Origin of the sequence: Herbidospora mongoliensis (assembly GCF_001570545.1) — a bacterium.
Classification (GTDB): Bacteria; Actinomycetota; Actinomycetes; order Streptosporangiales; family Streptosporangiaceae; genus Herbidospora; species Herbidospora mongoliensis.
In genome coordinates this window covers 810,296-910,721 of record NZ_BBXD01000008.1, presented here as the reverse complement: position 1 = coordinate 910,721, position 100,426 = coordinate 810,296, and the positions used below count along the sequence as shown (strand labels likewise).

Sequence of the window (100,426 nt, the reverse complement as noted above, 5' to 3'; positions counted from 1 at the left end):
GATCTTGGGGATGGCGTGCAGCAGGGGCAGCAACTGGGTGACATCGTTGCGGTTGGCTCCGGTGAGGATCACCGCGAGCGGAATGCCGGTGGCATCGGTAATCAGGTGGTGTTTGCTTCCAGCCCGCCCTCGGTCGACGGGTGACGGGCCGGTCTGCGCCCCCCTTTTAGCGCTCTGATCTGCGAGGAATCGACTGCGGCTCTGGAGAGGTCCAGGGCATCGGCGCCGCGCAGGCGATCCAGCAGCACCTCGTGCAGCCGCTGCCACACCCCGGCCTTGTTCCACTCGGCCAGACGCCGCCAGCAGGTCATGCCCGAGCCGTACCCGAGTTCTTGCGGCAGGTGCTCCCAGGCGATTCCGGTGTGCAGCACGAACAGGATGCCCTGCAACGCCCGTCGGTCGTCCAGCCGCCGACGTCCCGGATGTCGCAACCGCCGCTGATGCTTAGGGAGCAATGGCTCAATGACCTGCCATAACTCGTCGCTGATCTCCCACGGCTTCTGCCGTGCCATGTTTGCCCTCCCGCTGCCGCCTCAGCGAGAGATCAAAACACAACGGAGCTCATTCTGTTAGGAGCTCTTAGCGGGCCCGATCCCACGTAAACGACCTTCACCCCTCGGCGAGGGCCACCCGGGAGCGAAATCGATCGATCCTTTCCGCCTCAACCGGGCGAGCTGGTTGCCTGCGGTCGCGACGTCGCAGTTGAGGGAGTTCCGAACGTCCTCGTTGGTGATCCGCTCGATCTCACCGACCGGCCATTTCGGCGACCCGGAGTCACGACATGTTCTCCGCCGGCAGCATCGGCAGCAGATCGCTGGCGCCGATGATTATCAGCTCGGCCCGGCCCTGGGATGTCGTGGGCTCTCCCCATAGCTACTTATCGTGATCTTACAAATACACGACACGTGGAATGCGGTACCATATTTAGTACCACTCTCATTGGAGGGTTCCATGTCGATTACCGCAAGCGAAGCCCGGCGCCGACTCTTTCCCCTCATCGACGAGGTGAACGAAGACAGCGCGTCCGTGGAGATCGTCTCCAAGCACAACCGCGCTTACCTGGTGCCGGCCGCCGAGTACGAGGCGCTGAAGGAGACGGCATACCTGCTGCGCTCGCCCGCCAACATGCGCAGGCTCATCTCCTCCTACCAGAAGGCGCTGGAAGGCAACCATGAGATCCGCGAGCTGATCGACGCCGACGATCAGGAATGAAGCTCTCCTTCACCCCCGAAGCCTGGGAGGACTACACCTCCTGGCAGTCCAGTGACAGGCAGATCCTCAAACGGATCAACAGGCTCATCGAAGAGACGCTGCGCGACCCGTACACCGGCATCGGCAAGCCCGAACCGCTCAAACACGCTCTTCAAGGAGCCTGGTCCCGAAGGATCACCGACGAACACCGGCTCGTCTACCTCCCGGTCAACGACGAACTGATCATCCTTCAGGCGCGGTATCACTACTGACCATGACGGCGAATACGTACACCGCCTGAAAACCAGCGAGCCGGCCCGCGTGATGCGCGGGCCGGCTCGATGTGACTAGCAGGTCAGACCAGGTCGAAGCGGTCGAGGTTCATGACCTTGACCCAGGCCTTCGCGAAGTCGGCCACGAACTTCTGGGCGGCGTCGTCGCTCGCGTAGACCTCCGCCAGCGCGCGCAGCTCCGAGTTCGAGCCGAACACCAGGTCGGCCCGGCTGCCGGTCCACTTGACCTCGCCGGTCGCGGAGTCGCGGCCCTCGAAGGCCGTCTGGTCCTCCGTCGTCGCCTTCCAGGTCGTCCCCAGGTCGAGCAGGTTGACGAAGAAGTCGTTGGTCAGAGTCCCGGGACGGGTCGTCAGGACACCCTGGGCCGACTGGCCCGTGTTGGCGCCGAGCACCCGCAGGCCGCCTACCAGGACGGTCAGCTCGGGGGCGCTCAGGGTCAGCAGGTTGGCGCGGTCGAGCAGCAGGTATTCGGCCGGGTAGCGGTGGTTGCCCTTGCCGACGTAGTTGCGGAAACCGTCGGCGACCGGCTCCAGCGCCGCGAACGACTCCACGTCGGTCTGCTCCGCCGTGGCGTCGACGCGGCCCGGGGTGAACGGGACCTCGATCTCGTGGCCGCCGTCGCGGGCGGCCTGCTCGACCGCGGCCGTGCCTGCCAGCACGATCAGGTCGGCCAGGGACACCGGCTTGCCGAAGGAGGCCTGGATGCCTTCCAGGGTGGACAGCACGCTGGCGAGCTGGTCGGGGTCGTTGACCTCCCAGCCGATCTGCGGCTGGAGGCGGATGCGGGCGCCGTTGGCGCCGCCGCGCTTGTCGCTGCCGCGGAAGGAGGAGGCCGAGGCCCACGCCGCCGAGACGAGCTGCGGGACCGACAGGCCCGAGTCGAGGATCTGCGCCTTCAGCGCCGTCACGTCGGCGGCGTCGAGGAGCTCACCCGAACGGGCGGGCAGCGGGTCCTGCCAGTCGAGGACCTCGGAGGGGACCTCCGGGCCGAGGTAGCGCACGACCGGGCCCATGTCGCGGTGGGTCAGCTTGAACCACGCGCGGGCGAAGGCGTCGGCGAACTCGGCGGGGTTCGTGAGGAAGCGGCGGGAGATCTGCTCGTAGATCGGGTCGACGCGCAGCGCGAGGTCCGTCGTGAGCATGGTCGGCGCGACCTTCTTGGCCGGGTCGTGGGCGTCGGGGACGGTGCCCGCGCCGGCGCCGTTCTGCGGACGCCACTGGTTGGCGCCCGCGGGGCTCTTGAACAGCTCCCACTCGTAGCCGAAGAGGATCTCGAAGAAGTCGTTGCTCCACTGGGTCGGCTTGGTGGTCCAGATGCCCTCGAGGCCGGAGGTGATCGCGTCGGCGCCCTTGCCGGTGCCGAAGGTGTTGCGCCAGCCGAGGCCCTGCTCCTCGAACGAGGCGGCCTCGGGGTCGGCGCCGACGTGGTCGGCCGGGCCGGCGCCGTGGGTCTTGCCGAAGGTGTGGCCACCGGCGATGAGGGCGACGGTCTCCTCGTCGTTCATCGCCATGCGGCGGAAGGTCTCCCGGATGTCGCGGGCGGAGGCCAGCGGGTCGGGGTTGCCGTTGGGGCCCTCGGGGTTGACGTAGATGAGGCCCATCTGGACGGCGCCGAGCGGGCTCTCCAGGTCACGGTCGCCCGTGTAGCGCTGGTCGTCGAGCCAGACCGACTCGGGGCCCCAGTAGACGTCCTCTTCCGGCTCCCACACATCGGCGCGGCCACCGGCGTAGCCGAAGGTCTGGAAGCCCATCGTCTCAAGCGCCACGTTGCCGGTAAGGATCAAAAGGTCGGCCCACGAGAGCGACTGGCCGTACTTCTTCTTCACCGGCCACAGCAGACGGCGGGCCTTGTCGAGGTTGCCGTTGTCGGGCCAGCTGTTCAGCGGCGCGAAACGCTGCTGACCGGCGCCGGCGCCACCGCGGCCGTCCTGGATGCGGTAGGTCCCCGCGCTGTGCCAAGCCATGCGGATCATGAACGGGCCGTAGTGGCCGAAGTCGGCGGGCCACCAGTCCTGGGACGTCGTCAGCACCTCGGCGATGTCACTCTTGACGGCCGCGAGGTCAAGGCTGTTGAAGGCGGCCGCGTAGTCGAAGTCGTCGCCAAGGGGGTTCGCGACAGCGGGGTTCTTGGCGAGGATCTTCAGGTTGAGCCGGTCAGGCCACCACGTGCGGTTGCCGCCGCCCTGGGTCGGGTGGGCTACGCGAACGTGCGCGACAGGGCAGACGCCCTCTTCTTTCGCGTCGGTGACGATGGCGTCGTGGTTCTCGGACATCGAAATCCTTCCGGACTATGTCAGCTCTGGGTCAGCTCGCAGTGGCGGAACAGCTGGGGCAGCGCCCCCAATAGATGACCTCGGCCTCGTCGATCTGGAAGCCGTGGGCATCGGACGCGGTCAGGCAGGGCACCTCCCCCACGGCGCAGTCGACGTCGGCGACGACGCCGCACGACCGACACACGACGTGATGGTGGTTGTCTCCGACGCGTCCCTCGAACCGGGCGGGACTCCCGGCCGGTTCGATCCGGCGGACGAGCCCCGCGGCGGTCAGCGCGTGCAGGGCCTCGTAAACAGCTTGAAGTGAGACGTGACCGACCCGGTCACGGATGCCCGTGGCGATGTCTTCGACGCCGAGGTGGTTGCCACCCCGCACGGTCTCCAGCAAGGCGACGCGGGCCGCCGTCACCCGCAGTCCCGCCCCGCGCAACTCCTCCGCGATGGTCTGACCAGTGGGTGCCGTCATGAGCCCAACCTACCGCCCTAAACACGAACGATACAAGTTTACGAATGACCCAAGTCTAGGCATCCGTTACGATCCCGGCTCATGTCCCTCCCCGCTCACCGGCATCGAGGGCGGCGTCACCCCGCTGACCGAGAACAGACCGGTTCCCAGCCTGTGGACGGTCGCCGAGACCGACTTCGGCGCCAACGCCACGGCCCTCTTCGAGAAGATCCCCCAGACCACGAAGGGGCGGCTCAAAATCCTCCCGGTCGGCGACCACAGCCTTGGCCTGCTCCGCCGGCACCCCGAGGCGATGACCTTCGTCGAGGACGCCCTGCGCACCTGCTGAGAACCGGTTGGGCAGGGGGCTACTCATGTGGAACGTGCCAAACCCCCCGAGTCTGGTCTCACCCCAGCCCCTGAGAATCGGGAGAGATCAATGTTCCGCACCATCAAGCGCACCGGAATCGCACTCGCGGCCGTGGCCGCAATCGCGCTCGCGGCCGTCCCCGCGCAGGCGTCGGTGAACTACTACGTGCAGAATCAGCAGACGGGCCTGTGCGCGACCATCTCCGGCGGCGTCTCCACGGCCAACAACGTCCCGGCCGTCCAGTACTACTGCGACAGCCACGGTTCGCGGCGGTGGACCCTCGCGCCCGGCGTCGGCGGCGGTGTCAAGATCCAGAACGTCTACACCGGCAAGTGCCTCACCCCGGCCGGGGGCGTCTCGACCGACAACAACCTGCCGGTCGTGCAGTTCGACTGCGACAACCACAACTCGCGGTCCTGGCTGCTGAACTACACCGGTACGCCGGGCCTCTACAAGCTCCAGAACGTGCAGACGGGCAAGTGCCTGACCGTGTCGGGCGGCGTCTCCACCGCCCCGAACGTGCCGCTCGTGCAGTTCACCTGCGACTCCCACCCGTCGCGCGCCTGGTACATCTACTGATCCGGCCACTGATCAGACGGGACCGGGTGGGACGCGGGACGTCCCACCCGGTTTCCGCGTGTCACCGGCCCACGGCGATCGAACTTCTGGAACGTCAAGCCACCCGGGCCCGCCCGGCACTCCAGGTGTTGCACGACCCCGGGCTCGCCGTCTTCCAGCCCCGGTTCAGCCAGTAGGAGTTGTTCGGCCCGCTCCCGTGGTCGGCCGGCGCACCCGCCTGGTCTCCGCCGTTCTTCTTGTACCAGTCGATCTCGTAGGCCCAGTTCTCGGCGATGCCCGGAATCGAGCCGCTGACACTGCGCAGGAACGCCCCGGAGAAGCACTGCGCCTGGAGTTCGAGGCGGCGGGAGCTCTCGTTCCCCGGCACCTGCAGCGAGTACGCGCGAATCCCGGCCAGCCCCTGGATGTGGTGGCCGTATTCGTGCGCCAGCAACTCGGCGCCCCACAGCCCGTAGCCGTTCTTGATCGGCGTGCTCCACATGTAGATGTAGAGCGTCTCGGTGTTGTAGCAGTAGTAGCCCACGAACCGGGACGGGAACTTTCCGCAGGACGTGTTGCCCCGCTTGTTGACCAGCACCATTTTCGGCGCCCGGAACTTCTTGCCCGCCTGGGCGAACGACTTCCGCCAGGCGGTGGCAAGGCAGGTGTTCACCTTGATGAGGAAGGTCCGGTAGGAGGCCCGGCTGCCGGCCCGCGGCGTGCCGGCCCCGCAGTTGACCGAACCGAACCTCGTCTTGTACAGCGGATTCGCCGTCGCCACGGACTTGGGCACCTTGGCGGAGGCCTGAGCGGGCGGTGTCGCCAGCAGGGTCCCCGCCGCGATCAGCGTGGCTATAGCGAAATAGCGAGTAATTCTCGTCACGAGTCCGAAATGGTAGGGCTTACAACATTGATCACAACCCGAAACGGCTCAACCTGACACATCCAGGACAGCCCCGACGATGGCATCGGCGTCGATGCCGTGGTAGCGGTAGACCGATTCGAGGTCGCCCGACTGGCCGAACCTGGTGACCCCGAGGTGCAGCGCCTTCACGTTGTTGATCCCGGCCAGGAACGCCAGCGTGTGCGGATGCCCGTCGAGCACCGTGACCATCGGCGCGGCCCGGTGGGCGGGGAAGGCGACGTCCAGCACCCAGGTCGCGCCGTCCTGCCGGCCGGCCTTGGCCTGCGTGGCGGTGAACAGCAGCCCGGGGCTGGTGACGCAGACGACGTCGGCGCGGATCCCGAGCCGCTGCAGCCGTTCGATCGCGGAGAGCGCTTCCGGGACGGTCGCGCCCATCGCGACGATCGTCACCGCGGGGTCTCCGGGGGCCTTCCTGAGCAGGTACGCCCCCGCGACCGCCTGCCGCCGCCTCCGCTCCCTGGCCGCCGGGTCGGCGGGCACCTCGGCGAGCGACTGGTCGACCGGCCGGGTCGACAGCCGCAGGTAGGCGGAGCCGCCGTCGGGACGGCCGAGCCGGGCGAGGGAGGCGAGCAGGGTCCACTCGACGTCGAGGGCGAACGCGGGCTCGTACGTCACGCATCCCGGCTGTTCCAGCCCCAGCGACGGCGTGGTGATCGACTGGTGCGCGCCGCCCTCCGGGGCCAGCGTGACCCCCGACGGGGTGCCGACCAGGATCGACTGACCACCGGCGTAGATGCCGAACGACCACGGCTCGTGGGCCCGCTGGACGAACGGGTCGTACAGGACGCCGATCGGCAGCAGCGGCTGCCCCCAGCGCGACCACGTGGCGCCGAGCTCGCCGAGCAGCCCGACGAGGTTGGTCTCGGCGATGCCGAGCTCCATGTGCTGGCCGGTGGGCCGCTCACGCCAGTGCAGGATCGTCTCGGGGTCGTCGGCGAACCAGTCGACCTGTTCGGTCGCCGACCAGACGCCGACCTTGTTGACCCAGCCGCCGAGGTTCGTCGACGAGCTGACGTCGGGGCTGAGCGTGACGACCCGGCGCGCCGCGTCGGGGGCCGAGCGGGTCAGGTCGAGGAGGGTCCGGCCCAGCGCCGCCTGCGTGGTCGCGGTGCCCGCGGGGGTGCGGCCGAAGTCGGTCGGGACCTGGGGCGGGAACATCGTGGCGACCGGCGGCCGCGCGAGGCCTGCGCTGACGTCGGCGCAGAACCTGGCCTCGGGTGAATCCTCGGGGAAGACCGCCCAGGGGTCGCCGGCGTCGGCGCCGACCTGTCCGGCCAGTTCGCCGAGCTGTTCCACGGTGAGCAGGGAGCTGTGGTTCTGCGGGTGGCCCTCGACGGCCAGGCCGTGGCCCTTGACGGTGTAGGCGAAGATGACCGTCGGGCGGGTGTCGTCGATCTCGGCGAAGGCCTGGTTGAGTGCGGTGAAGTCGTGGCCGCCGAGGTTCCTGACCGCGCGGGTGAGTGTGGCGTCGTCCAAGCCCGCGAGGAGCTCGGCGATCTCCGGGTCACCGGCCGGAAAGCGCTCGCGGAGCTGCTCGGGCGAGCAGCGGAGCAGCCGCTGGTATTCGGGGTTGGGCATGGCGTCGATGCGCTTGCGCAGCGCCTCTCCGCCCGGCTCGTGGAAGAGGGACTCCAGCAGGTCGCCGTACTTGACGGTGATCACCTGCCAGCCCGCCGCGGCGAACATGCCCTGGAGGCGCGGGGTTCCCAGCGCCGGAACCACCCGGTCGAGCGACTGACGGTTGAGGTCGACGATCCAGACGATCTCCCCCAGGCCCGAGACCATGGGGTCGCCGATCGCCTCCCAGACCGCGCCCTCGTCGAGTTCCGCGTCGCCGACGAGCGAATACTGCCGGCCCTGCGTCGCGCCGCCGGTCATCGAGTCGACGTAGCGGCGGGCCAGGGCGCCCCAGATCGGGGCGGTGGCGCCGATGCCGACCGAGCCGGTCGAGTAGTCGACCTGGTCGGGGTCCTTGGCGCGGCTGGGATAGGACTGGAGGCCGCCGAACTCGCGAAGGGTCGTGAGGTAGCGCTTGTCCAGGTCGCCCAGCAGGTAGTTGATGGCGTGCAGGACCGGCGAGGCGTGGGGTTTGACCGACACCCGGTCTTCCGGTCGCAGATGCCGGAACCAGAGCTCGGTCATGATCGAGACCATGGAGGCGGAAGACGCCTGATGGCCGCCCACCTTGAGGCCCGATGGGTTGGGACGGACCCGGTTGGCATGGTGGACGATCGCCATGGAGAGCCAGAGAACCCGGCGTTCAACGGCTTTCAGGACATCAATGTCGTTTGGCCCCAGTTCTCGTTCCACGGGCGAAACTATGGCATCAACCTGCGTCAACGTCTAACGCGGCCGGCCGGAACCCGCTCCAGCGCCTCGCGTGACTCCTTCAGCGTGATGGCGCTCTCCACGAGCGAGATCGTCGAGGAGACCATCACCTCGAACAGCTCGCCGGGCGACACTCCCCGAGCGCCCCGGGCCGCCGCCAGGCCGGACTTCGTGGCGTCGGGGGCGACCATCGCCTTCGCCCCCACCTCCTGGAGGGCGCTCGTCACCGCGAGCAGTTCAAGGCTTTCGATCAGTGGTGCGATCACTCCGGGCGAGACGCCCTCCCGCTGTAAGCGGGCCACACACTGTTCGGCCTCCGGAGTTCCGATGCCCATGGAGGCCCGGCGCAACATCACCGGGATCAACCCCGGATGGGCCACGAGGGCGGCCCGCGTCCGATAAGCGGTCAACGGCAGCCACACGCGCCAGTTCGACTCGTCGGGCAGCGGGAAGTCGACACTCTCCAGCGCCAGTTGGGTGACCCCGTCGAGGATCTCGTCCTTGTTCCGGAAATGGTGGTAGAGGGATGCCCCGTTGACGTTCAGGGCCTCGCCCAACCGGCGGATGCTGAGCGCGTCGAGCCCCTCGTCGTCGACGATCGCCAGCGCCGTTTCCAGGACCTTTCTCCGGGAGATCAGCGGGACCTTGGGCCGGGCCATGGCACCTCTTCTGCTCTGTGTACTTAATTGTCTATGAGGGTAACGCCCAACGCCGTTTGACAATGGCCCATCCCTTTGGCCGGATCAAACAGCGCTGTTTTCGGTGAGCCCATTTGCAGAACAGCCGAGAAAACGCATTCTCATGGCCCGCCACCTGCGGATTCGAGGTCGATCGCCACACTCGGTAAGCAGCAGGGTTGGATTTAACGATATCCATAACACCCCCGGCCAACCGACCCATCGCATCGGGGTTAGGCAGCTGTTGATCACGGTACGTCACCAGGTAACGCCGTTCACCCCGGCGCGAACACACGAAAGAGGCGACATGAAACCCTACGGCGTTTGGGCAAGGGAGTTCCGGACCGACAACCCGGACGAGGTCGGCCACGCCGCGGCCGAGCTGGAGAAACTCGGCTACGGCGCCCTCTGGGTCCCGGGCGGGACCGACAGCGGTCTCGACACCGCCGAGAAGATCCTGTCCGCCACGACCGACGTCACCGTCGCCACCGGCATCACCAACATCTGGTCCACCCCGGCCCGCGAGGCCGCCGAACGCACCCGCGCCCTGTCCGCCGCCCACACCGGCCGCTTCCTGCTCGGCCTCGGGGTCAGCCACGAGTCGATGGTCGACCGGTTCCGTCCGGGCGCCTACCAGAAGCCACTCACCGCCATGTCGACCTACCTGGACGAACTGGACAAGGAAGGCGTCACCCCCGACCGCCGGGTGCTGGCCGCCCTCGGTCCCAAAATGGTGGAAGTGGCAAAGAACCGGGCGGCGGGCGCTCACCCGTACCTGGTGACCCCCGAACAGACCGCCGCGATCCGCTCGGCGATCGGCCCCGGACGGCTGGTCGCGTGCGAGCAGGGCGTCGTCCTGGAGACCGACCCGGCCCGCGCGCGGCAGCTCGCCCGTGAGGCGCTGCACCCCTACCTGGCCATGCCGAACTACGTGAACAACTGGCTGCGCGGCGGCTTCACCGACGACGACGTGACCGGCCGCGGCAGCGACCGCCTGATCGACGCGCTGTTCGTGTGGGGCACGCCCGAGCAGTGCGCCGTGCGACTCAACCAGCACCGCGACGCGGGCGCCGACCACGTGTGCCTCCAGGTGCTCGGCACTCCGGCGGGCGAACTGCCGCTGACCCAGTGGCGGGAACTGGCGACGGTCCTCTTTTAACCCAACAGCGACTGGATGGCGGCGCCTGGTCAGGCAGGCTCCGCCTTCGACAGCAGGCGCACATACAGGACCGCGACCTGTGGATCGCGGATCTGCGCCAGCTCCCCGGCCGTCAGCCACCGCGTGGTCGCCCGGCTCTCGTGGGGACTGCCGTCCCCCAGCGCCTCCCCCGGCACCCGTCCCGTCACGTCGACCGCGTAGAGCGTGTAGACGGTGTCGGCCGACTTGGACGCGTACGACTCCCCCAGCGCGATCAGCTCCGCCCGCGTGACCGCGTATCCGGTCTCCTCTTCGAGCTCCCTGACCGCGTCGTCGGCGATCTCGCCGCCCTCATATCCGCCGGTCACCGCCGACAGGATGGGCTCGGCTCCCCAGCAGGGCGTGATCTCCGACCGGACCAGGAACTCCCGCCCGCCGGGCGCCTCGCGATAGGGCAGCACCGCCACGATCCGCCCCTGGCAGCGGGTCTCGTGCGAATAGACGTATCCGTCCGATTCCATCAGCGACAGCCAGGGATTCTCATAAAGGATCATGGTCACCAACATATCCGGCACCCTGGATGACTGGGATCCCACCTTACTGGTCAGAGAGCCGCGCAAAGGTGACTATGGGCTGAGACGGTGACTACCGAGCGAAAGGGAACGTGCATGCACCTGGCGGTCGACATCACCGACATCGGTCCAGAAACTGTGATCATGACTCTGGTGGGTGAACTCGACATGTTCACCCAGCCGGTCGTCGAGGCCACCCTGATCGGCCTGCAGGCCCGCGGCGTGACCCGTGTCGTCGTCGCCGCGGCCGGCCTGGCCTTCAGCGACCTCAGCGGCATGCTGACCCTCTGCCGGGCCGACGAGGAACTCCGCCTTCGCGGCGGCGGCCTCACCCTGGCCGCGCCCGCGCGCCAGGTCCTCCGCGTCAACGGCCTGCTCGCCGCCGAGGGGCTGCCGGTCTGCCGCTCGGTCACCGAAGCCCTGGGCGTACGTCTGGCGCGCCGCCCCCACCGCACCCACGCCGGGCCTAAGAGACTTCCACGACCACGTTCGTCGATTTGATCACGGCCACCGCGACCGCCCCGGGCTCCAGCCCGAGCTCGTCGGCGGCCTGACGGCTCATCAGCGACACCACCCGGAACGGCCCGGCGGCGATCTCCACCCGGGCCATCACGGTGTCGCGCACGACCTCGGTGACGATCCCCCGGAACCGGTTGCGGGCCGACGAGGTGGCCCCACCGGTCTCCCCGGCGATCTGGGTGCGGGCGAAGGCGGCCAGGTCGGGGCCCTCGATCTGCCGCCGCCCGTGCTCGTCACGACTGGCGGCGAGCCGCCCGGAGTCGACCCAGCGGCGCACGGTGTCGGCGCTCACGCCGAGGATCGCCGCGGCCTCACTGATCCTGAACGTGGCCACGCGCGACAGCCTATTCGGGGTGGGCGTGCAGTCGTCGCAGCGCGAACGCCAGCTGGAGCCGGAAGCGGCCACCGGGATCGCGGACATCCCAGCCCAGCAGCTGTTCGGCCCGGCCCAGCCGGTCGACCAGCGTCGAATGGTGCAGGTTCATCTGGGTCGCGGCGGTCCGCAGGCTCGTGGACGCGCCGAGTTCGACCAGCGCGGGATCGGGCGCCCGGCCCCGGGTCCGGTCGAGGACGTCCCGGGCCAGCGCCACCCCGCGTTCCAGCACCATCAGATCGACCGGCGAGGGCGAACCCGCCTTCTCCAGCACCAGCTCGACGTCACCGGCCCTTCGGCGCGGCCACTCGTCGGAGGGCGGGTCGGCGTGGTCGTCGCGATGCCCGTCGGCCAGCACCCGCAGGAAGACGCCGCGCTCCTCGTCGACCAGCCGCGCCGCGCACCCGGCCAGCACCGCCACCCCGCGCACGGTCGCCTCGACCCCGGCCCGCCCTTCGGCGAGCCGATCGAAGTAGGCGATGACCTGCACGGCGGCACTGGCATCCGGATCAAGCGCGGCCAACCGCCCGACGAGCTCCCGCATCTCCCCAGTCTCCCCCAGCCGACCCGTGACCGAGCCCTGGTCAGCGGCCGAGCAGCCGGCGCAGCCAGTCGAGGCGGGCCTGCTTGGCGCGCTGGGACAGCGCAGCCTGGGGGACCATCATGTCGAAGCCGTGGAAACCGCCCGGCCACACGTGGAGTTCGGCCTGGCCGCCCGACTGCCAGATCGCCGTGGCGTAGGCGACGTCCTCGTCCCGGAACGTCTCGGCCGAGCCGACGTCGATGAAGGCCGGCGGCAGGCCGGACAGGTCGGTGGCCCGCGACGGGGAGGCGTAGATCGACACGTCCGGCCCACCCCGGCGGTCGCCGAGAAGGGCGGTCCAGCCGGTCTCGTTGGAGGTCCGATCCCATATGCCGCGTCCGGACATCTGGTGACTGGAGACGGTCTGGTTGCGGTCGTCCAGCATCGGGCAGAGCAGCACCTGGCCGATCACCTCGGGCCCGCCCCGGTCCCGGGCCAGCAGCACGGTCCCCGCCGCCAGGCCGCCCCCGGCGCTGCCACCCGCCACGACGATCCTGGCGGGGTCGATCCCCAGCTCGGCGGCGTTCTTGGCGACATACGTCAGACCCCGGTAACAGTCCTCGACGGGCGTCGGGTCGGGGTGTTCGGGCGCCAGCCGGTAGTCGACCGACACGACGACCAGGCCGAGCTCCACCGCCCACGCCAGCGGGTCGGCCAGGCCGACGCGATGGTCGCCCAGGATCATGCCGCCGCCGTGGATCCAGTAGACGACGGGCGCGGGCGTCGGCGCCGCGACCGGACGGCACACGAGCAGCGACACCCCGTCGCCGAGATCGACGTCGGCGAGGGTCACGATGCCACCGAGAGTGAGGTCCTCGGCGGGGGCGACCCCCTGACGCATCAGCGGGATCATTTCGGCTGTCAGCGACGGCGGAAGGTTCTCCGAGATCACTGTGAGTGCGGCGGCGAGTTCAGGATCGAACGGTACGGCATTCATGCTTCACATCCTGATTACGTGTCCCGTGAGCCCCAAGCGCCAAGCGGTGGGCGATTCCCGACGAGTGGCGGTATGTACGCCGATTTAGGCGTGGAACGTGCCCCTATTGAGTAGACGTACTCAATCACCCGAAGGCAGTCACCGCGACATTGGTGACATGAGCACTGATTTGCTGAAATTAACCCGCAATCGCCCTGAACTGACAAAGACCGCAGCCGCCGGCCTGATCGGCGCGACCCTTCCGCTGGTGACCTTCGGCGCCGCGCGTCTTCTCGCGGAGACCCCGGTGAGCGGGATCATCTGCTCCTCGGGCGGCCTGGAGTGCTTCGTCCCGATCACCCTTTACGCCATCGCCGCCACGATGGTGGTCGCCTGGGTCGCCCTGGCCCTGATCAGGGTCCGGCCCGCGTGGCTCGTCGTCCTCGTCGGGGCGGTCCTGTCGCTCGTGGTCGGCCGGCTGACCACACAACTCGTCCAGGAGACGTACGACTGGTTCCTGTTCCCGCTCACCGCCACCTGTTTCGCCGTCGGGGCCATGGCCGCGCTGCGCCTGATCGGCTCGGCGAAATGGGCCCTCGCCGCCGTGCTGCTGCTGGCCGCCAACCCGCTGGCCGCCCTGCTCATCCCCTCATAGGACCGACCCGCCGATTGAGTAGACGTACTCATTCCGCCCACACCCCGAAATGTGAATATTGGCGACATGGGCGCAGATTTGCGGAAATCCACGAGTCCCAGCTTCAAGATCATCGCCGCTGCCGTCATCGGCGCGACCGTCCCTGTACTCGTCCTCGTCGCCGCGCGCCTGATCTACCTCTCCACCGAACTCACCCGGCTCATCTGCACCGGCGGCCTGGAGTGCATCGTCCCGCACCTCCTCGCCGCCTACGCCGTCGCGACCGTGGTGGCCTGGGCCGCCCTGGCCGTCCTTCGCGTCCGGCGGCACTGGCTGGTGGCCGTCGTCGGGTCGGTGCTGACCGTCGTCACCACCACGGCGCTCCTCCTGCTCGGCCCCACGGACAGCGGCGTGTTCATCCTGCTCCCGTTCGGCGCCGCCAGTTTCGCCTTCGCGGCGTGGCTCACGACGCGGGGTCAGCGCCAGGAGTAACGCAGGATCTGCCCGATGTTCCGGAACCCCGGCAGGTGCGCCATGATCCACATCGCCACCCGGCCTGACCGCGGATAGTCCTCGATGCCCGGCATGTCGACCACGCTCTGCGCCTCCTGAAGCGTCAGCCCCGGATGCCACGACTCCAGCGAACGTGGGTCGTCGATGGCCCAGTGAAGGGTCGCACCGGTCTGCCGGACGGGCCGGTTGAGCTTCTGCAGCCGGATCCCGGTCGAGTTCTGGCAGTCGAAGATGAGCGCCCCGCTCGGGAACCGGCCGGTCAGCCGCTCGATCAGGCGACGACCGTCGTCTTCGCGCAGATACATCGACAGCCCCTCGAACACCACCGCCGTCGGCCGGTCGTCGGGCACCGAGGCCAGCCACCGCTCACTCGTGACCGAGGACGCGATGGAGTGATAGTCGCCGTCGGGCCGGTCGATCACCCGATCGCGCAGCTCCAGCACCTCCGGATAGTCGAGGTCGATCCAGCGCACCAGCGGCCCCGGATCGAGCCGCTGCACCCGGGTGTCGAGCCCGCAGGCCAGATGAAGCACCGTCGCGGAAGGGTGCTGCTCCAGGAAATCGCGGGTCCATTCGTCGATCCGCAGCCCCCGCAGAGCCACCCCCGCAGCCATCACGGGCGTGATCCCGGTCTTGGCGAAGTCGTAGTCGATCCGCTCCACAGCCAGCCGCGCGGCCGCGTCCTTCAGAATCGAGCGGTCGGAGCGGCTGTCGAGAGCTCGGCTCCACAGGGTGGCGAGCATCGTCTCCTGGGCGCCGGCGAGTGTGATCTTCTCGCGGTCCATCACTCTATTGAACACGGGGGGACGACCCCCCGAGCCCCCGATGCGAAGGGGCTTTCGCCCCCTCGCGCTCCCCTTGGTCGCTTCGCACCCCGACGTCGCTTTCGCTCCGGGGTCGCCGCGCTCCCTTGCGAAGGCGCGCGGAGGGTCACGTCAGCACTCTCGGTGATCTTCCAAATACGCTCAGTCCCATGCGCTTGACGACACTCGCGGCCGTGGCCGCGCTGCCCTTCTTCGTTCTGACCACCACTGCGCCGGCCGCCGCCGATCCCGCACCGCCCCCGGCCAGTCCCGGCTTTCTGCCCGGACTGAGCGGCGGCGGAATGGCGATGCCGATGTCGGGCATGCCGGGCGATCCGCTGATCGCCATCTCCGGCTTCGAGGACAAACTGCTGGGCAACAAGCCTCACTAGACCCGGCTGCGCACCGAGAAGGGCCCGAACCCCGAGCCACGGGTCGGGCCCTCATCCCGGCGGCGGCGAAGTGCGATCTTCTCGCGGTCCATTACTCCGTTGTGTACCTTCGCAAAGGTGGCAGATCGTCTGGATGTATGGACATATGAACTCGATGGCGAATTAGAGACCAATTACCACTTCGACGTCACCGACGAGGAACGCGCCGCCGCCGGCCGTGAGACCGTCGTCCAGCACCAGCGGGCCCTCATCCCCGCCAACAAGGCCAGAGCCGCTGAGAACTGGGCCGGAAAGCTGCCGCCCGAGGCCGAGATCAGACGGGTCTGGACTCCACGCGACCCCGCTGAGCTGCGGGCCCGGCTCGGCGACGACGAGCTGATCGCTTGGGATGAGGACGACGTCCTGCACGTCGTCTGGCGTGGCGTCGGCGACCAGCCGCGCCTCGGCAGCGGCATGCAGTTCGCGCTGTGGCCGGTGGAGGGCGCCGACGACCTCTGGGAGGCGTCGGTCCGCATCCGGCGGCTCGACGAGGCCGTGATCACGGTGAGCGTCGGCACCCTGGAGTCGTTCGTCGAGAGGGAGTGGCGCGGGCCCAAAGCGCCTCCCGCCCTGGACGAGGCCACCGTCCTGGAAGGCGTCGTCGAGCAGCACGAGCTGCCCTTTCTCGGCGAGAGCCGGCAGATCTTCCTCTACCTGCCGCCCAAGATCGAAGGGCTCATTCCCGCCGTCTGCCTGGCCGACGGCCAGATGCTTCCCTCGTTCGCCCGCACCGTCGACGCGGCCATCATGGCCGGGACCTGCCCGCCGGTGGCGATCGTCGGCGTGGCCAGCCCCCCTCACGCATCGGACGACCCGAGATCGCGCGATTACCTGCCGTCCCAGGACCCCGGCCGGTACGCCGCCCACCTCGCCTTCATCACCGACGAGGTGCTCCCGTGGGCCGACGAACGCTTCCCCGCCTCCGACACCTGGCTGACCGCCGGGGTGTCGAGCGGCGCGGTCTGGGCGCTCAACGCGGCCCAGCGACGGCCCGACGTCTTCTCCGGCGTGATCGGTCTCAGCCCCGGCATTCACCCGGAGACCGAACTGCACGCTCTGACCAGGGCCTATCTCGGCGCGGGCACTCTCGAATCGGGTTTCCGGTGGGCGACCGGCGAGTGGGCCACGAAGCTGACCGCCGCGGGCGCCGAGGTCCGCCACGTCGACTGGGTCGGCGGACACGACGTCTACTGGTGGGCGCGACACTTCCCCCTGGCTCTAACCTGGCTGACCGTACGCCCAGAGTGAAGTTCGCCAATCGCGTATTTGGTATCCATCACTCGGAATTGCGCGTTCTATGGAGTAACAGGGCCCCCCGGACTCCATGGAGCGGCGAGAGATGTTCGAAAGGTTCACCGACCGAGCGCGGCGGGTGGTCGTCCTGGCCCAAGAAGAGGCCCGGATGCTCAACCACAACTACATCGGCACCGAGCACATCCTGCTTGGCCTCATCCACGAAGGCGAAGGCGTCGCCGCCAAGGCCCTCGAAAGCCTGGGCATCAGCCTCGAAGGCGTCCGGCAGCAGGTCGAGGAGATCATCGGCCAGGGCCAGTCGGCGCCCTCCGGCCACATCCCCTTCACCCCGCGGGCCAAGAAGGTCCTTGAGCTGTCCCTGCGCGAGGCGCTGCAGCTCGGCCACAACTACATCGGCACCGAGCACATCCTGCTCGGCCTGATCCGTGAGGGTGAGGGCGTCGCCGCCCAGGTCCTCGTCAAGCTGGGCGCCGACCTCAACCGGGTCCGCCAGCAGGTCATCCAGCTGCTGCACGGCTACCAGGGCGGCAAAGAGGCCACAGCGGCCGGCGGCCCCCAGGAGACCGCTCCTTCGACATCGCTCGTCCTCGACCAGTTCGGCCGCAACCTCACGCAGGCCGCTCGCGAGGGCAAGCTCGACCCGGTGATCGGGCGCGAGAAGGAGATCGAGCGGGTCATGCAGGTGCTGTCCCGCCGCACCAAGAACAACCCCGTGCTCGTCGGCGAGCCCGGCGTCGGCAAGACGGCCGTGGTCGAGGGCCTGTCCCAGAAGATCGTCAAGGGCGAGGTGCCCGAGACCCTGAAGGACAAGCACCTCTACACGCTCGACCTGGGCGCGCTGGTCGCGGGTTCGCGTTACCGCGGTGACTTCGAGGAGCGCCTCAAGAAGGTCCTCAAGGAGATCCGCACCCGCGGCGACATCATCCTGTTCATCGACGAGCTCCACACTCTCGTGGGTGCGGGCGCGGCCGAGGGCGCCATCGACGCGGCGTCGATCCTCAAGCCCATGCTGGCCCGAGGCGAGCTGCAGACCATCGGCGCGACCACTCTCGACGAATACCGCAAGCACCTGGAGAAGGACGCCGCTCTGGAGCGTCGTTTCCAGCCGATCCAGGTCGCCGAGCCGTCGCTCAGCCACACGATCGAGATCCTCAAGGGTCTGCGCGACCGCTACGAGGCCCACCACCGCGTCTCCATCACCGACGGCGCCCTGGTGGCCGCCGCGACGCTGGCCGACCGCTACATCTCCGACCGCTTCCTGCCCGACAAGGCGATCGACCTGATCGACGAAGCGGGCTCGCGGATGCGCATCCGCCGCATGACCGCCCCGCCGGACCTGCGCGAATTCGACGAGAAGATCGCTCTCGTGCGCCGGGACAAAGAGTCGGCCATAGACGCGCAGGACTTCGAGAAGGCCGCCGCCCTCCGCGACAACGAGAAGCAGCTGTCCCTGAAGCGGGAACGCCGCGAGCGCGAGTGGAAGGCCGGCGACATGGACGTCGTCGCCGAGGTCACCGAGGAACTGATCGCCGAGGTCCTGGCCACTGCGACCGGCATCCCCGTCTTCAAGCTCACCGAAGAGGAGTCCCAGCGGCTCCTGCGGATGGAAGACGAGCTGCACAAGCGGATCATCGGTCAGGACGACGCCATCAAGGGCCTGTCCCGGGCGATCCGGCGTACTCGCGCCGGTCTGAAGGACCCGCGTCGTCCCGGTGGTTCGTTCATCTTCGCCGGCCCCTCGGGTGTCGGTAAGACCGAGCTTTCGAAGGCGCTGGCGGAGTTCCTGTTCGGCGACGAAGACGCGCTGATCATGCTGGACATGTCGGAGTTCATGGAGAAGCACACCGTCTCCCGGCTCTTCGGCTCGCCTCCCGGCTACGTCGGCTACGAAGAGGGCGGCCAGCTGACCGAGAAGGTGCGCCGCAAGCCGTTCTCGGTGGTGCTGTTCGACGAGATCGAGAAGGCCCACCCCGACATCTTCAACAGCCTCCTGCAGATCCTGGAGGACGGCCGGCTGACCGACGCCCAGGGCCGGGTGGTCGACTTCAAGAACACGGTCATCATCATGACCACCAACCTCGGCACCCGGGACATCAGCAAGGGCATCGGGATGGGGTTCGCGAAGAACAACGACGTCGAGGGCAACTACGACCGGATGAAGTCCAAGGTCCAGGAGGAGCTCAAGCAGCACTTCCGGCCCGAGTTCCTCAACCGTGTCGACGACACCGTCGTCTTCCACCAGCTGACGATGAACGAGATCATCCACATCGTCGACCTCATGCTGGCCCAGGTCGACGCCCGCCTCAAGGACCGGGACATGGCTCTCGACCTCACCCCGGCCGCCAAGCAGGTCCTCGCCGACAGGGGCTACGACCCCGTGATGGGCGCGCGTCCGCTGCGCCGGACGATCCAGCGTGAGCTGGAAGACTCGCTGTCGGAGAAGATCCTCTACGGCGAACTGCGCCCCGGCCAGGTCGTCAAGATCGACGTGGAAGGCGTCGGCGAGGCCGCCAAGTTCACCTTCGTGGGCGAGGCCAAGCCGGAGACCGAGATGTTCGTCCCCACGACGTTCACCGCGAAGCAGTAACTCTTCGTCACGACCGAAGGGCCGGGTGATCCACCCGGCCCTTCGGCGTTTCAGCAGACGCGCCGGTAGGGCTGACCGGGCACGTGGGTGCGCCACTCCTCGGGGGTGAGGGCGCGGCCGGCCTGGTCGCAGACGAGGTCGTGGGCGTCGGCGCCGTACAGGGTGGAGTCCCAGATCTCCAGGGCCGGTTGGCCCGGTGCGGTGAACCGGCCACCGCCCACCAGGGTGCCGCCGTCGGGGCTGAACGCCAGGGCGCTCGCCGCGAACGCCGGGGCTCCGCCGGCGGGGGCCCGGCCGTGGTAGGTGCCCAGGTGACGACCGGTCGCGGTGTCCCAGAACCGGATCACGCCGCTCGCGTCGCCGCTGGCCAGCACGCTCCCGTCGGGGCTGAACGCGACCGACAGCACGTCACCGGTGTGCCCGAGCAGGGCGGGCCCTGCGGGGACGGCCCTGCTCGGGTCCCACAGCCGGATCACCCGGTCGGCGCCCCCGGTGGCCAGCAACCTCCCGTCGGGGCTGAACGCCACCGCCCGCACGTCGCCGTCATGGCCGCCGAGCCGGCCGGTGCGCCGCCGGGTCTGGTTGTCCCACAGTTCCACCACGGAGCCGTAGGCCAGCGCGAGCGTCCGCCCGTCGGGGCCGAGGACGCCGTGGCCGGTGGCCTCCTGGGGCGGGTTGGCCCACAGGGTCTGGCTGGTGCGGCTGTCGACGTCGAGCAGGCTGATCACGTTGTCGCTGCTCAGCACGACCAGTCCGCCGGTCTGGGGGTCGAACACCATCGAGTGCACCCCGGAGTCCCGGGTCTCGATCGGCACCCCGAGCGGGCTCCGGGAGGCGGTCCGCCAGAGGCGCACACTGCCGTCCGCGTCGCCGGTGGCGAAGATCGTGCCGTCCTGGTTGAAGGTGATCGCGTTGACCGTGGCGAACCGGCCGCTGCCGGGGTCGGCGACCCGGGTGGTCAGGTCGAGGACGGAGTCGTAGGCGTCCAGGTTCCAGATCCGCACGGTCCGGTCGGTGGCGGCGGTGAGCAGGGTGTGGCCGCCCGGTGTGTAGGCGACGTCGACGACGGTCCCGGTGTGGCCGGTGATCGTGGCGCCGATGCGGCGCTGCCCGATGGTCTCCCAGATCCGCACCGCCTCGTCGCCGCCGCCGGTGGTGAACGTGGTGCCGTCGGGGCTGAACGCGATGGCCTCGACCGCGCGGTCGTGCGCGGCGAAATCGGCCCGTTTGACGAACTCGCGCTCGCCCACGCCCCAGATCTCGACGCCGCCGTCGGCCCGGCCGACGGCGAGGGTGCGCGTGTTCGGGTTGAGCGCCGCCGTGGTGACCTCCTCGGAGGGCAGCACCCGCAGCCGTTTCTCCGACGGCAGGTCGAAGACCTCCAAACCGTCGGCGGTGAGCGTGTAGAAGGTGGCGGCGTCGTTGCCGTACAGCACCAGCGGGCGGTTGCCCGCCGTCGCCGGGACCTCCAGCACCTGCTGGGCGGTGGTGGTGTTCCAGATCGTGACGGGCCGGCCTGCCGCCGCGACGGCGATGGTCCGCGCGTCGGCGCTGAAGGCGAGGCCCTTGCGCCCGAGCCCGCCGTCGGCGATCACGGCCAGTCGCTCTCGGGTGGCGGTGTTCCAGATCCGTACAGAACCGTCTGAGGCGGCGGTGGCGAACCGGCGGCCGTCGCGGGTGAAGGCGAGCGCGCTGATCGGGGCGTCGTGGGCGGGCACGACGGCGGTCTTCTTGTCCTCCAGCCACAGCGTGACCTCGCCGCCGGAGACGGTGGCCAGCAGCCCGGCGGCGCTGACGACCATGGTCTCGACGCCCGGCGGGTGCAGCACGTCGAGCGCGGGATGCACCGCCGAGGCGCGCAGCCCGGCCGCCGCCTCGGGCAGCGCGGGCGCGATCACGGCCCCCGCCAGCCGGAGCAGCCGGGCGAGAACCGGCTGGTCGGCGGCGAGCGCGTCGCCCTGGGCGAGCAGATGGCGGGCCACCGCCGTGGTGCTCCGGTCGACCGCCGCGTCCCGGTCGCGGGTGGCCCCGTCGAACAGCAGCGCCAGCGCGCCGGTCGTCCCGAAACTCACGACGAGCAGCGCGACCACCGCGATGGAGAGCAGACCCCGCAGGAATGTACGTTTCTCCGCGGCCCGCCGCCCCGCCATCGCCTGGGCCGCGCTCGCGTCGAGGAACGCCACCTCGGCCGGGGACAGATCGTGCCGGGCCCGCTTCACCGCCGCGCGGGCCGCCGCCAGCCGGGCGTCCTGGTAGAGGTGGGCCGCGTCGAACCCGCTCAGCACCCACCGGTTGGCGTCGACGGCGAACTCCCGCCGCACCTGACCGGCCGCCCGATCGGCCTCCGTCCACGCGGTGAACCGGGGCCAGGCCCGGACCACCGCCTCGTGCGCCAGCTCGGCCGTCTCCCCGTCCGACCGCACGAGTCCGGCCGCCACGAACGGGGCCAGCTCCGGCGACATCGGGCCCGTTCGCAGCGTGCCGAGCGGCCCGGTCAGCGCCGACAGCGCCGCCCTGGCGTCGTTGCGGACCAGGGCGCGCTCGGCGCTGCGGGGGATCGCCCCGGTCACCCGGCCGGTGGCCCGATAAGCCTCGAATGTCAGTACGTCGCCCGCCCCCCGATCCCACATCACCCGCAGCGTGTGGGCCAGCAGGGGCAGGTCACCGTTCTGGTCGGCGAGGATCTCCTCGACCAGGCCGTCTTCGAAGGTCACCCCGAGAGCGAGGGCGGGCTGCTCGATGGCGGTGCGAAGGTCGTCCAGAGACAGGGGCGAGACGATCAGCGGCCGGGAAAGGGCCGCGACCAGCTCGGGGAACGCGGCCGCGTCACCGGTGAAATCGGCCCGCAGCACCAGCACGACATGGGCCCGCGTGGCGGCCAGAGCGCCGATGAAGGTCTGCCGGGCGGTGAGATCGCGGCAGGCCGCGAAGACCTCCTCGAACCGGTCGACCACGATCAGCCCAGGATCGCCCAGCTCGTCGAGGTGATGCGGCGCGGCGGCCAGCCGGTCGTGGTCCATCGTGGCCCCGAACGCGGCCAGCAACGCGCCGACCGGATCGTCTCCGGGCCGTAACCGCAGCCCGCCCGCGAGGCCGACGTCGACGAGCGAGGTCTTCCCCGCCCCGGACGCGCCCGTGACGACGACCAGCTTCTCGCTCCCGGTACGCCGTCGCAGGTCGGAAAGGAGATCGTCACGGCCGAAGAACACGGCGGCGTCCAGTGCCCCGAACGCCGCCAACCCCGGATAGGGAGGCCTGCTGCTCACCTGACCAGCATGGCCGGAAATCAGAAAAAAGTAACCGGTGGCTGTCGAAACTCCGTCCGGCCGTTCGTAGAGGGGTCGTAGGTTCACACGAGAACGAATGGAGAACACCCATGCGCTACCTGATCACGCTGACCCGCACCGCCCAGCCCGAGACCCCGCCGCCCGCCGAACTCATGTCGGCGATCATGCAGCTCGGCCGGGAGGCCACCGAGTCGGGCGCCCTCGTCGACCAGAGCGGCCTGCTGGCCAAGACCGCCGAGGTCGAGGTCGTCGGCGGCAAACTGACGGTGACCGACGGCCCGTTCGCCGAGGCCAAGGAACTGATCAGCTACGCGATCTACGAGGTCCGCGACGAGGCCGAGGCGATCGAGTGGGCCAACCGCTTCATGAGACTGCACCGCGACATGTGGCCCGGCTGGGAGGGGGTCTCCCAGGTGCACCCCCTGATGACCTTCTGACCTCTGATTGGATCGGGAGGCATGGGGCTTCCCGATCCGATCCGCACCATCGAGGCCGTCTGGCGCATCGAGTCGGCCAAGGTCATCGCGACCGTGGCCAGGATGACCGGCGACATCGGCCTGGCCGAGGAGTCGGCCCAAGACGCGTTCCTGCTCGCCGTGGAGACCTGGCCACATGAGGGTGTGCCGGAGAACCCGGGCGGCTGGCTGACCACGACCGCCAAGCGCAAGGCGATCGACCAACTGCGGCGGCAGGGCGTCTACGAGGAGAAACTCCGCGAACTCGCCCAGCAGCCCCCGGCCCGGCCGGAACCCGAGCTGCTCACCCTGATCTTCACGGCCTGCCACCCTGACGTGGCCGTCGAGGGGCGGCTGGCGCTGACGCTGCGGCTGCTGGGCGGGCTGACGACGGCGGAGATCGCGCGGGCGTTCCTGGTCCCGGAACCGACGGTCGGCCAGCGGATCTACCGGGCCAAGGCCGCCCTGCGGAAGGTCCCGATCGAGCTGCCGCCCGCGGAGGAGCTGCCCGCGCGGCTGGCCTCGGTCCTTGAGGTCATCTATCTGATCTTCAACGAGGGCTACTCGGCGACGTCGGGCGACTCCTGGACCCGTAACGACCTGTGCTTCGAGGCGCTGCGCCTGTCCCGCGTGCTGGCCGCGCTGATGCCGACGTCATCCGAGGCGTCGGGCCTGCAGGCGCTGCTGGAGATCCAGTCGTCCCGCCTGAACGCCCGCATCGGCCCCGGCGGGGAGCCGGTCCTGCTCGCCGACCAGGACCGGACACGATGGGACCGCCTCCTCATCCGGCGAGGTCTGGAAGCGCTGACCCGCGCCGAGTCGACGGGGGTCCTGGGCCCGTACGGCCTCCAGGCCGCCATCGCGGCCGTCCACGCCAGGGCCGGGGTTTTCGCCGACACCGACTGGGCCCGGATGGCCGCCCTCTACCAACTGTTAGCCCACGTGGCCCCGTCGCCGATCGTCGAACTCAACCGCGCCGTGGCGGTCGGCATGGCCGAAGGGCCGGAGGCCGGGCTGAAGATCGTCGACGGACTGCCGCTCGAAGGCAACCCCCACCTGTCCGCGGTGAGAGGCGATCTCCTCGAACGCAGTGGACGAGTCGAGGAAGCCAGAGCGGCCTTTCTGAAGGCGGCCGAACTCACCAGGAACGTCCAGGAAAAGGCCCTTTATGAGCAGCGGGCCCGCGCCTGATCAGCGCAGCCCGGCGAACAGGTCGTCTTCGTGGTCGGGCGCCGTGACCTTGGTGGACACCCGGATGAAGTGTTCGGTCGACATGGCCATGCGCTGCATCTCGGGCGGCATCGACAACAGGGCGATGCTGTCGCCCTGGCTGGCGTGCGCCCGCAGCGCCGCGATCTTCGCGTCGGCCTGCTCGTGGGTGTCGACCACGCTGGTGATCAGCTCGTCGGGGGTGCCGAAGTCCTCCGGCAGCTCCCAGCCCGGGTCCTTGCCCTGTTCCTTCATCGCCGCGTACGACGCCTGGATGATCCGCCGGGGGATCGCCGTGTAGTAGAACTTCACCGGGATCCCGGTCGCCTCGGCCGCCGCCACCGCGACCCGGTGGGCCTGGATGTGGTCGGGATGACCGTAGTTGCCGTTCTCGTCGTAGGTCACGACGACCTGCGGCCGGTATTCCTCCATCAACGCCGCCACCTTCGCCACGGCCTTGTCGAAGTCGGCGTTGGTGAACGCGTCAGGGCTGGCGTTCCCGGCCCAGCCGACCATCCCCGAATCGTGGTATCCGAGCAGCTCGAGGTGCCCGATCTTCAGGTGCCCCACCGACTCGGCCAGCTCGGCGAGCCGCTGGTTGGCCACGTCGGCCTCGGAGTGCCCAGGATCCCCCGGCTTCACTCCGCCGGCCCCGTCGCCCTGCTCCCCGTTGGTGCAGGTCACCAGGACCGTACGCACCCCTTCGGCGGCGTATTTCGCGAAGACGCCCCCCGTTCCCATGACCTCGTCGTCAGGGTGGGCGTGCACCGCCATCAGCGTCAGCATTCCTCGACCCTATGGCAGGGCCGGTTCCCTCAGGGAAGCACAGTCGCACCTTCCCGTGACATCTCAGACCGGGTATTGGCGCGTCTTCTTCACGCAGTCATCGAGGAGGACGCATGAACGGTTCGGGGAACGTCACCACACTCGACTCCATCGACACGACTATCACCACTGACCTCAGAGCTGCCCGGGTCGCCAGACTCGCCGGGGGCCGCGACCAAATAGTTCTGGCCCGCCGCATGGTCTCGGCGACGATCGGCAGAGACCACCCGCTGCACGACGACTGCGTTCTGCTGACGAGCGAGATCGCCACGAACGCGGTCATCCACTCCAGATCGGGCGACGGCGGCGTGTTCACCGTGACGGTCTGGTTCTCCTCGGAGGAGGTCCGCGTCTGCGTCCAGGACGACGGCTCCACCGAACCCCCCTGTGCCGGCCACTCGACGGCGACCGCCACCAACGGCCGCGGCCTGCCCTTGCTCGACGCCTTAGCCGACCGATGGGGCATCGTCCGCGAGGGCGGCCGCAACAAGGTCTGGTTCGAGATGTCCCTCACCACCGCGCCCCCATCGGCCCTGGCCCTCTTCCTGCCCCGCTCGGCCTAAAGACCGCCCAGCTCCCGGGCCAGGAACGCCAGCATGTCGGCGGCCAGCCCGGCCGCCCGGTCGGCTGATCGGCCCGCGTGGCCGACGCCGGCTTCGTGGCGGAACAGGATCGGCCGGACGCCCGACGTCGCCCCCTGCAGGGCGGCGCACATCTTGCGGGCGTGGAGCGGGTCGACCCGGCTGTCGCCGTCGAAGACGGTGAACAGGGTCGCCGGATAGTCGACCCCCTCTTTGACCTGGTGGTAGGGCGAGTAGGCCAGCAGCCAGGAGAACTGCTCGGGGTCGTCGGCGGAGCCGTATTCCGGCACCCAGGAACTCCCGAGCCCCGACTTCTCGAACCTGATCATGTCGAGGACCGGCGCCGAGCACACGGCGGCGGCGACCAGTTCCGGACGCTGGGTGACCAGCGCCCCGACGAGCAGCCCACCCCCGGACTCACCGGTGACCCCCAGCAGGTCGGGCCTGGTCCAGCCCGAGGCGATCAGGGTCTCCGCGGCGGCGGCGAAATCGTCGAACGAGTTCTGCTTCCGCCCCCGCATCCCGGCCCGATGCCACCCCTCCCCTTCTTCGCCACCACCCCTGACCTGGGCGAACGCGAAAACGCCACCAGCCTCCAGCCACGGCAACACATAGGACGAGTAGGAGGGCGTGAGCGGCACCCCGAACCCGCCGTAGCCGTAGAGGATGCACGGGCTCGGCCCCGGCAGCCCCCGGCCGAGCACGACCATCCGGACCGGCGTGCCGTCGGCCGACTGGTAGACGACCTGGTGCGACTCGATCTCGGGCAGCTCGGCCCGGCCCGGGGCCGCCTCCCACAGGGTGGTCTCGCCGGTGCGGGCGTCATAGCGGTAGACGCTCTCGGGGGTGACGTAGTCGGAGTAGGTGAACCACACCTCGTGCCCCCGGGCGGACATCCGCCCGATGGAGCCGAGACCGGGGAGCGGGACCGCTCCTTGACGCTCCCCGGTCTCGGGATCATGGACGGAGATCTCCCCGATGGCGTGGCGCACCCACGCCACCAGGAGAACCCCGTCGAGCAGAACGAAATCGGCGATCACGGCCTCGGCGTCTTCCGGGACCAGGTCACGGAACTCATGCGGCACCGCCGGATCGGCCACGCGGAGGCGTCCACGGGGGGCGTCGAGGGTCGTCACCATGTACGCCCGCCCGTCACGCCCCACCGCCACCGCCGACCTGGCCGCCACGTCCTGCTGGACGGTCCACCGGGCCGGGCTGACCAGGTCACAGAGCCATACATCGTTGCCCGGCCCCCGGTTGACCGAGAGGGTGAGCCAGCGGCCGTCGGCGCTGAGGGCGATGCCGTCGGCGTCGGCCACGTCGAGGTCGTCGCCGCCGAGATGGTGGACGCGGGCCCGGCGGTCGCGGACGTAGTAGAAACCGTCGCTGTCCGGTAGCCAGGCCACCGGAGAGTAGCGGAGCCCGCCCACCGGGCCGTCGACGAGTGCGCCGGTGCGGGCGCTGATGACGTACAGCTCGGAACGTTCGTCGCCGCCCCGGGAGAGCTGGCAGGCGACGAGTTCGCCGTCGGGCGAGGGGTGCCAGGCGTCGAGCAGGGTGGTCGCGCCGGGGTCGATCGCCTCGGGGTCGAGGATCGGCCGGTCGTCGGCGTAGAGGACCGGCAGGCGGCGGCCCGGGTCGCGGCGGACGCGGAAGGCGGTGCCCGCCCGCCAGACGGGGGCGCCCACGACGCCGGTGTCGCTCAGCTCCTCGATCCTGGCCAGGAACCCGTCCCGGCCGGGGAGGAGCTGGCTCTGCCAGACGACCTCCTGCTGGGCCTGCCAGGCTCGCGTCTCGTCGGACGCGGGATCTTCCAGCCAGCGGTACGGGTCGGAGACGACGTGCCCGTGAATGATCTCGATCATGACACCTGCCTGAGTCGGGGGTCCCAATGCCCGGCCAGATCCGCGTACAGGGGCGAGGCGGCCAGAAGTTCCTGATGGGTGCCGGTGACGATCCGGGTGCCGTCCATGACCAGCACCCGCCGGGCCCGCAGGGCCGAGCTGATCCGGTGCGCGATGACGATCAGAGTGCACCCCGTCTCCGCGAAGGCCCGCTCGACCTGGGCCTCGGCCGCCGGATCGAGGCAGGAGGTGGCCTCGTCGAGGATGACCAGCGGCGCGTCGGCGAGAAATGCCCTGGCCAGGGCGACGAGCTGCCGGTCGGCCGGCCCGAGCTCGGTGACCTGGAGCCTGATGTGCCCGGCGCCGATGGCGTCGAGGGCCTGCCGCATCCTCGCCGGTTGGTGATCGCCCAGGTTCTCCGCGACGGTCCCCCGGAAGATGTACGCCTCCTGCGGGATCAGCACCCGCTGCCCCTTGTGGAGCCGGACGGCCGGCACTCCGCCGACGGTCACCCGCCCCTGACCGGGGACGACGAGTCCGGCGATGAGGGCGGCGAGGGTCGATTTCCCGATCCCGCTCGGCCCGACGACGGCCAGGTGCTCCCCTTCGGGGACGACCAGATCGAGGCGGTCGACGACCGGCAGGGCCTGCGGCCCATAGGCGAACGTGACCCCCTTCAGCTCGGTGTGCACCCCCTCGGACCGGTGGGTCTCCTGCGGTGGCGGCGGAAGCGCGGCCCGCAGCCGGGTCAGCGTGACCCAGAGCCGCACCCCGCTCTCCCCCAGCCCGCTCGCCAGGTTGAACAGCGCGGGCGTGAGCGACTGCATCACATAGGCGAGCGTCCCGAGCACGACCCCCGGGCTCGCGCCCAGCCGGGGCGCGTAGACGAGCACGAGCAGGATCGGCGCCCAGGCCCCCGTTCCCAGCACGACGGTACGGAGCGTCGTGACCCCCGCCAGCTTCCCGGCCGCCCGCCGCTGATCGTCGAAACGCGAACCGGCGTATCGGGCGGCGTGCTCCTCGTCGCCGGACGCGGCGACGTCGCCGAGCGCGGCGGTGACCCTGACCAGGCTCTCGGCCGTGGCCTCGTCGGCGAGCAGATAGGCGTGCTGCCGCTTCGCCAGTTCCGGCAGCGAGAAGAGGAACGCCCCCAGCGCGAGCAGCAACGGAGGCAGCACCAGCAGGAGCAGTTCCGGCATCAGCGCCATGACCCCGGCGACGACCCCGAGAAAGGCGAACACGAACGCCTTCACCGACCCGATGACCCCGGTGAAGGCGTCACGCGCCACCTCGACCTGGAGATTGGCCCTGGTGACGGCGGCGGCGTCGTTTCTCCCGGCCTCCAGTGCCCCGCGAACGGTCGCGGTCAGCAACTCCTCCCGCACGGGCTCCACGATGCCGGCCAAAGTGACGACCACCTGCCGCGCCCCGACGGCGGCGAAGATCCAGGAGATGCCGAGCAGGAACGTCCAGGAGAGCCCGGCGACGGCCTGATGCGCGGTGAACGCGTCGACCGCCCGGGCGATGGCCAGCCCGATGACGAACGCGGGCGCGGCCTCGACCAGCGACCACAGCACGAACCGCCACGCCTGCCCCGGCTGAGCGTTGAACGATCGCCAGAGAAACGAGCCGACCCGGGTCCGATGACCGAATGAGATCACGCGGCCACCTCGTTCCGACCGGCCACGCCTGACCCACGGGAGTTCACTGCGCCTCCCCGCCCTGGAAAACGGCTCGGTAATCCGGGTCGCGCCATAAGGCGAGGTGCCGGTCGAAGCCTCGTACCCGACCCTGATCGAGCCAGATCACCCGGTCGGCCCGCGCCGCGACGGCGGCCCGGTGGGTCACCATGACCTGGGTGCGGGTGTCGGCGGCCAGCGCGGTGCCGACCCGGCGTTCGGTGATGGTGTCGAGGCTGGAGGTGGCGTCGTCGAGCACCAGCAGGCGGTTTCCCTTCGCGAAAGCCCTGGTCAGGCCCAGTCGCTGGCGTTCGCCGCCGGACATGGGCGCCTCGGCCGGCGGGGTGCGGTAGCCGTGCGGCAACCGGCGGATGAAGTCGTCGGCCCCGGCGGCCACGGCCGCCTCGCGGGAGTCGCCGGTCGCCTCGGCGACGGTGTCTCCGATGAGGTGGGGCTTGGCGACGGCGTACCCGATGGCGCTTCTGAGCGACCGCCGGGTGAGTGACCGCAGCGGGACACCGTCGAGGAGGACGTCGCCGACGGCCGGGTCGTCGAGGCGGGCCGCGAGGCGGGCGAAACGGGACGCCCCCGAGCCGACCACGGCCACCGAGGTGCCGCCCTGGATCTCCAGGTCATCTGGCCAGATATCGCGAAAAGTGAGGGTCCCCGGGCCGGGAGGCAGCTCGCGAACCCCGTGCGCCACCGGGCATTCGTCCAAGATCTCGGCCAGCCGGGCGCCGGCCGCACGGGCGCGGGCCAGCCGGCCCAGCGACCCGATCGCGGGCCCCAGACCAGCGCCGATGACCACATATCGAGCGGCGGCGTAGAGCTCGCCGACGGTGAGCTCCCCTGCCGACAGCCGCCAGCCGCCCACGGCCAGCACCAGCACCTCGAGGAGCGGCACCACGATCGCGGCCCGCACCCCCGCGTCGGCGTTGGCCCGCCACAGCGCCATCGCATGGCCCCGGACCACCGGAAGCGCGGTCAGCACCCGCCGGGTCTCCCGCTCGGCGGTCCCGGCGGCGGCGATCGTGCGGGCGCCCGCGACCGCCTCGACCAGGCGCGCGGCGATGTCGGCCTGCGCCTCCTGGTATCTACCGGCGATCGTCGTGGACGTCTTCAAGAACCGTGTCAGTACGAAAACGATCACAACCAGCCCGCCCGCCAGGGTCAGGGCCAGCCACGGATCGATCAGCACCAGCAGCACCAGCGCCCCGGCCGACGGCACCACGAGCGCCACCGACGCGACCACCGCGTCTCCGGCCCGCCCCGCCTCCTCGGCGTTGACGCCGAGCCGGGTCACCAGATCGCCCGCGGGAATGCGTCGGGTCACCCCGGGACCCACGCCGAGCAGATGCGAGAGCGCCCGGTGGCGCAGCCAGGCCGCCGCCCGCGCGCCACCGGTTCCGCTCGCGTAGACGCCGAGACCGTCGCAGACGACGAGGAGCACCACGACGGCCCCGGCGGATATCACCCACGTCAGGGAGAAGGTGTCGACGGCGCGGCCGAGCACGAACGGCAGTGCCAGCTCAAGGCCGGCGCCGACCAGGGAGACAGCGACGAGCACGCCCGCCGCGGGCCCGCTACGCCTGATCGCCTCGGTTGTCAGCCGGTCGGCCGTCCGCAACGCCGAGTCCCTCTCTTCACGTGGGTGGAGTGTGTTCTGCGAAGGGAGGGCCCCGGGCTCCCGCGAGCCCAGGGCCCCGATCGGGTGCCTAGTGGCAGAGCAGCAGGCTCAGGTTGCTGGGCGTCTGGGACGCGCAGCCGAGCAGCGTCAGCGTGCTGCCGCCACCGCCGCCACCGCCGCCGCCGTGACCGCCGCCGCCGCCGGGAAGCTCCATCGCCTGAAGGTCGAGAAGAACCATGGTGATACTCCTTTGTGAAATTTCTCTATCGGGAGGACTTCGAGATCTTTTAAAAAGGTGGAGCTAGCTGTTCCGGGCCCCGATCACCTCCTTGGTCGACAGCTGAAGGGGGGCGCCACCCGGCATGGCGTAGGGCTCCGCGCCGAGTGGATGCATGAAGGGCAACGGGGTGCCGCTGAGGGCGAACAGGACCCCGGCGGTGCCGGTGGCGAAGTCCATCGACAGCCGGAGCAACTGGTCGCCGGGGAAGGCGATCCCGTCACGGTAGGGAAGAACGTGCCAGTCGAGGCCGGGGACGAGCGTCCGGTCGGCCAGGATCATGCCGGCCCGCCCGGCGAACAGGCCCGGCTGCACGAAGAACCGGCAGCGGCCCACTTTCAGCAGGTCGGGCAGCGCGGCGGCCAGCGAGGAGCCGGGCCGCCGTCGGAGCAGGTCGCCCAGCACGATCGCGATGCCGGCCGAGCCCTCGTCGAGGTAGGGCAGCGTCCGCCACCCCTGGTCGACCTGCAACGACCCGTCGGCGGTGACGACGCACCGCTTCAGGTCGAGGCGCAGCGCCCGTTCGGCCAGATCGAGCAGTGCCGGGTCTCTGGTGTGGTCGTAGGCGCGCAGGAAGAGGAGCGCGGGGCCGCTCAGGCCGTACAGGAGACCTGCCCTGGGGTGCGAACCGCCAGATATCTCCGGTACGTCGTCAGGAAGCCTCTCGGCGCAGAGCTCGACCAGCGGGCGGGCGTCGAGCCCCAGGTGGAGCAGGTTGAGCCCGATGCCGGCCAGCCCCGAGTAGAGGCTGAGATCGAGCTCCCGCCAGGGCCCCGACATGGCCCGATCGACGAGATCGAGCGCCTGGTCGACATGGCCGAACCGATCGAGCACATAGGCGACGCCGTGGAGCCCGTCGTAGAAGCCAGGCGGACACTCCAGGTTCTGGCGGTCCTGGGCCTGGAGGTCCTGGGTTCGGCTGTCCTGGGTTCGGCGGAGGAGCCACTCCTCGTAGTCGGGGAACCGGCCGGCTCCCGCCGCGTCGAGGGCGAGCAGGACCCCCGCCGCGCCGTGGGCCAGGTTGATCCCGCCGCCGGGATGGAACTGGGCGACGTCACCGGGAAAGAGCCGGTCGGAGCGCCGGGGCGTGGCGCTGGCGAGGATCCCCCGCGCCATCGCCGCCATCGGATCGCCGCTGGTCACACTCGCCGTGGGCCCGCCCCCGATGGGCCCGGTGATCGTGTGGACGGCGCGCTTGATCAGCTCCGGCGGCACCGGGAAGGTGTCGACGATCATGTGCCCGAGCTGTGTCGCCTTGGCCCGCGCCAGCGGCACGGTGATCGTGAGCTGCGGCGCGAACAGGCCCAGCGTGAGACACGCCAGGGCGTAGAGGTCGACGTCGGCGCCCCGCCGGTCGGCCGGCGCCTGGAAGGCCGGATGGGCCAGCACCGACCGGCCGCGGTCTTCGATGAACGTCGCGACCTCGAAGTCGATGAGGACGAGCCGCCCGTCGGGCGTGATCAGGATGTTGTTCGGATGAAGGTCGCAGAAGACGACCCCCCGCTCGTGCAGCGCCTCGACGGCGGCCCGCACCTTGGGCAGCGTGTCGAGCGCCCAGACGGTGTATTCGGCGATCGACTCGGCCGTCGCGTCGGCCTTGGACAGCGGAAACGTGCGGACCAGCGTGCGCTGAAGCGGCGTCGCGTCGACGAACTCCATCACCAGGAAGTGGTGGTCACCGAGCACGAAGTAGTCGCGATAACCGGGCGCGCAGTCGAGCCCGTCGAGCCGTCGCAGCACGTCACGCTCATGCTGCAGCCGCGCCACCGCGTCACGCTCGGCCGCGTCGAGCCCCGCCATCGGCCGGGCCTCCTTGAGCACGACCCGCTCGTCGGTCCGCCGGTCGGTGGCGAGATAGACCCCGCCCCCGTTGGAGAAGTGCATGACCGAGTCGACCGAATAGGGCAGCTCGCCGGTCGTGACCGCGTTCCTGGCCTCCAGATGGGCTCTGAGGAAGTCGGGCAGAGTCACCCATTCGGGGGTCGTGAACGAGGCTCCCCGCACGTCGGGCACCAGCTCGCCCCGGTCGTTCTCCATCGCCGGCACGAGCTCCCCGTTGGGGGCGGCACAGCGCCGGGCCACGAATCCGCCGTAGCGCACGAAAAGGGGCCCGTCGCCGTAACGGAGATCACTCAGGATGTACGGCCCCCGCACCCCCGTCAGCAGCCCGTCGAGCTCCTTGAGCGTAAGCTCAAGACAATCTTGCCGAGGGTAGATGGTGACCAGTTTGCCGCTCGAACCCCGCGAAGCCCCTTTTGAGTTGAGCATCGTGACAACAGACCGGCTGCGCAGGAATTTGAAGGGGATATCACGTTCGACGCAATAATCCCAGACGATTTCCAGCACCCGCGCCGCATCGGCCAGCCCGGCCGACACATGGATCTTCCAGCCCTGCGGCGGAACATCATGGCCGGTCGGGGCATAGTGGAACCAGGTGTCGGACGGCTGGTGGGACCAGCCACGCGGAACGTCACGCCCGGCCACCGCGAAATCCGGAATATCGGTTCCGCGCCGGTCGGGGGCGTCATAAAAAAGCCGGTCCGCGAGGCAATAAAGCTCATACTGGTCATTCACTGCCATCTCCCTGCTTTCTGCTAACAGGAAGAATTCCGGATAACCCCAGGAGCTTCTAGTTACAAGTTCAACCAATCCTCTGTGGGCAAATGTCATGGGTGCCGTCATGAAAACGGCCCTGACCTGTGCCGGAAGAGACCCGGCGACCAGGTTGTTGCACCAAGACATGGGAGATCGTTTCGCCGACCTGACGGCCATCCGACGCCTGCTGAACGACACGACGACATGGGCCTTCGTCGGCCTGTCCGGCGATCCAGGCAGGACCGTCTACAACCAGGCCAAACTCATGAAAAACCGGGGCAAACGCATCATTCCCGTACACCCGGACGGCCGCCCCGTCCTGGGCGAGACGACCTACCGCACCCTCGCCGACGTCCCGGTGCCCATCGACGTGGTGGCGATCTACCGCCGCACAGTCTTCGCCGGCGACGTGATCGACGAAGCCGTCAAGGTGGGAGCGGGCGCGGTATGGCTACCCCTGGACGTGTACGACGAGGCGGCGGGCGACAGGGCCCTGGCCGCCGGACTCGACGTGATCATGAACCGCTGCCCGGCGGTGGAGTGGGCCCTGCGCCGCTGAACCGACGAGCTACATCGTTCAGCCCGATTCGCGGACCATCAGTTCCGTCGGCAGTATCACCGGATCGATGTCGCCGTCCTCGAACAGCCCCAGCAGCAGGCTGACCACCGCCAAGGCCTGGTCGGCCATCGGGCTGCGTACCGTGGTCAATGGCGGGTCGGTGTAGAGAGCGGCCTCTATGTCGTCGAACCCGACCACGGACACGTCCTCCGGCACCCGTCTCCCGGCTCGCCGAAGCGCGTGAAGTGCCCCTATGGCCATTAAATCGTTGGCCGCGAAGACCGCGTCCAGCCCCGGATCGTCCTCCAGGAGCTGGCACATCGCCTGGTCCCCGGACACCCTCGTGAAGTCGCCGACCGCGATGATCGACCGTCGGCCGGTGTCCCGCAGCGTCTCCCGATACCCCGTCAGACGATCCTGGGACGCGATCATGTCCAGCGGCCCCGAGATGGTCGCGATCCGCCGTCGCCCCCGGGACAGCAGGTGCTCGACCGCCTGTCGCGCTCCCCCCAGGTTGTCGTTGTCGACATAGGGGACGGACGGCGCAGAGACGGGCTTGCCGAAGGACGCCATCGGCAGGCCCATCCGCATCAGCGCCGCGGGCAGCGGATCGGCCCCGTAGAAGGACACGAGCATCACGCCGTCCACGTGACCGGCGGCGATGTACTCCTGAACGCGCACCCGGCTCTCGTCCGACCCCGCCAGCATCAGGACGACCTGCTTGGACGCCGCCTCAAGAGCCCGCGACGCGGATCGCACCACCGTCGAGAACATCGGGTCGTCCGAGAACAGCCCGGCTGGGGGGTCGGACACGATCAGGGCGATCGAGTTGGTCCGCTGGGTGACCAGGCTGCGGGCGACCGAATTGGGGACGTACCCGAGTTCGTTCACCGCCCGCAGCACCAGTTCGCGGAAGTTCGGCGTCACGGTCGTGTCGCCGTTGACCACCCTTGAGACGGTCGACTTGGACACGCCGGCGCGGGCGGCGACCGCCTCCAAGGTTGGACGTTTCACTCGATGCCGTTCCGCTGGATGACGTCGCGATACCACAGGGCGCTGTCCTTGGGCAGGCGGCGCTGTGTGGCGTAATCGATCCGAACGATACCGAACCGCTGGTGATACCCCTCCGCCCACTCGAAATTGTCGAAAAGGGACCACACCAGGTAGCCCCGGAGGTCGGCGCCCTCCGCGATGGCCTGGTGGCAGGCGCGGAGGTGTCCGTCCAGGTAGGCGACCCGGTCGGAGTCGGGCACCCGGTCGCCGACGACCTTGTCGTGGAAGGCGGCGCCGTTCTCGGTGATGATCAGGCCGACGTCCGGATAGTCGTGCGACAACCGCACCAGCAGGCGGGACAGGCCCGACGGGATGACGGGCCAGCCCATCGCGGTCTGCGGGCCCTCGATGGTGACGAACTCGATGCCGTCGGTTCCCGGCCAGGCCGGGGGGGCCACCGCGCCCGCGGCGGCCTGGATCACGCACGGGTTGTAATAGTTGATCCCGAGCAGGTCGATCGGCTGCCGGATGATCTCCAGGTCGCCGTCGCGGATGTGGTCGAGGCCGCCGTGCTCGGCCGCGATGTCCAGGACCTCGGCCGGGTAGGTCCCCTTCAGCGCCGGGTCGAGGAACTGCCGGTTCAGCAGGGCGTCGACCCGCCTGATCGCCTCGGCGTCGTCGTCGGTGAGCACGTGGGCGACGTCCACGATCTGCGCCGGGGTGACCACGGGCGCCATGTTCAGCGTCAGGGTCAGGGTGCCGGTGAGGTTCTGGGCGGCCAGGCCGTGGCCGAGCAGCTGGTGGTGGGCCGCCTTGAAGGCCGAGGCGGCGTCGGTCACGCCGGGGGCGTGCACACCGCTGCCGTAGCCGAGGAAGGCGCAGACCCAGGGCTCGTTCAGGGTGGTCCAGTTCGAGACCCGGTCGGAGAGCCGGGCGTGAACGGCGGCCGCGTAGTCGGCGAAGTAGTACGCGGTGTCGCGCGAGGTCCAGCCGCCCCGGTCCTCCAGGTTCTGCGGGAGGTCCCAGTGGTAGAGAGTGACGTACGGCGTGATGCCCGCGTCCAGCAGCGAGTCGACCAGGCGGTCGTAGAAGTCGAGGCCGCGCGGGTTCGCCGGGCCGGAGCCGTCGGGGACGACCCGGGGCCAGGCGGTGGAGAACCGGTAGACCGACAGGCCCAGGTCGGCCATGAGGCGCACGTCGTCCGGATAGCGGTGGTAGTGGTCGCAGGCCACGTCTCCGGTGTGGCCGTCGGCGACCTTGCCGGGGGTGCGCGCGAAGGTGTCCCAGATGGACACGCCGCGCCCGTCTTCCCGAGCGGCCCCCTCCACCTGGTACGACGCCGTCGCGGCACCCCAGATGAACCCCTCGGGAAACTCGATGTCCGGCGTCATCCCTTGACCGCCCCCTGCATGATTCCTCCGATGATGTGCTTGCCGAGAAAGGCGAACACGATGACCAGCGGCAGTGTGCCGAGGGCGGTCCCCGCGAGGCCCATCACGTAGTCGTTGACGTAACCGGCGGCCAGGGTCGACAGCGCCACCTGGACCGTCGGGTTCTCCGGGGTGAGCACCATGAGCGGCCACAGGTAGTCGTTCCAGGCCGTCATGAAGGTCAGCATGCCGAGGACGGCCGCCGCCGGCCGGGCCGCCGGGAAGACGACGTGCCACACCAGGCCCCAGGTCGTGCAGCCGTCGACGCGGCCGGCCTCAAGGAGTTCGGTGGGCAGCGCCCGGGACAGATACTGCGTCATGAAGAACACGCCGAACGCGTTGACCAGCGCGGGCACGATGACGGCGTACAGAGAACCGACCCACTCCAGTTTCACCATGAGGATGTAGAGCGGGATGATGCCGGCCAGGGTCGGGACCATCATCGTGCCGACGGTCATCAGCAGCAGGATGTTGCGGCCGCGGAACGGCAGCTTGGCGAAGGCGAACCCGGCCAGGGTCGAGAAGAACATGACCGAGATCGAGATCAGGCCGGCCACGAAGACCGAGTTGAGCATCGCCAGGCCGAACGGCACGGTGTCGAAGACCCGGGAGACGTTCTCGAAGAAGTTTCCGCCCGGGAACAGCGGCGGCGGGACCGAGGCGAGCGAGGCGTTGTCGCGGGAGGCCACCACGATCGAGTAGTACAGCGGGATCGTGAAGAAGAAGGCGACCGCGGTGAGCGTGAGGTAGGTCAGCCGGTTGCCGACCCGACGGCCGTTCATCGGACGCTTCCCTTCATCCGGTTCGTGAGCAGGAAGTTGATACCGGCGATGATCAGGATGAAGATGAAGATCATCCAGGAGATGGCCGACGAGAAGCCGAAGTCGAGGCGCATGTAGTTCTCGTAGAAGAACAGCGAAAGCGTCTGGTACTGCCGGTCCTGGCCACCGGTGAGGGTGTAGGCGCCGAACAGCAGCGGCTCGGCGAAGATCTGCATCGACCCGATGGTCGAGGTGATCACCACGAAGGCGATCGTGGGGCGGATCATCGGGACGGTGATCTTGCGGAGCTGGGTGGAACTCGACGCGCCGTCGATGGTGGCGGCCTCGTACAGCTCTCTCGGTACGGCCTGCATCGCCGCCAGCAGGATGAGCGCGTTGTAGCCCGTCCACCGCCACATGATCATCGTCGAGATGGCCAGGTGGGAGCTCAGGGTGCCGTCGCGCCAGGCGACGCCCTCGAAGCCGAAGCTCGTGATGACCCAGTTGATCAGGCCGAAGTCACGGCCGAAGATCTGCGAGAAGATCACCACGACCGCCACCACGCTGGTGACGTTGGGCAGCAGCAGCGTGATCCGGAAGAAGTTCTGCGCCCGCAGCGGCCGGTTGAGCAGGTGGGCGAGCCACAGGGCCAGCAGCAACTGCGGCACCATCGACAGAACACCGATGGACAACGTGTTGTACGTGGCGTTCCAGAAGTAGGAGTCGGTCAGCAGGACCCTGAAGTTCTCCAGGCCGACGAAGGTGTGCTCGTCCTTCAGCAGCGTCCACTCGTGCAGGCTCACCCAGAGCGTGTAGCCGATGGGGAACAACCCGAAGGCGCAGAAGAGCAGGAAGAACGGCGCGACGTACGCGTACGGCGAGGCCTTGACGTCGACCGCGTGCCGCCAGTGGCGGGCATTCAGCCGGCGCTTGCCTCCCGGTCGCCGTGGCGGCGCTGCGCGTTCCGGGGCACGCGTGGCCATGGCGCTCCTTTCGAGGGAAGGCGGGGTGGCCGGTCCGGCCACCCCGCGGCGTACGGCTACTTGATCTTTTCGGAGTCCGAAACGGCCTGCTTCCAGGACTCTTCGGGGTCCTGGCCCTGGAGCTCGATGCGGCCGAGGCCGTTGCCCATGGCGACGTTCACGTCACCCGACTTCGGGCCGGTGTACTGCGGCTTCAGCGCCTTGGCGGCGTCGGTGAAGATCTTGCCGATGGGGGCGTCGCCGAAGTAGGGGTTCACGAAGTCGGCGACGGCCGGGTCGGTGTACAGGCCGGGCAGCGACGGCAGGGCCGAGGCGTCCTTCCAGAGGGTGAGCTGGCTCTCCTTGCTGGTCAGGAAGTTGATCAGCTCGGCGGCCTCCTTGGGGTGCTTGCCCTGCTTGGGGGCGAGCAGGTGGGTGCCGCCCTGGTTGCCGCCGCCGCCGGGCACGGCCGCGATGTCCCAGGTGCCCTCGCCGGGCTTCTGGTCCTTGATCACGCCGGTCTTCCATGCGGGGCAGACCATCGTGGCGAAGGTGCCCTTGGCGATGCCGGTCGTCCACTCGGGGGTGAACGCGACGAGCTTGCCGGACAGCTTGTTCTGGATCATGGAGACCGAGACGTCCCAGGCCTTGCGCACGTCGGGGTTGGAGCCGACCACGACCTTGTCGCTGGTGTCGTAGAAGCCGACGGGGGCCTGCTCGACCATGGCGCGGAAGTGCTCACCGGGGCCGTCGGTGAAGGCGGCCTTGCCGCCCGCGGCGACGAACTTCTTGCCGGTCTCGACGTACTGCTCCCAGGTCGGCCACAGGGCGCCGACCTCGTCGCGGTTGCTGGGCAGGCCGGCCGCCTTGAACAGGTCGGGCCGGTAGCACATGGCCAGGCCGCCGACGTCGGTGCCGAGGCCGATGAGCTGGGAACCGTCCTTCGACAGGCCTAACTGCCACTTCCAGTCGAGGTACTCGGCCTGGCGCGACTGGAGGCCGAAGTCGTTGAGGTTGTGGAACTTGTCGGCGACCTCGCGGAAGGTGGCGATGAAGCCGCCCTCGACGGCGACGATGTCGGCGGCGCCCGCGCCGGTGGCGACCTGGGTGACCAGGTTGTTGTGGTGGTCGTTGAACTGCGCCCGGCGCTCGGTGATCTCGACGTTCGGGTGGGTCTTCTTGAACTCCTCGTACAGCGGCCCGTAGTGGAAGTCGCTGAAGAGGGCGACCGTCAGCTTGACCGGTTCGGCGGCGGCGGGAGCGGGGGCGGAGCCGGTCGCGCCGGGAGCCGGCGTGTTCTCCCCACCACCACAGGCGGCCAGGAGGGAAGCGGCGATCAGGGGCACCAGCAGCCGCGCGGCACGGCGGCGAGGGGGGTGAGACATGCCGATGGAACCTTCCTATTTTTGATCATGAAGAGAACGTTCCCTGGAGTGAGGGTCGAGCGGAGCCCAGGGGGTTGTCAATGGGCTGCGAGATAACGATCGTCGTGACCTCCAGGGAACGTTCCCTGGTGTTTTCTCGTGTTTCAGCAGCTCACAGACGTGCTTCAAGGATCGCCTGAATCACATAGAGCGCTTTCTCGATTGTCACCGGATTTCCCGGAAGTTAATCCTAGTCTTGACAAAAGTCCAGAATCGGCAGGACGATCCTGGCGCGAGAGCGCTTTCTGTTCTCTCAGGTACGGCTCAGCGCCGTCTTCCGCCGAGGAGGTTCCATGCGGGGATCAGCCCAGGTGGGCACGCGCGCGCAGGGTCGGCAGGTTTCGTGGCAGGAAGGTTCGGGGCTTCGGCGCCGGAAGGGTCGCGCCGGACCCGACCGGCGCCGAAGATTGTCAGCCCTGGTTCTTCAGGGTCTCGCGCCGACCTTCCAGCTCCTCCGCGAGGGTGTCGAGCTGGTCGGCGCCGGCGATGAGGGAGGACAGTTCGGCCGAGTCGGCCGGACCTTCACCCGCCCGGTCACCGATCTGCTCCCGCAGGGAACGGGCCTCGGCGCGGATGCGGGCGATCTCCTCTTCAACCTGCTGCAGCTCACTCATAAAACGCCCATACCCGAGCAAACGCGGATCATGGACGACAGCATGTAAAACCCCGGCGGGCATGAACGGTTGTTTTACGGGCAGACGGGGGGTCACGCCACATCTGCCTTCGAGGTGAGAACACATGGTTCTATTGGGCCTTCTCCTGATCGTGCTCGCGGGTGCGGTCTTGATCGAGATCTCCGTCCAGGAGACCACGGCGACGGCGACCACTCCGATCTCCGTGCTCGACTGGAACTTCACGCTGACGTCCTTCGAGATGTTCCTGCTCGGCGTGGGAACCGCGGCGGGCGTTCTGATCGGCCTGGCGATGGTCAGCGGCGGCATGCGCCGCGGCGTCGCCCGGCGTCGCCGACTGCGCGAGGAGCGACTGGCCGAGCGTGACCGCGTCTCCCGGCTGGAGAGCGAGAAGCGGAACCTGGAGCAAAAGCTCGTCGACCAGAACCACAACGGGGTCGACGACCGCGACGAGACCCGGCCGGTCGAGCACGCCGAAGACGGCGACCAGCTCGTGGCGGGCGGACGGCACTCCCGCCGAGACGACGCCTTCTGACCGCTGACCCAGAACATCGGCCCTCGCCTCGTCCCATAGGCGGGGGCCGAGACCATTCCCCGGATTGGACCGTTCTGTCATGCTTTTCCCCGATCAGTACGCGCGGAGAAGAGTGCAATGACCGACCTGTTCACGCTCGGCGAGGTGCTGGGCGTCGTGACCGCCGACCGCATCCGTCACGACATGTCCGCCCGGCTCGACCTGGAGGGCCCGGAACTGACCGTGGCGGTCGGCCTTGCCCGGCTCGGGCACTCGGTGGCCTACGTCGGCCGGGTCAGCGACGACGAGGTCGGGATCCGCACCTCCACGGTCCTACGCGGCGAGGGTGTGGACGTCTCCCACGTGAAGGTCGACGAGACCGCCGCCAGCGGCCTGGCGCTGCGCCAGCGCCGGATCGGCCGGGTCGCGCACGCCGTCTTCTACCGCGAGGGCTCGGCCGGGTCCCGGCTGTCGACCGGGGACGTGCCGACGGCGGTCCAGGACGCCCGCATCCTCCACGTCACCGGGATCACCCCAGCGCTGAGCGGCTACGCGTGGAGCGCGGTGCACCACGCGGTCAAGCTGGCCAAGGACGCCGGGGTGCTCGTCTCCGTCGACGTGAACCACCGCGCGACGCTGTGGGACAGCGTGAACGAGGCCCGTCAGGGCCTGCGCGAACTCGCCGGGTCGGCCGACATCCTGTTCGCGAACCAAGACGAACTCGACCTGGTCGAGCCCGCGCTCGCCCAGGTGCCCGAACTCGTGGTGACGCGCGGGTCCAAGGGCGCGAGCGCGACGGTCGAGGGTTTCCGGTACGACACCCAGGCCGCCCCCGTGACGGTCGTGGACGCGACCGAGGTCGGCGGCGCGTTCGTGGCCGGATATCTGAGCGCGGTGCTCGACGGGGTGCACCCGTCCGACCGGCTCAAGCGGGGCATCGCGGTGGCGGCGTTCGCGGTGGCCAGCCACTCGACCTGGCAGGGCCTGCCCAACCGGTCAGAGCTGCCCCCGTGATCCGGCGTCGGCACGGCGGGCACCAGCTCAAAGTCCCGCTGATCTGACCCTGAGGTTCGCCGGATCGTAGACCGGGCCGGTGATCACGTCGGCCCCCACCCAGCCGCCGTTGACGCCGACCTCGACCCTGGTCACGCCCTTGGGCAGGTAGGCGTAGGCGATCGACCTGTCGACACGGTGGCCGTAACCGCCCGAGGTGACCCGCGAGGCCGGCACCCCGTCGACCCGCACCGGTTCTCCGCCCAGGCAGACCTCGGCGGGGTCGTCGACGAGGAGACAGGCGAGTTCCACGGCGGATTCCGTGCGTGGAACTTCCCGGCGGACCGCGAAGCCCAGACCGGCCTCGAACGGAGTCGTCTCGGGCGTGATGTCGGAGCCCCAGACCCGGTAGCCCTTCTCCAGACGCATCGACTCGATCGCCTTGTAACCGCCGGGCCGCAGCCCGAACGACGCCCCGGCCTCCATCAGCGTGTCCCACAGGGTCAGCCCGAACTCGACCGGCGTGTAGAGCTCCCAGCCGTATTCACCGACGAAGGTCACCCGCTGGGCCTGGACCGGCACGTAACCCACGCTGATCGGGCGCGACTGCATGTAGCCGAAGCTCAGGTCGTCACCGGTCAGCCCGCTCAGGATGTCGTGGGAGGCAGGGCCCCACAGGCAGTAGCAGGCGTAGGCCGAGGTGACGTCGGTGACCTCGACCCCGTTCCTCCGGAGCAGCGCCGCGTCGTGGCCGCCGAAGGCGGTGCCCGTCACGAGCCGGAACCGGTCGTCGCCGAGGCGGGTGATGGTGACGTCGGCGTCGATGCCGCCGCGCTTGTTGAGAAGCTGGGTGTAGACGACCGTACCGACGGGACGATCGAGGTTGTTCCCGGCCAGCGCCTGCAGTCGCTCGAACCCGCGCAGGTCGAACTTGGAGAACGAGGTCTGGTCGAACAGCCCGGCCGCGTCCCGGGTGGCCAGGCATTCTTCGCGGACGGCGGGTGACCAGATCCGCCCGGCCCACCCGTTCGGGCGCGGCGAGCCCCATCTACGGGCGGCGTACCAGTTGACCCGCTCCCAGCCGGCCTTCTCGCCGAACTCGGCGCCCAGCTCGGCGTGCCGGGCGTAGGCCGGGGAACGCCGCAGCGGGCGGGCCGCCTGGCGCTCCTGGCCCGGATAGACGATGTCGTAATAGACGCTGTACGAATCCAGCACCTTCGTCCGCGCCCACGCCTGAGACCGGGCGTGCGGCCCGAAGCGTGAGACGTCCATGGCGAACATGTCGTATTCGGGGGCGCCGTCGACGATCCACTCAGCCGTCACCTTGCCCACGCCCCCGGCGGCGGCCAGGCCGTGCACGCAGAAACCGGCGGCGACCCAGAGGCCGCGTACCGAGGTCTCCCCCAGCAGGAACTCCCCGTCGGGCGTGAACGCCTCGGGCCCGTGGACGACCTTGACGATCTCCCCGCGTTCCCGCAGATGCGGAAGGCGTTTCACGGCGGAGGCCCACGACTCCTCGAACTTCGGCATGTCCGGTTCGAACAGGAAACGGGACTCCCGAAGCGGGTCGGGCTCGTCCCAGACCTGCGGCGTGCGGACGTAGCCGCCGACCAGGATGCCGCCGCCCTCCTCGCGGAAGTAGACGATGTTGTCGGGATCTCGCACGGTCGGCATGTCGTCCGAAACACCGGTCGATTCGGTCACGACGTATTGATGCTTGATCGGCACGATCGGAAGATCGACCCCGGCCATCCGCCCGATCACCCCGGACGCCGCCCCGGCCGCGTTGACGACCGTCCCGGTGGAGATGACGTGATCGCCGAGGCGTACCCCGGTGATCTCCCCGTTCACGGTGTCCAGCCCGGTGACGGTCACCCCGGTGAAGATCTTCACACCGAGTTTCCGCGCGCCCTCCGCCAGCGCCTTCGCCAGCCGCGCCGGGTCGAGCCAGCCGTCGCCGGGCAGCCAGAGGGCCGAGACGACGTCATCGGTCTCCAGCAGCGGCAGGCGTTCTTTGGCCTGCGCACCGGTCAGAAGTTCCAGGTCAAGCCCATACGTCTCGGCCGCACCCGCCTGCCGGACCAGTTCCTCGTGCCGTTCCGGCGTGGTCGCGAGCCGCAGCCCGCCCACGCCGTGCCAGCCCGGGTCGAGGCCGGTGAGATCGCGGAGTTCGGGGTACAACCCAGCCGAATACATGATCATGCGGGTCTGGGTGACCGTCGAGCGCAGCTGCCCGACGAAGCCCGCCGAGTGCCAGGTCGTGCCTTCGGTCAGGTCGTGCCGTTCGACGAGGACGACGTCCTGCCAGCCGAGCCGGGCCAGGTGGTAGGCGACCGAACATCCGGCCACCCCGCCCCCGATGACGACCGCTCGGGCGTCTGCGGGAAGTTGCACCATCGGTACCGTCCTGTAACAACTGACGCCCAAAATGCGATCAATGGTCTAAACGTAGACCAAAAGGAGTCAGGCATGCCAGATCCTGTCGCGGCCGCGCTGGGTCTGGTCGCGTCCTGGGCCGGGCGTCCGGTCACGCACACGAGGATCAAGGGCGGGCTGAGCCACTACATCGCCCGCGTGGAGACCGAAGACGGCGACCGCTGGCTGCTGCGCGTGCTCGATCCGAAGATCGCCGCGACCGGGCTGGGCCTCCCCCTCGACCAGGAGATCGCCAACACCGTGGTCGCCGCCGGGACCGGCGTGGGCGCCCGGGTGCTGCACGAACTCCCCGGTGCGCTGATCCTCGAATACATCGACGGCGTCACGCTCGACGCGCCGGCCGTCCGGGCCCGGATCTCGAAGATCGCGAAGGCCTGCAAGACACTGCACGCGGGCCCGCGCTTCGCCAACGACTTCTCGATCTTCCGCAAGTACGACGGCTTCGTCGCCCTCTGCCGCGAGCACGACCTGCCGATCCCCGATGGCTTCTCCGAGTTGTCCGGCACAGTCCGCGCGATTGAGGAAACTCTGGCGAAACGTCACATAACGGACGTACCCTGCCACAACGACCTGCTCCCCGAGAACTTCATCGAAGCTCAGGGCCAGGTCAGAATCGTCGACTACCAGCTCTCCGGCAACAACGACCCCTGCTTCGAACTGGGCGACATCGCCGCCGAGGCCTCCCTCGACCCCGACGACGTCGAACGGCTCACCCGAGCCTATTTCGGCACCCACGACGAGGCGTTGATCGCCCGCGTACGACTGAACGTGATCATGTCCAATCTGACCTGGACGCTCTGGTTCGTCGTACACCACGGCCTTGTGGCGCAGCAGCGCGACTTCGACTACAACGCCGAAGCCGCGACCAAGTTCGCCAAGGCGACGGGCGATCTCACGGACCCCGGCTTCGGTTCCCTCATGGAGGCCGCCGGCCGGTAACCCCCCAAGGCAAGGCATGAGGAGGCCTCGATGGCTCAATCCCTCGACGACGAGAAGCGGCTCGCGGAACTCGGCTACAAACAGGAGCTGTCGCGAACGTGGAGCGGCTTCTCCAACTTCGCGATCTCCTTCTCCATCATCTCGATCCTGGCCGGCTGTTTCACGACGTTCGGCCAGGCGTGGAACAACGGCGGCCCCATCGCCATCTCCTGGGGCTGGCCGATCATCTCGGTCTTCATTCTGATCATCGGCCTGTGCATGTCGGAGCTGGTGTCGGCCTATCCGACGGCGGGCGGCATCTACTGGTGGGCCGCCAAGATGGGCAAGCCGATCCACGGCTGGTTCACCGGGTGGTTCAACCTCATCGGCCTGGTGGCGGTGACCGCGTCGGTCGACTACGGCTGCGCGACCTTCATGAACATCACCCTCGACCGGTTCTTCGGCTTCGAGGTCTCACTGGGCAACACGTTCATCCTGTTCGCGGTCATCCTGGCGCTGCACGCGCTGATCAACATCTTCAGCCACCGGCTGATCTCGGTCCTGCAGAACGTGTCGGTGTGGTGGCATGTGTTCGGCGCGGCGGTGGTCGTGCTGATCCTGATCTTCGGTCCGGACTCGCACCAGTCGATGTCGTTCGTGTTCACCGAGACGATCAACAACTCGGGCTTCAGCGACAGCAGCTTCTGGATCTTCGTGCTGCCGCTGGGCTTCCTGCTCACCCAGTACACGATCACCGGTTTCGACGCGTGCGCCCACGTGTCGGAGGAGACCCAGGGCGCCTCGATGTCGGCGGCGCGCGGTCTGTGGCAGTCGATCTTCTACTCGGCGATCGGCGGCTGGGTGCTGCTGCTGGCGTTCCTGTTCGCCGCGACCAACGTCGATGAGATCAACAACCAGTTCGGCTTCGTCGGGGCCATCTTCGACACGGCCGTGCCGGGGAACCTGGCCAACGCGATCTTCGCGATCTCCACGATCGGCCAGTTCTTCTGCGGCATGAGCTGTGTGACCTCGATGTCGCGGATGACCTACGCGTTCTCCCGGGACGGGGCCGTCCCCGGGTGGCGGCTCTGGTCCAGGGTGGACAAGAACCGGACACCGGTGAACGCGATCATCCTGGGCTGCGCCGCCGCTCTGGTCCTGACCCTGCCGGCCCTCTACAAGGCTCCCACCGGAACTCCGCTCGCGTTCTACGCGGTCGTCTCGGTGGCGGTCATCGGCCTCTACATCGCCTTCGCCATCCCGATCTACCTGCGGCTGCGCATGGGCGACCGGTTCCAGCCGGGGCCGTGGACGCTGGGCTCGAAGTACAAGGTGATGGGCTGGATCGCGATCATCGAGATCGTGATCGTGTCGATCTACTTCATCCTGCCGCTGGCGCCGGCCGGAGTGCCGTTCTCCGACGGGTTCACCTGGACGGCCGTCAACTACGCGCCGATCGTGGTGGGCGTGATGGTGCTCGGCGTCGGCCTCTGGTGGCGGTTGTCGGCCCGCCACTGGTTCACCGGCCCGCGCCGGACCGTCGACGAACTCGGCGAGCCCTCGATCAAGCCTTAGCGTCGAAGGCCGCCGCCACGGCGGCGGCCACCGAGGCCATGTCACCGGTGTGGGTCTCGCGGGAGACCGAGGTCATGTCGACGTCGGGCATCCCGCAGGGCACCGCCAGGTCCCACGGAGTGAGGTCGCCGTCGACGTTGATGGCGAAGCCGTGGCTGGTCACGCCCTTGGAGGCGCGCATGCCGATGGAGACGATCTTCCGGCCGGTGGCGCGGGTCCAGACCCCGGTGAGCAGTTCGGAGCCGGGCGGCGTGTCGCGCCGCTCGGCGTCGACGCCGACCCGGGCGAGGGCGTCGACCAGCCGGAGTTCGACCTCGCGGATGTAGTCGACGACCCCTTCGCCGGTGCGCAGCTTGACGATCAGATAGCCGACGAGCTGCCCGGGGCCGTGGTAGGTGAGCTGCCCGCCCCGGGTGGTCGTCACCACGGGGATGCCGTGGGCGGGGTCGGGCAGGTGTTCCGTCAGCGTCCGCCGGCCGACCGTGAACACCTTCGGGTGGCTGAGCAGCCACAGGGTGTCGGGTCGGCGATCCTCCTGCCGGTCGACGATGAGTTCGTCCATGGTGTCCATGGCCTTCTCGTAGTCGACCAGCTCATCGTGGATCAAGGTCAGCGGCCGTGCGTCCATGAAAACAGAGGATAGGTCAGCGGCCCGCGTACTTCTGCGCGGGTGCCTTGGGAAAGACCACCCACATGATCAGGTAGGCGACGACCTGCGGACCGGGGAGGATGCAGGAGAGGACGAACAGCAGCCGGACGAGCGTCGGCGGCATGTTGAAGCGCTCGGCGAGACCGCCGCAGACCCCGGCGATCATCTTGTGGTGACGGGATCGGTGCATCAGAGGTTTCCTCCATCGTGTGGGTCAGTTACCGGTTCAACGAACCGTCAAAGAACCCCGTTCCACCACGAACCCTGAGAAAACCCCTAAGGGGCAACGTGTCGATCTGACGGCGGATAGGCGTACGGGCTCAGCGCGGCTCCGAACTTGACGAGCACCCCGATGGTCGACCGCCGGATCGAGTCGTGCAGGAGAACCCACGCGATCCACCCGATGACGAGATTCATCCAGTACGACACCAGCCGGTAGAGCAGCACGACCGCCGCCGCCTGCCCGCCCGACATCCCGGCCGCGATGTAGGTGGCCGCCATCCCGACCTCGGCCACCCCCAGCCCGCCCGGCACCACGGCGAACGCGGCGGCCGTCTTGGCCGCGACGAACCCCAGCAGCACGGTGTGGGGATTGGCGGTCGCCTCGATGGCGACGCAGACCGCGCCCAGGCTGATGACGTCGAGCACCCAGTTCAGCAGCGCCAGGTGGGCCAGCCGCAGATGGTCGCGCCGGGTGCCGCCGACCGTGGCGAAGGTGGCCCGCACCTGCTTGGCGACCTTGGGCATCCGGTCGAGCAGATGCCCGGCCTTGAAGGCCAGCACGCCCAGCACGATCACCGCGCCGAGCGCGATCAGCGTGACCATCCGGGTCTCCGGCGAGAAGACCAGCGCCACCAGCGCCAGCACCCCGAACGTGCCCCCGGAGTAGGCCGCCGCCAGCACCAGCACCGCCGCGATCAGCCGCTTACCGGCCCCCAGCTTGGCGAACACCTGGGTCGTGTACGCCACCGACACCACCGGCCCGGCCGGCAGCGACCCCGACACGGCGTTCCGGGCGAAGGTCACCGCCAGGATCCGGGGCCGCGAGACCTTGACCCCGCCGAGAGCCAGCAGTCGCCGGAAGAACCGGGCGAACACCGCCATGGCCAGCAACTGGAACCCCGCCGCGACCAGCAGCCAGTTGGCGTCGGCCGCGGTGATCACATTCCACACTTCGGACGGTGATGGCAGGGCGTCCCGCAGCGTGAGGTAGGCCAGTACGGCAAGCCCCGCCAAGGCCGGCCATTTCAGCCAGCGAATCATCCTCACCCCAAGAATGATGCACGTTTGACCTGAGACATCGCTGAGAGGGTCAGGGTCAAGCCAACCGCGGCCCACCCCGCCAGCACCAGCAGCGGCACCCCAAGGGCTGCCCCGTCGAAGAAGACGACGTTCCTGATGGCGGCCGATCCCTGCCCGACCGGTAGAACGTTCCCGATCGCCGCGTACCACTCGGGGATGAACCGCGCCCCGAGCGGCCCGCCACTGGCCGGCACCCCGATCAACACGAAGAGCAGCGCGGCCAGCCCGGCGCCGGCCGGACCGATGATCCGCACCAGCCCCGAGACGACCAGCCCCAGCGTGATCACGAGCGCCGCGGAGATCCCCGCGAGCCCGAGGAACGCGCCCGGCAGCGCCCCGAACACGACGTCCCCGAGCCACGCGTTGGCCAGCCCGACGGTGACGCCGGCCAGCACGACGGCCCCGATGCCCGCCGGCGCCTTCTCCCTCCCGGCCGCCACGCCGATGGCGATACCGGGGATGACCAGCCCGATCACGAAGAACATCCCGGCGATCCCGCCCTGGTCACCGGGCGGCAGCGGATGCACGTCCTCCACGGCCAGCGGCCCGGTGGCGGCGAAGGCGGCGGTGAACACCGCGGTGACGACCGTGGCCGCCGACCGGCTCGCGGCACTGGCGACCAGCAACTTCTGCTGCTGCGGCAGCACGACCGCGTCGACCTCCCGATCGGCGAGCGCGCCCCGCGCGGCGGCCTCGTCGGCGTAGCTCGTGATCTCGAACTTGCCGTCGAGCTTCTGCGCCATCTGCGCGGCGGCCTGGGGCGGCCCGACGACGCCGACCGGCACGTCATGGGGCTCGGGCGAGTGCAGCGCACCCACGAACGAGCCGACGAAGAACATCCCGATGAGCGTGGCCAGCACCACGGCCGGGATCAGCCTCTTCATGATTTCTCCTACTGATGACTTCAACGCTGTTGAGTTCAACATAGATGAATTCAACGTGGTTGAATAGCCCTCATGGAGAACAGCAAGACCGGCCGCCGAACCGGCACACCCCCGACGAGAGAAGCGATCCTGGAGGCCGCCATCGCGTCCTTCACCGAGTCCGGCTACGCCGCCACCACCATCCGCGCCGTCGCCCGCGCCGCCGACGTCGACCCGGCCCTGGTCATGCACTTCTTCGGCTCCAAAGACGGCCTCTTCGACGCCGCCCTGCGCGGCGCCATGCCGGTCCGGCAGCTCGCGAGCACCCTGACGGGCGATCCCTCGGATCTGGGTGTACGCCTGACGCGCCGCTACCTGGAGCTCTGGGAGAGCCCGGAAACCGGCCCGAGGATCCGCGCCATCGTCAGCTCCATAGCCACGACGCCGGCGGCGGCCCAGATCATGCGCGACTTCATGACCGGCGAACTGGCCGGACCCATCGCGAAGAACCTCCCCGGCGACCACCCCGACCGCCGCGCGATCCTCGCCGCGGCCCAGCTGATGGGTCTGGCCTTCGCCCGCTACGTCCTGGCGCTGGAGCCGTTGACGACCATGAGCGTCGACGAACTGGTGATCTCCGTAGGCCCTTCCGTTCAGCGCTATCTGACAGGGGATCTTGGGTAATAGGGTGGGAAAGGCCCTGAAAACGGAGGTTCTTGTGGACGCGACGGTCCTCCAAACCCACTCGAAGCTGATCCTTCGCCAGAAGATCACCCCGATGGTCAACCGCTATGTGGTGAGCACGGAGCAGCCCGACGGCTCCGAGGGCCCGGTGGTCGCGTTCGCCGAACAGAAACGCCTGACTCTGAAAGAGCAGGTGACCTTCTACACCGACGAATCCCGCGCGGAGGCCCTGGCCTCCTTCAAGGCGCGCAAGGTCATCGACCTGGCGAGCGGCTACGACGTGGTCGACGCCTCCGGCACCTCGATCGGAATGTTCCGCAAGGACTTCGGGAAGTCGTTACTCCGCTCGACCTGGCACGTGCAGCAGCCCGGACTGCCGACGTACACGGGAACCGAGCGCCGCCTGTCGGTGGCGTTGTTACGGCGCTTCGCCGACTCGCTGGAGTGGCTGCCCTACCACTTCGACTTCAGCGTGGGCGCGTCGATCGCGTTCTCGGTGGACCGCAAGTGGGGCCTGCGAGACAGATACGCGATCGAGATCAACGACCCGAGGTTGGACCGGCGCCTGGTCATCGCGATGGCGGTGGCGCTGGACGCGCTGCAATCGCGGTAGGCGCTTTCGGGCAAGAAAAAACCCGGCCCACAAGGGAACCGGGTGGTCTATGTCTCCAGTGTAGCTGATCGTTTGCGTTCCGTAACGGTTTCGCCGGCACCCGGGGATCCCGCCAGGGTCGAGCACACAGAGGCCGACCCAACAGACCGAGCGGCATAACACGCAAACCGCCCCGCTCATTACTTTGGGCATTACATTCGTCACCATTTGTTGAATCACCCCCACCTTTCCCGAACACATGTCCATAGCATCAACGCTATGACTTGGGGTAACGTCAAGCTGGAACTGGAAGTTTCCAATTGGTTGGAAGGGCTGACTACAGCGGGGTTCACCCGTGCGGAGTTCTACATCAAACTGCTGGAGGACCAAGGGCCGCTCCTCAGCGAGCCCTACACACGGCAGCTCGATGGCAAGCTACGTGAGCTGCGCTTCTATCTACACAATGACCAGATGCGCATCACTTACTGGATAGCGCCTGGGCGGCAGATCGTGCTCCTCACGGTGTTCCGCAAGACGCGGATGCGTGAGGCTCGGCAGGTCGAGCGTGCTCGCCGAGCGCTGAGGCTGTATATCGAGGCAGCTCAGGACCGCGACGATGAGGAGATCTGATGAGCGAGCGGATTGACTGGAAGGAGCTCCGGAATCGCCGGATGGCGGAGCCTGGCGCGGCGGAAGCTCACGAGGCGACACGAATCGCCTACGAGCTGGGTAAGACCGTCCGAACAATGCGAGAAGAACGAGGCTGGAGCCAGAGTGACCTCGCTTCCAGGGCCGCGATGACGCAGTCGGCGGTGGCCCGTTTCGAGGCTGGCGGCACGGTCCCGACGATTCCTGTCCTTGAGCGTCTGGCCCGGGCTCTCGACGCCGACGTGGAAGTCCGGCTGACACCACGCGCCCCGGCCGCCTGAAGATGGCCGGGCGAGTTCGGGCGGTCCTCTTCACCCCGAGTGGGCACCTGCTGACGATCAAGCGGGTGCGGCCGGGGCTCGCGCCCTACTGGGTCTTTCCCGGTGGAGGCATCGAACCTGACGACGCCGGCCTTGAGGACGCGCTGCTGCGGGAGGTCCGCGAGGAGCTCGGGGGGACCGCCGTCATCGACTCGATCTTTCACGTCGATCCCGAGGGCGCGTACTTCTTCCTCGCCCGGATCGACACGTGGGATCCGGCCCTCAGGACAGGTCCGGAGTTCGCCGATCCGGCGCGCGGCGAGTACATCATCGAAGAGATCCCGATCGACCGGCTGGCCGAGATCGATCTGCGGCCGGAAGACGTGAAGCTGCTGGTCAGTCGGCTGGATCCACGCGGAAGGGCCGACTGAGCACGTCGGCGGAGGTTCGCCGGTCCGCGGTGTCGATCCGGTGGCGCCGCGACGTCCCGCCAAAAGTCGGGGGAACACCGGCGGGCCTCGCCGTGTTACGGTGACATCGGGATTGCGTGTTTCTGGCCGCTGAGCGGCACACGTTCCCGAACCTCACTTCATGATTCGCCGAAGGCGTCCCACAGGGCCTTCGTGGCCTGCCTTCCCGTGCTCCCAAGGAGCTCTCCATGGCAACCCCCCTTCTTCGCCGTACCCACAATGTGGGCGGCATCCTCGATGGCCGTCACCTGCGGGTCGACGGCTACCTCCGATCTTCAAACGACGTCGTCGTCCCGCCTGAGCTGCTCAAAGGGCTCCGGCAGGGTGACGTCGTCCACGGCACCGCCCAGGGCGGCAGGCTCGTCTCCATCGACGCCGGGCCGCCCGACGAGCGGCCGCACTTCGCGGAGCTCACCCCCGTCCACCCGGAAGAACGGCTCCGGCTGGAGACGAACAAGACCGTTCTCTCCACCCGGGTCATCGACCTGCTGACCCCTATCGGCAAGGGGCAGCGGGGGCTCATCGTGGCCCCGCCCAAAGCCGGCAAGACGCTGATTCTCAAGGCCATCGCCAATGCGATCAGCGCGAACCATCCCGATGTGCATCTCATGGTCGTCCTGATCGACGAGAGGCCGGAAGAGGTCACGGACATGCGGGAGTCGGTGCGGGGAGAGGTCATCGCCTCGACCTTCGACCGGCCGCCGACCGATCACATCACCGTCATCGAGCTCGCCGTCGAGCGGGCCAAGAGGCTCGTCGAGCAGAAACACGACGTCGTGCTGCTCATCGACTCGATCACCCGGGTCGGGAGGGCGTACAACATGACTCTGCCCGGCGGCGGGAAGACGCTCAGCGGCGGGATCGACGTGCGGGCCATCCACCCGCCGAAGCGGGTGCTGGGCGCGGCGCGGAAGCTGCGCGAAGGCGGTTCGCTCACGATCATCGCGACGGCCCTGGTCGAGACCGGGTCGAAGATGGACGACAACCTCTTCGAAGAGTTCAAGAGCACCGGCAACATGGAGCTGCGGCTCAGCCGCGCCCTGTCCGAGAAGCGGGTCTTCCCCGCCGTCGACGTCACCGGATCGGGCACCCGCCGGGAGGAGCTCCTCTTCGACGCCGCCGAGCTGCCGCTGGTCTGGCGGCTCCGCAAGGCGCTGCACACGCACGAGAGCTACGAGCCCTTCCTGTCCAAGCTGAAGGACACCGGCTCCAACGCCGAGCTTCTCCTCGGTCTCGCCCGAGCGGCCTAAGCTGACGGGCGTGCTCCCGGTCACCGACGCCCTGCCGCGACTGCTGGCCGCCCTCGACGACGCCGGCGCGGCCGTGCTGACCTCGCCTCCGGGCAGCGGCAAGACCACGCTCGTCCCGCTCGCGCTGGCCCCACGCAAGGTCGTGGTGGCCGAGCCCCGGCGGATCGCCGTCCGGGCCGCCGCGCGGCGGATGGCCTGGTCCCTTGGCGAGAAGGTCGGCGAAACGGTCGGCTACACCATCCGCGGCGAACGCCAGGTATCCGCGAAGACCCGCATCGAGGTCGTGACGACCGGCGTCCTGCTCCAGCGGCTCCAGCGTGACCCCGAACTCGAAGGGGTCGATGCGGTCATCGTCGACGAGTGCCACGAACGCCATCTCGACGCCGACACGACCCTGGCCTTTCTTCTGGACGTACGCGCCGCGCTCCGCCCCGACCTGCGCATTCTGGCCATGTCGGCGACCGCTGACGCCCCCCGGTGGGCTTCGCTGATCGACGGGCCCGTGGTGGAGGCACTCGGGGCGGTGCATCCCCTCGACGTCGTGTGGGCGCCGCCGCCCAAACCCGCGGTGATCTGGCCCCGGGTGGACGGGGCCTTCCTCTCTCATGTCGCCGCGACGGTCCGGCGGGCCTTCGACGAGCGTGACGGCGACGTGCTCTGTTTCCTGCCCGGCGTGGGCGAACTCGGCGCGGTGGGGCGCCAGCTCGGCGATCTCAACGTCCTTCAGGTGCACGGCGGATCGTCGTCCCAGGTCCAGGACGCCGTGCTCTCTCCCAGCGCGGAACGCCGCGTCATCCTGGCCACGTCCGTCGCCGAGTCGAGCCTGACCGTCCCTGGCGTGCGAATCGTGGTCGACTCCGGGCTGGCCCGCGAACCCCGCATGGATCATGCCCGGGGGCTGGGGTCCCTGGTGACCGTCCCGGCGTCGAAGGCGGCGGCCACCCAGCGGGCGGGGCGGGCCGGCCGCGAAGGCCCGGGGGTCGTCTACAGGTGCTGGCAGGAGGCCGAGCGGCGGGCCGACCATCCGCAGCCGGAGATCGCGCTGGCCGACCTGACCTCGTTCGCCCTCCAGGCGGCGTGCTGGGGCGCAGGCCGGCTCTCCCTGCTCGACCAGCCTCCGGCCGGGGCTCTCAAGGTGGCGCGGGAGACCCTCACGCTGCTCGGTGCGCTCGACGGCGAGAAGGTGACACCGCAGGGGCGGCGGATCGCCGGGATCGGCGTCCATCCTCGCCTCGCCCGCGCGCTCCTGGACGGCGCGCCGGTGACCGGCGCCCGCAGGGCCGCCGAGATCGTTGCTCTCCTGTCCGGCCAGCTCCCCCGGGACGCCTCCGACGACCTCGTCACCGTCTGGCGAGCCACCCGGACACCGGAGATCCGGCGCGAGACCGACCGGCTGATGCGTGACGCGACCGCGGCCCTTCCGCCGGAAGCGCCCCGAGGGCAGGCGGATCGCGCCGGAAGCCCGAGCCGGGGAAGCTCCAGCGCACGAGGTCCCAGTTCGGGAAGCCCCACGCAGGCGCACACCGACGACCAGGCCGCTGGGATCGTGGTCGCCCTCGCCTACCCGGAACGGGTCGCGCGGCGGCGGCCCGGTTCCGGGTTCGTCATGGCTTCCGGGACGGGGGCCGAGGTCTCGCAGGGGTCCAGGCTCGCCGAGGCCGAGTGGCTGGCGGTCGCGGTCGCCGATCGGGCCACCGGGCGGGCGGCCGCGCGCATCCGGCAGGCCGCGGTCATCGATGAGGGCATCGCGCTGATGTCGGGGCCGATCACCGAGGAAGACGAGATCGTCTGGCGCGACGGCGATGTGGTGGCCCGGCGCACGCGCAGGCTGGGGGCGATCGAGTTGTCGTCCAAGGCCCTGAAGAACGTCGACGTCTCGGCGGCGGTCAAAGAAGGGCTGCGGCAGGAGGGTCTGGGGCTGCTGAACTGGACTCCGGCCGCCCGGGCGCTGCGGGAGCGGATGGAGTTCGCCCACAAGGCTCTCGGCGATCCGTGGCCTGATGTCGGGAAGGCGCTGGTCGAGGCGCTCAACCTGACCAAGGTCCGCCGCCGCGCCGACCTGGCCGCCGTCGATGTCGCCACCACTCTCCGAGGGCTCATTCCTTGGTCGGTACGTATCGACCAGGTCGTCCCGGAACGACTGGAGATCCCCAGCGGTTCGCAGGTCCGCCTCGACTACAGCGGTGACCGGCCGGTGCTGGCGGCCAGGGTGCAGGAGCTCTTCGGGTGGACGGGGACCCCGGCCGTGGCAGGCGTCCCGGTGACCATCCACCTGCTCTCACCCGCGGGAAGACCCGTCGCCGTCACGGGGGATCTGGCGTCGTTCTGGCGGGAAGGCTATCGGCAGGTCCGGGCCGAGCTGCGGGGGCGTTATCCGAAGCATCCCTGGCCGGAGGATCCGCTGTCCGCACCGCCGACGTCCCGGACCAATCCCCGTCGTCGCTAGACGATCAGTCAAGATCCGGCACTCATCGGTCAAGCGATCATCCGCGTTATTCCCCTAAAGGACATTCCACTACTTTTCACCCCATTTGTGCACTTACGGTGCTGGGGACAGCACAAATCGCATACCAGGGGGACACATGCGACACGCTCGTCTTCGGCTCGCCGCTCTCGGCACGGCCTCGGCAGTGGTCTCGGCCGCTGCCTGGGTCGGGACGACGGCGGCATGGGCAACACCAGTGCCGGACGTCCCCTCATCCGCACCCGCGGTGAGTCCCGAGCCGACTGAGAGCCCTTCGGGCTCGGAAAACCCCTCTGCCAGCCCCACGACGACCGCCGAAGCGTCGGCGGCCCTTAAGGACGCCCTGACCAAGAGCGCCGAGGCCAACACCGCGTCGGGCACGATGCACCTCAGCGCCAACGGCAAAATCGACGCGCGCGGCACGTGGGCCCGCCAGAACAAGCCCAATGTACTGACCGCCAAGGTCAGCACCCTCACACTCAACGGCAAGCCCAACTCCGCGCAGCCCCAGGTCATCGTCAGCGGTGACACCGCCTACGTGAACGGCGACGGCCTGATCCCGAACCAGGGCAACACGTGGTGGCAGGTTCCGCTGAACAACCTGCCCGGCGAGCGCGGCAAGATGATCTCCGATCTGGTCACCAGTGGCCGCCTCCAGGACCCGGCGACGATCAAGCAGATTTCGAGCGCGTACAAGGACATCGAGAACGAGGGGCAGGAGCAGGTCGGCGGCCAGACCGTCACCCACTACAGCTCCACCCTCGACACGCAGGAGGCTGCGCAGGCCGCCGGTCTGCCCATCCCGTCGCCGTCGCCCGCCAACATGCCCAAGACGCTCCGGGTGGACACCTGGGTCGACTCCACGGGCATGGTCAAGCGGCAGCAGTTCCGCAACGCGGAAGGCGGCCAGCCGTTCAACCTGAACCTGACGGTCAAGGACTACAACAAGCCGGTCACCGTGCAGACGCCGCCGGCCGGCCAGGTCAAGGAGGTCGACCCGCAGACCCTGAAGAACCTTCTGGGCGAGTAGCCCGGTAGCCAACTAGACGCGCCCTCCCCTCAGGGAGGGCGCGTTTTGGCATGATCGCGAGCTATGAGCCAGTGGAGAGTCCTCATCGAGGAGAACGTCGGCGGCCCCCGCAACAAGGAGTGGCGCATCTCCGACATCTACCAGGTCAAGGGTGAGCGACCGGAGGCCAGATCGATCGCGTACGAGCTCGCGGTGCGGCACGTCCCGCATCACCCGATGAACCTGGGAAGCCGCAGCGTCTACCGCATCAGCGACGACGAGTACCTGACCACGATCAAAGGGGCGACCGAGAAATACCACTACAGAGTGGTCGTGGCCGAACTCTTGACCCTGGACGATACTGATGAGCTATCTTAGTGATATCACTTCGATAGTCAGGAGAAAGCGCATGGAACGAGAGGCCTTCAGGATGAACGGGTTCGTCATCCTGCTCGCGCTGATCGTCGTCACGGCGGCGCTGGTGCTGTTCGGCCTGACCCGGGACGAGGCGTTCTTCATCGTGAGCCTGGTCGTGGCGGTGGTGATCGTGGGCCTGGCGGCGTCCGGCTTCGCGATCGTGAACCCCAACGAGGCCAAAGTCGTGCAGTTCTTCGGCCGCTACATCGGCACCGTCAAGGCCGCCGGCTTCACCTGGACGGTCCCGTTCACCGACAAGAACCGCATCAGCCTCCGGGTTCGGAACTTCGAGACCGCCAAGCTCAAGGTCAACGACGCCGACGGCAACCCCGTCGAGATCGGCGCCGTCGTCGTCTACCGGGTCGTCGACACCGCCAAGGCGTCGTTCTCGGTGGACGACTACGAGAACTTCGTCGCCATCCAGTCGGAGGCCGCCGTGCGGCACCTGGCGACGACGCATCCCTACGACTCCCACGTCGAGGAGCGCACCAGCCTCCGTGACGGCGCGACGGTCGCCGAGGAGCTCACCACCGAACTCCGCGAGCGCACCGAACTGGCCGGCATCGAGCTGCTGGAGGCCCGCATCACCCACCTGGCCTACGCCCCCGAGATCGCCCAGGCCATGCTGGTCCGCCAGCAGGCCGCCCAGGTCGTCGCCGCGAGGCGGCAGATCGTCGAAGGCGCGGTCGGCATGGTCCAGCTCGCCCTCGACCGTCTCAGCGAGGAGAACGTCGTCGAACTCGACGAGGAACGCCGCGCCGCGATGGTCTCCAACCTCCTGGTCGTGCTGTGCGGCGATCGGGCGGTCCAGCCGGTGGTCAACGCCGGCAGCCTGTATGCCTGACGAACGTCCCGCCAAAAAGGAGCCCAAGAAGCTCCTGCTGCGGCTCGATCCGGCCGTCCACGAAGCTCTGGCCAAGTGGGCGGCCGACGACCTCCGCAGCGTCAACGCGCAGATCGAATTCGCGCTGAGAATGGCGCTGGCTCAGGCGGGACGGGCGCCGAAAAGGTCCGACTAGGCATCGTCTTGGTTACGAGCCTTCAAATGGCAGGTGTGTCCGGTCCAGACTCTGGACATGTCGTGGGCCGGACGTACCGCCGTGGAGATAGCCGACGCCGTGCGCGCCGGCGAGGCGACAGCGGAGCAGGTCGTGGCCGACCACCTGGAAGCCGTCGCCGCACGTGACGGGGCCATCGGAGCCTTCAGGACGGTCCTGGCCGACTCGGCGATGGCCGAGGCGAAGGCATTGGGACACCGCCCCGACCTGCCGCTGGCGGGAGTGCCCGTGGCGATCAAGGACAACGTGGCCGTGGCAGGACATACCGCCACCAACGGCTCCCTGGCTTCTCCGGCTTCCGCCGCCCTGACGGACCACCCCGTGGTCGCCCGGCTCCGCGCGGCGGGCGCGATCGTGATCGGCCTGACGAAGGTCCCCGAACTCTGTCTGTACGCCTTCTCCGAGACCCGCAACCCCTGGAACCCCGACCGGACGGCAGGCGGATCCTCGGGCGGCAGCGCGGCAGCGGTGGCCTCCGGAATGGTCCCCCTGGCGTTGGGGAACGACGGGCTCGGGTCGTTACGGATCCCGGCGGCGTGCTGCGGCGTGGTCGCCCTCAAACCCGGCCACGGCATGCTGGAGCCCCCGCCGCACGACTGGTTCGCGATGGCCGAGAACGGCCCCCTGTCCACCAGCGTCAACGACACGATCCTGGCCCTGACCGTGATGACGGGAACGCCGATCCTCCCCGAGGCCGAAGACCTCCGCATCGCCGTCGCCCCCAACCCGCTCCCGCCAGGCTTCTCGGTGGACGCGGAGTTCCAGGAGGCCGTCCGAGCGGCCGGCGCGACGCTGCGCGAAGCGGGCCACACGGTCGTCGACCACGGCCGCAGGTTCCCGATGTCGCTCGGCTGGTCGACCATCGCCGCCTGGTACTCCTGCGCCGCCGCCGACGCAGGCGACCTCGACCAGCGCAGACTCGAAGGACGAACCCGCTCGATGGCCCGCACCGGACGGCTGCTCCAGAAGATCCGGCGAGACGGTACCCGGGGCCGCGACGACTGGCGGGCCAACGGCGCCGACCTCTGGTTCGGCGACGCCGACGTGCTCATCACCCCGACCATCGCCCACCTGCCGCCCTCCCCGGACGGCTGGGCGTCGAAGGGCATGGCCCGCAACGCCTACACCAACATCACCTACGCGCCGCTGACGGGGGCGTGGAACATGGCGGGCTGGCCCGCGATGACCCTGCCGTTCGGCCGCCACAGCTCAGGCCTGCCGATCGGCATCCAGTTGATCGCCCCACCGGATGGCGAAGGCATGCTGCTCAGCCTGGCGGGCTACCTGGAGCGCGCCCGGCCATGGGCTCGACACGCGTCGCTCATTTGACAGCGGTCAAAGCGTTGAACGATTGACGGCTACTCGTTTGACACAGCAGGTAGCCGCTATGCAGAACGCGTGCGATTATCGCACCATGAAAGACCCGGAGCAGTGGGCGGACGTCGGCGAACGTGTGCGCGAATGTCGTGTCGCCGCCGGCCTCTCACAGGAAGATCTGGCACGGGCCCTCAGTCTCGACCGGACGATGATCGCCAAGATCGAAATAGGCGTTCGGCGCGTCGACGCACTGGAGCTGTTGCGACTGTCTGACGTTCTGGACATTCCGCTGGATTTCCTTGTTAGCACCCCGCCAGCGGTCATATCTCGCCGAGTCCAGTTGACCGAGGACACAGCGACCGACGCGGGCAGGAACGCCTTCAGACTGCAGGTGGCACTCACCGCCTGGGCGGCGGACATCCGGCAACTCATCGATCTGGGAGTGCTGTCACCTCCGCCGGTTGTCGATTATTCGAGTCCCATCCAAAGAACTTCAGACGCCCGCGAAGCGGCGAGGTGGGTCAGGCAGCGGCTTGGACTCAATGCGCGCCCTATCGAGTCCCTCATCGCCGTATGCGAGGAAATGGGGCAACTCATCGCAGTTGTTGATCTTCCAGGTGACGGCGCGTCGATGATCGAAGGCGACGTTGCCGCCGCGGTGGTCAGCCGGCAGGGCGACCCTGGCCGCCGACGTGCCACCGCCGCACACGAGTTGGGCCATCTGATCATCGGCGATGAGTACTCCTCCGACATCGGTATCAGCGCGTCCCGCAGCGACCGGGAAACAGTCATCGACGCCTTCGCCGCAGAGCTTCTGGTGCCGATCGCGGCGTATGAGGGTATGAGCCGAGATTCGATCCGCGAAGGACTGATGAAGGTCGCAGCCCACTATCGAGCCTCATGGTCGCTTGTCATTCGCCAGGCGACGGAGGCGGGTTTCCTCGACAGAGAGCAAGTGACGAATCTCCGGAGGCGCACCCCCACGCGTGCTGAACTTCTTGAGGCCGTCGGCTGGGCTCCACAGCCGGACCTGGAGTCGATCCGGGTTTCACCTCGTTACGCCCATGCCGTGCTGGAGGCATATCGGCGACAACTGGTTACGGCATCACGTGCCGTAGAGATGATGCGGGGACATCTGACAGAAGAAGATCTGCCTCTCAGAGACGACGGAGATTCCGTTCTGTGAGCGGTCGCCCCCTGGTCTTCGACACCATGTGCCTCACTCACTTCTGTCTGGCCGAACGATTCGATGTGCTGAGCGATCTGCTCGCCGGAGAAACGTGTCTGACGACCCACATCGTGCGCGACGAAATCCGAAAGGCACTGCCCACGAATCCGGAAGTACAGCACGCGCTTGACGCCGAATGGCTCGGCGTATCGGATCTGTCATCCATGCGGGAGATTCTCGGGCTCGCCACCTGGATGCGGAGAATCGGCTCCGCACGACGAGACCGCGGGGAAGCCAGTGTGTTCACCGCAGCAGAACTCGAAGCCGGAATCGCCATCACCGACGACCGGGAGGCGAGAACCGTGGCCGGCGCGTATGGCCTTGAGGTTCACGGAACCCTCTGGCTGCTCGGTCGGGCGTGCCGCCAAGGCAAACTGACCGAAGTCTCGGCCGACAACATCCTCGACGCGTTGATCGCCACAGGAATGCGCCAGCCGTGTTCGGGCTCGGCCTTCGGAGTGTTCGCCAGGCGGCACGGCCTCTTCTAGCCGTTCAGATCCCGATCGGGTGCCAGACCGTCTTGGTCTCCAGGAACGCCGTCATCCGCCCCGTTCCCGGGTTCGCCGCCCAATCCGTCTTCCCATTAGGCCGCAGCACCCGCTTCAGGTTCTCCGCCGCCAGCTCCTCGCACTTCTGCGCCAGCTCCGCGTCCGCCCCGGTGAGATCGAGCCCGTTGACGTCCATGTGCCCCGCCATCCAGGGCGCCATCTCGGCGGCGGACCCCGTCAGGATGTTCACCACCCCACCCGGCAGGTCGGAGGTGGCCAGCACCTCGGCCAGCGTGATCGACGGCAGCGGCGCCCGCTCGGAGGCGATCACCACGCAGGTGTTCCCCGTCACGATCACCGGTGCGATCACCGAGACGAGCCCGAACAGCGGACCCATCGGCGGAGCCACGATCCCGACCACCCCGGTCGGCTCAGGCGTCGACAGGTTGAAATAGGGCCCGGAGACAGGATTCGACGACCCCCGCAGCGACGTGATCTTGTCGGACCACCCGGCGTACCAGACCAGCCGGTCGACGGCCGCGTCGACGAGCTCGCCGGCCTTCTTCCCGGACACCCCGTCGGCCTCGGCGACCTCGGACACGAACTGCGCCCGCCGCCCCTCCAGCATCTCGGCGATCCGGTAGAGGATCTGCCCCCGGTTGTAGGCGGTGGCCGAAGACCACCCCGGGAAGGCCTTCCGAGCGGCGACGACGGCCTCCCGGAGGTCCTTGCGGGACGCCTTGGACGCGTTGGCCAGGAACTCGCCCTTGGCACCGGTCACGGCGTAGGACCTCCCGCTCTCCGACCGAGGGAACGCACCGCCGATGTACAGCTTGTACGTCTTCCGCACCGACAGCCGCTCGCTCACGAGATCTCCTTCAGGTACGCCTCGAGCCCGTGGCGACCGCCCTCACGCCCGTACCCGGACTCCTTGAACCCACCGAACGGCGAGGTGGGATCGAACTTGTTGAACGTGTTGGACCAGACGACCCCGGCCCGCAGCTTGGACGCCATCCACAGCATCCGGGAGGCCTTCTCCGTCCAGACACCGGCCGACAGCCCGTAGGGCGTGTTGTTGGCCTTCTCGACGGCCTCGGCCGGAGTGCGGAAGGTGAGGACCGACAGGACCGGGCCGAAGATCTCCTCGCGCGCGATCCGGTGTGACTGGGACACCCCGGTGAACACGGTCGGCGGGAACCAGAAACCCTTGTCGGGCAGCGCGCAGGCGGGCGACCAGCGCTCGGCCCCCTCGCTCTCCCCAGCCGAGGACAGCTCGCGGATCTTGGCCAGCTGGGCGGCCGAGTTGATCGCGCCGATGTCGGTGTTCTTGTCGAGCGGGTCGCCGAGCCGCAGCGTGGACAGCCGCCGCTTCAGAGACGACATCAGCTCCTCGGCGATCGATTCCTGGACCAGCAGCCGGGACCCGGCACAGCAGACGTGCCCCTGGTTGAAGAAGATGCCGGTCACGATGCCCTCGACGGCCTGGTCGAGGGCCGCGTCGTCGAAGACGATGTTGGCGGCCTTGCCGCCGAGTTCGAGGGTCACCTTCTTGTTCGTGCCGGCGACCGACTTCGCGATCAGCCGTCCGACCTCGGTCGACCCGGTGAAGGCGACCTTGTCGACCTCGGGGTGGCCGACGACGGCCGCGCCGGTCTCGCCCGCACCTGTCACGATGTTGACCACGCCCGGCGGCAGGTCGGCCTGCTGGCAGATCTCGGCGAACAGCAGCGCGGTCAGCGGGGTGGTCTCGGCGGGCTTCAGCACGACGGTGTTGCCGCAGGCCAGCGCGGGCGCGATCTTCCAGGCCAGCATCAGCAGCGGGAAGTTCCACGGGATGACCTGCCCGGCCACCCCGAGCGGGGTGGTGCCGTAACCGGCGTATTCGAGCTTGTCGGCCCATCCGGCGTAGTAGAAGAAGTGGGCGGCGACCAGGGGCAGGTCGACGTCGCGCGACTCGCGGATCGGCTTGCCGTTGTCGATCGACTCGAGCACGGCCAGTTCGCGGGCCCGCTCCTGGATGATGCGGGCGATCCGGAACAGATACTTGGCCCGCTCGGAGCCGGGCAGCGACGACCAGACGCCGAAGGCCTTCCGGGCGGCCTGCACGGCCCGGTCGACGTCGGCCTCGGTCGCGGTCGCGATCTCGGCCAGCGTCTCCTCGGAGGCGGGGTTGATGGTCTTGAAGGGGGTCCCCGACCCGTCCACGAACTCGCCATTGATGAACAGCCCGTACGACGGTTTGATGTCGACGACATCGCGCGACTCGGGCGCCGGTGCGTACTCGAAGATCATCTCAGTCCAGGGTGAAGTAGTCGGGGCCGGCGTAACGGCCGGTGGTGAGCTTCTGGCGCTGCATCAGCAGGTCGTTGAGTACCGACGACGCGCCGAGCCGGAACCAGTCGGGGTCGAGCCAGTCGGGCCCCGCGGTCTCGTTGACCAGCACGAGCATCTTGATCGCGTCTTTGGTCGTCTTGATCCCGCCGGCCGGCTTCACGCCCACCTTGCGCCCTTCGAGGGCCAGGAAGTCGCGCACCGCCTCGAGCATGACCAGCGTCACCGGCAGCGTGGCGGCGGGCTGGATCTTGCCGGTGGACGTCTTGATGAAGTCTCCCCCGGCCAGCATGGCCAGCCACGAGGCGCGGCGCACGTTGTCGTAGGTGGCCAGCTCGCCGGTCTCCAGGATGACCTTGAGATGGGCTTCGCCGCAGGCCGCCTTGATGGCCTGGATCTCCTCGAAGACCTTCAGGTAGTCACCGGACAGGAACGCGCCCCGGTCGATGACCATGTCGATCTCGTCGGCCCCGGCCGCGACGGCGAACGCCGTGTCGGAGACCTTCACCTCGAGCGTCGAGCGCCCGCTGGGGAACGCGGTGGCGACGGAGGCCACCTTCACCCCCGATGAACCGACGACGTCACGCGCCTCGGCCACCAGATCGGGATAGACACACACGGCCGCGACCGAGGGGACCGTGGCGTCGGTCGGGTCGGGGTGGACGGCCTTCGCGCACATCGCCCGGACCTTGCCCCGGGTGTCGGCGCCTTCCAGGGTCGTGAGGTCGACCATGGAGATGGCCATGTCGATGGCCTGGCGTTTGGCGGACGTCTTGATCGATCGGGTGCCCAGCATCGCGGCCCTGGCATCGGCTCCGACCCGGTCGACACCGGGCAGACCGTGCAGGAAGGCCCGCAGCGAGGCATTCGTCGAGGCAGTCACAGTTGACACCTCCCCAGCATCGCCGACCTTGGGGAATACCGCCAAACCGGGTGCTCACGACACTGCGCCTTCGTTTTTGGCACATCTCACAACTGGCCTAAGCAGGGTCTTAGGTACGAATACGCACACAACCCCTACGAGATAGGGCATCCGCCCGATGCCCCGGGGGGTGTCTTAGACCGAACCTAGAGACAGCAAGGAAGACGTACACGAAACAAGGAGACGGTCAGATGACCCCCGAACTGCACTACCAGATCATCCTCAACCGGGTAGCCGAGCTGCACGACGAGGCGACCAGCTACCGCCGCGTCAGGGAAGCGGAGAAGGCGCGCGAGCGGGGCGGGCATCACCGCCTCCGTGCCAGCCTCGGCAAGTTCCGGGCCCTGTGAAGCGCGTCCAGATGCCGGGCCGGAACCTCCCTCCCGGCCCGGCATCTCAACCCCCATAAATAGACGCGAATCTCATCGAGTAGGCGTGACATGCTGGACGACATGATGGGTCGGGCCGTTAGCCCCGTCTTCGTCGGACGGGAGACCGAGCTGGGGCTGCTCGGCGAGATTTTCGACCAGGCCCGTAAACAGGCCGCCGCCGCCGTCCTCGTGGGCGGCGAGGCGGGGGTCGGTAAGACCCGGCTGGTCACCCGGTTCGCCGAACAGGCCGCCGCCGACGGAGCGCAGGTCTTCGCCGGGGGCTGTGTCGAGCTGTCCACCGAAGGTCTGGCCTACGCGCCGTTCACGGCGGTCCTGCGCCAGCTCGTCCGCGACATGGGGGCTGCGGACGTCGCCGCGCTGCTGCCTGAAGGCGCCGCCCGCGACCTGGCCCGGCTGCTGCCGGAGTTCGGCGAGCCGAGCGGCGACGTCGAGACCGACACGGCCAGGGCCCGCCTGTTCGAACAGATACTGACGCTGCTGGAACGGCTGGCCGAACGCCGCCCGATGGTCCTGATCATCGAGGACGTCCACTGGGCCGACCGGTCGAGTCGTGACCTCATTGCCTTCCTGAGCCGGAACGTGTCGGCGATTCCGATGCTCATGGTGCTGACGTACCGGTCGGACGAGTTGCACCGCACCCACCCGCTCCGGCCGGTGCTCGCCGAGCTGAACCGGGTCGACGGGATCACCAAGGTCGAGGTGCCGCGGTTCACCGAAGACGAGGTGGCCCGGCAGATGACCGGGATCCTGGGCGCCATCCCCGCCTACGGCCGGGTGTCGACCATCTTCGACCGCAGCGCCGGCATTCCGCTGTTCGTGGAGGCGCTGCTCGACTGCGGCCACGACGGGACCCTGCCCGAATCACTCCACGACCTGATCATCGGCCAGGTCGAGCGCCTGCCCGACGAGACCCAGCGGCTGCTGCGCATCGCGGCGGCCGGCGGCAACCGGGTCGGCCATCCCCTGCTCTGCGCCGTCAGCGGGCTGTCGGAGTCCGACCTCGAAGACGCGATCAGGCCCGCCGTGGCGCGCAACGTGCTCCAGGTCGCCGACGGGGGCTACATCTTCCGGCACGCGCTGATCCGCGAGGCCGTCCACGACGAACTGCTGCCCGGTGAGCACGCCCGGCTGCACGCCCGGTTCGCGCAGGAGATCGACCGCGACCGCGCCCTGGTGCCGCCGGGCCGGGCCGCCATCGAGATCGCCCACCACTGGCATTCGGCCAGAGACGATCTGTGGGCGCTCATCTCGGCCTGGGAGGCCTCGGAGAAGGCGACCAAGGCGTTCGCGTACACCGAGAAAGTCCAGTTGCTGGAACGGGTGCTCACCCTCTGGGACAAGGTCCCGGACGCCGCGGAGCGCATCGGCGCCGACCACACCACCGTGCTCGAACGCGCCTCCGAGGGCGCCTACGCGGCCGGCGACGTCGACCGGGCGCTCAAATACGTGAAGGCCGCACTGGCCGAACTCGACGACGAAACCGCCCCCGAGCGGGTCGCCGAACTGCTGGTCCGGATGGCGAGCTGCAAGAAGGAACGTGGCCGCCCCGGCCCCATCGAGCACCTCAGAAGGGCCGAACGGCTGGTGCCGCTGCCCAGCGAGACCCGGACCCTCGTGCTGACCCGTCTCGGCACCCTGCTGATCATGGCCGACGAGATCGTCGAGGGCACCGCGCTCACCACCGAGGCGCTGCGCATCGCCCGCGAGATGGGCGACGAGTGCCGGGAGGCCGACCTCCTGATGAACCTGTCGCTCGGCCACTCGATCAACGACGACCTGGAGGCCGCGCTGGCCGTCAACGCCCGCGCCCAGGCGATCGGCACCCGTCTGAAAACCGGCCGGGTGGTGCTGCGGGCGCTGGCCAACAACGTCGACGCGCTGGAGAACCTGGGCCGCTCCGAGGAGGCCGTCGACCTGGCCGTCGAGGCCGAGAAACTCGCCCGCGAGTACGGCCGCTACCGGAACCAGGGCGTCTTCATCGCCAACAACCGGGCCGAGGCGCTCGAGTCGCTGGGCCGCTGGGACGAGGCGATCGACCTGATCAACAGGTCGCTGATGCTCGACCCGTCCCCGCTCAACCGGTGGCACCTGCTCAGAGTACGCATCCAGATCGGCATGGCCCGGGGCGAGCGGGAGCAGGCCCTCGCCGACCTGACCGAGGTGGGCGCCCTGTCCGGCCGCACCGAGGAGTACACCCAGGAACGCATCCTCAACACCCGCGCGGCCCTTCAGTGGCACCTGCTCACGGGCGACCCGGAGGCCGCGCTGACGAAGGCAGAGAAGGCGCTCAACAGCTGGCCGCTGTCCCGCAAGCCGATGCTCGGCTGGCGCCTGCTCGCGACGACCTACCGGGTGAGCGACGCCGCCCTGCCGATCAGCCCGAACCGGGCCACCGCCCTGCGGGCCAGGGCCGACGACTTCCGCGCCACGATGCACGCGAAGGGCCCGGTCGGCGAGGCCTACGAACGGGAGTGTCACGGCGAGTTCGAGGCGGCCGCGGCCTGCTGGGCGGTGCTGAAGCGCCCCTACCAGCGGGCCCGTAATCTGATCATGGCCGCCGACGGCCTCCACCGCGAGGGCGTCGCGATCAGGCTCCGCACGGCCCACGCCATCGCGGCCGACCTGCGCGCCGTCCCCCTGATGGAACAGATCGAGGCGCAGGCCCGCCGCGCGGGCATCGCCCTGACCGACGTCCCGGCCGAGACGACGGCGCTGCTGACGCCCCGTGAGGTCGAGGTGCTGCGCCTGCTGACCGAGGGCCGGTCGAACCGGGACATCGCCCAGACGCTGACGATCTCCGCGAAGACCGCCAGCGTCCACGTCTCGAACATCCTGGCCAAACTGAGCGTCTCGACCAGGGGCGAGGCCGCCGCGGCGGCCCACCGGCTGTCGCTGTTCACCTAAGCGATCAGCGGCTCCAGCAGCAGGAGCACGCCGAAGACGGCGAACGCGGCGGCGGCGCCGTATTTGATCCACTTCTCCGGCAGGTGCTTGCCCAGCAGGCCGCCGATCACGATGGCCAGCGCGTCCGCGGCCACCATGCCGACCGTCGAGCCGATCCAGGTCCCGACCCAGCCGTACTGGGTGGCCAGGGTGATCGTGGCCAGCATGGTCTTGTCGCCGAGCTCGCTCAGGAAGAACGCGACCGTCACCGCCAGCAGCACCGATTTGGTGGCCCGCTTGGCCTTCGCGGCCTCCTCGTCGGTCAGGGAGTCGCCGCGCAGCGTCCACAGGGCGAAGCCCAGGAACGCGATGCCGGCCACGATGGAGATCGCAGTAGTGGGCAGGTGGTCGCCGAGAAGTCCGCCGAGGGCGACGGAGAAAAGGTGGACGACGGCCGTCGCGATCGTGATGCCGGCCAGGACCGGAAGGGGCCGGAACCTGGTGGCGAAGGTCATGGCCATCAGCTGGCTCTTGTCACCCAGCTCCGCCACGAAGATCACGGCGAGGGAGATCCAGAACGCATCCACTCGGGGTCGCCTTTCGCATCAGCGCGACCGGGCCGAGTTCTGCCGGGGAGCATCACTTCGGCCCGGCAGCGATAAAACACTGTCGGGCCGAAGGTCTCGTCCGCCACATGGGCCCCCGCGGCCGGACGCTCAACGCGTCAGCATGTCGACCAGCGGTGTTGTGGACTACTCCCCTTCGGGCTGTCTCAAAGACTAACGCCTACCATCACGGGTTCATTCACCAGGGTCACCCCGAACTTCGCTTTGACCCCATCCCGCACTTCCCGGGCAAGCTCGATGAGGTCGTCCGCCGAGGCCCGGCCGGTGGGGTTGGTGAGCGCGAGGGTGTGTTTGGTGGACAGCCGGACCGGGCCCTTCGCGTGGCCCTTGCGGAACCCGGCGTGCTCGATCAGCCAGGCGGCCGGGACCTTCACGGCGCCGTCTTCAGCCGGCCAGCGCGGGTAACCCGGGGCCAGTTCCTCGAGCGCGTCGGCCTGCGCCTTGCCCAGTATCGGGTTGGTGAAGAACGATCCGGCGCTGATGGTGTCGGGGTCTGAAGGGTCGAGCACCATGCCCTTGCCTCTGCGCAGTTCGAGCACCTTCGCCCGCGCCTGCGCAAGCGGCACCCGCTCGCCGGGCACGACGCCGAGGCTCTTCGCCAGTTCCGCGTACGCCAATGGCCGCGAAAGACCATCGGTCTTGAGCCGGTAGGTCACCGACAGCACCACGAACCGGTCGAGGGCGCCTTTGAAGGCGCTGTCGCGGTAGGCGAACCCGCAATCGGCTGCTTCGAGGTCGAGGGTCTCCCGCGCGTGGCGGTCGAACACCCGTACGGCGACGACCGTCTGGGAGACGTCCTGGCCATAGGCGCCCACGTTCTGGATCGGGGTCGACCCGACCAGCCCGGGAATCCCCGACAGACACTCGATGCCGGACAGCCCTTCGGCCACGCACCGTTCGACGAGGGGATCCCAGTCCTCCCCCGCCGCCGCCGTCACCAGGCCGCCGTCGATCACCACTCCACGCGTGCCGACCCTGATCACGAGGCCGTCGAACCCGGCGTCGGAGATCAGCAGATTGCTCCCGCCGCCCAGGATCAGCACGGGCTCCCCGCGCCGGTCAGCGCCCGCGACCAGGTCGACCAGCCGCTCATCGGTCTCGGCGGTCACGAAGGCCCGCGCGTTCCCGCCCACCCGCAACGTCGTGTACGGCGCGAGCCGCACCCCCTCTTCCATGCCCGCCAGCCTAACGGCGGAGCAGGTCGAGAACTCTGTCGTAGGTCCGCGTCGACTCCTGCTCGCGATAGTCGGCCTCGGTGTCGAAGTAGCCCCGGTGACGGGCCTGACGCACCGGCAGGTCCTTCTCCGGGACGATCAGACGCCCCGGCAGCATCAGCGAGAACTCCAGATCGGCGTTGCGGTAGAAGCGCGCCTTCTCCGGGAACCCGCCGACCCCCAGCGCCTTGGCCCGGTTGACCGCGAAGAGATAGCCCAGCAGCGCCGGGACCTCCCCGGCCCCCGCGTCGCGCCACTCGGTGCCGCCCGATTCGGGTTCGACGCCCTTCCACCCGGCGCCGACCACATCGGGCACCTCCAGCGCCCGCAGCAGCGGCCGGATCGCGTCGCCCTCGAGGATCGTCGAGGTATCCATGATCACGTGAGCGTCGGCCGTGTCGAGCTGGAGCAGCTTGGTCCGCGCCGGACCCCACTCGGCGGTTCCGCCGTCCCAGTGGGGCTTCTCGGCGACGTGCCAGGCTCTGACCCGGTCGGGGTTGGCCTCGGCCAGTTCGTGCAGGACGTCTCCGGCGCCGTCGACGTTGCCCAGGTCGAGCGCGATGATCCCGGCGTCGCTGTGCGCGAGCAGCGCCGCGACGCAGGCCCGCAGGTCGTCGGGCCACCCGTCGACCAGCAGCGCCACCGAGGCGGTCAGCTTCGGGATGTCGATCTGCCGGTCGACGCGCGAGGTGGCGATCGCGCCGTCCCACAGGGCCTGCGAGGCGGCCATCGACGGGGTGCCCGCGTCGTTGAGCGCCGTCTCGGTGATCGACCCCGGATAGGGCACGGTCGACTTCGGGTCGGGATCGCCGGGCGGGCGGCCCTCGACGATCGACGACACCGGGATCGACCGGACCGACGGCCACACCTCGTAGTGGGGACGTTCGGTCAGCTCGAAGCCGCCGCCGGGCGTGTCGTAGACGTCGTAGCCCGCGCGGACGAGCTCCTCGCGCAGCCGCTCGGCGGCCTCGAAGTCCTTGTCGGCACGGGCCGCGGCGCGGCGTTCGGCGATCTCGACGACGTTTCGCGGTGGTTGGCTCACCTAGGGAGCGCTACCCCCGCATTTTGGGCTTAAGCGAGCTGAACAACCGCCCTGGCCTTGGACAGCACCCGCGCGTCGCCCGACTTGGCGGTCAGCACGACGATCACCCGCTTGTCGGGGAGCTTCTCCTCGATGAGGCCGGAGACGGTGATCGTGGCGCCCGTGTCGTCGTCGGGCACGACCACCATCGACGAGAACCGCACGCCGTAGTCGACGACGGCGCCCGGGTCGCCGGCCCAGTCGGTGACGTAACGGCCGCCCTGGGCCATCGTGTACATCCCGTGGGCGATCACGTCGGGCAGGCCGACGGACGTGGCGAACCGCTCGTTCCAGTGGATGGGGTTGAAGTCACCGGACGCCCCGGCGTACATCACCAGGTTGACGCGCTGGACGCGATATTCGGCCGGGGGCAGCTCCTGGCCCTGCTCGACCTCGTCGTACTTGATCGTGGCGCCCATGGCTACTTCGCCCCTCCCCGCTCGACGATCACGTTGAAACTGGTGCAGACGGGCTCGCCGTCGAGGGTGGTGACGTCGCCGCGGACGGTCACGAACTCGTTGCGGCCCACCGAGCGGATCTCGGAGATCGTCGAGGTGCACAGCAACTGGTCGCCTGCGTAGATGGGCCGGTCATAGGTGAACCGCTGCTCGCCGTGGACGACCATCGCCCAGTCGAGCCCGAATTCGGGGTCGTTGAGCCCCTCACCGGCGCCCGTCAGGGCGAACACGATGGGGAAGGTCGGCGGGGCGACCACGTCGGGGTGCCCGGCGGCCTGAGCGGCCTCGGCGTCGCGGTAGATCGGGTTCGCGTCACCGATGGCGGCGGCGAACTCCTTGATCTTCAGGCGGCTGACCTCGTAGGGCGTCGGCGACGAGTACGCCCGCCCGATGAAGTCGCGGTTCAACGCCATCGGGCGCTCCTCGCGGTTGATCAGTGTTGTGAACGACCAGTTCTACCGTACGGCCGAACAGCGCGATAACCGAGGAGGAAGCACCAATGGAAACGCGAACAACCGGCGGCCCTGAAAGTGGCGTCGCCGGTTTCGCGTGAGAACGAGCACCGCACCCACGGCTGGGGGGCCGCCGGGTGTTCGCTGAACTGACTACAGGTTTAGCGGGTCTCTCGGTGAGCCTGGTGCGTCTTGCAGTTGGGGCAGTACTTCTTCAGCTCAAGCCGATCCGGGTCGTTGCGCCGGTTCTTCCGCGTGATGTAGTTGCGGTGCTTGCACTCCTGGCAGGCCAGCGTGATCTTCGGCCTAACGTCGGTGGCAGCCACGTGGGAGTGCCTTTCTACGTCTGGGACTACTGGACAACCCACACCGGCCCTGTGAAGGGAACCCGGAAGGGTAGTAGCGGAGGCCGGACTTGAACCGGCGACACAACGATTATGAGCCGTTTGCTCTGCCTGACTGAGCTACTCCGCCTGGAGGCCGACGAAAACTGACCGGCCACGCAAGGATACCCGACCCGTGCGACTGCCACACACGTGGTATTCCACTGGGAACGGGCTTCGGGGATTACGAGTAATCCCCAAATCAATTTCGCGGGGCATGATTTCCACCCGCCAAGCCAAAAGCCCCACCCGAATTTATCGGACAGGACCTGATGGCTTTAGAGCCCCCAAACGGAATCGAACCGTTGACCTTCTCCTTACCATGGAGACGCTCTGCCGACTGAGCTATAGGGGCGGATCCTGCGTTCGCTCTCGCGTTCGCGGATGGGTAAACCATACACGTCCCGCGCAGTGGATGCGAAATCCAATCGGCTAGGGAGTCTGGAGGGTCCCGATCAGGTCGGCGCCCTGCTCCTGGGCCGACTGGAGGTCGCCGGGTTCGATCGTGTAGCTGGTGAAGAAAGTGCGGCCCTGCCTGCTGGTCGGCGTGGCGAGGGTCACCTTGGCCTCATAGGGCTTCTCCAGGCAGTCGGGCAGGCACCAGCTGCCGGTCAGCATGCCGTGGCCCACGGCGTTGTCGGGCCCCCACTTGTCCCACCTGAGCTTGTTCATCGTGGAGAACTCGGAGATCACCAGGTCGGCCGGCTTCTGGGCGGGCGAGCCCTGCTCGTCGCCGAAGAAGTTGAGCACGTACACATCCTGGGCCGACGGTGTGGACGCGGCAGGCGGCGTCGGGCTGGGGATCCCGTCAGGTGGCGTCGCGGAGCCGCAGGCGACGAGCGCGACGCAGAAGGCGAGGACAGTGACCAGGCGCATGTCTCGACCGTAAACGGCCGGGTCGGGAAATCCCTGTTACCTGAGGGTGTTGTTATGGCCTGAGCGGCACGACTTCACAGAGGTCGGCCAGGTCGACGAACCGGGCGACCTCGTCGACCGAGAAGCAGTCGGCGAGGTGGCGGCCATGCCGTTCCACGCGAAGCACTTGACGCTCGCCGAACAGTCCGGGCACGATCGCGTAGCCGTCAGGCCCCACCCATCGACTCCTCATAGCTCGACAAACTAGCGTCCCCCACCGTCAATTTCGCCTCATAGGCCACACCAAGTCGACCCCAGGTCTCCGCTAAGTACGGCAACGCATCGTCTGAGGCATGACGACCCCTGACCTGACCGGCATCCGGATCATCCACCGCGCCATGCGCGGCGACCTGCACCGCCTCGTGGCCCTCACCGAGCACCTGACCGCCACCACGCCCACGAGGGCGCGGGCGATCGCCCGCTTCGTGGGCCGGATCACCCACACCATCCACCAGCACCACACGCGTGAGGACGAGATCGTGTGGCCGCTGATCGAGCGTTCGGCGGGCGCCGCCGCCCGGCGGCCACCAGCGTCCGCGAGTAGATCTCGTGGACGGTCTCCAGGTCCTTCCAGACGGCCTCGTAGTCGTCCATGAGCGGGCCGATGTCGCCCCGGGTGATCCCGATGGACAGCCGGGCCAGCAGTCCGAAGGTCAGCGCGTTGCCGTCGCCGATGGCGGCGAGTCGCTCGGCCAGCGCGGCGGCGGCCCGCTCGGCCTCGTCGAAGCGGCCCTCGATGTAGAGGTCGATGGAGTCGAGCAGGGCGAAGACGCCGAGCAGATGGGCGAACTGACCGCTGGTGGAGCTGCTGGTGGCCAGGGTGGCGTAGTGGCGGGCCTGGGCGCGGTCGCCCCGGGGCCAAGGCGACCATGATCTTCATGTAGCGGCCCAGCGTGAGGTATCCCGGCAGCCCGTTGGCCTCCGCCACCGCTATCACGTCGCCGGACAGCCGGTCGAGCCGCTCGCTCCGCCCGGCGTGCACGCAGACCCAGTAACGGGCGTTGTACGCCATGCAGAGCAGCACCGGATCGTTGAGCCCCTTGGCGATCTCGATCGCCTCCGCGCTGTCACGTTCGATCTGCTCGCCGCCGAAGGGCTCGGTCTCGTTGCACAGGGCCACGAGCAGGCGGCACCGCATCGCCCCCTCGCTGTCCGGCAGGACCTCCTGGATGGCCTCGATCATGTCGAGGTCGAGGACGTGCTCGGTGACGATGCTCCAGATCAGCGGCACGTCCATCGACGTGATCACGCGGGCCGTGGCGGCCAGGTCGCCGAGGCGGCGGGCCAGCGCGAGGGCCTCGCTCCTGACCTTCTTGGCGGCGTTGACGTCGCCGGCGTGCCCGAGGGCGGACACCAGGCGGCACTGCAGGTCGAGCCGCCGTTCGTCGTCCGGGGCGATCTCCACGGCGCCGGTGAGGAGGGTGACGGCCTCGCGGTGGACGTACAGAGAAGAGGCCTTTTCTGCGGCCTTGGCCGCGGAGGAGACAGCGCGTGCGGCGGTCGCGGCGGTGGCGGCGGCCAGCGCGTGGTGGGCCAGCGCGCCGACGGCCTTCGGCGGAGGTTGCTCCCGTCAGAGATCCTCGATGAACCGGTCGGCCGACACGATGTGCCCACTGCCTGCGACGAGGCGGGCGATGACCGCCCGCTGGAGGAACGTTCCCAGCTCAACCGGGGCATCTCCGACGGATGACGCGAGCTGTCCTAATACCCGCAATCGCACCATGATGCCGTCATTGTCGCGGGATCCACCGGACAGAGACAGCCCCGTCTCGACCCGCTTTGGCGAAGATCTCCTCGACCTGATGACCTTGAGCCCAGCGCCGCGCGTAGGGCGCCGCCTCGACGACCACTCCGTCACGAACGATCAGACCGAACGTCGCCTTCTCCGTCGACCACCAGATGACCCCGTCACGCATGCCTGGATCGTAGGGACGGGCACTGACAGAACCCCGAGGCAGGGTGCACCGAGACGCGTGGATTACGGGAGGCTGGAACCCACGCCGTCGCTGGCTCTCGAGCCCAGTTTCAGCCGCTGAAGACCCGTGTAAGAGCCTTTCGGGAGTACGTGGATCTCGCCTATCCCATAAACGCCGGGCATTCCCGCGATGAAATCGACTTTCGCGTCGCCTGCCACGTTCGCCATCCACATCGCGCGGCCGAAGAGGGTCTCGTAGTTCTCCCGGTCGTATTTCCTGGAGGCCTTCTTGGTCACCCCCGTCGCGGTGCCCGAATAGAGCTCGGCCCAGTCGTGGTTGTCGGCTGAGACGTGCACGACCAGGTCGGCGCGGCCGTCGCCGGTCACGTCGCCCGCCGCGAGGTTGGCGGGGTAGTAGTCGAAGGCGAGGGTCTGGGGCGTACCGAAACCGGACCCCGAACTCTTCTGGACGAGCACTCCGCCCTCACCCGTCGCCAGGGCCAGATCGGCCTTCCCGTCGCCGGTCAGGTCACCCGCGACGACGTCGACGATGTCCCGGCGGGCCGGTTCGAACGACCACGCCCGCGCCATGGCCAGACCCTTCGCGTTCCCCGGAATGACGGTGACGCGCTGCGGGCCGGTGGGTTCCGGATAGGCGGGACGGAAGTTCGTCGCCACGAGATCGGGCCGTCTGTCGCCCGTGACGTCGCCGACGGCCAGCACGGCGCCGAATTTCGCCGCGCCGTTCTTCAACGTGGCCGACTTGGTCAGTCCCTTGTTACCGCCCTTGAAGACGACGATCTCTTTGTTGCCCTGGACGACCGCGTCGCCATAGCCGTCGCCGTTGAAGTCGGCGGCCTGCATGGGGGCGTTCGTGACCGGCCAGGCGAACGATTTACTGAATCGGAGACCCGTGGCCGAGCCACGGAAGACGACGATTCTCTTGCGAGCCGAGGCGAGCACGTCGGCATGACCGTCACGGTCGAAATCAGCGGTCGCGACAACCTGGCCGAGATTCTCCTTGGCGACCGGCTTGGACGAGATGGCGATCCTGGCCTTGGCCGAGACCTTGGTCCCACCGAACCAGACGACGACGGCACCGGCGTCAGTCTTGCCGCCGGCCTTGAGCAGGGGCGCGCCCGCGATGACGTCGGCCCGGCCGTCGCCGTTGACGTCACCGGGCAGCGCGGGGCGCTTCTTGGGGGCGGCGCCGGCGGGGGAACCCACTAACGCGATCCCGGCCGCGACGGCGACACCGACGACCAAGCCTTTTCTCCACAGTGCCATATAGGAAAGGACGCCCGATTAGACACAATGGTTGGCACGGCAGGCTTTCTCTCCTGGTCGAGTATTCCGCCAAGTAAGCACACTTGGCGGAATACTCGAATCAACCGAAATGCAAAGCGCTGCGTGGAAAACAATCGGCGAAACTTCCGGCCGGCGGCCGCCCAGGCCCCGACCTCGGGCCGAGAGCGCGGGCGGTTCTACGCTCCTACGTATGCCGCCAGATGCTCCCCCGTCAGCGTCGACCGCTTGGCCACCAGGTCGGCCGGGGTGCCCTCAAAGACGATGCGGCCGCCGTCGTGCCCGGCCCCAGGCCCCAGGTCGATGATCCAGTCGGCGTGAGCCATGACGGCCTGGTGGTGTTCGACCACGATGACCGACTTGCCGGAGTCGACCAGCCGGTCGAGGAGGCCCAGCAACTGCTCCACGTCGGCCAGGTGAAGACCGGCCGTGGGCTCGTCGAGGACGTAGGTGCCGCCCTTTTCCGCCATGTGGGTCGCCAGCTTGAGGCGCTGGCGCTCGCCGCCGGACAGCGTGGTCAGCGGCTGGCCGATGGCCAGGTAGCCGAGCCCCACGTCGACCAGCCGGCGCAGGATCGCGTGGGCGGCCGGGATCTTGGACTCGCCCTCGCGGAAGAATTCTTCGGCCTCGGCGACCGACATCGCGAGGACCTCGCTGATGTCCTTGCCGCCGAACTTGTATTCGAGCACCGACCCGTCGAACCGCCTGCCCTCGCACTCGTCACAGGTCGTCGCGACCCCGGCCATCATCCCCAGGTCGGTGTAGATGACCCCGGCGCCGTTGCACGCGGGGCAGGCGCCCTCGGAGTTGGCCGAGAACAGGGCGGGCTTGACCCCGTTGGCCTTGGCGAAGACCTTGCGGATGGGTTCGAGCAGGCCCGTGTAGGTCGCCGGGTTGCTCCGGCGCGACCCCTTGATCGCCCCCTGGTCGATGGACACCACGCCCGCGCCACGGGGGATCGACCCGTGCACGAGCGAACTCTTGCCCGAACCGGCCACCCCGGTCACCACGGTGAGCACGCCGAGCGGGATGTCCACGTCGACGTCGCGCAGGTTGTGGGAACTGGCTCCGCGGATCTCCAGCCTGCCGGTGGGTTCGCGTACCGAATCCTTGAGGGAGGCTCGGTCGTCGAAGTGGCGGCCGGTGATCGTGCCGCTGGACCGCAGGCCCTCGACGGTGCCCTCGAAGCAGACCGTGCCGCCGGCGGAACCGGCGCCCGGGCCCAGGTCGACGACGTGGTCGGCGATGACGATCGTCTCCGGCTTGTGCTCGACGACCAGGACGGTGTTGCCCTTGTCGCGCAGGCGGAGCAGCAGGTCGTTCATGCGCTGGATGTCGTGGGGGTGCAGGCCGGTGGTCGGCTCGTCGAAGACATAGGTGGTGTCGGTGAGCGCAGAACCGAGATGGCGGACCATCTTGACGCGCTGCGCCTCGCCGCCCGACAGGGTGCCCGAGGGGCGGTCGAGCGACAGGTAGCCGAGGCCGATCTCGGTGAACGAGTCGAGCGTGTGGGACAGCTTCTCGAGCAGCGGCGCGACCGACGGCTCGTCGAGGCCCCTCACCCAGGTGACCAGGTCGCGGATCTCCATCGCGCACGCGTCGGCGATGTTGATCCCGGCGATCTTCGACGACCGGGCCTGCTCGGCGAGCCGGGTGCCGCCGCAGTCGGGACAGGAGGTGAAGGTCACCGCACGCTCCACGAAGGCGCGGATGTGCGGCTGCATCGCCTCCTTGTCCTTCGAGAGCATCGACTTCTGGATCTTGGGGATCAGCCCTTCGTAGGTGAGGTTGATCCCCTCGACCTTGACCTTGGTCGGCTCCTTGTAGAGGAAGTCGTGCAGTTCCTTCTTGGTGAACTTGTTGATCGGCTTGTCGGCGTCGAGGAAGCCCGACTCGCTGAAGATCTTGACCGTCCAGATGTTGTCGACCTTGTAGCCCGGCACGGTGATCGCGCCCTCGGAAATCGACTTGGTCTCGTCGAAGATCTCCTTGAGGTCGATGTCGGAGACCGACCCGCGCCCCTCGCAGCGCGGGCACATGCCGCCCAGCATGTTGAACGTGCGCTTCTCGGTCTTCCCGGTGCCGCGCGCGACCGTGATCGACCCGGCCGATGTGACCGAGGGGACGTTGAAGGAGAACGCGTTGGGCGACCCGACGTAGGGCCGCCCGAGGCGGCTGAACAGGATGCGCAGCATCGCGTTGGCGTCGGTGGCCGTGCCCACGGTCGAGCGGGGGTCGGCGCCCATGCGCTGCTGGTCGACGATGATCGCCGTGGTCAGCCCTTCGAGGACGTCGACCTCCGGCCGCGCCTGCGAGGGCATGAACCCCTGGACGAAGGCGCTGTAGGTCTCGTTGATCAGCCGCTGGGACTCGGCGGCGACCGTACCGAAGACAAGAGAGCTCTTGCCCGAGCCGGAGACGCCGGTGAACACCGTGAGCCGGCGCTTCGGCAACTCGACGCTGACGTCTTTGAGGTTGTTCACCCGCGCGCCGTGAACCCTGATCAGGTCGTGGCTGTCAGCGGCGTGTGGCTGGCTCATCGTGTCTCCCTGGCTGTCGACCGCTTCGAGGGTACGTGCCGCGACCGACGTTTTCAGCGGTCCTGGATCAGGCCGAGCACGTTGCCGTCGGGGTCGACGACCGTGGCGACGAGCCGCCCGCCGCCGACGTCCTTGGGGCCGGACTTGAGGGTGGCCCCGGCGGCGGTGACGTCGGCGATCTTGGCCTCGATGTCCGCGACGTGCCAATGGGCGAGCGGGGAGGTCATGTCGCTGTTGGGGACCAGGCCGATCTGCTGACCGTCGGCTTCGTAACCGACGTAGTAGGGCGAGTCGGCCGTCGGCTCCATGCCGAGCAGGGCGGTGTAGACGGCCTTGGCGGCGTCGAGGTCGGTGACGGGGTGGAGAACAGTCTTGATGGCCATGTCAGATCCTTTGTCGCGGTGAACGTTTACGCAGCTCACGCTATCCGGGGCCGCGATGATCCCGCTTCTCCGTTCCTGACCGATGGGACTCCCCGAGGTCAGCAGGGCGTTGACCCCAGAAAGGGGGATGACCATGACTGTCCTGGACGAACACGTGGCCGACGTCGCCTATGAGGCGCATCGGCTGACCGTCGACACCGGCATGGCGTTCGACGAGTTCCGGCGGCGCTACGAGGACGCCGTCCCGGTCTTCGACCAAGCGGGCTTCCAGCGGCTCATCAAGGAGGGGGCCGACTGGTCGACCGTGCTGGGGTTCACCGAACGCAACGCCCCGCACCACTTCATCATCTACTGGTCGCTGGACAACTCCGAGATCCTGCGCCTTTCCGGCGACCGGTGGCGGAGCGTCCAATATCTGATGGGGAACCACACCATCGCGCAGCGCATGTTCCACCACGATCCGGCTGTGATGGAATACGCGCCGCTCCGTACGACCATCTACCAGCACTCGGATGGCTACGCCCGGTTCGCCATCGACCAGCCCAGCCGTCAGTTCGCCGGTTTCGGCAACCCCGCCATCGCCGCCGTCGGGGTCGAACTCGACCGCGAGGTGGCGACGCTACTGGAGTTCCTCGAGGTCCCGGTGCCGAGCCAGCTGATCACCAGTCCTTCCCGGTGATCCTCTCGTAGGCCTCGATGTAACGCGCCCGGGTGACGTCGACGACCTCCTGCGGGACCTCGGGCGCGGGACCCTTCTTGTCCCAGCCGGTGCCGGCGGCCCAGTCGCGGACGAACTGCTTGTCGAAAGCGAACTGCGGGCGGCCCGGCTCCCATTCGTCGAGAGGCCAGAAACGGGAGGAGTCGGAGGTCAGGACTTCGTCGCCGAGGGTGAGCACGCCCTCGGCGTCCCAGCCGAATTCGAGTTTCGTGTCGGCGATGACCACGCCACGTTCCCGCGCGATCTCCGCGCCTTTTCGGTAGACGTCCAAAGTGATCTGGCGGAGGTTGTCGGCGACGTCTTCGCCTTCCTGGGCCACGACGTCGGCGAAGGTGATGAACTCGTCGTGCGCGCCGAGTTCGGCCTTGGTCGTGGGCGTGAAGATCGGCTCCGGGAGCCGGGAGCCTTCGAGCAGCCCCGCCGGGAGCGGGATGCCGGAGACGGCCTGGTCGCGCTCGTACTCCTTGAGACCCAGACCGGCCAGGTAACCTCGGGCGATGCACTCGACCTGCACCATTTTGAGCGCCCGGCAGCGGACCGCCCGGCCCTCGAATTCGGCCGGGACGTCGGTCGCGGAGATGATGTGGTTCGGGACGATGTCCTTCAGCTGCTCGAACCACCACAATGACAACTGCGTCAGAACCTTGCCCTTGTCCGGGATCGGCGTCGGCAGAATGGCGTCATAGACGGAAACCCGGTCGGACGCGACGAGAACGATGTCGCCGCGGTCTTCGTAGACGTCCCGGACTTTTCCTGAGTGGATAAGCTTCACGTGGTTCCTTGCCCTTCGAGCCCATACTCATAAGTGGACCAGCGACCCGCCACGGTCACATATTCGCCGTATTCCAGCACGGCGCCTTCTTGGTCATAGACCCAGTTCCGGCCGCGCAGCACCGTCGTACCCTCGGCGATGTTCAGGTCTTCCGCGTCCTGCTCGTTCGCCGTGCCGGCGCACTGCTGATCGCGTCCCGACGTCGCGGTACGCCCGGTCTGGCGTTCGAGGTAGACCGGGGTGCCCGCGACGATCCTCTCGGCGACCAGCAGTTCCGGCGCCGTCTCGGCCAGCGCCCCGTCGAACCACGACGTGGACGCGGACACCGGCGTGCCCGTGTTCATCGTGACGCGGTGCCGCCTGATGGCATTCGCGCCTTGGGCCAGCCCCAGCGCGTCGGCCACCTGTTCGGGGGCCGCCACCAGTTCCGCCGCCTTGATCCGCACCGCCTCGTTCGGCGAGTACATGCGACCGATCCGGCGGACCAGCTGGAACCGATCGCGAGGCGAACTGTGCCGCCGCTTCGAGACGGTGGTCCCCCTGCCGGGAACGGCGTCGACCAGCCCTTCAGACCGCAGCGAGGCCAGGACCTTGGTCGCGGTGGCCAGCGCGATGCTCCAGTCTTTGGCGATCTGCCTGGCCGAGGGGACGGTTTCGCCCTCTTTCAGGGTGCCGGCCTGGATCTGGCCCCGGATGTGGTTGACGACCTGCACGTAGGGCGGATCAGAACGTTCGACGCTCGGGGACACCTGACCTACCTCCTGGTGTACTAGTACACCACGTCGATGACCACCTTTCCCCAGCGGGGAGACCGCGCGGCGAGCGCGTGGGCCGCCGCCGCGTTCCGAGGCGGGAAGACCTCGCGTACCGGAACTCGGAAAAGCCCCTGCTCGGCGAGCGCCGCAGCGACGGCGAGACCGTGGCGGCCGTCCGGTTGGCCGGCCAGCCGTCCCATGGACAAACGCACTCCTTTGGACGGACCCTCGAAGTCCGCCAAGGTGACGACATTGTCCGGGCTGCCGGTGATCTTGATGAGGTCGTCCAGAGAACCGGCTCCCGCGACGTCGAGGGCCCTGTCCACGGGTTCGTCCACCTGGCCGAGGATCACTGGCCGGATGCCGAGGGACTCCAGGAACGGGTGGCTCTCCGCACGCGCCGCGCCCAGCACCCGAGCGCCCCGGGCGGCGGCCAGCTGGACGACGATGCTGCCGACCCCGCCCGCGGCCCCGTGGACCAGGACGGTCATGCCTTCGCCTAGTTCGAGCAGGTCCAGCGCCCGGGTCGCGGTTTCCACCCCGGTGCCCGCGCCGCCCGCTTCGGTCCAGGGCAGCCGGCCGGGCTTGCGGGTCCAGAAGTCGAGGATGGCGAATTCCGCGGTGGCCCCGCCGAGCCCGGCCAGGGGCACGACGCCGAAGACCTCGTCGCCTTCATGAGCGGCGGCATCCGGGCCGACCTCGTCCACCACACCGGCGGCGTCGACGCCCGGGATGTGCGGCAGCGCGAGATTCCTGCCCGCCGGGGACGCCCCCGCACGCAGCGCCAGGTCGACCGGCGAGACCCCGGCGGCCTTGACCCTGATGCGTATCTGCCCGGGGCCGGGGTGGGGTTCCGGCGTGACGCCGATGTCCAGGACGTCCGGAGGACCGAAACGGTCGAATCGCACTGCCAGCATGGCTACCTCTCGTTCTTGTCCGACGCTGAGGTAAACAGGTTTCCGAAGCACCTGTTCCGGAACAGGACGAAGTGAGAGGGAGGCCCGGCGGAGTGTCTCGGAAAGCCAGAGTCGACGCCCTGTCGAACCGGCAGGCCATCGTCGCCGTCGCCCGGGACGCCTTCGCACGCGACGGTCTGGACGTGCCGACCCGCGAGATCGCCCGCCTCACGGGGCTGGGAGTCGCGACGATCTACCGGCACTTCCCCACACGAACCGACCTGGTCAGCGCCGCACTCGCCGAGCACGTGACCGCCTGCCGGGCCGACATGCGCGCCGCCCAGGCGGAAGCCGATCCGTGGACGGCGCTCAGCACGGTGATCCGTCGTTTCGCGGCACACCAGGCCCGGTCGGTGGGGTTGGTGCAGGCGCTGTTCGGGACGCCCGCCGCCGGAGACCCGTTCGGGGACGACCGGCGAGCGCAGGCGTCGGCCCTGGAGCGCCTGGTCGAGCGGGCCAGATCGGCGCAGGCGCTACGGGCGGGCGTTTCCTTGCAGGATGTACGGGTGGCGCTGATGGCCATCGCGTCGGTCCGGGCTTCCCGTGAGGTCAGCCGGGAGGCGGCGATCGAGAAGTTGCTGGAGACGCTGCTCGCCGGCCTCAAGGCGGGTGGATCAGGTGAGTAGCGTGCGGATGCGGTCGGCGCCGAGCGCCAGGAGCAGCGTCGGCAGCCGGGGCCCCGCGTCGCGGCCGACCAGCAGCGTGTAGACGAGGACGAAGAACTGGCGCTGCGCGACCTTCACTTCCGGGGTCGGCTTCGCGTCGGGCTCCAGCCCCGCCAGTACCTTCGGCACGCTGTACACCAGCGTGGTCAGCCTTTCCAGCGACCAACTGGAGTCCAGCCCCTGGAGCAGCAGTCGCAGGGATTCGCGCTGCGACTCGTCCAGGGACTCGAGAAGTTTGGTGTCCGGCTCGTCGCGGACCTGGGTGCGCTGGTCGGTCGGCACCTGGGTCGCGGTCCAGTGGGCGGCCCGATCGAGCCGAGGGCGCACCTCGTCGAGGGACGTCACCGGATTGTCCGGATCGAGGTCGGTCAGGATGCGCAGCATCTGCTCGTCGTCGCCGGTCGTGATGTCGGCGACCGAGGCGAGCATCCGATAGGGAAGCGCCCGCTCGGTGGTCGGCAGCGGTCCGGAAGAGGTGCGGACCGCCCGATCGCTGGCGATCGCCTCCAGCGGTTCCGCGGTCCCGGCGGCGACCTTGCGCTGGAGGGAGTCCCACTCGTCGTACAGGCGGAGGATCTCCTGGTCGAAGGCGATCTTGAAAGACTGGTTCGGCCTGCGCCGGGCGTAGAGCCACCGCAGCAGCGGCGCTTCCATGATCTCCAGCGCGTCCGACGGGGTCGGAACGCTGCCCTTCGAACTGCTCATCTTTGCCATGCCGCTGATCCCGACGAACGCGTACATCGGGCCGATGGGCTGGGTTCCCCCGAAGACCTCACGCACGATCTGCCCGCCGACGACGAACGACGAGCCGGGCGAGCTGTGGTCGACCCCGGAGGGCTCGAAGATCACGCCCTCGTACGCCCAGCGCATCGGCCAGTCGACCTTCCACACCAGCTTGCCGAAGTCGTACTCCGACAGGCGGACCGTCTCGCCGTGACCGCAGGCGCAGGTATAGGTGAGCGTCGTGCTGTCGTCGTCGTACGCGGTGACCGTCGTGGTGTCACGCTCACAGACCGAGCAGTACGGCTTGTAGGGGTAGTAGCCGGACTCGCCCAGACCGTCGTCTTCGCCCTCGTCGGACGTGGCGTCCTTGGTTCGGTACTGACCCAGGATGCCGTCGATCCGCGTGCGCTCGCGCATCGCCAGCAGCACCCGCTCGCGGTAGACGCCCGAGGTGTACATCTCGGTCTGGCTGATGAGGCGCACCTCGACGCCGAGATCCTGGAGTGCGGCCAGCAGGGGAGCCTTGAAGTGCTCGGCCCAGTTGGGATGCGGGCTGCCAGGCGGAGCCGGCACCGAGGTCAGCGGCTTGCCGATGTGCTCGCTCCACGAGGGATCGACCCCAGCCGGGACCTTGCGGAACCGGTCGAAGTCATCAACCGAGAGGATGTGCACGCAGTCGTGGCCACGTCGCCGGATCTCGTCGGCCACCAGGTGGGGAGTGAGCACCTCACGCAGGTTGCCCAGGTGAATCGGCCCGGACGGGCTCAGGCCCGAGGCGCAGACGATCGTCTTGCCCGGGGCGCGCCGCTCGGCTGCCTCGATGACCTCGTCGGCGAACCGGGAGACCCAATCGACCTCGGTCATCTCACTTCTTTCTCGTGCATCCCCGGAAATGCAAAGAGGCCCCCGAGAGGGCCTCTGAGCTGGTGAAGCTTGTGTGGCAGATCCAGGGTTCGAACCTGGGTAGGCTTAGCCGACGGATTTACAGTCCGCTCCCTTTGGCCACTCGGGCAATCTGCCTCGTCATCCCCCTCGCGGCGGCGACAGGTAAGAGAATAGCGGACTCGGACCGCACACGTGACATCGGTTTGTCCCAGACGTCCGTGTCATTGCCATCAGCCAGGATGAACTTTGTGATCAGGCATCCCGACCCCGCCGAACTAGCGGAACTCGCCGACCTCGAGCGCAGCGCCGACGCCAAGTTCGTCCCTCTGGGCATCGTCTTCCCCTCGGGCACCACCATGATCGAAGAAGCTCAGGACCCAAGCAGGGTGTACGTCGCCGGCCGCCCCCCGATCGGCTTCGCGCTGGTCAGCACAGTCGACGGCGGCGTGCATCTCGACCAGTTGGCCGTGCATCCCGTACACGAGGGAAAAGGCACGGGGACGGCACTCCTGGAAGCGGTCTGCGCCCTGGGCGACGTCACGCTGACCACGTTCAGAGACGTCCCATGGAACGCCCCCTGGTACGCCAGGCGCGGCTTCGACATCCTCGACCCTTCAGAGTGGGGACCCGAACTCACAGCCCTCGTAGCACATGAGCGGGACCTCGGTATCGAGGTGGCGCCGCGAGTGGTCATGAGGCGGCTAAGGTCGGTAGGAACGTAGAGAGGACACGGACACCGATGGCCGATAGCAGTTTCGACGTTGTCTCTGAGATCGACCGGCAGGAGGTCGACAACGCGCTGAACCAGACGGTCAAAGAGGTCGGGCACCGCTTCGACTTCAAGGGCACGGGCGCGGCGATCGCCTGGTCGGGGACCAAGGACATCGAGATCAAGGCGAACAGCGAGGAGCGGGCCAACGCGGTCCTCGACGTGTTCCGCGAGAAGATGGTCAAGCGCGGGCTGTCCCTGAAGGTCCTCGACGCGGGCGAACCGAAGCTTTCCGGTAAGGAATATCGGCTGGTGATCACCCTCAAGGAGGGGATCGACCAGGAGAACGCGAAGAAGATCTCCAAGATGATCCGCGACGAAGGGCCCAAGGGCGTCAAGGCTCTGATCCAGGGCGAGGAGCTGCGGGTGAGCTCCAAGAAGAAGGACGACCTGCAGGATGTCATCAACTTGCTCAAGGGCAAGGACCTGGACATCGCGCTGCAGTTCAAGAACTACCGCTGATATCGCTGTTCTTCAGCCTGCTGACCTGCATCTTTGCGGCTGGGCGAAGATCAGAGGGCACATTCAGGGCACACGGTCGCCGATCTTGAAGCGACTATGTGCCCTGAGTCCTTTCTGAGGTCATGCGAGGCGCGAGTGTGTCCGAGTGACTCGTCGACCAAGCGGCGTGTCTTCTCTCCCGCTTCGGGCCGCTCCCCCACGTAGGTGTTGAGGGTGACCAGCGGGGTTGAGTGACCAAGGGCGAGCTGTACGGCCTTGACCGAGGCCCCTTTGTGGATCAGCAGCGTTGCGAAGCAATGGCTTAAGCAGTGGAGACCGACACCTTTCGGGATGGCGGCGAGCCGGGCGGGTAAAAACATTGTGCGGGTCGGTCGCGTCCACGATTTCGACCAGCTCGAAGCGCTTCAAGTGTGCGGCGATGGCCTCAATACGACCATCTCGGCAATCCGCGCGGAAGTCTTCATCTTCGGCGGACCCAGGTAGGGCCTGATTTGAGACGCAGACGAGTTGCTGGCTGATGTCTCTCGGCGTTCAGGTCGAGTTGGTCGACCGCTAGGCCGAAGATCTCCCCGCCGCGCATGCCGCAGTCGGCGGCGAGGTAGGCCACCCCGCCACATCAGAGGCCATGATCCGCTGGGCCGCCATCTCCGGCATTGCACGCCGTCTTGCCAGTGGACACACCGCCGGACGCCAGCAGAAATTGACGCTCAACCAGTAACGTGACCTTCTCTACCGGGGCCCCTGGGGCGAGATCACGCATGCACGCCGGGCCTCCCGCACACCGGCCGCAGCCTCGGTCGCGTCCAGCAGAAGGCCGGCAGGTCCGGGCATCTAGGCCACTACGAGCCCAGCATGTATGTCGACGACGGCACCCGCCTGCACGGCAGAGTCATCCACCACCCGAACCTCCTCGGCAACCATCCACACCACGCAGAAGCCCGTCACGGTGCTGTAGCCGCTCCTCATGTATGGCTTGCCCGCCCAGCGGGCTGGTCATCGACCCGTTCGCGGGCTCGGCGAGCACATTGTGACCGCCGTGCAGCTCGGCCGCCGCGCGATGGGCGTCGACATCGAAATCCTCAACCGCGCGGTGGAAGCGCTCAGGTCTCGTCCCAAGTAGTCACGTAAATCACGATGCCCAATATCTCATCTTCGCTCAGGAATTCATCGACGTTTACTTTGCTCAGGCGGCCCTCTGAGGTTTCAAGGCAGAAAGCGTACAACGGCTGAGGCGTATAGGACTTAGTTGTCGACGGGTGATCATGGAGTGCACGATAGCAGTCGGAAGCACTGTGCACGGAGTCCATATATTGCCATTCTGAGCTTAGTATCTGATCACTTACGCGTATGCTTTTGTAGTTCGCCACTTCCAATTCGGCTAAGCCGTCAATTTTGCCTGGTAGCAGGTCTTTATTGTCGAGATCGTATGGTCCTATACCCGTGATCACCTTTTTTTCATAACGAAGAGGGCGAGAGGTACCAGGGGCTTCCCGGTCAGGAAATTCGGGCGAAGGGCGCCCCTCATTGCTTGCAGAAGGCGATGTTGGCGGCGTTGTGGTCGCTTCCTTCGGATCTTCCGGGCCGAGGATCGCAACGAGAATTGCGGCAGGAATGAGCACTCCCGCCAGTACGCCAAATATTATCTTTACTCGTGGATTGGCTGCGAATGCCCCCGCCAGCCCGGCAAGTACGCCCGAAATTCCAATGACCAGAGCGGACCACTCAGCTTTATCCATGCCGCCTCGCCTAGCCTGTCGCCGGATGACTAGATAAGTCTATAAGCGTAGAGCCTCCGGAGGACCTTTCAATACTCAGTGGGTGTTTGAGAAGAGTGAAGGGCGGTCCGGATATGTGGCCGTCGGGGCGGGCGGATGTCGGGTGACCATGGGTTGATGCCGCGTAACCGTCGTTACCTCTCGGACCTGACCGACGCCCAATGGGCGCTGATCGAGCCGCTGTTAACCGCCGCGAACAATGGCGGCCGGCCCGAGAAGTACCCTCGCCGTGACATCCTCAACGCCGTCTTGTACGTGGTGCGCACCGGGTGCGCCTGGCGGCAACTGCCCTTCGACTTCCCGCCCTGGCAGACCGTGTACTGGTACTTCGCCCGCTGTTCGCCGTGATCGCCCGCCGCTGGGTGGTGGAACGCTCACTGGCCTGGCTGACCACCCACCGCCGCCTGGCCCGCGACTACGAACGCCACTCCGCCACATCCGAAGCCATGATCCGCTGGGCCGCCATCTCCGGCACGACCCGCCGCCTCACCCGCGGACAAGCACCCAAACGCCAGCAAAAGCTGACACTCAACCCCTCGATATGAGCTTCTCAAACACTTACTAAGGGATCGAGATGAAGTGACCAGGCTTGTCGGCGTCCAGCAGGCGCTGCGCCCGGACCTCAGACGGAAATCCGACGAGCAGAAGAGATCCTTGCCGGATTTAAAGGATGTCCATAAATTGTTGGACGTTGATCCCTTGCTCGATGCGATTCAGGCTTCTGAATTACAATTCAGTTCGCAATGAAGTATATCTTCATCTCAAAATTGTCACCCGACCCCTTCCAATATCCCTCACCCGTCGATATCGAGAATGACGGGTCGTTTTTGCGAAGAGCGATTAGAAGTTGATTTGCAGTACGCTGAGCGCGACCGGGATCAGGGCCAGAAGCGAAGATTAACACAAATCCGACCTGTCGATCTTGGACACCAAGGTCGCGAAACCGCTGGTCGATGGAATTGATGATCTGCGGGAGAGTGACCTCCTCGTTATTTTGCAGTCGACTCGGCGAAATATCTATGTTGAGTTCAACCGATTGAGAGTCGAGTCCTGTGACTACAGTTGATGGTGAAGGGCTAGCGGTGACCGCCCCAGCTTGGATGACGACCTGTCCGCCGATCAAGAAATAGATGAGAGCGATTCCGGTTGCACCGATACCCGCACCAATAGTGGCCGAAAATAGCCGAGATTTTTGCCGGCGCAAGGGCGGAACGAGAGCGCTGGATAGTTCTAAGACTTCGGGGGAATCCCACCTGCGGGAGACCCGAGAGGACGTGTCGAAAGCGCCGTCAGAGGATGCGCGCGATGAACGCTGCTGACCAGCGAGGACGAAGGCAGGTGACGTATCCGCCAAGGCGACTAGCAGGCGGCGTATGAATGTCCCCTCAGACGGAGCCTGGCGAGGGCGGAAAGCCGGACTCGCGTCGGCGAAGGCACCGAGTAGTCGTCGTAGCATGTTACCGGGCATTACCGTCGCCACCCTGCTCATTCTGACTGAGTGATGGAAGCGCGGCTAGAGAGATCCTGGCGACAGTCTTCACAACGACAGGGGCGGCTGCTCCCATTCCAAGAGCTATCAGTGGAGCGGGGACATAGCCCGAAAGAGCCGCAGCGTATGTCACTGCCGCGCCTGTACCACAGTGCAGAGCGCAAGCTAGAAGGAAAAACAGCCCTCCTGGTCCGTCTGGGTATCTCCAGGCAGGTCCCTTGGCCCGCTGGTTGGCCTCCAAGAACACCAGACCGCGATTAATCGCTGCCCCGATCAACCCCCACAGAGCGAACTGCCACATACACCTTACGGTAGGGGTTGAGGCGCGAAAGGTCTTTGATCCTGTGCCATTGCAACCCATTCGTGTACGTAGATGGTTGCTCGCAGGCGCAGTGGTCGAGGTCGGAACGACCCCTGGGGATTCGCATCAGCGGCAGACGAACTTTTCGGGCGCACCATTTCTCCCCCGACGACCCGCCCGGCCCGTGAAATATCCCTACTTGTCTCATTAGTGATGCCCTTCTGGACACAAGAGACCTTTCGATAGAGTGTTGGTAGTTGTTGACCAAAAAGGACAAAATAGTCCAGACTTGCAAATCGAATATCAGAGGGCACATTCAGGGCACACGGTCGCTGATCTTAAAGCGGCCATGTGCCCTGAGTCCTTTCTGGGTTCATGCGAGGCGCGGAGTGTGTCCGAGTGACTCGTCGACCAGGCGGCGTGTCTTCTCTCCGGCTTCGGGCCACTCCCCCACATAGGTGTTGAGCGTGACCATCGGGGTTGAGTGACCGAGCGCGAGCTGTACGGCCTTGACCGAGGCCCCTTTGTGGATCAGCAGCGTTGCGAAGTAGTGGCGTAGGCAGTGGAGGCCGACGCCCTTGGGGATGTCGGCGGTTCGAGCCGCCGGCGCCCAGATGTGCGCCCAGGTCGCTCGGTGCATGGGCTGAAGCATGTTCGTCGTGAACACCAGGCGTGCGGTCCGGGTGACGACGTTTCGCGGATCGGTCGCATCCACGATCTCGATCTCAACTGGCTCGAAGCGCTTCAGATGTGCGGCCAGGGCTTCGCATACAACCTTCGGTAATTCGGCGGTCCGCGCCGAGGTCTTCGTCTTCGGTGGGGCCAGGTACGGCGCCTGACCTGAGATGCACACGAGTTGCTGGCTGATGTCGACTTCTCGGCGCTTCAGGTCGAGTTGGTCGATCTCAAGGCCGAAGATCTCACCGCCCCGCATGCCGCAACCGGCGGCGAGGTAGCTAACGGCGCTGTAGCGCGGTGGCAGGTTCTCGGCGAGGGTGTGGACCTGGTCGGGGATCGGGACGAAGTGACCGGCCTTGTCGGAGTCCGGCAACCGCACGCCGAGGCAGGGTGAGATGCCGATCGCGCGGTCGATCACGGCAGCGCCGAAGAACGAGACGAGATTGCTGTAGACGACGGCCAGGGTCGAGGGCGCCAGAACGGCCGAACGGTCTTTTACCCATGACCGGATGTGCGCCGGCCGCACGTGAGCCATCTGCATGTGGCCGATGATCGGGTCAATGTGGAGCCGGAAGACCCGTTCCATACGTTCGCTCGTCGAACCCCGATGCAGCAGGTCGGCCCGCCACTTGGCGGCAGCATCCTTCACCTGGACGCGACCGGCGGCGACGTCCACGGACGTTCCCTTGTCGAGGCTGTTCTTCGTCTCGGCGTCGAAGCTGTCGGCGTCGGTCTTCCGCTCGAAGTTCCGCTTGCGCTGCTCTCCCCTGTCGTCGCGCCAGCGAACCTGCCACCGTTCGCCGCGACCGTGGTTCGAAGTGGGTACACGCTTGTGTTCCTTGCACGGGTCGTCTCCGGGCTGTGGTCGGGACTTGTGCCACGTGTCGTAGACGGTCATATCTGCTCCCGGACCCAGGCGAGGACGTCATCGGGCATGTAGCGGAGGTGCTTGCCGATCCGGCGACCACGCGGGCCGATGCGGCGGCAGCGCCACTGATAGAGGGTGGCGACGGGGACGCCGAGGAACTCGGCGACGTCGTCGGCGCTCCAGAGACGTTCAGTGGCGGTCACGGTGACCGCCCGTCAGGCTCTCGACGATCAAGGCGTCACCGAGGGAGAGGCCACGACCGACGTACTCCCATGCGGCGACGAGCTCGGCCGTGGTCTCGTCGAAAAGTGGGAGCCGCGCGTGAGCGGTTCGTTCGGCGCGGATGTCGCCGATTCCCACCGAGTAGTGACGGGAGCGGGTCGAAAAATGCCCCCCGAAGCCGAGCATGTGAGCCCAATGGGCAAGGTTGAGATCTGCGGTGGCCTCGTGCTCGTTCAGCCGGAAGCACTCGGCGATGAGGCGTCGAGCGTGGTCGCGGATGGGGAGGGCGGCCAGGTCGTCGGTCAGCCGGATAGGCCGGTCGAGGGTGCCGACGCATTCGGCGGCTTTGGTGGCGTACTTGGCGACGTAGGCGGCGACCGCGGATTCGGTGAGATCGCCCGACATGGTGATGGGACGGATGTCGAGTTGGGCTCCCCAGCGCAGGACGCGGGCCGGTTCGTCGTCGAGGGCGGGAACGTCGGCCCGGACGACTCGGGCCGCGTGCTTGACGGCACTTGCTAGGAGGTCACAGGTTGCCCAGGCCGGCGGTCCGGAGCTGGGTCCGTCGGGACCGTCGAGGCGGATCACGGCGTGCAGGTGGACGACGCCCCGGCGCTGGTATTCGGCGACTTTGGCGAAGGAGACGGCCAGGTGTTCCCGCATCTCCTTGAGGGTCAGGCCGCCGGACTTGGCCAGCTGCCGACGCAGGGCGTCGGTCAACCGCTTCCACAGCAGTGGGGCCAACGCATTGAACAGGACCGACCCAGCGTGGTCGTAACAGCTAGAGCAGAGCGGTTCCCCGAGCACGGGCTCATCGATCCGGTGCCGGGCCTTGCAGGACAGAACGCGGCCATGCCCGCAGGCGGAGGCGGCTCGTCGAGCGTGACAGGGGTGGGTCTTGCCGTGGTGTTCTCTGCGGGTGTGGACCGGGCCGAAGGAGGGGGCGGTGAGGGTGACGAACAGGCAGGGGTGTGACGCCACTGAGGCGGGAATGCCCTTGCCGCCGATGAGGCCGGCGCGGATCAGGTGGTAGATGTCCGCCCGGTAAGTCTCGGCGCACCTCGGGCAGCGGGACGCGCGACGGGTTTTGCACGGCAGGCGAAGGACTCCGTCAGGTTCGGTGCGGGTGGTGTAGCGGTGGAGCAGGGCGCCGGTCAGCCGATCCCGGTATTCGGCCCTGCCGCGAAGGTGGATCGGCTGGACGCAGCCGCCAGCCCTGCGGACCTGAGAGGCCCACCGGTCGAAGTCGGGAGCGTTCAGGCGAGTGATCACGCCGTCGATCGCATGCGCGTTGCGGGTGATTGAAGGCAAGATGGTGTTCTCCTTTCACTCGTTGGGGTGGAGGGATGGCCCCCGACCCGGCGTGTGTCTTGGCGGATGTGCGGCCAGGCCGGGGGCGCTCACCGGGTCAGCAGAAGCCGAGCCCGTGGCAGTGGTGGCAGGTGTCTCCGTAGGAGTCGACGCCGGTTGCGCCGCAGTGGCAGGACCGCCAGCGCTTGGGCGTGATCTCCTCCGGTTCGGCCTGCTCGTCTTCGGTCATGTCTCAGGCGACCTGCGACGGCGGGACCTGGATGTTGTCCTCATAGGAGGTCTGGGCCGCGTACTTCTCGCGGGCCTCGCGCATGATGGCGACGGCTCCGTACTGCACCGGGCCGAAGTTGCGGCAGGTGGAGTAGTGGCCATAGGGCAGGTCGTTCGGGTTGATCTCAGCGCCGAGGCCGGCCGCCATGGTGTCGACGACGGCGCGCATCTCCTCGTCATCGGCCCGGGTCGGGTAGACGGTGATCGTGATCTCGGTGCTGGGGACGGGGACGGCGGGGTTGGCGTCGAGGAAGTCGGCCAGGTCGCGGAGTCCGCCGATGAGGGCGGAGTGACGGTCGTGGGTCATTGTGAGCTCCTTTCGTTAGGTGGGTTCCGGCGCGGCGCGGACGTCGCGCAGGAGAACTGAGGCAAGTTGGCTGGAGATGCCCAGACGGGCGCGGAGTGCGTCGCGGGTGATGGGTCTGCCGTGCTGGGCCCGGTGTTCGTCGGCGACGCGCCGGGCGTAGTCGAGTAGCGCGGAGGACGGCCCTTGCTGATCAGCGGGGACGAGCGCAGACGGTTCCGGTTCCGTCCTGGTGACCGGGGACGGTTCGGGACGAGGTCCGCCGGCCCGGCGTTCGAGCATCGAGACCGCGATCAGGAAAGCCCCCGCCGGTGTGGCGGCGGTCAGCCATCCCCAGACGGTCGGTTCGGCTTGGTGGAGGTTGGCGGCCAGGGAGAGGGTGATCCCGCCGATGAGGACGAGGGTCGGCCAGGACGTCCAGCCGTGACGGGGACGGCCGGTCTTCTTGTCGCGTTGGCGTTCGCGGGCGGCTATGACGCAGGTCAGGTCGATGCAGACGGCGACGGCCCAGGCCATCCAGCCGTGTTGCCCGTGTTCGGTTGCGGTGTCGCGGATGTGGGTGAAGGAGCCGATTCCGGCGATGAGGGCCAGGACGAGGACGGGTCCTGTGTCCAGGAGTCGCTCTTTCACGGCGTCCTCCCTTCGTACGGGGTCAGACGTAGTCCGGGACCTTGTGGTCTGCGGTGAGGTCGGCCCAGTCGGGGGTGAGGTAGGCGTACGTCGTGGCCGCGTGTTCGGCGGCCTGCTCGCTGACGTAGTAGGAGCGGGCGCGGTACCACTGGCCGTCTTGTCCGGCGACGATGGCGACACCGGGCGTTTCGGCGGGGATGGCGCGGGCGGAGTCCAGGGCGGCCGGGTCGAGATCGCCGAGGGTCATGGTCGCGGTCTCGGGATCGTTGACGCGGTGACAGATACGGCCCGAACACTGCGCGCGGAGCGCGGTCACGCCGGGGCCGAGGTCGGAGCCGATGCGCTGGCCGGAACAGAACAGGTAGATGCCGAACGCCCGCCCGAGCTGGGCGATGCGCAGGAGCGCGGTCGAGGTACGGGCGATCTCGTCTTTCTCACTCTTGTCGGCCATCAGGTACAGCTCTGCCAACTCGTCGACCAGGACCACGACGGGCACCGGGCGAACGGCGGGTGGTAGCTGCCAGATGTTCCGGGCGCCGGCTGCGCGGCACAGTCCCATTCGGCTGATCATGAGTCCGACCAGATCCGCGAGCAGGCCGCCGCATTCGGTACGGCTGGTTGCCAGGGCCGACAGTCGGGGGCCGTACGGGGCGAGTTCGACGCCGCCTTTGAGGTCGAAGCCGACCAGCGCGACGGGTTGGCGCGCGAGGCCGACGATGAGCGCGTTGGCGAGGTTGGATTTCCCGGATTGGGTCGCGCCGGCGTTCAGGTAGTGCGGGACGGTCTTGAAGTCGACGACCCACGGACCGCCGGTCTCCAGTCGGCCCACGGTGACCTTGAGGAGTTCCATCGAAGGTGGAGCCTCGTCGACGTTGACGAGGGGGTCGCGGATGGTGACGTGTATCCGGAGACGGCCCGGCTTGTCGCTGGAGACGCGGACGGCGTGGACGCCCCAGGAGTGCGCGAGCCGTTCGGCCGCCTCGGAGTAGTCGGCGGGAATCTGCCCCTCCAGGAGTCGGAGGGTGACGCGCCAGCCGTTACGGGTCGGAACGGGGAGCCACATCCACGGCTTGGTGTCGACGGCGACCCGGCGGAAGCGCCGCCGGACGCTCACGTTGCCAGTGGAAACGAGCGCCGAGGGAGTGATCGTCCACCAGAAGCGTTGGCGCTTCTTGGTCAGGCCGCAGCCGAGAGCGACCTTCCGCCAAGTGATGCGGACGTTCAGAGCGGCAGGGACGTAGCCGACCACGTACCAGAACGACCGGTAGTGGAAGTGGCGCCAGACGCCGAGCGTGGCCACCAGGGAGAGAGCTAAGCCGAGCAGGAGCTCACGCATAGTCGCCGCCCTTGCTGACCGGCTGGAAGGAGGTGGCGCGGTAGGAGATGCCCCACCGGCCGCCGACCTCCCAGACATAGCCGACCAGGCCGACGGGGATCACGGCGTCGCCGACCTTGATGGGCGGTTCTCCGGAGATGCCGATCTTGGCGAGTTCGATGCGGTCGAACTCGTCTTCCACGGACACCGTGACCTCGAAGACGGCCTGTCCGGTCTTGTCGGTCTTGATCTCTCCCGTTTCCTTGTTGAGGATGCGCGGCCGAGGGGCCTTGACGCAGGTGAAGACGAGCTTGCCGGTGTCGACGGGGATGGGGATCGTGCGCATTTGCGGACCTCCTTAAGGCTCGTTGCCAACATAGTTAACCTAGTTGGCTTGGTTGTCAATGACACATGGTTGGCTTGGTCGGCCATGCGTGGTGAGATAGGGGGCGATGGTCAAGAAGACCGGTCGACCCGGCTACCTCCAGATCGCCGACGAGCTGCGCGAGCAGATCCGCAGCGGCTCCATCGCGCCTGGGGAACCCTTGCCGTCCACAGCCCAACTGGCCGAGACATTCGGCGCTTCGCTGTCGGTCGTGAAGATGTCCGTAGGGCTCTTGCGGAACGAGGGCCTGGTGGTCGGCCAGCAGGGAAAGGGCGTCTTCGTCCGAGAGGACGCCCCGCCCGCCGACGACGTGCGCGCCGAACTCACCGAGCTCCGTACAGCGGTAGCCGACCTGACCCGGCGCCTGGAACAGCTCGAAGCGAGCGCGTCTCAACGCACCGCGAAGAGTTAGGCCGCCTCTCCCGGACGTAGCAGCCGACCACGCGCCGGGCGAACCCCGCCGAAGCGGTGGGCGCCGACTCGGGCAGGTGCCGGCGGCGGTCCTCCTGACGCATCCCGATCAGGACGACCACGAAGCAGATCAGGATGACCACGGCCAGGAGAACGGCCAGGATCAGCGGCAGCCAGCTCACTGGGGCACCCCCAACGCGCGAGCCTTGCGGGAGTCCTTCGGCGGCCGGCGGTTGTTGTTGCGCCGGGCACTCCGCCGCCGTCGTGACTTCTCATGCTTGGCGAACCGGTCCCGAGCCATGCACTTACGGCATCGGATCTGACCGTGTACCGGGAGTGCGCCGCACTCGCAATTGGGCGTCTCCGGCGTTAACGCAGTCGTGTTTGCCATGCTCATTGCTCCTCTCGTCGCGGTTTCCGTGGCTTGTGACACACAGATTGCGGCGAGGAGCACGGACGAGATCACTACACGACGGGACGTGTTCAAGACGTCCGGCCTACTATGGCCAGGTCCCTGGACGTCCCTAACGCGGCTGGTGAGATGGCGAACGAGAGACTGCGCGCGGCTCTCCTGGAGCGCGGGAAGAGCGTCGCGGACTTGGCGCAGGCCATCGAGGTCGACCCCAAGACGGTCGAGCGGTGGATCACCAAAGGACGGGCGCCGTACCGAAAGCACAGGTACGCGGTCTCTACCTATCTCTCCATGGACGAGAGTTACCTGTGGCCGGAGGCTCTGACGCGCGAGCAGGTCGCCTCAGCGTCCGAGAGCGAGATCGTCAATCTCTATCCGCACCGCTGGGCCGTCCCCCGGGACGCGTGGGGACGACTCTTCTCATCCGCTCAGGACGAGATCGGGATCCTCGTCTACAGCGGCATGTTCCTCGCGGAGGATTCCGGCATGGTGCGCATGCTGGGCGAGAAGGCCGAGGCGGGAACGCGGGTACGAATCTTGCTCGGCGACCCCGACAGCGCCGAAGTCGCCAAGCGCGGAGCTGACGAAGACATCCACGAGGGTATGGCCGCGAAGATCAGGAACGCGCTCGTCCTCTACCGGCCTATCCACCGCCTTGATGGTGTCGAGATCAGGTTGCACGGCACCGTTCTCTACAACTCGATCTACCGCGCCGACGATCAGATGCTCGTCAACACCCACGTGTACGGAGCCCCTGCGGCCAACGCCCCCGTCATGCACCTTCGTCGAGTGGCCGGCGGCGACATGGTGAGCACGTACGCGGAGAGTTTCGAGCGCGTCTGGTCCGAGGCAGTCCCGGTAGAGTCGTGATCATGGCGAAGCGGATCGACTTCTACGACGACCCGGACGCCCCCGCGCCCAACAGCCTCGTCCCGTCCGTCAACGTCGTGGTCACCAACGAGGCGGGCGACATCCTCATGATCCGCCGCAGCGACAACGGTAACTGGGCCGTTCCCGGTGGGGCCATCGATCTGGGCGAGTCCATTCCGCAGGCCGCCGTACGGGAGACGCTCGAAGAGACCGGGATCACGTGTCGGATCACCGGGCTTGCCGGCACCTACAGCGACCCGAAGCACGTCATCCTCTACACCTCGAACGGCGAGGCGCGGCAGGAGTTCTCTCTCGTCCTGGTCGCCCAGGCCGTCGCCGGCGAGCCGACCCCGAGCAGCGAATCGACCGAAGTCCGGTGGGTTCCGCGCGATCAGGTCGCCGCGCTCACCATGGACCGGTCGATGCGCCTGCGGATCAGCAACTACCTAGGCGGGGCAGCCCAGCCGCACATCGGATAGGGCAAGCTTCGCTTCCACCGACTGCACGGCCCTCAAGATGTGGGGTTCGGCCTGGTTGATCGACCACGTGACCGCGTCGTCGGGGCCATAACGGGAACGGATCTCGGCGAGCCGGTCGACCACCGTGAGCGGGACACCGTCCGGGCTGGTGGTCATGTCGCAGAAGGTGAGCGCCTCGACCAGGTCCCCGCGCTCTTTGGGGAACTCTCCCTGAAGGATGTCGAGCAGGCCACGTTCGTCGGCCTCGATTTCGGCGCAAGTGTGGTGAGCGACCAGGCGGCACAAGAGTTCATCGGCGCCGTGGACGTCGCGGAGGTAGCGTCCGCCGTCGATGGGGTGGAACCCGACGTCGATCAGGTCCGGGGCGTACCCGATGTCATGGAGCCAGGCGGACGCGGCGAGAATCTCGGCGTCCTTACCGAGGATCGGCGCGAGCTGCTCCGCCCGCCGGCCGACCCCTTGGGTGTGCTCCCACCGACGCGGCAACGGCCGCTCAAGAACCTTACGTGCCAGGTCACGCGCCCACTCAACTTGTCCCATGCCGTTCACGATAGGCAGGGCACCCCGGGACGCACCAAGAGGTAGAACTTGGACGTCCCAGGACGTCCTAACCGTCCTGCTCAGGGCCACGGACGAAGCGCCCCTTACCGTGTTTGACCACGATCAGCCCTTCACGCTCCAGGAGGGTCAATGCCTGCCGGACGGTGTTCCGTGACGCACCGAACCGCTCACGGAGCTCGCTCTCACTCGGGACCGCCGCCCCGGCTCGCAACTCTCCCCCGCTGATCCGCGCGCGGAGCTCGCGGGCGATGAGCTGATATTGGTACGTCTCCGCCTGGGGGTCACCACCGGACACGAACCGCCCCTTGGACGGGATCGTGATGATCAGGTTCTCCTGTTCGAGCTGGGCGAATGCCCTGCGCACCGTGTTTCGCGCCACCCGGAACTCCCGGCACAGCTTCCCTTCTGAGGGCAGCGTCATTCCCGCCGGATATTGACCCGAGGCGATTCGCTGGCGGAGCTTGGCGGCGAGCTGCGGGTAGACACGCCAACCGACCAGCATCGTGCTTTCGTTCATTCCGGGCGGCTCAGGTTCGGTAGGCATCGGCGATGTTCTGCAAGTTCACGACAAGATCTCCCTGTACGCCCTCGCGAAAGCCCGCCCGCGCCGCGCGCATGATGACCGCGACCGCGTTCGGCAACTCCAGGCAGGAGACACGCTCGTCGGGCTGGTCGCCCCAGTAGAACCACCAGAAACCGGTGTGGACGTAGATCCGGCGCATCCGCATGTTGCAGTCCTCCACTTCCACGGTCGGCCGCGACTTCTGATCGACGAGATAGACGGTGTTAAGGCCGCGGACAGTCAGTTCGCGTCTCAGCCCCGTCAGGGCCGCCTGCTGATAGATCCGTAGCTGGTCCTGTGCCTCGTTCATCAGCGCTCCTTCGACTTCTGTGAGGCGCGAGTGCCGCGCCCAGGTCGAATGAGCTTCTGTCGTGGGGCAGGAACCTCTACACCGCGACTTAGGGACGTCTTGGGACGTCTCATGTTAGCGTGAGGCCCAAGGCCCGCGTTCCGAGAGGTAAGCGTGAGCGACAACCTGAAATACACCCTCGCCCGAGCACAACTCCGGTCCGCCGACCTCGCCGCCGCTCTGGCCGTAGACCCCAAGACCGTTGACCGCTGGATCGCCGGCCGAGTGCCCTACCCGCGCCACCGCTACGCCATCGCCGACTTTCTCCAGGTCGCCGAGAGCGAACTGTGGCCGGAGATCGCCCAGCGTCAAAGAGTCATCGCCGACGAGGTGCAGACCGTCTACCCTCACCGATGGGCCGTTCCGCAGGCCGCCTGGAAGCAGCTCTTCAAGAACGCCACGAAAGAGATCGGCATCCTGACCTACAGCGGGTTGTTCCTCGCCGAGAACGCCGGGCTTCTCCGCCTGATCGCGGAACGCGCGCGAGCGGGTGTCTCTGTCCGCATCCTTCTTGGAGACCCAGACAGCCGGGAAGTCGCCGCCCGAGGCGCCGAAGAGGGCATTGGGCCGGAGGTCATGGCCGGGAGAGCTCGCAACGCGATCACGCTCTACGGGCGCCTGCGGAATGTCGAGCGGGTCGAGCTTCGGTTGCACGGGACGGTGCTCTACAACTCGATCTACCGAGGGGATCGGGACGTGCTGGTGAACACCCACGCGTACAGCACCCCTGCTGCCGATGCGCCTGTCATCCACCTACGGAGCAACAGCGACGCGGGAACGGCAGCGGTCTACCTGACGAGCTTCGAGCGCATCTGGAGCCAGTCGCAACCGCTGTCGGACGCTTAACGACCCTGGCCGCCGATGCCAACCATGATCAAAAAGAAGAATATCTGTACGTCTTCAAGGCCGGCCCGCCTGCGGCGGTCCGGCGCGCGTCAGGCGGTCGCGGGCCGCGCTTCGGCTCTTCGGCCGGTCGCGGCCCGCACCGCCCACGCGCCGAATCGCCTGGCAGTCGTCAAATACGGCGCTCGTAGGCCTGCCTGGATAAGGCAGGGTTTTAGCCAGTATGCA

Annotated in this window: 105 protein-coding genes, 3 tRNA genes and 3 pseudogenes; 45 read left to right on the top strand and 66 right to left on the bottom strand. The window is 68.1% G+C overall.

Annotation, left to right across the window (positions count from 1 at the left end; all coding sequences use genetic code 11):
• Nucleotides 1–512: pseudogene (locus AW272_RS04515) on the bottom strand (IS5 family transposase); the annotation flags it as partial.
• Between the two features lie 439 nt (nt 513–951).
• On the opposite strand from AW272_RS04515, the gene AW272_RS04510 reads away from it, so the two are divergent.
• Both AW272_RS04510 and AW272_RS04505 read left to right on the top strand, forming a co-directional pair.
• Entirely contained in the window at nt 952–1,212 is a 261-nt protein-coding gene (locus AW272_RS04510; RefSeq protein WP_066361149.1) for a type II toxin-antitoxin system Phd/YefM family antitoxin, read from the top strand.
• Nucleotides 1,209–1,463: a Txe/YoeB family addiction module toxin gene (locus tag AW272_RS04505; protein ID WP_066361148.1), complete on the top strand. Its 255-nt coding sequence runs from the start codon at nt 1,209–1,211 to the stop codon at nt 1,461–1,463. Before AW272_RS04510 ends, AW272_RS04505 begins: the two co-directional genes overlap by 4 nt.
• Before the next feature lie 83 nt (nt 1,464–1,546).
• Here AW272_RS04505 and katG read toward each other — a convergent pair whose 3' ends face one another.
• A complete protein-coding gene (gene katG / locus AW272_RS04500) occupies nt 1,547–3,757 on the bottom strand; it encodes a catalase/peroxidase HPI (RefSeq protein ID WP_066361147.1) in 2,211 nt (736 codons plus the stop codon).
• A 31-nt stretch (nt 3,758–3,788) separates the two neighbouring features.
• Nucleotides 3,789–4,223, bottom strand: a complete 435-nt coding sequence (locus AW272_RS04495; RefSeq protein WP_066361146.1) for a Fur family transcriptional regulator — start codon at nt 4,221–4,223, stop codon at nt 3,789–3,791.
• Here AW272_RS04495 and AW272_RS04490 point away from each other — a divergent pair.
• Together AW272_RS04490 and AW272_RS04485 are read left to right on the top strand one after the other, a co-directional pair.
• Complete coding sequence (locus tag AW272_RS04490) at nt 4,222–4,551, top strand: hypothetical protein (protein WP_066361145.1); 330 nt, start codon at nt 4,222–4,224, stop codon at nt 4,549–4,551. The genes AW272_RS04495 and AW272_RS04490 overlap by 2 nt on opposite strands.
• 90 nt (nt 4,552–4,641) lie before the next feature.
• Complete coding sequence (locus AW272_RS04485) at nt 4,642–5,151, top strand: RICIN domain-containing protein (protein ID WP_066361144.1); 510 nt, start codon at nt 4,642–4,644, stop codon at nt 5,149–5,151.
• A 94-nt stretch (nt 5,152–5,245) separates the two neighbouring features.
• On the opposite strand, the gene AW272_RS04480 is transcribed toward AW272_RS04485, so the two are convergent.
• From AW272_RS04480 to AW272_RS04470, 3 genes are all read right to left on the bottom strand, one after another.
• Nucleotides 5,246–6,013, bottom strand: a complete 768-nt coding sequence (locus tag AW272_RS04480; RefSeq protein ID WP_083957939.1) for a neutral zinc metallopeptidase — start codon at nt 6,011–6,013, stop codon at nt 5,246–5,248.
• Nucleotides 6,014–6,061: 48 nt separating this feature from the next.
• Nucleotides 6,062–8,197: a thiamine pyrophosphate-binding protein gene (locus AW272_RS04475; RefSeq protein WP_245657183.1), complete on the bottom strand. Its 2,136-nt coding sequence runs from the start codon at nt 8,195–8,197 to the stop codon at nt 6,062–6,064.
• 194 nt (nt 8,198–8,391) lie between these two features.
• Nucleotides 8,392–9,042, bottom strand: coding sequence for a TetR/AcrR family transcriptional regulator (locus AW272_RS04470; protein WP_066361141.1), 651 nt, complete (start codon nt 9,040–9,042; stop codon nt 8,392–8,394).
• 325 nt (nt 9,043–9,367) lie between these two features.
• Between AW272_RS04470 and AW272_RS04465 the strand changes: the two genes are divergently transcribed.
• The gene (locus tag AW272_RS04465) at nt 9,368–10,219 is read left to right on the top strand and encodes an LLM class F420-dependent oxidoreductase (protein ID WP_066361140.1); all 852 of its coding nucleotides are present in this window, start codon (nt 9,368–9,370) and stop codon (nt 10,217–10,219) included.
• A 29-nt stretch (nt 10,220–10,248) separates the two neighbouring features.
• On the opposite strand, the gene AW272_RS04460 is transcribed toward AW272_RS04465, so the two are convergent.
• Entirely contained in the window at nt 10,249–10,752 is a 504-nt protein-coding gene (locus AW272_RS04460) for an NUDIX hydrolase (protein ID WP_169807485.1), read from the bottom strand.
• A gap of 114 nt (nt 10,753–10,866) precedes the next feature.
• Between AW272_RS04460 and AW272_RS04455 the strand changes: the two genes are divergently transcribed.
• The gene (locus AW272_RS04455; protein WP_066361138.1) at nt 10,867–11,271 is read left to right on the top strand and encodes an STAS domain-containing protein; all 405 of its coding nucleotides are present in this window, start codon (nt 10,867–10,869) and stop codon (nt 11,269–11,271) included.
• On the opposite strand, the gene AW272_RS04450 is transcribed toward AW272_RS04455, so the two are convergent.
• Genes AW272_RS04450 through AW272_RS04440 form a run of 3 tightly spaced genes read right to left on the bottom strand, consistent with a single transcriptional unit; the run spans nt 11,237 to nt 13,182 of the window.
• Nucleotides 11,237–11,623 (bottom strand): TOBE domain-containing protein, encoded by a 387-nt coding sequence (locus tag AW272_RS04450; RefSeq protein WP_066361137.1) that lies wholly within the window; start codon nt 11,621–11,623, stop codon nt 11,237–11,239. The two genes, AW272_RS04455 and AW272_RS04450, sit on opposite strands and share 35 nt — an antisense overlap.
• Before the next feature lie 10 nt (nt 11,624–11,633).
• Nucleotides 11,634–12,206, bottom strand: coding sequence for a helix-turn-helix domain-containing protein (locus AW272_RS04445; protein WP_066361136.1), 573 nt, complete (start codon nt 12,204–12,206; stop codon nt 11,634–11,636).
• Nucleotides 12,207–12,246: 40 nt separating this feature from the next.
• Nucleotides 12,247–13,182 (bottom strand): alpha/beta hydrolase, encoded by a 936-nt coding sequence (locus tag AW272_RS04440; RefSeq protein WP_066361135.1) that lies wholly within the window; start codon nt 13,180–13,182, stop codon nt 12,247–12,249.
• 157 nt (nt 13,183–13,339) lie between these two features.
• On the opposite strand from AW272_RS04440, the gene AW272_RS41780 reads away from it, so the two are divergent.
• Both AW272_RS41780 and AW272_RS04430 read left to right on the top strand, forming a co-directional pair.
• Complete coding sequence (locus AW272_RS41780; protein WP_157518300.1) at nt 13,340–13,816, top strand: hypothetical protein; 477 nt, start codon at nt 13,340–13,342, stop codon at nt 13,814–13,816.
• 66 nt (nt 13,817–13,882) lie between these two features.
• The gene (locus AW272_RS04430) at nt 13,883–14,287 is read left to right on the top strand and encodes a hypothetical protein (RefSeq protein WP_157518298.1); all 405 of its coding nucleotides are present in this window, start codon (nt 13,883–13,885) and stop codon (nt 14,285–14,287) included.
• Here AW272_RS04430 and AW272_RS04425 read toward each other — a convergent pair.
• Nucleotides 14,272–15,093, bottom strand: coding sequence for a class I SAM-dependent methyltransferase (locus tag AW272_RS04425; RefSeq protein ID WP_066361132.1), 822 nt, complete (start codon nt 15,091–15,093; stop codon nt 14,272–14,274). The two genes, AW272_RS04430 and AW272_RS04425, sit on opposite strands and share 16 nt — an antisense overlap.
• Before the next feature lie 188 nt (nt 15,094–15,281).
• Here AW272_RS04425 and AW272_RS04420 point away from each other — a divergent pair, with 188 nt between their 5' ends.
• The 3 genes from AW272_RS04420 to AW272_RS04410 all read left to right on the top strand — a co-directional run bounded on the left by AW272_RS04420 (nt 15,282) and on the right by AW272_RS04410 (nt 19,383).
• Nucleotides 15,282–15,503, top strand: coding sequence for a hypothetical protein (locus tag AW272_RS04420; protein ID WP_066361131.1), 222 nt, complete (start codon nt 15,282–15,284; stop codon nt 15,501–15,503).
• Between the two features lie 117 nt (nt 15,504–15,620).
• Nucleotides 15,621–16,790: an alpha/beta hydrolase gene (locus tag AW272_RS04415; RefSeq protein WP_066361130.1), complete on the top strand. Its 1,170-nt coding sequence runs from the start codon at nt 15,621–15,623 to the stop codon at nt 16,788–16,790.
• A gap of 91 nt (nt 16,791–16,881) precedes the next feature.
• A complete protein-coding gene (locus AW272_RS04410; RefSeq protein WP_066361129.1) occupies nt 16,882–19,383 on the top strand; it encodes an ATP-dependent Clp protease ATP-binding subunit in 2,502 nt (833 codons plus the stop codon).
• Nucleotides 19,384–19,433: 50 nt separating this feature from the next.
• Here the strand turns inward: AW272_RS04410 and AW272_RS04405 are convergent, their stop codons facing one another.
• A complete protein-coding gene (locus AW272_RS04405; RefSeq protein ID WP_157518296.1) occupies nt 19,434–22,649 on the bottom strand; it encodes an NACHT and WD repeat domain-containing protein in 3,216 nt (1,071 codons plus the stop codon).
• Nucleotides 22,650–22,759: 110 nt separating this feature from the next.
• Between AW272_RS04405 and AW272_RS04400 the strand changes: the two genes are divergently transcribed.
• The gene (locus AW272_RS04400; protein ID WP_066361127.1) at nt 22,760–23,107 is read left to right on the top strand and encodes a YciI family protein; all 348 of its coding nucleotides are present in this window, start codon (nt 22,760–22,762) and stop codon (nt 23,105–23,107) included.
• Nucleotides 23,108–23,128: 21 nt separating this feature from the next.
• On the top strand, nt 23,129–24,316 hold the full coding sequence (locus AW272_RS04395; protein ID WP_066361126.1) for an RNA polymerase sigma factor: 1,188 nt from the start codon (nt 23,129–23,131) through the stop codon (nt 24,314–24,316).
• Here AW272_RS04395 and AW272_RS04390 read toward each other — a convergent pair whose 3' ends face one another.
• Complete coding sequence (locus AW272_RS04390) at nt 24,317–25,120, bottom strand: PIG-L family deacetylase (RefSeq protein ID WP_066361125.1); 804 nt, start codon at nt 25,118–25,120, stop codon at nt 24,317–24,319.
• A gap of 113 nt (nt 25,121–25,233) precedes the next feature.
• Between AW272_RS04390 and AW272_RS04385 the strand changes: the two genes are divergently transcribed.
• Nucleotides 25,234–25,722, top strand: coding sequence for an ATP-binding protein (locus AW272_RS04385; protein WP_083957937.1), 489 nt, complete (start codon nt 25,234–25,236; stop codon nt 25,720–25,722).
• Here the strand turns inward: AW272_RS04385 and AW272_RS04380 are convergent.
• From AW272_RS04380 to lanKC, 5 genes are all read right to left on the bottom strand, one after another.
• A complete protein-coding gene (locus AW272_RS04380; RefSeq protein ID WP_066361124.1) occupies nt 25,719–27,605 on the bottom strand; it encodes a prolyl oligopeptidase family serine peptidase in 1,887 nt (628 codons plus the stop codon). The two genes, AW272_RS04385 and AW272_RS04380, sit on opposite strands and share 4 nt — an antisense overlap.
• Entirely contained in the window at nt 27,602–29,245 is a 1,644-nt protein-coding gene (locus tag AW272_RS04375; RefSeq protein ID WP_083957935.1) for an ATP-binding cassette domain-containing protein, read from the bottom strand. The genes AW272_RS04380 and AW272_RS04375 overlap by 4 nt, the downstream gene beginning before the upstream one ends.
• 43 nt (nt 29,246–29,288) lie before the next feature.
• Entirely contained in the window at nt 29,289–30,890 is a 1,602-nt protein-coding gene (locus AW272_RS04370) for an ABC transporter transmembrane domain-containing protein (protein WP_066361123.1), read from the bottom strand.
• An 88-nt stretch (nt 30,891–30,978) separates the two neighbouring features.
• On the bottom strand, nt 30,979–31,128 hold the full coding sequence (locus tag AW272_RS41775; protein WP_157518294.1) for a SapB/AmfS family lanthipeptide: 150 nt from the start codon (nt 31,126–31,128) through the stop codon (nt 30,979–30,981).
• Between the two features lie 63 nt (nt 31,129–31,191).
• Nucleotides 31,192–33,741: a class III lanthionine synthetase LanKC gene (gene lanKC / locus AW272_RS04365; RefSeq protein WP_083957933.1), complete on the bottom strand. Its 2,550-nt coding sequence runs from the start codon at nt 33,739–33,741 to the stop codon at nt 31,192–31,194.
• A 166-nt stretch (nt 33,742–33,907) separates the two neighbouring features.
• On the opposite strand from lanKC, the gene AW272_RS04360 reads away from it, so the two are divergent.
• Nucleotides 33,908–34,321 carry a CoA-binding protein gene (locus tag AW272_RS04360; protein ID WP_066361121.1) on the top strand — a complete coding sequence of 138 codons (414 nt, stop codon included), beginning with the start codon at nt 33,908–33,910 and terminating at the stop codon, nt 34,319–34,321.
• 18 nt (nt 34,322–34,339) lie between these two features.
• Here AW272_RS04360 and AW272_RS41770 read toward each other — a convergent pair whose 3' ends face one another.
• The 6 genes from AW272_RS41770 to AW272_RS04330 all read right to left on the bottom strand — a co-directional run bounded on the left by AW272_RS41770 (nt 34,340) and on the right by AW272_RS04330 (nt 40,505).
• The gene (locus AW272_RS41770) at nt 34,340–35,335 is read right to left on the bottom strand and encodes a LacI family DNA-binding transcriptional regulator (RefSeq protein ID WP_066361120.1); all 996 of its coding nucleotides are present in this window, start codon (nt 35,333–35,335) and stop codon (nt 34,340–34,342) included.
• Nucleotides 35,332–36,705 (bottom strand): GH1 family beta-glucosidase, encoded by a 1,374-nt coding sequence (locus tag AW272_RS41765; RefSeq protein WP_066361119.1) that lies wholly within the window; start codon nt 36,703–36,705, stop codon nt 35,332–35,334. The genes AW272_RS41770 and AW272_RS41765 overlap by 4 nt, the downstream gene beginning before the upstream one ends.
• The gene (locus AW272_RS04345; RefSeq protein WP_066361118.1) at nt 36,702–37,526 is read right to left on the bottom strand and encodes a carbohydrate ABC transporter permease; all 825 of its coding nucleotides are present in this window, start codon (nt 37,524–37,526) and stop codon (nt 36,702–36,704) included. Before AW272_RS04345 ends, AW272_RS41765 begins: the two co-directional genes overlap by 4 nt.
• Nucleotides 37,523–38,488 (bottom strand): carbohydrate ABC transporter permease, encoded by a 966-nt coding sequence (locus tag AW272_RS04340; protein WP_066361117.1) that lies wholly within the window; start codon nt 38,486–38,488, stop codon nt 37,523–37,525. The genes AW272_RS04345 and AW272_RS04340 overlap by 4 nt, the downstream gene beginning before the upstream one ends.
• Before the next feature lie 56 nt (nt 38,489–38,544).
• Complete coding sequence (locus AW272_RS04335) at nt 38,545–39,852, bottom strand: ABC transporter substrate-binding protein (RefSeq protein ID WP_066361116.1); 1,308 nt, start codon at nt 39,850–39,852, stop codon at nt 38,545–38,547.
• Nucleotides 39,853–40,301: 449 nt separating this feature from the next.
• On the bottom strand, nt 40,302–40,505 hold the full coding sequence (locus AW272_RS04330) for a hypothetical protein (protein ID WP_066361115.1): 204 nt from the start codon (nt 40,503–40,505) through the stop codon (nt 40,302–40,304).
• A gap of 124 nt (nt 40,506–40,629) precedes the next feature.
• Here AW272_RS04330 and AW272_RS04325 point away from each other — a divergent pair, with 124 nt between their 5' ends.
• A complete protein-coding gene (locus tag AW272_RS04325) occupies nt 40,630–41,058 on the top strand; it encodes a hypothetical protein (RefSeq protein WP_157518290.1) in 429 nt (142 codons plus the stop codon).
• Nucleotides 41,059–41,175: 117 nt separating this feature from the next.
• The gene (locus tag AW272_RS04320) at nt 41,176–42,051 is read left to right on the top strand and encodes a sugar kinase (RefSeq protein WP_066361113.1); all 876 of its coding nucleotides are present in this window, start codon (nt 41,176–41,178) and stop codon (nt 42,049–42,051) included.
• A gap of 27 nt (nt 42,052–42,078) precedes the next feature.
• On the opposite strand, the gene AW272_RS04315 is transcribed toward AW272_RS04320, so the two are convergent.
• Nucleotides 42,079–44,427 (bottom strand): GcvT family protein, encoded by a 2,349-nt coding sequence (locus AW272_RS04315; RefSeq protein WP_066361112.1) that lies wholly within the window; start codon nt 44,425–44,427, stop codon nt 42,079–42,081.
• Between the two features lie 72 nt (nt 44,428–44,499).
• Between AW272_RS04315 and AW272_RS04310 the strand changes: the two genes are divergently transcribed.
• Together AW272_RS04310 and AW272_RS04305 are read left to right on the top strand one after the other, a co-directional pair.
• Nucleotides 44,500–45,405, top strand: coding sequence for a phosphotransferase (locus AW272_RS04310; protein WP_066361111.1), 906 nt, complete (start codon nt 44,500–44,502; stop codon nt 45,403–45,405).
• A 30-nt stretch (nt 45,406–45,435) separates the two neighbouring features.
• The gene (locus AW272_RS04305) at nt 45,436–46,959 is read left to right on the top strand and encodes an amino acid permease (protein WP_066361110.1); all 1,524 of its coding nucleotides are present in this window, start codon (nt 45,436–45,438) and stop codon (nt 46,957–46,959) included.
• Here AW272_RS04305 and lipB read toward each other — a convergent pair.
• From lipB to AW272_RS04285, 4 genes are all read right to left on the bottom strand, one after another.
• Nucleotides 46,949–47,587, bottom strand: a complete 639-nt coding sequence (lipB, locus tag AW272_RS04300) for a lipoyl(octanoyl) transferase LipB (protein ID WP_066361109.1) — start codon at nt 47,585–47,587, stop codon at nt 46,949–46,951. The genes AW272_RS04305 and lipB overlap by 11 nt on opposite strands.
• 16 nt (nt 47,588–47,603) lie before the next feature.
• Nucleotides 47,604–47,798: a PspC domain-containing protein gene (locus AW272_RS04295; protein WP_066361108.1), complete on the bottom strand. Its 195-nt coding sequence runs from the start codon at nt 47,796–47,798 to the stop codon at nt 47,604–47,606.
• An 86-nt stretch (nt 47,799–47,884) separates the two neighbouring features.
• Nucleotides 47,885–48,871: a lysylphosphatidylglycerol synthase transmembrane domain-containing protein gene (locus AW272_RS04290; RefSeq protein WP_066361107.1), complete on the bottom strand. Its 987-nt coding sequence runs from the start codon at nt 48,869–48,871 to the stop codon at nt 47,885–47,887.
• Nucleotides 48,872–48,873: 2 nt separating this feature from the next.
• Nucleotides 48,874–49,794 carry a hypothetical protein gene (locus tag AW272_RS04285; protein WP_066361106.1) on the bottom strand — a complete coding sequence of 307 codons (921 nt, stop codon included), beginning with the start codon at nt 49,792–49,794 and terminating at the stop codon, nt 48,874–48,876.
• Nucleotides 49,795–49,866: 72 nt separating this feature from the next.
• Here AW272_RS04285 and AW272_RS04280 point away from each other — a divergent pair, with 72 nt between their 5' ends.
• The 14 genes and pseudogenes from AW272_RS04280 (at nt 49,867) to AW272_RS04215 (ending at nt 61,658) form a co-directional block, all read left to right on the top strand.
• Nucleotides 49,867–50,457 (top strand): TetR/AcrR family transcriptional regulator, encoded by a 591-nt coding sequence (locus AW272_RS04280; protein WP_066361105.1) that lies wholly within the window; start codon nt 49,867–49,869, stop codon nt 50,455–50,457.
• A 34-nt stretch (nt 50,458–50,491) separates the two neighbouring features.
• Nucleotides 50,492–51,070 carry an LURP-one-related family protein gene (locus AW272_RS04275; RefSeq protein WP_218010777.1) on the top strand — a complete coding sequence of 193 codons (579 nt, stop codon included), beginning with the start codon at nt 50,492–50,494 and terminating at the stop codon, nt 51,068–51,070.
• A gap of 258 nt (nt 51,071–51,328) precedes the next feature.
• The gene (locus tag AW272_RS04270) at nt 51,329–51,679 is read left to right on the top strand and encodes a type II toxin-antitoxin system RelE/ParE family toxin (protein WP_066361104.1); all 351 of its coding nucleotides are present in this window, start codon (nt 51,329–51,331) and stop codon (nt 51,677–51,679) included.
• Nucleotides 51,679–51,978 (top strand): helix-turn-helix domain-containing protein, encoded by a 300-nt coding sequence (locus tag AW272_RS04265; RefSeq protein ID WP_066361103.1) that lies wholly within the window; start codon nt 51,679–51,681, stop codon nt 51,976–51,978. The genes AW272_RS04270 and AW272_RS04265 overlap by 1 nt, the downstream gene beginning before the upstream one ends.
• A gap of 2 nt (nt 51,979–51,980) precedes the next feature.
• On the top strand, nt 51,981–52,388 hold the full coding sequence (locus AW272_RS04260) for an NUDIX hydrolase (RefSeq protein WP_066361102.1): 408 nt from the start codon (nt 51,981–51,983) through the stop codon (nt 52,386–52,388).
• Nucleotides 52,389–52,615: 227 nt separating this feature from the next.
• Nucleotides 52,616–53,677 (top strand): transcription termination factor Rho, encoded by a 1,062-nt coding sequence (gene rho / locus AW272_RS04255; protein WP_083957932.1) that lies wholly within the window; start codon nt 52,616–52,618, stop codon nt 53,675–53,677.
• 10 nt (nt 53,678–53,687) lie between these two features.
• Entirely contained in the window at nt 53,688–56,123 is a 2,436-nt protein-coding gene (hrpB, locus tag AW272_RS04250) for an ATP-dependent helicase HrpB (RefSeq protein WP_245657182.1), read from the top strand.
• A gap of 265 nt (nt 56,124–56,388) precedes the next feature.
• Nucleotides 56,389–57,171 (top strand): SCO4651 family lipoprotein, encoded by a 783-nt coding sequence (locus tag AW272_RS04245; RefSeq protein WP_066361099.1) that lies wholly within the window; start codon nt 56,389–56,391, stop codon nt 57,169–57,171.
• Nucleotides 57,172–57,234: 63 nt separating this feature from the next.
• The gene (locus AW272_RS04240) at nt 57,235–57,528 is read left to right on the top strand and encodes a hypothetical protein (RefSeq protein ID WP_066361098.1); all 294 of its coding nucleotides are present in this window, start codon (nt 57,235–57,237) and stop codon (nt 57,526–57,528) included.
• Nucleotides 57,529–57,559: 31 nt separating this feature from the next.
• Nucleotides 57,560–58,411 (top strand): SPFH domain-containing protein, encoded by an 852-nt coding sequence (locus tag AW272_RS04235; RefSeq protein ID WP_066361097.1) that lies wholly within the window; start codon nt 57,560–57,562, stop codon nt 58,409–58,411.
• Nucleotides 58,404–58,574 (top strand): annotated as a pseudogene (locus tag AW272_RS04230) (type II toxin-antitoxin system antitoxin); the annotation flags it as partial. The gene AW272_RS04235 and the pseudogene AW272_RS04230, both read left to right, overlap by 8 nt.
• A gap of 69 nt (nt 58,575–58,643) precedes the next feature.
• A complete protein-coding gene (locus AW272_RS04225) occupies nt 58,644–59,954 on the top strand; it encodes an amidase (protein ID WP_066361237.1) in 1,311 nt (436 codons plus the stop codon).
• Between the two features lie 85 nt (nt 59,955–60,039).
• Nucleotides 60,040–61,128 carry a helix-turn-helix domain-containing protein gene (locus tag AW272_RS04220; RefSeq protein WP_066361235.1) on the top strand — a complete coding sequence of 363 codons (1,089 nt, stop codon included), beginning with the start codon at nt 60,040–60,042 and terminating at the stop codon, nt 61,126–61,128.
• Nucleotides 61,125–61,658, top strand: a complete 534-nt coding sequence (locus AW272_RS04215) for a PIN domain-containing protein (RefSeq protein WP_066361095.1) — start codon at nt 61,125–61,127, stop codon at nt 61,656–61,658. The genes AW272_RS04220 and AW272_RS04215 overlap by 4 nt, the downstream gene beginning before the upstream one ends.
• 4 nt (nt 61,659–61,662) lie before the next feature.
• Here the strand turns inward: AW272_RS04215 and AW272_RS04210 are convergent, their stop codons facing one another.
• The 3 genes from AW272_RS04210 to deoC are packed head-to-tail and all read right to left on the bottom strand — an operon-like array spanning nt 61,663 to nt 64,872.
• Nucleotides 61,663–62,526 (bottom strand): aldehyde dehydrogenase family protein, encoded by an 864-nt coding sequence (locus tag AW272_RS04210; protein ID WP_066361094.1) that lies wholly within the window; start codon nt 62,524–62,526, stop codon nt 61,663–61,665.
• Nucleotides 62,523–63,950, bottom strand: a complete 1,428-nt coding sequence (locus tag AW272_RS04205; RefSeq protein ID WP_218010776.1) for an aldehyde dehydrogenase family protein — start codon at nt 63,948–63,950, stop codon at nt 62,523–62,525. The genes AW272_RS04210 and AW272_RS04205 overlap by 4 nt, the downstream gene beginning before the upstream one ends.
• A 1-nt stretch (nt 63,951) precedes the next feature.
• Nucleotides 63,952–64,872: a deoxyribose-phosphate aldolase gene (deoC, locus tag AW272_RS04200; protein WP_439649133.1), complete on the bottom strand. Its 921-nt coding sequence runs from the start codon at nt 64,870–64,872 to the stop codon at nt 63,952–63,954.
• Nucleotides 64,873–65,102: 230 nt separating this feature from the next.
• Between deoC and AW272_RS41760 the strand changes: the two genes are divergently transcribed.
• Together AW272_RS41760 and AW272_RS04195 are read left to right on the top strand one after the other, a co-directional pair.
• The gene (locus tag AW272_RS41760; RefSeq protein ID WP_157518284.1) at nt 65,103–65,261 is read left to right on the top strand and encodes a hypothetical protein; all 159 of its coding nucleotides are present in this window, start codon (nt 65,103–65,105) and stop codon (nt 65,259–65,261) included.
• 102 nt (nt 65,262–65,363) lie between these two features.
• The gene (locus AW272_RS04195; RefSeq protein WP_245657181.1) at nt 65,364–68,207 is read left to right on the top strand and encodes a helix-turn-helix transcriptional regulator; all 2,844 of its coding nucleotides are present in this window, start codon (nt 65,364–65,366) and stop codon (nt 68,205–68,207) included.
• On the opposite strand, the gene AW272_RS04190 is transcribed toward AW272_RS04195, so the two are convergent.
• The 16 genes from AW272_RS04190 to AW272_RS04115 form a co-directional block, all read right to left on the bottom strand.
• The gene (locus AW272_RS04190) at nt 68,204–68,773 is read right to left on the bottom strand and encodes a TMEM165/GDT1 family protein (protein ID WP_066361091.1); all 570 of its coding nucleotides are present in this window, start codon (nt 68,771–68,773) and stop codon (nt 68,204–68,206) included. The two genes, AW272_RS04195 and AW272_RS04190, sit on opposite strands and share 4 nt — an antisense overlap.
• Nucleotides 68,774–68,958: 185 nt before the next feature.
• Entirely contained in the window at nt 68,959–69,987 is a 1,029-nt protein-coding gene (locus AW272_RS04185) for a UDP-N-acetylmuramate dehydrogenase (protein ID WP_066361090.1), read from the bottom strand.
• A 10-nt stretch (nt 69,988–69,997) separates the two neighbouring features.
• The gene (locus AW272_RS04180; protein ID WP_066361089.1) at nt 69,998–71,068 is read right to left on the bottom strand and encodes a CysS/YqeB C-terminal domain-containing protein; all 1,071 of its coding nucleotides are present in this window, start codon (nt 71,066–71,068) and stop codon (nt 69,998–70,000) included.
• A gap of 29 nt (nt 71,069–71,097) precedes the next feature.
• Nucleotides 71,098–71,526: a MaoC family dehydratase gene (locus tag AW272_RS04175; protein WP_066361088.1), complete on the bottom strand. Its 429-nt coding sequence runs from the start codon at nt 71,524–71,526 to the stop codon at nt 71,098–71,100.
• A gap of 2 nt (nt 71,527–71,528) precedes the next feature.
• Nucleotides 71,529–71,978 (bottom strand): MaoC family dehydratase N-terminal domain-containing protein, encoded by a 450-nt coding sequence (locus AW272_RS04170; protein WP_066361087.1) that lies wholly within the window; start codon nt 71,976–71,978, stop codon nt 71,529–71,531.
• A gap of 200 nt (nt 71,979–72,178) precedes the next feature.
• Nucleotides 72,179–72,343 carry a 50S ribosomal protein L33 gene (gene rpmG / locus AW272_RS04165; protein ID WP_030921771.1) on the bottom strand — a complete coding sequence of 55 codons (165 nt, stop codon included), beginning with the start codon at nt 72,341–72,343 and terminating at the stop codon, nt 72,179–72,181.
• Nucleotides 72,344–72,417: 74 nt separating this feature from the next.
• A tRNA-Met gene (locus tag AW272_RS04160) sits at nt 72,418–72,491 on the bottom strand.
• Between the two features lie 191 nt (nt 72,492–72,682).
• Nucleotides 72,683–72,755 (bottom strand) — tRNA-Thr (locus tag AW272_RS04155).
• 77 nt (nt 72,756–72,832) lie between these two features.
• Nucleotides 72,833–73,276 carry a hypothetical protein gene (locus AW272_RS04150; protein ID WP_066361086.1) on the bottom strand — a complete coding sequence of 148 codons (444 nt, stop codon included), beginning with the start codon at nt 73,274–73,276 and terminating at the stop codon, nt 72,833–72,835.
• A gap of 52 nt (nt 73,277–73,328) precedes the next feature.
• A complete protein-coding gene (locus tag AW272_RS04145) occupies nt 73,329–73,508 on the bottom strand; it encodes a transposase (RefSeq protein WP_066361085.1) in 180 nt (59 codons plus the stop codon).
• A 72-nt stretch (nt 73,509–73,580) separates the two neighbouring features.
• Nucleotides 73,581–74,720 carry a hypothetical protein gene (locus AW272_RS46285; RefSeq protein ID WP_245657180.1) on the bottom strand — a complete coding sequence of 380 codons (1,140 nt, stop codon included), beginning with the start codon at nt 74,718–74,720 and terminating at the stop codon, nt 73,581–73,583.
• Nucleotides 74,721–74,885: 165 nt separating this feature from the next.
• Nucleotides 74,886–75,038 (bottom strand): AfsR/SARP family transcriptional regulator, encoded by a 153-nt coding sequence (locus tag AW272_RS46280; protein ID WP_245657179.1) that lies wholly within the window; start codon nt 75,036–75,038, stop codon nt 74,886–74,888.
• Nucleotides 75,039–75,045: 7 nt separating this feature from the next.
• Nucleotides 75,046–75,231: a hypothetical protein gene (locus AW272_RS41750; RefSeq protein ID WP_157518280.1), complete on the bottom strand. Its 186-nt coding sequence runs from the start codon at nt 75,229–75,231 to the stop codon at nt 75,046–75,048.
• Between the two features lie 62 nt (nt 75,232–75,293).
• Entirely contained in the window at nt 75,294–76,496 is a 1,203-nt protein-coding gene (locus AW272_RS04125) for an FG-GAP repeat domain-containing protein (protein WP_066361081.1), read from the bottom strand.
• A 218-nt stretch (nt 76,497–76,714) separates the two neighbouring features.
• On the bottom strand, nt 76,715–79,075 hold the full coding sequence (locus AW272_RS04120) for an ATP-binding cassette domain-containing protein (RefSeq protein ID WP_066361080.1): 2,361 nt from the start codon (nt 79,073–79,075) through the stop codon (nt 76,715–76,717).
• 53 nt (nt 79,076–79,128) lie between these two features.
• Complete coding sequence (locus tag AW272_RS04115; RefSeq protein WP_066361079.1) at nt 79,129–79,458, bottom strand: VOC family protein; 330 nt, start codon at nt 79,456–79,458, stop codon at nt 79,129–79,131.
• A gap of 133 nt (nt 79,459–79,591) precedes the next feature.
• Here AW272_RS04115 and AW272_RS04110 point away from each other — a divergent pair, with 133 nt between their 5' ends.
• Complete coding sequence (locus AW272_RS04110) at nt 79,592–80,137, top strand: DUF302 domain-containing protein (protein ID WP_157518278.1); 546 nt, start codon at nt 79,592–79,594, stop codon at nt 80,135–80,137.
• On the opposite strand, the gene AW272_RS04105 is transcribed toward AW272_RS04110, so the two are convergent.
• From AW272_RS04105 to AW272_RS04095, 3 genes are read right to left on the bottom strand one after another with little or no spacing between them, the layout of a single operon-like run.
• Nucleotides 80,118–80,948 carry a phosphoribosylaminoimidazolesuccinocarboxamide synthase gene (locus tag AW272_RS04105; RefSeq protein WP_066361078.1) on the bottom strand — a complete coding sequence of 277 codons (831 nt, stop codon included), beginning with the start codon at nt 80,946–80,948 and terminating at the stop codon, nt 80,118–80,120. The genes AW272_RS04110 and AW272_RS04105 overlap by 20 nt on opposite strands.
• Nucleotides 80,945–81,697, bottom strand: a complete 753-nt coding sequence (locus AW272_RS04100; protein ID WP_066361077.1) for a GntR family transcriptional regulator — start codon at nt 81,695–81,697, stop codon at nt 80,945–80,947. Before AW272_RS04100 ends, AW272_RS04105 begins: the two co-directional genes overlap by 4 nt.
• A 20-nt stretch (nt 81,698–81,717) precedes the next feature.
• Nucleotides 81,718–82,620, bottom strand: a complete 903-nt coding sequence (locus AW272_RS04095; RefSeq protein WP_066361076.1) for an NADP-dependent oxidoreductase — start codon at nt 82,618–82,620, stop codon at nt 81,718–81,720.
• A 92-nt stretch (nt 82,621–82,712) separates the two neighbouring features.
• Between AW272_RS04095 and AW272_RS04090 the strand changes: the two genes are divergently transcribed.
• Entirely contained in the window at nt 82,713–83,285 is a 573-nt protein-coding gene (locus AW272_RS04090) for a TetR/AcrR family transcriptional regulator (protein ID WP_066361075.1), read from the top strand.
• Here AW272_RS04090 and lysS read toward each other — a convergent pair.
• Both lysS and AW272_RS04080 read right to left on the bottom strand, forming a co-directional pair.
• The gene (gene lysS / locus AW272_RS04085; RefSeq protein WP_066361074.1) at nt 83,274–84,911 is read right to left on the bottom strand and encodes a lysine--tRNA ligase; all 1,638 of its coding nucleotides are present in this window, start codon (nt 84,909–84,911) and stop codon (nt 83,274–83,276) included. The two genes, AW272_RS04090 and lysS, sit on opposite strands and share 12 nt — an antisense overlap.
• A gap of 74 nt (nt 84,912–84,985) precedes the next feature.
• A tRNA-Tyr gene (locus AW272_RS04080) sits at nt 84,986–85,067 on the bottom strand.
• Between the two features lie 104 nt (nt 85,068–85,171).
• Between AW272_RS04080 and AW272_RS04075 the strand changes: the two genes are divergently transcribed.
• Both AW272_RS04075 and AW272_RS04070 read left to right on the top strand, forming a co-directional pair.
• Nucleotides 85,172–85,654, top strand: a complete 483-nt coding sequence (locus AW272_RS04075; protein ID WP_066361073.1) for a GNAT family N-acetyltransferase — start codon at nt 85,172–85,174, stop codon at nt 85,652–85,654.
• A 17-nt stretch (nt 85,655–85,671) separates the two neighbouring features.
• Nucleotides 85,672–86,163, top strand: coding sequence for a YajQ family cyclic di-GMP-binding protein (locus tag AW272_RS04070; protein ID WP_066361072.1), 492 nt, complete (start codon nt 85,672–85,674; stop codon nt 86,161–86,163).
• Between the two features lie 1,100 nt (nt 86,164–87,263).
• Here AW272_RS04070 and AW272_RS41745 read toward each other — a convergent pair.
• Nucleotides 87,264–87,899, bottom strand: coding sequence for a hypothetical protein (locus tag AW272_RS41745; RefSeq protein ID WP_157518276.1), 636 nt, complete (start codon nt 87,897–87,899; stop codon nt 87,264–87,266).
• A gap of 156 nt (nt 87,900–88,055) precedes the next feature.
• Between AW272_RS41745 and AW272_RS40305 the strand changes: the two are divergent.
• Nucleotides 88,056–88,483 (top strand): annotated as a pseudogene (locus AW272_RS40305) (transposase).
• A 34-nt stretch (nt 88,484–88,517) separates the two neighbouring features.
• Nucleotides 88,518–88,685 carry a hypothetical protein gene (locus tag AW272_RS43980; protein WP_157518274.1) on the top strand — a complete coding sequence of 56 codons (168 nt, stop codon included), beginning with the start codon at nt 88,518–88,520 and terminating at the stop codon, nt 88,683–88,685.
• On the opposite strand, the gene AW272_RS41735 is transcribed toward AW272_RS43980, so the two are convergent.
• The 9 genes from AW272_RS41735 to AW272_RS04025 form a co-directional block, all read right to left on the bottom strand.
• On the bottom strand, nt 88,672–89,142 hold the full coding sequence (locus AW272_RS41735; protein ID WP_157518272.1) for a hypothetical protein: 471 nt from the start codon (nt 89,140–89,142) through the stop codon (nt 88,672–88,674). The genes AW272_RS43980 and AW272_RS41735 overlap by 14 nt on opposite strands.
• Before the next feature lie 959 nt (nt 89,143–90,101).
• Nucleotides 90,102–91,082 carry a tyrosine-type recombinase/integrase gene (locus tag AW272_RS04055; RefSeq protein ID WP_218010775.1) on the bottom strand — a complete coding sequence of 327 codons (981 nt, stop codon included), beginning with the start codon at nt 91,080–91,082 and terminating at the stop codon, nt 90,102–90,104.
• Between the two features lie 218 nt (nt 91,083–91,300).
• Nucleotides 91,301–91,477, bottom strand: coding sequence for a helix-turn-helix domain-containing protein (locus AW272_RS04050; RefSeq protein ID WP_066361069.1), 177 nt, complete (start codon nt 91,475–91,477; stop codon nt 91,301–91,303).
• Complete coding sequence (locus AW272_RS04045) at nt 91,464–92,807, bottom strand: replication initiator (RefSeq protein ID WP_218010774.1); 1,344 nt, start codon at nt 92,805–92,807, stop codon at nt 91,464–91,466. Before AW272_RS04045 ends, AW272_RS04050 begins: the two co-directional genes overlap by 14 nt.
• A gap of 97 nt (nt 92,808–92,904) precedes the next feature.
• Nucleotides 92,905–93,036: a hypothetical protein gene (locus AW272_RS45520; RefSeq protein ID WP_275527276.1), complete on the bottom strand. Its 132-nt coding sequence runs from the start codon at nt 93,034–93,036 to the stop codon at nt 92,905–92,907.
• Nucleotides 93,037–93,039: 3 nt separating this feature from the next.
• Nucleotides 93,040–93,384 carry a hypothetical protein gene (locus AW272_RS04040; RefSeq protein WP_066361068.1) on the bottom strand — a complete coding sequence of 115 codons (345 nt, stop codon included), beginning with the start codon at nt 93,382–93,384 and terminating at the stop codon, nt 93,040–93,042.
• Nucleotides 93,385–93,399: 15 nt separating this feature from the next.
• Nucleotides 93,400–94,011: a DUF2637 domain-containing protein gene (locus AW272_RS04035; protein ID WP_066361067.1), complete on the bottom strand. Its 612-nt coding sequence runs from the start codon at nt 94,009–94,011 to the stop codon at nt 93,400–93,402.
• Between the two features lie 22 nt (nt 94,012–94,033).
• Nucleotides 94,034–95,347 carry an FtsK/SpoIIIE domain-containing protein gene (locus AW272_RS04030; RefSeq protein ID WP_066361066.1) on the bottom strand — a complete coding sequence of 438 codons (1,314 nt, stop codon included), beginning with the start codon at nt 95,345–95,347 and terminating at the stop codon, nt 94,034–94,036.
• Entirely contained in the window at nt 95,340–95,672 is a 333-nt protein-coding gene (locus AW272_RS04025; protein WP_066361065.1) for an SCO3933 family regulatory protein, read from the bottom strand. Before AW272_RS04025 ends, AW272_RS04030 begins: the two co-directional genes overlap by 8 nt.
• Before the next feature lie 106 nt (nt 95,673–95,778).
• Between AW272_RS04025 and AW272_RS04020 the strand changes: the two genes are divergently transcribed.
• The 3 genes from AW272_RS04020 (at nt 95,779) to AW272_RS04010 (ending at nt 97,883) form a co-directional block, all read left to right on the top strand.
• Nucleotides 95,779–96,123 carry a GntR family transcriptional regulator gene (locus tag AW272_RS04020; protein WP_066361064.1) on the top strand — a complete coding sequence of 115 codons (345 nt, stop codon included), beginning with the start codon at nt 95,779–95,781 and terminating at the stop codon, nt 96,121–96,123.
• Nucleotides 96,124–96,663: 540 nt separating this feature from the next.
• Nucleotides 96,664–97,404 (top strand): DUF5919 domain-containing protein, encoded by a 741-nt coding sequence (locus AW272_RS04015; RefSeq protein ID WP_066361231.1) that lies wholly within the window; start codon nt 96,664–96,666, stop codon nt 97,402–97,404.
• Between the two features lie 2 nt (nt 97,405–97,406).
• On the top strand, nt 97,407–97,883 hold the full coding sequence (locus tag AW272_RS04010; protein ID WP_066361230.1) for an NUDIX hydrolase: 477 nt from the start codon (nt 97,407–97,409) through the stop codon (nt 97,881–97,883).
• On the opposite strand, the gene AW272_RS04005 is transcribed toward AW272_RS04010, so the two are convergent.
• The 3 genes from AW272_RS04005 to AW272_RS03995 all read right to left on the bottom strand — a co-directional run bounded on the left by AW272_RS04005 (nt 97,851) and on the right by AW272_RS03995 (nt 99,316).
• A complete protein-coding gene (locus tag AW272_RS04005) occupies nt 97,851–98,423 on the bottom strand; it encodes an HD domain-containing protein (RefSeq protein WP_066361063.1) in 573 nt (190 codons plus the stop codon). The genes AW272_RS04010 and AW272_RS04005 overlap by 33 nt on opposite strands.
• Nucleotides 98,424–98,490: 67 nt before the next feature.
• Nucleotides 98,491–98,961 (bottom strand): GntR family transcriptional regulator, encoded by a 471-nt coding sequence (locus AW272_RS04000; RefSeq protein ID WP_066361062.1) that lies wholly within the window; start codon nt 98,959–98,961, stop codon nt 98,491–98,493.
• Nucleotides 98,962–98,971: 10 nt separating this feature from the next.
• Nucleotides 98,972–99,316, bottom strand: a complete 345-nt coding sequence (locus AW272_RS03995) for a hypothetical protein (protein ID WP_066361061.1) — start codon at nt 99,314–99,316, stop codon at nt 98,972–98,974.
• Nucleotides 99,317–99,469: 153 nt separating this feature from the next.
• Here AW272_RS03995 and AW272_RS03990 point away from each other — a divergent pair, with 153 nt between their 5' ends.
• On the top strand, nt 99,470–100,201 hold the full coding sequence (locus tag AW272_RS03990) for a phospholipase D-like domain-containing protein (protein WP_066361060.1): 732 nt from the start codon (nt 99,470–99,472) through the stop codon (nt 100,199–100,201).
• Nucleotides 100,202–100,426: the final 225 nt, after the last annotated feature.

Bases quoted from the DNA above. Each gene is read 5' to 3' on its own strand.
- AW272_RS04170 (WP_066361087.1), bottom strand. From the start codon at position 71,978: ATGGCGTTGAACCGCGACTTCATCGGGCGGGCGTACTCGTCGCCGACG.
- AW272_RS04240 (WP_066361098.1), top strand. From the start codon at position 57,235: ATGAGCCAGTGGAGAGTCCTCATCGAGGAGAACGTCGGCGGCCCCCGC.
- AW272_RS04440 (WP_066361135.1), bottom strand. From the start codon at position 13,182: ATGAATGCCGTACCGTTCGATCCTGAACTCGCCGCCGCACTCACAGTG.
- AW272_RS04445 (WP_066361136.1), bottom strand. From the start codon at position 12,206: ATGCGGGAGCTCGTCGGGCGGTTGGCCGCGCTTGATCCGGATGCCAGT.
- AW272_RS04420 (WP_066361131.1), top strand. From the start codon at position 15,282: ATGCGCTTGACGACACTCGCGGCCGTGGCCGCGCTGCCCTTCTTCGTT.
- AW272_RS45520 (WP_275527276.1), bottom strand. From the start codon at position 93,036: ATGACCGAAGACGAGCAGGCCGAACCGGAGGAGATCACGCCCAAGCGC.
- AW272_RS04510 (WP_066361149.1), top strand. From the start codon at position 952: ATGTCGATTACCGCAAGCGAAGCCCGGCGCCGACTCTTTCCCCTCATC.
- AW272_RS04075 (WP_066361073.1), top strand. From the start codon at position 85,172: ATGAACTTTGTGATCAGGCATCCCGACCCCGCCGAACTAGCGGAACTC.
- AW272_RS04070 (WP_066361072.1), top strand. From the start codon at position 85,672: ATGGCCGATAGCAGTTTCGACGTTGTCTCTGAGATCGACCGGCAGGAG.
- AW272_RS04150 (WP_066361086.1), bottom strand. From the start codon at position 73,276: ATGCGCCTGGTCACTGTCCTCGCCTTCTGCGTCGCGCTCGTCGCCTGC.
- AW272_RS04425 (WP_066361132.1), bottom strand. From the start codon at position 15,093: ATGGACCGCGAGAAGATCACACTCGCCGGCGCCCAGGAGACGATGCTC.
- AW272_RS04290 (WP_066361107.1), bottom strand. From the start codon at position 48,871: ATGATTCGCTGGCTGAAATGGCCGGCCTTGGCGGGGCTTGCCGTACTG.
- AW272_RS04095 (WP_066361076.1), bottom strand. From the start codon at position 82,620: ATGCTGGCAGTGCGATTCGACCGTTTCGGTCCTCCGGACGTCCTGGAC.
- AW272_RS04220 (WP_066361235.1), top strand. From the start codon at position 60,040: ATGAAAGACCCGGAGCAGTGGGCGGACGTCGGCGAACGTGTGCGCGAA.
- AW272_RS04360 (WP_066361121.1), top strand. From the start codon at position 33,908: ATGGGAGATCGTTTCGCCGACCTGACGGCCATCCGACGCCTGCTGAAC.
- rho (WP_083957932.1), top strand. From the start codon at position 52,616: ATGGCAACCCCCCTTCTTCGCCGTACCCACAATGTGGGCGGCATCCTC.
- AW272_RS04295 (WP_066361108.1), bottom strand. From the start codon at position 47,798: ATGCACCGATCCCGTCACCACAAGATGATCGCCGGGGTCTGCGGCGGT.
- AW272_RS04110 (WP_157518278.1), top strand. From the start codon at position 79,592: ATGACTGTCCTGGACGAACACGTGGCCGACGTCGCCTATGAGGCGCAT.
- AW272_RS04115 (WP_066361079.1), bottom strand. From the start codon at position 79,458: ATGGCCATCAAGACTGTTCTCCACCCCGTCACCGACCTCGACGCCGCC.
- AW272_RS04270 (WP_066361104.1), top strand. From the start codon at position 51,329: ATGACTTGGGGTAACGTCAAGCTGGAACTGGAAGTTTCCAATTGGTTG.
- AW272_RS04040 (WP_066361068.1), bottom strand. From the start codon at position 93,384: ATGACCCACGACCGTCACTCCGCCCTCATCGGCGGACTCCGCGACCTG.
- AW272_RS04395 (WP_066361126.1), top strand. From the start codon at position 23,129: ATGGGGCTTCCCGATCCGATCCGCACCATCGAGGCCGTCTGGCGCATC.
- AW272_RS04455 (WP_066361138.1), top strand. From the start codon at position 10,867: ATGCACCTGGCGGTCGACATCACCGACATCGGTCCAGAAACTGTGATC.
- AW272_RS04495 (WP_066361146.1), bottom strand. From the start codon at position 4,223: ATGACGGCACCCACTGGTCAGACCATCGCGGAGGAGTTGCGCGGGGCG.
- AW272_RS04235 (WP_066361097.1), top strand. From the start codon at position 57,560: ATGGAACGAGAGGCCTTCAGGATGAACGGGTTCGTCATCCTGCTCGCG.
- AW272_RS04430 (WP_157518298.1), top strand. From the start codon at position 13,883: ATGGGCGCAGATTTGCGGAAATCCACGAGTCCCAGCTTCAAGATCATC.
- AW272_RS41780 (WP_157518300.1), top strand. From the start codon at position 13,340: ATGAGCACTGATTTGCTGAAATTAACCCGCAATCGCCCTGAACTGACA.
- lipB (WP_066361109.1), bottom strand. From the start codon at position 47,587: ATGGACGCACGGCCGCTGACCTTGATCCACGATGAGCTGGTCGACTAC.
- AW272_RS04410 (WP_066361129.1), top strand. From the start codon at position 16,882: ATGTTCGAAAGGTTCACCGACCGAGCGCGGCGGGTGGTCGTCCTGGCC.
- AW272_RS04175 (WP_066361088.1), bottom strand. From the start codon at position 71,526: ATGGGCGCCACGATCAAGTACGACGAGGTCGAGCAGGGCCAGGAGCTG.
- AW272_RS04010 (WP_066361230.1), top strand. From the start codon at position 97,407: ATGGCGAAGCGGATCGACTTCTACGACGACCCGGACGCCCCCGCGCCC.
- AW272_RS04195 (WP_245657181.1), top strand. From the start codon at position 65,364: ATGATGGGTCGGGCCGTTAGCCCCGTCTTCGTCGGACGGGAGACCGAG.
- AW272_RS41750 (WP_157518280.1), bottom strand. From the start codon at position 75,231: ATGCGTGACGGGGTCATCTGGTGGTCGACGGAGAAGGCGACGTTCGGT.
- AW272_RS04305 (WP_066361110.1), top strand. From the start codon at position 45,436: ATGGCTCAATCCCTCGACGACGAGAAGCGGCTCGCGGAACTCGGCTAC.
- AW272_RS04390 (WP_066361125.1), bottom strand. From the start codon at position 25,120: ATGCTGACGCTGATGGCGGTGCACGCCCACCCTGACGACGAGGTCATG.
- AW272_RS04000 (WP_066361062.1), bottom strand. From the start codon at position 98,961: ATGAACGAAAGCACGATGCTGGTCGGTTGGCGTGTCTACCCGCAGCTC.
- AW272_RS04145 (WP_066361085.1), bottom strand. From the start codon at position 73,508: ATGAGGAGTCGATGGGTGGGGCCTGACGGCTACGCGATCGTGCCCGGA.
- AW272_RS04330 (WP_066361115.1), bottom strand. From the start codon at position 40,505: ATGAGTGAGCTGCAGCAGGTTGAAGAGGAGATCGCCCGCATCCGCGCC.
- AW272_RS03995 (WP_066361061.1), bottom strand. From the start codon at position 99,316: ATGAACGAGGCACAGGACCAGCTACGGATCTATCAGCAGGCGGCCCTG.
- AW272_RS04340 (WP_066361117.1), bottom strand. From the start codon at position 38,488: ATGGCCACGCGTGCCCCGGAACGCGCAGCGCCGCCACGGCGACCGGGA.
- AW272_RS04225 (WP_066361237.1), top strand. From the start codon at position 58,644: ATGTCGTGGGCCGGACGTACCGCCGTGGAGATAGCCGACGCCGTGCGC.
- AW272_RS04470 (WP_066361141.1), bottom strand. From the start codon at position 9,042: ATGGCCCGGCCCAAGGTCCCGCTGATCTCCCGGAGAAAGGTCCTGGAA.
- AW272_RS04490 (WP_066361145.1), top strand. From the start codon at position 4,222: ATGAGCCCAACCTACCGCCCTAAACACGAACGATACAAGTTTACGAAT.
- AW272_RS04005 (WP_066361063.1), bottom strand. From the start codon at position 98,423: ATGGGACAAGTTGAGTGGGCGCGTGACCTGGCACGTAAGGTTCTTGAG.
- AW272_RS41760 (WP_157518284.1), top strand. From the start codon at position 65,103: ATGACCCCCGAACTGCACTACCAGATCATCCTCAACCGGGTAGCCGAG.
- AW272_RS04505 (WP_066361148.1), top strand. From the start codon at position 1,209: ATGAAGCTCTCCTTCACCCCCGAAGCCTGGGAGGACTACACCTCCTGG.
- AW272_RS04015 (WP_066361231.1), top strand. From the start codon at position 96,664: ATGGCGAACGAGAGACTGCGCGCGGCTCTCCTGGAGCGCGGGAAGAGC.
- AW272_RS04460 (WP_169807485.1), bottom strand. From the start codon at position 10,752: ATGATCCTTTATGAGAATCCCTGGCTGTCGCTGATGGAATCGGACGGA.
- AW272_RS46280 (WP_245657179.1), bottom strand. From the start codon at position 75,038: ATGGTGCGATTGCGGGTATTAGGACAGCTCGCGTCATCCGTCGGAGAT.
- AW272_RS04260 (WP_066361102.1), top strand. From the start codon at position 51,981: ATGGCCGGGCGAGTTCGGGCGGTCCTCTTCACCCCGAGTGGGCACCTG.
- AW272_RS04285 (WP_066361106.1), bottom strand. From the start codon at position 49,794: ATGAAGAGGCTGATCCCGGCCGTGGTGCTGGCCACGCTCATCGGGATG.
- AW272_RS04315 (WP_066361112.1), bottom strand. From the start codon at position 44,427: ATGGTGCAACTTCCCGCAGACGCCCGAGCGGTCGTCATCGGGGGCGGG.
- AW272_RS04025 (WP_066361065.1), bottom strand. From the start codon at position 95,672: ATGCGCACGATCCCCATCCCCGTCGACACCGGCAAGCTCGTCTTCACC.
- AW272_RS04335 (WP_066361116.1), bottom strand. From the start codon at position 39,852: ATGTCTCACCCCCCTCGCCGCCGTGCCGCGCGGCTGCTGGTGCCCCTG.
- AW272_RS04185 (WP_066361090.1), bottom strand. From the start codon at position 69,987: ATGGAAGAGGGGGTGCGGCTCGCGCCGTACACGACGTTGCGGGTGGGC.
- AW272_RS04280 (WP_066361105.1), top strand. From the start codon at position 49,867: ATGGAGAACAGCAAGACCGGCCGCCGAACCGGCACACCCCCGACGAGA.
- AW272_RS41745 (WP_157518276.1), bottom strand. From the start codon at position 87,899: ATGGATAAAGCTGAGTGGTCCGCTCTGGTCATTGGAATTTCGGGCGTA.
- AW272_RS04385 (WP_083957937.1), top strand. From the start codon at position 25,234: ATGAACGGTTCGGGGAACGTCACCACACTCGACTCCATCGACACGACT.
- AW272_RS04265 (WP_066361103.1), top strand. From the start codon at position 51,679: ATGAGCGAGCGGATTGACTGGAAGGAGCTCCGGAATCGCCGGATGGCG.
- AW272_RS04205 (WP_218010776.1), bottom strand. From the start codon at position 63,950: ATGATCTTCGAGTACGCACCGGCGCCCGAGTCGCGCGATGTCGTCGAC.
- AW272_RS04020 (WP_066361064.1), top strand. From the start codon at position 95,779: ATGGTCAAGAAGACCGGTCGACCCGGCTACCTCCAGATCGCCGACGAG.
- AW272_RS04030 (WP_066361066.1), bottom strand. From the start codon at position 95,347: ATGCGTGAGCTCCTGCTCGGCTTAGCTCTCTCCCTGGTGGCCACGCTC.
- AW272_RS04475 (WP_245657183.1), bottom strand. From the start codon at position 8,197: ATGACCGAGCTCTGGTTCCGGCATCTGCGACCGGAAGACCGGGTGTCG.
- AW272_RS04485 (WP_066361144.1), top strand. From the start codon at position 4,642: ATGTTCCGCACCATCAAGCGCACCGGAATCGCACTCGCGGCCGTGGCC.
- AW272_RS04465 (WP_066361140.1), top strand. From the start codon at position 9,368: ATGAAACCCTACGGCGTTTGGGCAAGGGAGTTCCGGACCGACAACCCG.
- AW272_RS04380 (WP_066361124.1), bottom strand. From the start codon at position 27,605: ATGATCGAGATCATTCACGGGCACGTCGTCTCCGACCCGTACCGCTGG.
- katG (WP_066361147.1), bottom strand. From the start codon at position 3,757: ATGTCCGAGAACCACGACGCCATCGTCACCGACGCGAAAGAAGAGGGC.
- lysS (WP_066361074.1), bottom strand. From the start codon at position 84,911: ATGACCGAGGTCGATTGGGTCTCCCGGTTCGCCGACGAGGTCATCGAG.
- AW272_RS04320 (WP_066361113.1), top strand. From the start codon at position 41,176: ATGACCGACCTGTTCACGCTCGGCGAGGTGCTGGGCGTCGTGACCGCC.
- AW272_RS04310 (WP_066361111.1), top strand. From the start codon at position 44,500: ATGCCAGATCCTGTCGCGGCCGCGCTGGGTCTGGTCGCGTCCTGGGCC.
- AW272_RS41765 (WP_066361119.1), bottom strand. From the start codon at position 36,705: ATGACGCCGGACATCGAGTTTCCCGAGGGGTTCATCTGGGGTGCCGCG.
- AW272_RS04325 (WP_157518290.1), top strand. From the start codon at position 40,630: ATGGTTCTATTGGGCCTTCTCCTGATCGTGCTCGCGGGTGCGGTCTTG.
- AW272_RS04400 (WP_066361127.1), top strand. From the start codon at position 22,760: ATGCGCTACCTGATCACGCTGACCCGCACCGCCCAGCCCGAGACCCCG.
- AW272_RS04345 (WP_066361118.1), bottom strand. From the start codon at position 37,526: ATGAACGGCCGTCGGGTCGGCAACCGGCTGACCTACCTCACGCTCACC.
- AW272_RS41775 (WP_157518294.1), bottom strand. From the start codon at position 31,128: ATGGTTCTTCTCGACCTTCAGGCGATGGAGCTTCCCGGCGGCGGCGGC.
- AW272_RS04120 (WP_066361080.1), bottom strand. From the start codon at position 79,075: ATGAGCCAGCCACACGCCGCTGACAGCCACGACCTGATCAGGGTTCAC.